Annotated in this window: 96 protein-coding genes, 2 tRNA genes and 2 pseudogenes (2 of these 100 running past the window's edge); 58 read left to right on the top strand and 42 right to left on the bottom strand. The window is 72.0% G+C overall.

Annotated elements, in window-relative coordinates; translation table 11 throughout:
• The 4 genes from B1H29_RS17090 to B1H29_RS17075 all read right to left on the bottom strand — a co-directional run.
• Positions 1 to 364 carry the start of an ABC transporter permease gene (locus tag B1H29_RS17090; protein ID WP_055418694.1) on the bottom strand. The gene continues 428 nt to the left of window position 1, outside the view, so 364 of the gene's 792 nt are visible here — the first part of the coding sequence; the start codon lies at positions 362 to 364; its stop codon lies beyond the left edge, outside the window.
• Positions 361 to 1,359 carry an ATP-binding cassette domain-containing protein gene (locus B1H29_RS17085; protein ID WP_409350912.1) on the bottom strand — a complete coding sequence of 333 codons (999 nt, stop codon included), beginning with the start codon at positions 1,357 to 1,359 and terminating at the stop codon, positions 361 to 363. The genes B1H29_RS17090 and B1H29_RS17085 overlap by 4 nt, the downstream gene beginning before the upstream one ends.
• 206 nt (positions 1,360 to 1,565) lie before the next feature.
• Complete coding sequence (locus tag B1H29_RS17080) at positions 1,566 to 2,408, bottom strand: DUF4097 family beta strand repeat-containing protein (protein ID WP_055418692.1); 843 nt, start codon at positions 2,406 to 2,408, stop codon at positions 1,566 to 1,568.
• Between the two features lie 80 nt (positions 2,409 to 2,488).
• On the bottom strand, positions 2,489 to 3,007 hold the full coding sequence (locus tag B1H29_RS17075) for a toxin-antitoxin system HicB family antitoxin (protein ID WP_055418691.1): 519 nt from the start codon (positions 3,005 to 3,007) through the stop codon (positions 2,489 to 2,491).
• Between the two features lie 489 nt (positions 3,008 to 3,496).
• On the opposite strand from B1H29_RS17075, the gene B1H29_RS17070 reads away from it, so the two are divergent.
• Positions 3,497 to 4,771 carry an APC family permease gene (locus B1H29_RS17070; RefSeq protein ID WP_055418690.1) on the top strand — a complete coding sequence of 425 codons (1,275 nt, stop codon included), beginning with the start codon at positions 3,497 to 3,499 and terminating at the stop codon, positions 4,769 to 4,771.
• A 244-nt stretch (positions 4,772 to 5,015) separates the two neighbouring features.
• Here the strand turns inward: B1H29_RS17070 and B1H29_RS17065 are convergent, their stop codons facing one another.
• Positions 5,016 to 5,324, bottom strand: coding sequence for a PadR family transcriptional regulator (locus B1H29_RS17065; RefSeq protein ID WP_055418689.1), 309 nt, complete (start codon positions 5,322 to 5,324; stop codon positions 5,016 to 5,018).
• Between B1H29_RS17065 and B1H29_RS40195 the strand changes: the two genes are divergently transcribed.
• Positions 5,287 to 5,946 carry a type I restriction enzyme endonuclease domain-containing protein gene (locus B1H29_RS40195; protein ID WP_159027831.1) on the top strand — a complete coding sequence of 220 codons (660 nt, stop codon included), beginning with the start codon at positions 5,287 to 5,289 and terminating at the stop codon, positions 5,944 to 5,946. The genes B1H29_RS17065 and B1H29_RS40195 overlap by 38 nt on opposite strands.
• A 60-nt stretch (positions 5,947 to 6,006) precedes the next feature.
• Positions 6,007 to 9,720 (top strand): ATP-binding domain-containing protein, encoded by a 3,714-nt coding sequence (locus B1H29_RS17055; RefSeq protein WP_055418688.1) that lies wholly within the window; start codon positions 6,007 to 6,009, stop codon positions 9,718 to 9,720.
• 441 nt (positions 9,721 to 10,161) lie between these two features.
• On the opposite strand, the gene B1H29_RS17050 is transcribed toward B1H29_RS17055, so the two are convergent.
• The 3 genes from B1H29_RS17050 to B1H29_RS17040 all read right to left on the bottom strand — a co-directional run bounded on the left by B1H29_RS17050 (position 10,162) and on the right by B1H29_RS17040 (position 12,093).
• Positions 10,162 to 10,235, bottom strand: a tRNA-Pro gene (locus B1H29_RS17050).
• A 67-nt stretch (positions 10,236 to 10,302) separates the two neighbouring features.
• Positions 10,303 to 11,055, bottom strand: a complete 753-nt coding sequence (locus tag B1H29_RS17045; protein WP_055418687.1) for a Pr6Pr family membrane protein — start codon at positions 11,053 to 11,055, stop codon at positions 10,303 to 10,305.
• A 111-nt stretch (positions 11,056 to 11,166) separates the two neighbouring features.
• Positions 11,167 to 12,093: a metallophosphoesterase gene (locus B1H29_RS17040; protein ID WP_055418686.1), complete on the bottom strand. Its 927-nt coding sequence runs from the start codon at positions 12,091 to 12,093 to the stop codon at positions 11,167 to 11,169.
• A 110-nt stretch (positions 12,094 to 12,203) separates the two neighbouring features.
• On the opposite strand from B1H29_RS17040, the gene B1H29_RS17035 reads away from it, so the two are divergent.
• Positions 12,204 to 12,668: a GatB/YqeY domain-containing protein gene (locus B1H29_RS17035; RefSeq protein WP_055418685.1), complete on the top strand. Its 465-nt coding sequence runs from the start codon at positions 12,204 to 12,206 to the stop codon at positions 12,666 to 12,668.
• Positions 12,669 to 12,870: 202 nt separating this feature from the next.
• On the opposite strand, the gene B1H29_RS17030 is transcribed toward B1H29_RS17035, so the two are convergent.
• A complete protein-coding gene (locus B1H29_RS17030; protein WP_055418684.1) occupies positions 12,871 to 15,141 on the bottom strand; it encodes a transglycosylase domain-containing protein in 2,271 nt (756 codons plus the stop codon).
• 460 nt (positions 15,142 to 15,601) lie between these two features.
• Between B1H29_RS17030 and wblA the strand changes: the two genes are divergently transcribed.
• The gene (gene wblA, locus B1H29_RS17020) at positions 15,602 to 15,940 is read left to right on the top strand and encodes a transcriptional regulator WblA (protein WP_055418683.1); all 339 of its coding nucleotides are present in this window, start codon (positions 15,602 to 15,604) and stop codon (positions 15,938 to 15,940) included.
• Between the two features lie 72 nt (positions 15,941 to 16,012).
• On the opposite strand, the gene B1H29_RS17015 is transcribed toward wblA, so the two are convergent.
• Both B1H29_RS17015 and B1H29_RS17010 read right to left on the bottom strand, forming a co-directional pair.
• Entirely contained in the window at positions 16,013 to 17,395 is a 1,383-nt protein-coding gene (locus tag B1H29_RS17015; protein ID WP_055418682.1) for an ArsA family ATPase, read from the bottom strand.
• On the bottom strand, positions 17,392 to 18,369 hold the full coding sequence (locus B1H29_RS17010; RefSeq protein WP_055418681.1) for an ArsA-related P-loop ATPase: 978 nt from the start codon (positions 18,367 to 18,369) through the stop codon (positions 17,392 to 17,394). Before B1H29_RS17010 ends, B1H29_RS17015 begins: the two co-directional genes overlap by 4 nt.
• Before the next feature lie 117 nt (positions 18,370 to 18,486).
• On the opposite strand from B1H29_RS17010, the gene B1H29_RS17005 reads away from it, so the two are divergent.
• The 5 genes from B1H29_RS17005 to B1H29_RS16985 all read left to right on the top strand — a co-directional run bounded on the left by B1H29_RS17005 (position 18,487) and on the right by B1H29_RS16985 (position 22,481).
• Complete coding sequence (locus B1H29_RS17005) at positions 18,487 to 18,648, top strand: DUF4177 domain-containing protein (RefSeq protein ID WP_003975360.1); 162 nt, start codon at positions 18,487 to 18,489, stop codon at positions 18,646 to 18,648.
• Positions 18,645 to 19,112, top strand: coding sequence for a RidA family protein (locus B1H29_RS17000; RefSeq protein WP_055418680.1), 468 nt, complete (start codon positions 18,645 to 18,647; stop codon positions 19,110 to 19,112). Before B1H29_RS17005 ends, B1H29_RS17000 begins: the two co-directional genes overlap by 4 nt.
• Before the next feature lie 428 nt (positions 19,113 to 19,540).
• Positions 19,541 to 20,569, top strand: a complete 1,029-nt coding sequence (locus B1H29_RS16995) for an alpha/beta fold hydrolase (protein ID WP_055418679.1) — start codon at positions 19,541 to 19,543, stop codon at positions 20,567 to 20,569.
• Between the two features lie 134 nt (positions 20,570 to 20,703).
• Positions 20,704 to 21,642, top strand: coding sequence for an NUDIX hydrolase (locus B1H29_RS16990; RefSeq protein WP_055419006.1), 939 nt, complete (start codon positions 20,704 to 20,706; stop codon positions 21,640 to 21,642).
• Complete coding sequence (locus B1H29_RS16985) at positions 21,639 to 22,481, top strand: MBL fold metallo-hydrolase (RefSeq protein WP_055418678.1); 843 nt, start codon at positions 21,639 to 21,641, stop codon at positions 22,479 to 22,481. The genes B1H29_RS16990 and B1H29_RS16985 overlap by 4 nt, the downstream gene beginning before the upstream one ends.
• A gap of 138 nt (positions 22,482 to 22,619) precedes the next feature.
• Here the strand turns inward: B1H29_RS16985 and B1H29_RS16980 are convergent, their stop codons facing one another.
• Positions 22,620 to 23,294, bottom strand: a complete 675-nt coding sequence (locus tag B1H29_RS16980; protein WP_003975365.1) for a Crp/Fnr family transcriptional regulator — start codon at positions 23,292 to 23,294, stop codon at positions 22,620 to 22,622.
• A 369-nt stretch (positions 23,295 to 23,663) separates the two neighbouring features.
• Between B1H29_RS16980 and nth the strand changes: the two genes are divergently transcribed.
• Genes nth through B1H29_RS16965 form a run of 3 tightly spaced genes read left to right on the top strand, consistent with a single transcriptional unit; the run spans position 23,664 to position 26,858 of the window.
• Positions 23,664 to 24,851 carry an endonuclease III gene (nth, locus tag B1H29_RS38590; RefSeq protein WP_055418677.1) on the top strand — a complete coding sequence of 396 codons (1,188 nt, stop codon included), beginning with the start codon at positions 23,664 to 23,666 and terminating at the stop codon, positions 24,849 to 24,851.
• A 52-nt stretch (positions 24,852 to 24,903) separates the two neighbouring features.
• Positions 24,904 to 25,611 (top strand): NUDIX hydrolase, encoded by a 708-nt coding sequence (locus B1H29_RS16970; RefSeq protein ID WP_055418676.1) that lies wholly within the window; start codon positions 24,904 to 24,906, stop codon positions 25,609 to 25,611.
• Between the two features lie 47 nt (positions 25,612 to 25,658).
• Positions 25,659 to 26,858, top strand: coding sequence for a MarP family serine protease (locus B1H29_RS16965; protein WP_055418675.1), 1,200 nt, complete (start codon positions 25,659 to 25,661; stop codon positions 26,856 to 26,858).
• 66 nt (positions 26,859 to 26,924) lie between these two features.
• Here B1H29_RS16965 and B1H29_RS39360 read toward each other — a convergent pair whose 3' ends face one another.
• From B1H29_RS39360 to B1H29_RS16935, 6 genes are all read right to left on the bottom strand, one after another.
• A complete protein-coding gene (locus tag B1H29_RS39360; protein ID WP_079160275.1) occupies positions 26,925 to 27,116 on the bottom strand; it encodes a hypothetical protein in 192 nt (63 codons plus the stop codon).
• Positions 27,117 to 27,243: 127 nt separating this feature from the next.
• On the bottom strand, positions 27,244 to 28,287 hold the full coding sequence (locus tag B1H29_RS16955; protein ID WP_079160274.1) for an alpha/beta fold hydrolase: 1,044 nt from the start codon (positions 28,285 to 28,287) through the stop codon (positions 27,244 to 27,246).
• Positions 28,284 to 28,772 carry a phage holin family protein gene (locus B1H29_RS16950; protein WP_055419004.1) on the bottom strand — a complete coding sequence of 163 codons (489 nt, stop codon included), beginning with the start codon at positions 28,770 to 28,772 and terminating at the stop codon, positions 28,284 to 28,286. The genes B1H29_RS16955 and B1H29_RS16950 overlap by 4 nt, the downstream gene beginning before the upstream one ends.
• 113 nt (positions 28,773 to 28,885) lie before the next feature.
• A complete protein-coding gene (gene nhaA, locus B1H29_RS16945; protein ID WP_055418674.1) occupies positions 28,886 to 30,310 on the bottom strand; it encodes a Na+/H+ antiporter NhaA in 1,425 nt (474 codons plus the stop codon).
• Between the two features lie 223 nt (positions 30,311 to 30,533).
• Positions 30,534 to 32,492 (bottom strand): acetate--CoA ligase, encoded by a 1,959-nt coding sequence (gene acs, locus B1H29_RS16940; RefSeq protein ID WP_055418673.1) that lies wholly within the window; start codon positions 32,490 to 32,492, stop codon positions 30,534 to 30,536.
• A gap of 271 nt (positions 32,493 to 32,763) precedes the next feature.
• A complete protein-coding gene (locus B1H29_RS16935) occupies positions 32,764 to 35,235 on the bottom strand; it encodes a SulP family inorganic anion transporter (protein ID WP_055418672.1) in 2,472 nt (823 codons plus the stop codon).
• Between the two features lie 354 nt (positions 35,236 to 35,589).
• On the opposite strand from B1H29_RS16935, the gene B1H29_RS16930 reads away from it, so the two are divergent.
• Entirely contained in the window at positions 35,590 to 36,873 is a 1,284-nt protein-coding gene (locus tag B1H29_RS16930) for a polysaccharide deacetylase family protein (protein ID WP_055418671.1), read from the top strand.
• A gap of 29 nt (positions 36,874 to 36,902) precedes the next feature.
• Here the strand turns inward: B1H29_RS16930 and B1H29_RS16925 are convergent, their stop codons facing one another.
• Positions 36,903 to 37,883 (bottom strand): ATP-binding protein, encoded by a 981-nt coding sequence (locus B1H29_RS16925; protein ID WP_055419003.1) that lies wholly within the window; start codon positions 37,881 to 37,883, stop codon positions 36,903 to 36,905.
• 111 nt (positions 37,884 to 37,994) lie between these two features.
• On the opposite strand from B1H29_RS16925, the gene B1H29_RS16920 reads away from it, so the two are divergent.
• Positions 37,995 to 38,819, top strand: a complete 825-nt coding sequence (locus B1H29_RS16920) for a hypothetical protein (protein ID WP_055419002.1) — start codon at positions 37,995 to 37,997, stop codon at positions 38,817 to 38,819.
• A 348-nt stretch (positions 38,820 to 39,167) separates the two neighbouring features.
• On the opposite strand, the gene B1H29_RS16915 is transcribed toward B1H29_RS16920, so the two are convergent.
• The gene (locus B1H29_RS16915) at positions 39,168 to 40,037 is read right to left on the bottom strand and encodes an HAD family hydrolase (protein WP_409350911.1); all 870 of its coding nucleotides are present in this window, start codon (positions 40,035 to 40,037) and stop codon (positions 39,168 to 39,170) included.
• Between the two features lie 662 nt (positions 40,038 to 40,699).
• On the opposite strand from B1H29_RS16915, the gene ssd reads away from it, so the two are divergent.
• From ssd to B1H29_RS16880, 7 genes and pseudogenes are all read left to right on the top strand, one after another.
• A complete protein-coding gene (gene ssd, locus B1H29_RS16910) occupies positions 40,700 to 41,824 on the top strand; it encodes a septum site-determining protein Ssd (protein WP_055418669.1) in 1,125 nt (374 codons plus the stop codon).
• Positions 41,825 to 42,402: 578 nt separating this feature from the next.
• Complete coding sequence (locus tag B1H29_RS16905; RefSeq protein WP_055418668.1) at positions 42,403 to 43,575, top strand: TadA family conjugal transfer-associated ATPase; 1,173 nt, start codon at positions 42,403 to 42,405, stop codon at positions 43,573 to 43,575.
• Positions 43,572 to 44,447, top strand: a complete 876-nt coding sequence (locus B1H29_RS16900; protein WP_055418667.1) for a type II secretion system F family protein — start codon at positions 43,572 to 43,574, stop codon at positions 44,445 to 44,447. Before B1H29_RS16905 ends, B1H29_RS16900 begins: the two co-directional genes overlap by 4 nt.
• Positions 44,444 to 45,238, top strand: a complete 795-nt coding sequence (locus B1H29_RS16895) for a type II secretion system F family protein (RefSeq protein ID WP_055419001.1) — start codon at positions 44,444 to 44,446, stop codon at positions 45,236 to 45,238. Before B1H29_RS16900 ends, B1H29_RS16895 begins: the two co-directional genes overlap by 4 nt.
• A 90-nt stretch (positions 45,239 to 45,328) precedes the next feature.
• Positions 45,329 to 45,541: a DUF4244 domain-containing protein gene (locus B1H29_RS16890; RefSeq protein WP_055418666.1), complete on the top strand. Its 213-nt coding sequence runs from the start codon at positions 45,329 to 45,331 to the stop codon at positions 45,539 to 45,541.
• A 58-nt stretch (positions 45,542 to 45,599) separates the two neighbouring features.
• Positions 45,600 to 45,929 (top strand): TadE family type IV pilus minor pilin, encoded by a 330-nt coding sequence (locus tag B1H29_RS16885; RefSeq protein WP_055418665.1) that lies wholly within the window; start codon positions 45,600 to 45,602, stop codon positions 45,927 to 45,929.
• Between the two features lie 497 nt (positions 45,930 to 46,426).
• Positions 46,427 to 46,849, top strand: a pseudogene (locus B1H29_RS16880) (Rv3654c family TadE-like protein); the annotation flags it as partial.
• Positions 46,850 to 47,198: 349 nt separating this feature from the next.
• On the opposite strand, the gene B1H29_RS16870 reads toward B1H29_RS16880, so the two are convergent.
• Positions 47,199 to 49,817, bottom strand: a complete 2,619-nt coding sequence (locus B1H29_RS16870) for a DEAD/DEAH box helicase (RefSeq protein WP_199832346.1) — start codon at positions 49,815 to 49,817, stop codon at positions 47,199 to 47,201.
• An 82-nt stretch (positions 49,818 to 49,899) separates the two neighbouring features.
• On the opposite strand from B1H29_RS16870, the gene bldG reads away from it, so the two are divergent.
• From bldG to B1H29_RS16815, 11 genes are all read left to right on the top strand, one after another.
• The gene (bldG, locus tag B1H29_RS16865) at positions 49,900 to 50,241 is read left to right on the top strand and encodes an anti-sigma factor antagonist BldG (RefSeq protein WP_003975386.1); all 342 of its coding nucleotides are present in this window, start codon (positions 49,900 to 49,902) and stop codon (positions 50,239 to 50,241) included.
• Between the two features lie 107 nt (positions 50,242 to 50,348).
• Positions 50,349 to 50,780, top strand: coding sequence for an ATP-binding protein (locus B1H29_RS16860; RefSeq protein WP_055418664.1), 432 nt, complete (start codon positions 50,349 to 50,351; stop codon positions 50,778 to 50,780).
• Between the two features lie 379 nt (positions 50,781 to 51,159).
• On the top strand, positions 51,160 to 53,565 hold the full coding sequence (locus B1H29_RS16855; protein ID WP_055418663.1) for a sodium-translocating pyrophosphatase: 2,406 nt from the start codon (positions 51,160 to 51,162) through the stop codon (positions 53,563 to 53,565).
• Between the two features lie 206 nt (positions 53,566 to 53,771).
• Positions 53,772 to 54,362: a hypothetical protein gene (locus B1H29_RS16850; protein WP_055418662.1), complete on the top strand. Its 591-nt coding sequence runs from the start codon at positions 53,772 to 53,774 to the stop codon at positions 54,360 to 54,362.
• A 49-nt stretch (positions 54,363 to 54,411) separates the two neighbouring features.
• Complete coding sequence (locus B1H29_RS16845; protein ID WP_055418661.1) at positions 54,412 to 55,929, top strand: DUF7059 domain-containing protein; 1,518 nt, start codon at positions 54,412 to 54,414, stop codon at positions 55,927 to 55,929.
• A 228-nt stretch (positions 55,930 to 56,157) separates the two neighbouring features.
• Complete coding sequence (locus B1H29_RS37405) at positions 56,158 to 56,355, top strand: hypothetical protein (protein ID WP_055418660.1); 198 nt, start codon at positions 56,158 to 56,160, stop codon at positions 56,353 to 56,355.
• Between the two features lie 270 nt (positions 56,356 to 56,625).
• A complete protein-coding gene (topA, locus tag B1H29_RS16835; protein ID WP_055418659.1) occupies positions 56,626 to 59,463 on the top strand; it encodes a type I DNA topoisomerase in 2,838 nt (945 codons plus the stop codon).
• Positions 59,464 to 59,652: 189 nt separating this feature from the next.
• Positions 59,653 to 63,168: a dTMP kinase gene (gene tmk / locus B1H29_RS16830; protein WP_055418658.1), complete on the top strand. Its 3,516-nt coding sequence runs from the start codon at positions 59,653 to 59,655 to the stop codon at positions 63,166 to 63,168.
• A gap of 316 nt (positions 63,169 to 63,484) precedes the next feature.
• Positions 63,485 to 64,690 carry a DNA polymerase III subunit delta' gene (locus B1H29_RS16825; RefSeq protein WP_055418657.1) on the top strand — a complete coding sequence of 402 codons (1,206 nt, stop codon included), beginning with the start codon at positions 63,485 to 63,487 and terminating at the stop codon, positions 64,688 to 64,690.
• Between the two features lie 151 nt (positions 64,691 to 64,841).
• Complete coding sequence (locus B1H29_RS16820) at positions 64,842 to 66,461, top strand: alpha/beta hydrolase (protein ID WP_055418656.1); 1,620 nt, start codon at positions 64,842 to 64,844, stop codon at positions 66,459 to 66,461.
• 139 nt (positions 66,462 to 66,600) lie between these two features.
• A tRNA-Thr gene (locus B1H29_RS16815) sits at positions 66,601 to 66,677 on the top strand.
• Positions 66,678 to 66,753: 76 nt separating this feature from the next.
• Here the strand turns inward: B1H29_RS16815 and B1H29_RS16810 are convergent.
• Both B1H29_RS16810 and B1H29_RS16805 read right to left on the bottom strand, forming a co-directional pair.
• The gene (locus B1H29_RS16810; RefSeq protein WP_055418655.1) at positions 66,754 to 67,704 is read right to left on the bottom strand and encodes a ketopantoate reductase family protein; all 951 of its coding nucleotides are present in this window, start codon (positions 67,702 to 67,704) and stop codon (positions 66,754 to 66,756) included.
• Positions 67,705 to 67,992: 288 nt separating this feature from the next.
• Complete coding sequence (locus tag B1H29_RS16805) at positions 67,993 to 68,406, bottom strand: SRPBCC family protein (protein WP_055418654.1); 414 nt, start codon at positions 68,404 to 68,406, stop codon at positions 67,993 to 67,995.
• 335 nt (positions 68,407 to 68,741) lie between these two features.
• Between B1H29_RS16805 and B1H29_RS16800 the strand changes: the two genes are divergently transcribed.
• Entirely contained in the window at positions 68,742 to 69,635 is an 894-nt protein-coding gene (locus B1H29_RS16800; protein ID WP_079160772.1) for a glycosyltransferase family 2 protein, read from the top strand.
• A 300-nt stretch (positions 69,636 to 69,935) separates the two neighbouring features.
• Positions 69,936 to 73,373, top strand: coding sequence for an AfsR/SARP family transcriptional regulator (locus B1H29_RS16795; RefSeq protein ID WP_409350910.1), 3,438 nt, complete (start codon positions 69,936 to 69,938; stop codon positions 73,371 to 73,373).
• Between the two features lie 58 nt (positions 73,374 to 73,431).
• On the opposite strand, the gene B1H29_RS16785 is transcribed toward B1H29_RS16795, so the two are convergent.
• Both B1H29_RS16785 and B1H29_RS16780 read right to left on the bottom strand, forming a co-directional pair.
• On the bottom strand, positions 73,432 to 75,123 hold the full coding sequence (locus tag B1H29_RS16785) for a bifunctional 3'-5' exonuclease/DNA polymerase (protein ID WP_055418653.1): 1,692 nt from the start codon (positions 75,121 to 75,123) through the stop codon (positions 73,432 to 73,434).
• 134 nt (positions 75,124 to 75,257) lie between these two features.
• Complete coding sequence (locus tag B1H29_RS16780) at positions 75,258 to 76,010, bottom strand: Clp protease N-terminal domain-containing protein (protein WP_055418652.1); 753 nt, start codon at positions 76,008 to 76,010, stop codon at positions 75,258 to 75,260.
• A gap of 144 nt (positions 76,011 to 76,154) precedes the next feature.
• On the opposite strand from B1H29_RS16780, the gene B1H29_RS16775 reads away from it, so the two are divergent.
• A complete protein-coding gene (locus tag B1H29_RS16775; protein ID WP_055418651.1) occupies positions 76,155 to 77,312 on the top strand; it encodes a DUF2786 domain-containing protein in 1,158 nt (385 codons plus the stop codon).
• Between the two features lie 32 nt (positions 77,313 to 77,344).
• On the opposite strand, the gene B1H29_RS16770 is transcribed toward B1H29_RS16775, so the two are convergent.
• The 3 genes from B1H29_RS16770 to rpmB form a co-directional block, all read right to left on the bottom strand.
• Entirely contained in the window at positions 77,345 to 77,845 is a 501-nt protein-coding gene (locus B1H29_RS16770) for a hypothetical protein (protein WP_055418650.1), read from the bottom strand.
• Between the two features lie 338 nt (positions 77,846 to 78,183).
• Positions 78,184 to 78,489: a 30S ribosomal protein S14 gene (gene rpsN / locus B1H29_RS16765; RefSeq protein WP_055418649.1), complete on the bottom strand. Its 306-nt coding sequence runs from the start codon at positions 78,487 to 78,489 to the stop codon at positions 78,184 to 78,186.
• The gene (rpmB, locus tag B1H29_RS16760) at positions 78,489 to 78,725 is read right to left on the bottom strand and encodes a 50S ribosomal protein L28 (protein ID WP_055418648.1); all 237 of its coding nucleotides are present in this window, start codon (positions 78,723 to 78,725) and stop codon (positions 78,489 to 78,491) included. The genes rpsN and rpmB overlap by 1 nt, the downstream gene beginning before the upstream one ends.
• Positions 78,726 to 78,796: 71 nt before the next feature.
• Between rpmB and rpmG the strand changes: the two genes are divergently transcribed.
• The 5 genes from rpmG (at position 78,797) to B1H29_RS16735 (ending at position 81,373) form a co-directional block, all read left to right on the top strand.
• A complete protein-coding gene (gene rpmG, locus B1H29_RS16755; protein ID WP_044382365.1) occupies positions 78,797 to 78,961 on the top strand; it encodes a 50S ribosomal protein L33 in 165 nt (54 codons plus the stop codon).
• 7 nt (positions 78,962 to 78,968) lie between these two features.
• A complete protein-coding gene (locus B1H29_RS16750) occupies positions 78,969 to 79,223 on the top strand; it encodes a type B 50S ribosomal protein L31 (RefSeq protein ID WP_055418647.1) in 255 nt (84 codons plus the stop codon).
• The gene (locus B1H29_RS16745) at positions 79,220 to 80,512 is read left to right on the top strand and encodes a CobW family GTP-binding protein (protein ID WP_055418646.1); all 1,293 of its coding nucleotides are present in this window, start codon (positions 79,220 to 79,222) and stop codon (positions 80,510 to 80,512) included. The genes B1H29_RS16750 and B1H29_RS16745 overlap by 4 nt, the downstream gene beginning before the upstream one ends.
• A 3-nt stretch (positions 80,513 to 80,515) precedes the next feature.
• Positions 80,516 to 80,749 (top strand): 30S ribosomal protein S18, encoded by a 234-nt coding sequence (rpsR, locus tag B1H29_RS16740; RefSeq protein WP_055418645.1) that lies wholly within the window; start codon positions 80,516 to 80,518, stop codon positions 80,747 to 80,749.
• Between the two features lie 345 nt (positions 80,750 to 81,094).
• Positions 81,095 to 81,373: a DUF397 domain-containing protein gene (locus B1H29_RS16735; protein WP_055418644.1), complete on the top strand. Its 279-nt coding sequence runs from the start codon at positions 81,095 to 81,097 to the stop codon at positions 81,371 to 81,373.
• A gap of 141 nt (positions 81,374 to 81,514) precedes the next feature.
• On the opposite strand, the gene B1H29_RS16730 is transcribed toward B1H29_RS16735, so the two are convergent.
• Positions 81,515 to 82,036 (bottom strand): ATP-binding protein, encoded by a 522-nt coding sequence (locus B1H29_RS16730; RefSeq protein ID WP_167392538.1) that lies wholly within the window; start codon positions 82,034 to 82,036, stop codon positions 81,515 to 81,517.
• A 356-nt stretch (positions 82,037 to 82,392) separates the two neighbouring features.
• Between B1H29_RS16730 and B1H29_RS16720 the strand changes: the two genes are divergently transcribed.
• The 6 genes from B1H29_RS16720 to B1H29_RS16695 all read left to right on the top strand — a co-directional run bounded on the left by B1H29_RS16720 (position 82,393) and on the right by B1H29_RS16695 (position 87,939).
• Complete coding sequence (locus B1H29_RS16720; protein WP_055418996.1) at positions 82,393 to 83,217, top strand: helix-turn-helix domain-containing protein; 825 nt, start codon at positions 82,393 to 82,395, stop codon at positions 83,215 to 83,217.
• A gap of 71 nt (positions 83,218 to 83,288) precedes the next feature.
• Entirely contained in the window at positions 83,289 to 84,749 is a 1,461-nt protein-coding gene (locus B1H29_RS16715; RefSeq protein WP_055418642.1) for an aldehyde dehydrogenase family protein, read from the top strand.
• A gap of 149 nt (positions 84,750 to 84,898) precedes the next feature.
• The gene (locus B1H29_RS16710; RefSeq protein ID WP_055418641.1) at positions 84,899 to 85,447 is read left to right on the top strand and encodes a DinB family protein; all 549 of its coding nucleotides are present in this window, start codon (positions 84,899 to 84,901) and stop codon (positions 85,445 to 85,447) included.
• 25 nt (positions 85,448 to 85,472) lie between these two features.
• Positions 85,473 to 86,114 carry a PadR family transcriptional regulator gene (locus tag B1H29_RS16705; protein ID WP_055418640.1) on the top strand — a complete coding sequence of 214 codons (642 nt, stop codon included), beginning with the start codon at positions 85,473 to 85,475 and terminating at the stop codon, positions 86,112 to 86,114.
• An 89-nt stretch (positions 86,115 to 86,203) separates the two neighbouring features.
• Positions 86,204 to 87,145, top strand: coding sequence for an ATP-binding cassette domain-containing protein (locus B1H29_RS16700; RefSeq protein WP_055418639.1), 942 nt, complete (start codon positions 86,204 to 86,206; stop codon positions 87,143 to 87,145).
• Between the two features lie 35 nt (positions 87,146 to 87,180).
• Positions 87,181 to 87,939, top strand: coding sequence for an ABC transporter permease (locus tag B1H29_RS16695; RefSeq protein ID WP_055418995.1), 759 nt, complete (start codon positions 87,181 to 87,183; stop codon positions 87,937 to 87,939).
• A gap of 4 nt (positions 87,940 to 87,943) precedes the next feature.
• Here the strand turns inward: B1H29_RS16695 and B1H29_RS16690 are convergent.
• A pseudogene (locus tag B1H29_RS16690) lies at positions 87,944 to 89,375 on the bottom strand (glutamate decarboxylase).
• 99 nt (positions 89,376 to 89,474) lie between these two features.
• Between B1H29_RS16690 and B1H29_RS16685 the strand changes: the two are divergent.
• The gene (locus tag B1H29_RS16685) at positions 89,475 to 90,236 is read left to right on the top strand and encodes a MerR family transcriptional regulator (protein WP_055418638.1); all 762 of its coding nucleotides are present in this window, start codon (positions 89,475 to 89,477) and stop codon (positions 90,234 to 90,236) included.
• 21 nt (positions 90,237 to 90,257) lie between these two features.
• Here B1H29_RS16685 and B1H29_RS16680 read toward each other — a convergent pair whose 3' ends face one another.
• Positions 90,258 to 90,623 carry a YbjQ family protein gene (locus B1H29_RS16680; RefSeq protein ID WP_055418637.1) on the bottom strand — a complete coding sequence of 122 codons (366 nt, stop codon included), beginning with the start codon at positions 90,621 to 90,623 and terminating at the stop codon, positions 90,258 to 90,260.
• Positions 90,624 to 90,755: 132 nt separating this feature from the next.
• Here B1H29_RS16680 and B1H29_RS16675 point away from each other — a divergent pair, with 132 nt between their 5' ends.
• Positions 90,756 to 91,643, top strand: a complete 888-nt coding sequence (locus B1H29_RS16675; protein ID WP_055418636.1) for a DedA family protein — start codon at positions 90,756 to 90,758, stop codon at positions 91,641 to 91,643.
• A 247-nt stretch (positions 91,644 to 91,890) separates the two neighbouring features.
• On the opposite strand, the gene B1H29_RS16670 is transcribed toward B1H29_RS16675, so the two are convergent.
• Positions 91,891 to 93,600 (bottom strand): threonine/serine ThrE exporter family protein, encoded by a 1,710-nt coding sequence (locus B1H29_RS16670; protein ID WP_055418635.1) that lies wholly within the window; start codon positions 93,598 to 93,600, stop codon positions 91,891 to 91,893.
• 128 nt (positions 93,601 to 93,728) lie between these two features.
• On the bottom strand, positions 93,729 to 94,220 hold the full coding sequence (locus B1H29_RS16665; RefSeq protein WP_007452023.1) for an inorganic diphosphatase: 492 nt from the start codon (positions 94,218 to 94,220) through the stop codon (positions 93,729 to 93,731).
• 79 nt (positions 94,221 to 94,299) lie between these two features.
• On the opposite strand from B1H29_RS16665, the gene dacB reads away from it, so the two are divergent.
• The 6 genes from dacB to folE all read left to right on the top strand — a co-directional run bounded on the left by dacB (position 94,300) and on the right by folE (position 102,040).
• The gene (gene dacB, locus B1H29_RS16660) at positions 94,300 to 95,907 is read left to right on the top strand and encodes a D-alanyl-D-alanine carboxypeptidase/D-alanyl-D-alanine endopeptidase (RefSeq protein ID WP_234393034.1); all 1,608 of its coding nucleotides are present in this window, start codon (positions 94,300 to 94,302) and stop codon (positions 95,905 to 95,907) included.
• Positions 95,908 to 96,067: 160 nt separating this feature from the next.
• On the top strand, positions 96,068 to 97,195 hold the full coding sequence (locus B1H29_RS16655) for a zinc-dependent metalloprotease (protein ID WP_055418634.1): 1,128 nt from the start codon (positions 96,068 to 96,070) through the stop codon (positions 97,193 to 97,195).
• A 193-nt stretch (positions 97,196 to 97,388) separates the two neighbouring features.
• A complete protein-coding gene (gene tilS, locus B1H29_RS16650) occupies positions 97,389 to 98,447 on the top strand; it encodes a tRNA lysidine(34) synthetase TilS (RefSeq protein WP_055418633.1) in 1,059 nt (352 codons plus the stop codon).
• 95 nt (positions 98,448 to 98,542) lie between these two features.
• Positions 98,543 to 99,082 carry a hypoxanthine phosphoribosyltransferase gene (hpt, locus tag B1H29_RS16645; RefSeq protein ID WP_226027733.1) on the top strand — a complete coding sequence of 180 codons (540 nt, stop codon included), beginning with the start codon at positions 98,543 to 98,545 and terminating at the stop codon, positions 99,080 to 99,082.
• Positions 99,083 to 99,278: 196 nt separating this feature from the next.
• Entirely contained in the window at positions 99,279 to 101,318 is a 2,040-nt protein-coding gene (gene ftsH / locus B1H29_RS16640; protein ID WP_055418632.1) for an ATP-dependent zinc metalloprotease FtsH, read from the top strand.
• Positions 101,319 to 101,434: 116 nt separating this feature from the next.
• Positions 101,435 to 102,040: a GTP cyclohydrolase I FolE gene (gene folE, locus B1H29_RS16635; protein ID WP_055418631.1), complete on the top strand. Its 606-nt coding sequence runs from the start codon at positions 101,435 to 101,437 to the stop codon at positions 102,038 to 102,040.
• A gap of 192 nt (positions 102,041 to 102,232) precedes the next feature.
• On the opposite strand, the gene B1H29_RS16630 is transcribed toward folE, so the two are convergent.
• From B1H29_RS16630 to B1H29_RS16605, 6 genes are all read right to left on the bottom strand, one after another.
• A complete protein-coding gene (locus B1H29_RS16630) occupies positions 102,233 to 102,721 on the bottom strand; it encodes a DUF3180 domain-containing protein (protein ID WP_055418630.1) in 489 nt (162 codons plus the stop codon).
• Between the two features lie 59 nt (positions 102,722 to 102,780).
• Positions 102,781 to 103,392, bottom strand: a complete 612-nt coding sequence (gene folK, locus B1H29_RS16625) for a 2-amino-4-hydroxy-6-hydroxymethyldihydropteridine diphosphokinase (protein WP_055418629.1) — start codon at positions 103,390 to 103,392, stop codon at positions 102,781 to 102,783.
• The gene (folB, locus tag B1H29_RS16620; RefSeq protein WP_055418628.1) at positions 103,389 to 103,748 is read right to left on the bottom strand and encodes a dihydroneopterin aldolase; all 360 of its coding nucleotides are present in this window, start codon (positions 103,746 to 103,748) and stop codon (positions 103,389 to 103,391) included. The genes folK and folB overlap by 4 nt, the downstream gene beginning before the upstream one ends.
• 247 nt (positions 103,749 to 103,995) lie before the next feature.
• A complete protein-coding gene (locus B1H29_RS16615; RefSeq protein WP_055418627.1) occupies positions 103,996 to 104,499 on the bottom strand; it encodes a nuclear transport factor 2 family protein in 504 nt (167 codons plus the stop codon).
• Complete coding sequence (gene folP, locus B1H29_RS16610) at positions 104,496 to 105,386, bottom strand: dihydropteroate synthase (RefSeq protein WP_055418626.1); 891 nt, start codon at positions 105,384 to 105,386, stop codon at positions 104,496 to 104,498. Before folP ends, B1H29_RS16615 begins: the two co-directional genes overlap by 4 nt.
• Positions 105,387 to 105,971: 585 nt before the next feature.
• On the bottom strand, positions 105,972 to 107,783 hold the full coding sequence (locus tag B1H29_RS16605; protein ID WP_055418625.1) for a phosphatidylglycerol lysyltransferase domain-containing protein: 1,812 nt from the start codon (positions 107,781 to 107,783) through the stop codon (positions 105,972 to 105,974).
• Between the two features lie 227 nt (positions 107,784 to 108,010).
• Here B1H29_RS16605 and B1H29_RS16600 point away from each other — a divergent pair, with 227 nt between their 5' ends.
• Together B1H29_RS16600 and B1H29_RS38585 are read left to right on the top strand one after the other, a co-directional pair.
• The gene (locus B1H29_RS16600) at positions 108,011 to 109,135 is read left to right on the top strand and encodes an alpha/beta hydrolase (protein WP_055418624.1); all 1,125 of its coding nucleotides are present in this window, start codon (positions 108,011 to 108,013) and stop codon (positions 109,133 to 109,135) included.
• Positions 109,136 to 109,323: 188 nt separating this feature from the next.
• Positions 109,324 to 110,751 carry a hypothetical protein gene (locus B1H29_RS38585; protein WP_234393033.1) on the top strand — a complete coding sequence of 476 codons (1,428 nt, stop codon included), beginning with the start codon at positions 109,324 to 109,326 and terminating at the stop codon, positions 110,749 to 110,751.
• 41 nt (positions 110,752 to 110,792) lie between these two features.
• Here B1H29_RS38585 and B1H29_RS16590 read toward each other — a convergent pair whose 3' ends face one another.
• Both B1H29_RS16590 and B1H29_RS16585 read right to left on the bottom strand, forming a co-directional pair.
• Complete coding sequence (locus tag B1H29_RS16590; RefSeq protein ID WP_055418993.1) at positions 110,793 to 112,124, bottom strand: PH domain-containing protein; 1,332 nt, start codon at positions 112,122 to 112,124, stop codon at positions 110,793 to 110,795.
• Positions 112,125 to 112,570: 446 nt separating this feature from the next.
• Positions 112,571 to 113,101: a PH domain-containing protein gene (locus B1H29_RS16585; protein WP_055418622.1), complete on the bottom strand. Its 531-nt coding sequence runs from the start codon at positions 113,099 to 113,101 to the stop codon at positions 112,571 to 112,573.
• A 31-nt stretch (positions 113,102 to 113,132) separates the two neighbouring features.
• Here B1H29_RS16585 and B1H29_RS16580 point away from each other — a divergent pair, with 31 nt between their 5' ends.
• A complete protein-coding gene (locus B1H29_RS16580; protein ID WP_055418621.1) occupies positions 113,133 to 114,284 on the top strand; it encodes an NADH-quinone oxidoreductase subunit D in 1,152 nt (383 codons plus the stop codon).
• Here B1H29_RS16580 and B1H29_RS16575 read toward each other — a convergent pair.
• Positions 114,249 to 114,821, bottom strand: partial view of an SAM-dependent methyltransferase gene (locus B1H29_RS16575; RefSeq protein ID WP_055418620.1) — the 3' portion only. Its footprint extends 516 nt past the window's final position; the window shows 573 of its 1,089 coding nt (coding positions 517-1,089); its start codon lies beyond the right edge, outside the window; its stop codon occupies positions 114,249 to 114,251. The two genes, B1H29_RS16580 and B1H29_RS16575, sit on opposite strands and share 36 nt — an antisense overlap.

Genomic DNA, 114,821 nt, shown 5'->3' with positions numbered 1-114,821 from the left:
GGAGCACGCTGCCGATGACGTGGCCGGTGAGGACGGAGCCGCGGTGGATGGCCATGGTGCGGAAGCGGGCGATGATGCCCTCGGTCATGTCCATGGACACGGACACCGCGGTGCCGATGGTGGTGGAGCCGATGGTCATCAGGAGCAGGCCGGGTACGAGGTAGGCGATGTAGTCGGAGCGGTCGGCGTTGTGGCCGCCGATGCCGGTGCTCATCACGTCGCCGAAGACGTAGACGAAGAGCAGCAGGAGCATGACGGGTGTGAGCAGCAGGTTCAGGGTGAGGGACGGGTAGCGCCGGGCGTGCAGGAGGTTGCGGCGCAGCATGGTGGAGGAGTCCCGCAGGGCGAGGGAGAGGGTGCTCATCGGACGGTCTCCTTGGGCTGGTCGGGGATGTCGGGGCCGGTGAGGGCGAAGAACACGTCGTCGAGGTCGGGGGTGTGGACGGTGAGTTCGTCCGCCTCGATGCCGGTGGTGTCGAGCCGGTCGAGGAGGGAGCGCAGTGCGCGCTGGCTGCCGTCGGAGGGGAGGTGGAGGGTCAGGGTGTCGTCGTTGCGGGTGATCTCGCGCAGGGTGGTGGCGGCGTGGTGGTAGGCGGCCGGGTCGGAGAAGCGCAGTCGTACGTGTCCGCCGGGGATGAGTCGTTTGAGTTCCTCGGCGGTGCCTTGGGCGGCGATGCGGCCGTTGTGGAGTACGGCGATGCGGTCGGCGAGTTGGTCGGCTTCTTCGAGGTACTGGGTGGTGAGGAAGACGGTGACGCCGGTGGTGACGAGTTCGCGGATGATCTGCCACATGTTGTGGCGGGAGCGGGGGTCGAGGCCGGTGGTGGGTTCGTCGAGGAAGATGATCCGTGGGTCGCCGACGAGGGTCATGGCGATGTCGAGGCGGCGTTTCATGCCGCCGGAGTAGGTGGCGGCGGGCTTCTTCGCGGCCTCGGTGAGGTCGAAGCGGGCCAGTAGTTCGGTGGTGGTCCGTCGTCCTTCCTGTTTGGGCAGGTGGTGCAGGTCGGCCATGAGGAGCATGTTCTCCTCGCCGGTGATCAGTCCGTCGACGGCGGAGAACTGCCCGGTGACGCCGATCGCGGTGCGTACGGCCTGGGGGTCGGCGGTGAGGTCGTGGCCGGCGACCCGGGCCTGCCCGGCGTCGGCGGTGACGAGGGTGGAAAGGATCTTGACGGCGGTGGTCTTGCCCGCGCCGTTCGGACCGAGCAGCGCGAACACCGACCCGGCCGGGATGTGCAGGTCGATGCCGTCGAGGACGGTCTTGTCGCCGTACGACTTGCGCAGACCGACTGCGGAGACGGCGGCCGGCGCCGGTCGACCGTCCCCTTGTTTGGACGTGGGCATGACAGACGAAGGCATGGAGCCCTCCCGTTCGAGAGGTGAAGTGGCTGGGGTGGAGTGACTCGGAAGAAGCGTCCGGGGTGGAGCGTCCAGGGTGGAGCGTCCGGGGTGGAGCGTCCGGGGTGGAGCGTCCGGGGTGGAGCGTCCGCGGTGGAGCGACCGGAGTGGAGCGACCGGATTGACGCGACCGGGTGAAGCGATGTGGCGGTCCGTTGCGGCGGTGCTCAGACCTTGGCGCGGCGGACGTCGATGTTGCCGTACTTGGTACGGGCCCGGACCTTGACGGTGTCCTCCGTCTCCCCCGGGGTGTCGGACACGGTGAGTGTGTTGCGCACCTGCCCGGCGTTCGCGTGCGCGTCGAGCCAGGCGGCCGTACCCTCGCGGATGCCGACCTCGATGGCGCCGTAGGAGGTCTCCAACCGCACGTCTCCGCGGGCCACCTCGCCCACCCGCAGCGTGCCGTAGGCGGTGATGGCGGCGAGCGAGCCCTCGGCGCGGGTGACGTTGATGTCGCCGTTGGCGTGCCTCACCCGCAGGTCGCCGATCGCGGTGCCGACGGTCGTGGCGCCGTGCGAGTTCTTCAGGACGGCGGGCCCGTCGATGAGGCCGACGCGCACGCTGCCGGAGCTGGTGGTGATCTCGGCCGCGCCCTCCACCCGGTCCACGGTGACCGAGCCGTGGGAGGCGGTCAGTTGGAGCGGACCCGTCGCGTCCAGGCGGACGTCACCGCCGGAGGTCTTCACCCGGACCTCGCCGAGCCGGCCTTCGCCGAGGACCTGCGTCCAGGAGCCGGTCGCGTCGACGCGCGAGCCTGCGGGCAGTCCCACCGACACGTCGACGGCGCCGGTGGGTCCGATGAATCGACGCTCCTTCGTGCTGATCGTCAGGGCGCCGCTCGCATAGGAGACCTCGGTCTGCTCGGCGGCCCGTACGTCCTTGTCCCGCATCGGGTCGGCGGGTCGCACCTCGACGACCGTGTCGAGTCGGTCACCCGCGGTGAAACGGATGGAACCGGCGCCCACGTGGGCGGTCACCGCGATCGGTTCGGGCGTGTCGAAAGAAGGCATGGCTGTACCGTCCTCGGGAGTCCTTGGGGCGTCTTCGCTGGTGGGACGCGGTGCGGGTGAAGTGGCGGGCAGGCGCGCGGCTAGCGCACCCAGCCCGTGAAGCTCTGTCCGACGGTGTGGGCCCTCTCCGGCGTACGAGGCCGGGTGTCACCTTCGACCGCCGCCGACACGGCCCGCACCAGCCACGCGTTGACCGAGAGGCCCTCGCGGCTCGCGGCCTCCTCGGCGCGCGCCTTGAGGTGGGCCGGCAGGCGCAGGTTGACCCGGGCGGTGCCGCCCTCGTCGCCGTCGGCCGGGGTCGGGGTCCTGAATGGTTCGGCGGGCGCGGCAGGCTCCGCGGGGGCACTGTCGCCGGTGGGTGGCGGGGTCACCACGAAGTCGGGGTCGAGCCCGCGCAGCCGTACGTCGACCGAGCCGGGGGCGAGTTCACGGGTGATCTCGTCCATCGCGGCGGAGAGCACGTTGAGCATGGTCAGCCGGGTCGCCGACTCCAGGGGAGCGGTGAGCCTCTCGGCCAGCTCGCGCGCCTCCTCGCCGCCGGCTTCGGCGGCCACCGCGAGTTCACGGCGGAGGGTGTCGACATACGGGGTGAGATCCATGGCGTCATCATGGCATCACATTGGCGTCACGCGCAACCATCGGTGACACCCCTCTAGCCGGAGATGATGTGAATGCGGCCTTGACCAGCGAAGATGAGAGTCGAGTCGGCCTTGGCGGCGAAGGCTGCGGCGCATCGATGTGGCCTGTGGGGCCACACAGTGGTGCCACATGGCGCCAGATGGCACCCGGTGGCACCACGCGGCACCACGTGGCACCATCTGGCGTCACGCTTGATGCGCCTACCTGGTGTCGCTTGGCGTCACGCGGGCGCGCCGGTCGCAAGTTCCCCGGGCGTGCGGCCGGCGCACGAACGCGGCGACCATGCCTGGTCCTCGGCGCCGAGCCGGTGCCGGCCGGTGAATGTCCAGCCGGTGAACAGAGGGAGTCGGTGGCATGCGGCCACGGGGCGTCGCTTCCCGTCTCCTCTATCGTCTTCCGATATCGGAGTCCGTAAAGAGACGGGCTGCGGCAGCCGAGGGAGAACATCCATGAGCAAACCACCGACCGCCGCGGGCGCACCGGACGAGTTGCGGCGCAGGCTCGGCGTGCCCGACGCCGTGGTGATCGGGCTCGGGGCGATGATCGGCGCGGGGATCTTCGCAGCGCTCGCTCCGGCGGCGGGCGCGGCCGGCTCCGGGCTGCTGCTCGGTCTGGCCCTGGCCGCCGTGGTCGCGTACTGCAACGCGACGTCCTCCGCCCGACTCGCCGCTCTCTACCCGGCCTCCGGAGGCACGTACGTCTACGGCCGTGAGCGCCTGGGCGACTTCTGGGGGTACCTGGCCGGCTGGGCGTTCGTGGTCGGCAAGACCGCGTCCTGCGCGGCGATGGCACTCACGGTCGGCTCGTACGTATGGCCCGGCCAGGCTCATGCGGTCGCGGTCGCGGCGGTGGTGGCGCTGACGGCCGTGAACTACGCGGGCGTGCAGAAGTCCGCCCTCCTCACCCGAGTGATCGTCACGGTCGTCCTCGCCGTCCTCGCCGCCGTGGCCGTCGCCGCCCTCACCTCCGGTGAGTCGGACGCCGCGCGGTTGGACATCGGCTCGGACGCCTCCTTCGGCGGCGTGCTCCAGGCGGCGGGCCTGCTGTTCTTCGCCTTCGCCGGGTACGCCCGCATCGCCACCCTCGGGGAAGAGGTCCGCGACCCCGCCCGCACCATCCCCAGGGCGATCCCGGTCGCGCTCGGCATCACCCTCGTCGTCTACGCCGTCGTCGCCGTCGCCGTGCTGACCGTGCTGGGCCCGCAGAGGCTGGCGGACGCCTCGGCGCCCCTGTCCGACGCCGCGAAGGCCGCGGGCGCCGACTGGCTCGCGCCGGTCGTACGGGTCGGCGCGGCAGTCGCCGCGCTCGGTTCGCTGCTCGCGCTGGTCCTGGGCGTGTCCCGCACCACCCTGGCCATGGCCCGCGACCGGCACCTGCCGCACGCGCTCGCCGCGGTCCACCCCCGCTTCAAGGTGCCGCACCGGGCCGAACTCGCCGTCGGCGCCGTAGTGGCCGTGGTCGCGGCGACGGCGGACGTGCGCGGCGCGATCGGGTTCTCCTCCTTCGGCGTCCTCGCCTACTACGCCATCGCCAACGCCTCAGCCTGGACCCTCGGCCCCGACGAGGGACGCCCCCCTCGCCTCATCCCCGCGGTCGGGCTGACCGGCTGCCTGGTGCTGGCCTTCGCCCTGCCACCGGCCTCGGTCGCGACCGGTGCCGCGGTACTGGCCCTGGGCGGCGCCGCCTACGCCGTACGCCGATCGATGACCACTCGCAGGCCGTAGGAGGTGGGCCTGCGGGCCGGGGGCTGCGGTGTGACCGTGTGGGCGGTGTGAGCGCCGTGAGCGGGGCGGGCCGTGTGGGCTGCGCGCGCCGTGTGAGCCCTGCGGGCCGTGTGGGCTGCGCGCGCCGTGTGAGCCCTGCGGGCCGTGTGGGCTGCGCGCGCCGTGTGAGCCCTGCGGGCCGTGTGGGCTGCGCGCGCCGTGTGAGCCCTGCGAGCCTCGGACCGGAGCACGCGACCTCGGGGAGCTACGGCGTCTCGTCGTCGCCCAGAACCTCACGAGCCAGCTCCGCCAGGGCCCTGCGGTCCTCGGCCAGGGCCTGCTTCCCGGCGTCGGTGGCGCGATAGACCCGCCGCGCCCGACCGTCGACGACGCGCTGCTCGGAGACCAGAAGCCCGTCGGCCTCCAGCCGGTGCAGGGTCGGATACAACGTGCCGGGGCTGATCCGGTAGCCGTGGCGGGCCAGTTCCTCGGTCATCCACGCGCCGTGGATCTCCTCCTCGGCCGCGTGGTGCAAGATGTGCAGCCGCACCGCGCCCCGCTGGAACTCCCGCACTCTGGCGTCCCCCTCCGGCAGTGACGAAAACCGATATCGGAACCCGATCCTATGCCCGGCCCCTGAAATCGCTCAGCGCGCGCCGCGGCCTGCAGGGCGGATGTGCGCGCGGGTGACCAAGCACAACGTCGTCCGCAACGAGAGCTTCGCCGACCGCCTGGACCACCTGATGAGGCGCTACATGCGCCAGCAGCTCACCAGCGCCCGGGCCATCGCCGAACTCGCCGCCCCGGCACGGGAGGTGTGGTGGACCAGGGGCGCTCCGGCAGCCCTGAGTGCAACGAGCCCCCGCGGCACGGAGATCAGTCCGGACGAGGTTCACCGGACGTACCGCCCGCCTCGACAAGCAGCGTGGCGAGGTGTGGCGCCGGCACTGGTGCGAACCTGCACGCCGGGGCCGACCCGAAGGCCGAGGTCCGCCTCGCCCTCGCCGCCGGCCCCCGGCTGCCGACGCTCACCCGCACCTGGCCGGGCGACGACGTCCTCACCCCCGCCACCACCACCAGTACGAGATCGGACCCACCGGGGGCCAGGTACGCGCGTGGCGTACCGAAGTGGTCACCGTGGTCGCCTTGTTGTCCGTTCGAAGCGGCCCGAGCGCCGTTCTCTGCTACTCCTGTAACCGGGGAATGCGGGCTTCGGCCCGCGACAGCGCGCGCAGCGCTGCGGGAGGGGAACACACGTGAGCACGACAACACGAGACGCGGCCATCGCCGCGGAGCAGAAGGCCGTCGACCGCGCCTACGCCTGCTACGAGGCGCGACTCGCGGAACTGACCGGGCCGACGGCGGCGACGGCCTCCGCGAGCGGAAAGGACAGCATCGCGGTCCGCAAGGAGGCGGAGGCCACGGCGGAGAGCTACGGCGGCCTCGGGGGAGCGGCCCTGGTCGTCAGCCGGGTCGACGTCCAGGAGCCGGGGGACGCCGAGCCGGAGACGTTCCACGTCGGACGCCGATCCGTGTTCGACCCCGAGAACCGGGATCAGGTGGTGGTCAACTGGACCAACCCGATCGCCGTACGCTGGCACAACGCACTGCCGGAAGCGCCAGGCGAGGTGTTGCTGCGGCGGCAGTTGCGCTGCGTCGAGCGCACGGTCGAGGACTACCGCGACGAGATCAACCGTGCCGGAGCGGCGCAGGCCGGTGGGGCCCGGCCCGGAGTGCCGACGCCGGACCGCGAGACGGCCGTCCCGGGACCGCCCGACGAGGACACCGCCGTACCGGAGACCGCGGCACACGGACCCGGAGCACCGGACGAGGCAGCCGACCGTACCGGCGAGGAGCAGCCCTCGTCGCCCCGGCCCGCACCGTCGCCGAGGGAGGTCCCGCGCAGGCAGCGGAGGAAGCCGCAGCCGGTCGACGACTTCCTGCTGCGCGAACTGCGCCGGTCCCGCGGCGGCCGGATGCGGGACATCGTCGAGACGATCCGCCGCGACCAGATGGCCCTGGTCACCGGCGCGCCGGCGGACATCCTCGTCATCCAGGGCGGTCCCGGAACCGGCAAGTCCGCGGTCGGCCTGCACCGCGTGACCTGGCTCGTCAACAACGGCCATTTCCCGGCCCAGGACATCCTGGTCGTCGGGCCGCACCAGAACTTCCTCGACTACGTGGGCCGCGTACTGCCCACCCTCGGCACCCGCGACGTCACCGCGGTGCAGCGGGCGCGACTGTGGGAAGGGGAGATCCGCGGTGCCGACTCCGTCGCCGCACGGCTGGTGAAGTCCGACGAACGGATGGCGGCCGTCCTGCGACGACGCGTGGAGAGCGAGTGCCGGCCGGAAGCCCTGGACTCCCTGGTCTCCGCACCCTCGCACGCCCAGGACGAGGCGGCCTTCGTCGTCACCGTGGGCAGTCTGGCCCTCCGTCTCCCGCGCTCGGAGGTGCTCGGCCTCCTCCAGGACGCCCGCCAGGGTGCCGGAGCGTACCGGGTGCGCAGGGACCGCTTTCGCACCCTGCTGGTCGACCGGCTCCTGAGCGAGCTCGTACGGATCGCCCCGCGCCGTAGCCGGGACCGGACCGTACGCCGCGATCTGGAGCGCAACCGGCAGGTCACGGCCCTCGTCGAGCGGACATGGCCCGCGCTGAGCCCCGAAGAGGCGCTGCGCAGCCTGCTCGACTCGCGAAGCAGGCTGCGCGAATGCGCCGCGACGGACCTCGACGAGGAGGAGCAGGCCGCCCTCCGGCGGCCGAGGGCGGACAACGCGGACGACGACCCCTGGACCCAGGACGATCTGGTCTGCCTCGAAGAACTACGCTTCCTGATCGCCGGCGACACCCCGCAGCGGTACCGGCACATCGTCGTCGACGAGGCCCAGGACCTGACCCCGATGCAGGCCCGGTCGCTGCGCAGGCGCTGCCCGACCGGCTCCATGACGGTACTCGGTGACCTGGCGCAGGCCACCGGTCCACACGCTTACACAAACTGGGAGCGGCTGGGCGGGCTCCTCTCGGACCACGGGGACTGGCGGGTGGCGGAGCTGAACACCAGCTACCGGGTGCCCGCCGAGATCATGGAGTTCGTGGCGCCCCTGGCCCGAGCGGTGGCGCCCTCCCTGCCCTACCCGACCGCTGTGCGGGTGGCCGGCGACGATGCGGTTCGGCTCGTTCCGACGAACCCCTGGGACCTGCTGGAAGAGGCCACGGCACGTGCGGCTCGGCTCGTCGGCACCGATGACGGGCAGTCCCTGCGGTCGATCGCCGTCGTCGTACCCGACGACTCCGACTGGCTCGATGAGGTCCGCCGCCGCGTGCACAGTGTGGAGGGTATGACCGAGGAGGAGCTGCGCACGGTGTTCGTGCTGCCCGCCGTGCAGGCCAAGGGGATGGAGTTCGACCACGTACTGGTCCTGGAGCCGTCGACCATCGCCGACCGTGGCCCGGCCGGACTGCGCCAACTGTACGTCGCGCTGACGCGCAGCACTCAGACGCTCACCGTCCTGCACACGACGCCGCTGCCCCGAGAACTCGGCCCCACCGACGAAGACGACGACGCCTCCACGTCCTCCCCTTCCTCCCCTTCCTCGCCCTCGGCGCCCGGTGCGGCCTCCCCGCCGGCGACCGCCGGTACGTCGCAGGACACCAGGCCCCGGAACGAGGGGGAACTGCCCGTCGGCACCCCTGTCAAGGTGCGTGTGCTCGGCCCGGGCCCGGGTGCGCACTGGAAGGTCAAGGCTCTTGCTCCGGCGACCGAGCGGACCCTGCTTCTCGTGTCCCGGCACGGGGAACCCGCACCCAAGGCCGGTTCCCGGCTGGAAGCCTGGGTGACGCGGAACGAGGGGCCGGTGAGCCTCGTCGCAGCCGGTGACTTCGGCCGCAAGCCCATCAGCGCCCGGATGGCACCGCGCTATCTGGGGGCACTGGGCGCCCTCCAGGACATCGTCGAGGGTCATGGCACGGTCCCGCCCGGCACCGCGGACCGCCTTTCGGAATTGAAGGGCATGGCCAACCGCTGCCTGCGCCGGGACCGGGTCGACTGGCTCAGCGTATGGCGTCTCCTCGGGTCCGTGGATCGGGAGCGGCTGAGCGCCCTGGCGGACCTCGCCCAGCGCACACGTCACGCCGTCACCTCCAGAACGCCTGACCTGTCCACGGCCCTGGCGGCCGACCCCGTCCTCGAGCAATGGGCCGGCCCTCTGGCCCAGGCACGCGAAGAACTGTCCCGTGGGTTCGACGGCGAACCGGCTCCCCGGACGGAGACCGGAACCGAGCCCGCCCGCACGGTGCCGCACGACTCGGATCCCGCACGGCAGGACGGGGACGGGACCGAGACCGACGAGACGCCGGCGACCGGCCAGGCGACGTCATCGCAGCTCGCGACGAGGCACGAGCACCAGGACACCTACACCAAGGACACCTACACCAAGGACACCTACCCCAAGGACACCCACACCATGGACACCTACCCCAAGGACACCCACACCATGGACACTGCCGCCCCCACGGACACCTCCGCGTCCGAGCCCACCGGGCAGCCGGCGTTCGGCGAGGCCCTTGCACGCGCCTTGGGGCTCGATGCGGAGGCCGACAGAGTGTGCAACACCCACGAAGCCGTGCGCTTCGAGCTGAAGGCCGCCCTTCTGAGGGCCGGTTTGCGCCCCTCGGACTCCTCGACGGCCGACGTCGTCGTGGACGGTCCGAAGGGCTTCTTCCTCTACGAAGTGCTGGGCGCGGGACGTTCGGCCTACGCCGACCTGCGCGCAGGGGCGGCACGGCTCATGGAGCTCGAGCACCTGTCGTCCCGGGCCTTCGATCACCGATTCCTGGTCCTGTCCGAGCCACCGACGGACGACTGGGCGGCGGGTGCGCTGAAGGACATCTTCGGAGTGGGCACTGTCTGGAGGGCCCTCGACGGGTGGCAGGGACCGGACGCGCGCATCGCCTTGCACTCACCAGACTGAGCCCCTCAACGAGCCGTCACCCCGCCGCTCCACGCGGCGGGATGACTCCAACGCGCTGCGGTAGTCCCGGACTTGGAGCTCTCGGTAACCAACGGCTGATTCCAAGGCCCGCCGTGAAACCCCAAACGGCGTGCGGCGCGCTCCACTACGTCGTCCACTCTGGGCTTCGTACGGCGGAAGTTCCACCGCGTGGCTCAGCCGTTGCACCGGGTAGCACAGCAGAGGGCCGGGGAAGACGTGACCTTGAACGAAACGCTCATGGCGCCGCTGAGCGCCCTCCCCTCGGGGACGGACCGACCGTCGGGGCAAGGCAAGCCCGGCCCCCGGCACCGCCCTGCCTCTCCGAGCGAACGGAGCCGAGTCATCCGAGCCAACGCCCCAGAAACCACTCAGGGACCCGACCCGCACTGCGGATCAGGCCCCTGACCTGGTACTTCACTGTCGGGGTGGCGGGATTTGAACCCACGACCTCTTCGTCCCGAACGAAGCGCGCTACCAAGCTGCGCCACACCCCGATCGTCGCTGCTCGTCGCGGCGACGTCGTTTACTTTAGCCCACCGGCGGCCGGAGGCGAAATCCGGTTTACCAGCGGCGGCGGAGCGGGTTCGGGCGGATGTGGTCGAGGGCCACGAGGAGGACGCCCAGGGCGTAGAGGGCGAGGCCGAGGAGGAGGGCGTTGCCCAGGACGCCCTTGTAGCCGTGCTGGTCGACGTCGAGGAAGGGGTAGAGGTAGCGGTCCTGGGTGCCGGGGATGAGGAGCTCGCCGCGGCCAAGGGAGAAGGTCAGGTAGGCCAGGGGGTAGAGGAGCCACGCGGCGGCCTGGCGCAGGTGCAGGCGGCCGGGGGCGGTGAGCAGGAGCCAGTCCAGGGCCGCGGCGACGGGGACGGCCGTGTTCAGGAGGTGGGCCGCGACCGTGTGCCAGCCGGGGCCCGTGCTGTCCGGGGTGGCGAAGGGGCTCGCCGCGTTGGCCAGGAGCAGGTGGTGGACGAGGCCGGCGGCGGTGACGTAGAGCAGGGCCGCGCCGGTGAGGGCGCCCGACAGGGGGTGGCGGGCGGACCAGGCCCGGCGGGCGGAGGCGAGCATGACGAGCGCCAGCAGGATGCTGCTCTGGGTGGTGAAGTGACTCAGGGGATTCGTGGCCGGGCCGCCGCCTGCGAGGAGTTCGATCGTGATGCCCGTCAGGGCCAGCAGTGCGGTCAGGAGGCGGAAGGTGGCGACCAGCGGGCGGCGCACGGGGGGCACGACGGCCGTGGCCGGGACGGGGGAGGGCAGCAGTTTCGGCGGGCCCGGGACCGCGGGGAGGTCCGGGATGTCCCTGGGTATCGGGGCTGTCATGGCCTCACGCTAGGCAGACCGGACATAGCGGGCGATGTGGGTGAGCCGTGTGGGTTACTCCGGCTCCCCCCACTCCCGGTCCCAACCCCACCCGTACCCGAGCGCGGGTCCCTAGTCCCGTCCCACCAGCGTCAGCAGCGTCGCCTCCGGTGGGCAGGCGAAACGTACCGGTGTGTACCTGTTCGTACCGCAACCGGCCGACACGTGGAGGTAGGCAGTACGGCCCTCGGCCGTGTGTGTCGACAGGCCCTTCACGCGCTCCGTGTCCAGGTCGCAGTTGGTGACCAGGGCGCCGTAGAAGGGGATGCAGAGCTGTCCGCCGTGGGTGTGGCCCGCCAGGACCAGCGGGTAGCCGTCCGCCGTGTAGGAGTCCAGGACGCGCAGGTACGGCGCGTGGACCACGCCCATCGAGAAGTCCGCCGTGCCCGACGGGCCGCCCGCCACCTCCGCGTACCGGTCCCGTTTGATGTGCGGGTCGTCCAGTCCCGTCAGCTCGACGGACACGCCCTCGACCTTGAGGGTGCCGCGGGTGTTGGTGAGGTTCTGCCAGCCTGCGGCGTCGAAGCCGTCGCGGAGCTCTTCCCAGGGGTTGTGGACGACTCCGTCGGCGGGCGCGTTGCCGTTCAGCCCGTGTCGGCCCTGGGCCTTCTCGATCAGGTACCGGGCGGGGTTGCGCAGCTTGGGGCCGTAGTAGTCGTTGGAGCCGAAGACGTAGGCGCCCGGGAACTCCATCAGGGGGCCCAGGGAGTCCAGGACCTCCGGGACGCCCTCGGGGTCGGACAGGTTGTCGCCGGTGTTGATCACGAAGTCGGGGCGCAGGCCCGCCAGCGAGCGCAGCCAGCGCTGCTTCTTGCGCTGGCCGCCGACCATGTGGATGTCGGAGACCTGAAGGACGCGCAGGGGGCGCATGCCGGAGGGCAGGACGGGGACCGTCACCCGTCGGAGGCGGAACGAGCGGGCCTCGAAGCCCGCCGCGTAGAGCAGACCGGCGGCGCCAACCGCCGTGATTCCCAGGGGTACTCCGTATCGCGCGCGCATGCGTCCATCGTGTCAGACGCGGTGGCCAGGGCCGACCGCGCGAGGGCGCGGGACCCGGACGCCGGAAATCAGCGGGCGTCCTTCCTCCCGCACCTGCGACAATCACCCCCATGACCACGCTCAAGTCGAAGCTGCAGGACGACCTCAACGCCGCGATCAAGGAGCGCGACGAGCTCCGCTCCTCGACGCTCCGGCTGACGCTCGCCGCGATCACCAAGGAGGAGGTCGCGGGGAAGCAGAAGCGGGAGCTCTCCGACGACGAGGTGCAGAAGGTGATCACCCGCGAGGCGAAGAAGCGCCGTGAGGCCGCCGAGGCCTTCGCACAGGGCGGCCGCGCCGAGAGCGCCGAGCGGGAGAAGGCGGAGGGCGAGGTGCTCGCCGCCTACCTGCCCAAGCAGCTTTCCGACGACGAGCTGAACGCGATCGTCGCGCAGGCCGTCGAGGAGGCGAAGGCGGCCGGTGCCGAGGGGCCGCGGGCCATGGGCGCCGTCATGAAGATCGTGAACCCGAAGGTGGCCGGGCAGGCCGAAGGCGGCCGGGTCGCCGCCGTGGTGAAGAAGCTGCTGGCCGGCTGATCGGAGGCCTCCCCGCCAGCGCGGGTGACCGTCTCCCCGGAGAACCGGCCAAGACCGGCGGCCCCTTCCTCGTGAGGAAGGGGCCGCCGGTCTTCGTTGTGGTGCGTCAGTCGTGCGTCAGTGGGCCCGCGGTGCGTCAGATGGCCCGTCGTGCGTCAGTGGGTCCGTCGTGCGTCTGTCAGTCCGGTGGCGTGCGGGGGGCCTAGTCGCGCCGCCCGCCGATGCCGTTTCCGCCGTTGCCCTGTCCCTGGAAGATGTTGCCCGGGAAGCCGCCGTCGGTGCCGCCGTTGTCCGTGCCGCCGTCGATCAGGCCGCCGATGACGCCGCCGTCGCCGTTGCCCCCGTCGCCGTTGCCGCCGTCGTCCCGGTTGCCGTCGTCGTCGCCCTTGTCCTTGTCCTTGGCGGGGTCCGGGATGTCGACGAGGTTGAAGGACGGGGAGTCCTTGCCCGACAGGGCGCCGGTCATGGCGTCCTTCCAGATGGGGCCCGGGACCGCGCCACCGAAGACGAGGGGGTGGGTGACGCCGCCGATCGAGATGTTCTTCATCTCGACCTTCTGGGTGGCGCTGCCGACCCAGACGGCGCCCGACAGGTTCGGCGTGTAGCCGGCGAACCACGCGTTCCTGCGCTCGTCGGTCGTACCCGTCTTACCGGCGTTGTCCCGGTCGCTGAGGCCGGCCTCCTTGCCCGTACCGGAGTCGACCACACCGCGCAGCAGCGTGTTCACGGTGTCCGCGGTCTTCTCGCTCATGGCCCGCGAGCACGTCGACTTCGGCACCTCGAGCGACTTCCGCTTGTTGCCGACCTTCTGCGTGATCGACTCGATCGCGACCGGCGTGCAGTACATGCCGCGCGAGGCGAAGGTCGCGTACGCGTTCGCCATCGTCAGGGGGGACAGGCCGACCGAGCCGAGGGCGAGGGCGGAGGGGTTCTGCGGCAGCTTGTCGCCGTTGCCCTGGCGGACGTGCAGCTTGTCCGCCATGTTGGCCACCGGGCACAGACCGATGTCGGAGAGCATCTGCACGAAGTAGGTGTTGACCGACAGGGCCATCGCCTCCTTCAGGCGGTACGGGCCGACCTCGGTCTCGTTCTCGTTCTCGACGCGGTAGTTGTCGTCGTTGATCCAGGGCTTGCCGCAGGTCTGGACGGGGCTCGGGTAATCCATCTCGTACGGCGACGAGTACTCCTTCGTCGCCGGCACGCCCTCCTCAAGCGCCGCGGCCGCGAGGAACGGCTTGAACGTCGAGCCCGTCGGGAAGCCGAAGTTGGAGCCGCCGTAGGCCGCGTCGACCGAGTAGTTGTACTCGGTCTCGTTCTTGCCGTATCCGTACGGCTTCGACTGGCCCATGGCAAGGATCTTGCCGGTGCCCGGCTCGACCAGCGTGGTCGCCGCGGCCACCGAGTCCGACTGGTAGATGTGGCTCTTCAGGGAGGCCTGCACCGACTCCTGGGCCTGCGGGTCGAGCGTGGTGCGGATGGTCAGGCCGCCCTGGTTCCAGATCTTGGCCCGGTCCTTGCGGGTCTTGCCGAAGACCGGATCGCTCAGGAACACCTCGCGCACGTAGTCGCAGAAGAAGCTCGAGCTCTTCACCGCCGTGATGCAGCCGTTCTTGGGCCGGCTGACCTCCAGCCCGAGCGGCGCCTTCTTCGCCTTGTCGGCCTCCGCCCGGGAGATGTCACCGACCTGCGCCATGCGGGTCAGGACCACGTTGCGCCGCTTGGTGGCCTCGGCCTCGTCGTTGACCGGGTCGTACCGGCTGGGCGACTGGACGATGCCGGCCAGGAGGGCGGACTCCTGGAGGTTGAGGTCCTTGGCGCTCTTGGAGAAGTAGCGCCGGGCGGCCGCTTCGACGCCGTAGGCCTGCTGGCCGAAGAAGGTGATGTTCAGGTAGTTCTCGAGGATCTTCTTCTTGCCCAGCTCCTCCTCGACCTGGATGGCGAGCTTCAGCTCGCGGATCTTGCGGCCGATGGTCTGCTGGGTGGCCTGGGCGACCTTGGTGGGGTCGTCGCCGGCTTCCTCCACGAAGACGTTCTTGACGTACTGCTGGGTGAGTGTGGACGCGCCCTCGGAGACCTCGCCGCTGCGCGCGTTCTTGTTGAGCGCGCGCAGTACGCCCTTCAGGTCGACCGCGCCGTGCTCGTAGAAGCGCGAGTCCTCGATCGCGACGATCGCCTTCTGCATGTACGGCGAGATGTCCTTCAGGTCGACCACCGTGCGGTCGCGCGAGTACACCGTGGCGATGGTGCCGCCCTCGGCGTCGAGGATGGCGGTGCGCTGGCTCAGCGGGGGTGTCTTCAGGTTCGCCGGGAGAGCGTCGAAACTCTCCACCGACCCCTTGGCGGCCAGCCCCAGCGCGCCCACGGCGGGCAACGCGATGCCGGCCAGCACTGCTCCCGCGAGCACACTGACACCGAGGAACTTGGCGGCCTGCTGCGTTGGTGACAGACCACCGCCCGAGCGCTTCTTTGGCATGGAGGCAGCCTACGTTCTCATTCGCCGGACACGCGTATATGCCTTGGCCTAAGCTGCACTCAACTGTCACAGCAGTGAGGCCACGTATCAATACGTCCGGCGACCCCGAATCGTTCCGGATCCGCTCGACTTTTTTCTGAGGGGCCCCGCTGGGGGGCGCGTTGGTGTGTACGGGCGCGTGCCACGGCGTGTGGGATGCGTGTCCGAATCCGCCTTGTGTGTCAATGGGTGTCCGTTGTGGCGCAACAGAGATGACCGGAATGCCGGGATCGTCACGCATGTCGCCAGCTCACTCCCCCGGGTGATCTGCCGCTTACCCATAGTCCGTTCGGGCCATTCAAGATTGGGCCCGAAGGGGGTGTTGCGCTGTGCCCGCCTTCCGTAACGTCCTCAACTGGCGGCGGTGAATATGCCGCTGCCGCCGTGGGGGAGCCTCGATTCGGGAGAGGACGGCGCCGGTATGGGCTGGGTAACCGACTGGAGTGCGCAGGCTGCCTGTCGCACTACCGATCCGGACGAATTGTTCGTTCAGGGAGCAGCGCAGAACAGGGCCAAGGCGGTGTGCACCGGATGTCCGGTGCGGACCGAGTGCCTGGCCGACGCGCTCGACAATCGCGTCGAGTTCGGCGTATGGGGAGGCATGACGGAGCGGGAACGCCGCGCACTGCTGCGCCGGCGGCCCACCGTGACCTCCTGGCGCCGGCTGCTGGAGACGGCGCGGACGGAGTACGAACGAGGGGTCGGCATCGTGCCCCTCGACGACGAGGAGATCTACGAGAACTACGCGGCCGTGGGCTGAGCCGGTCGGGGAGCGTTCCCCGGACGCGGACGCGGACGCGGACGCCCAGAGGGCGCGGGTGCTCCCGTCGGGTCAGGCGCCCGCCTCGGGCAGCTCGGGCCGGTCCGTCGCGAGACGGACGCCGATTTCCCGCAGCCCCGCGAGGTCGTGCACGTCGCCGGGCAGCGCGGCCACTTCGGTGACCGCCACCTCGGGATGACGTGCGGTGAAGCGGTCACGCGTGCGCTGCTCGCGGGCGAGCAGATGCATCCGGTCCGCGTGCAGCCGCAGCAGGCCCGCGGAGAGCTGGTCGACGGATCGCTCCGGTGCGCCGTCCGGTGTGTCAGGAGCCCCGGGAAGAGGCTCGGAAGAAGAGGGCTCGAGGGAAGAGGACTCGGGCGAGGGCTGGGAAGCCGGCTCAAGAGGGTCTGAACTGCCGTCTGCGTCGGGGGAGTTACGAACTCCAGCTTTCCCGCCGTCCTGATCCACAATGCGGGGATCCTCAAGATTTTCCGCAGCGGCGAGCGCCCGCTCGGCCGACAGCCGGGCGGCGCCGCTGCCGTGGACCCGGTTGAGCACCAGACCGGCGAGCGGCATGTCCTCGGCCGCCAGCCGCTCCACGAAGTACGCGGCCTCGCGCAGTGCGTCCCGCTCCGGGGCCGCGACCACCAGGAACGCCGTCCCGGGCGCCTGAAGCAGCTTGTACGTCGCGTCCGCGCGCGTACGGAACCCGCCGAACATCGAGTCCATCGCGGCCACGAAGGTCTGCACGTCCTTCAGGAACTGCCCGCCCAACACCTTCCCCAGGACGCCCGTCATCATCGACATGCCGACGTTCAGGAACTTCATGCCGGCCCGGCCGCCCACCTTCGCCGGGGCCAGCAGTACGCGGATCAGCTTGCCGTCCAGGAAGGAACCGAGGCGCTTGGGGGCGTCCAGGAAGTCCAGTGCCGAGCGGGACGGCGGCGTGTCGACGACGATGAGGTCCCACTCGTCCCGCGCCCGCAACTGCCCCAGCTTCTCCATCGCCATGTACTCCTGCGTGCCCGCGAAGCCCGCCGAGAGCGACTGGTAGAAGGGGTTGCCCAGGATCGCCGCCGCCCGCTCGGGATCCGCGTGCGCCTCGACGATCTCGTCGAAGGTGCGCTTCATGTCGAGCATCATGGCGTGCAGCTCACCGCCCGCCGAGTCGTCGACACCCTTGACCCGGCGCGGCGTGTTGTCGAGCGAGTCGATGCCCATGGACTGGGCGAGCCGCCGGGCCGGGTCGATGGTGAGGACGACCACCTTGCGGCCGCGTTCGGCCGCGCGCAGGCCCAGGGCGGCCGCGGTGGTCGTCTTGCCGACCCCACCCGAGCCGCAGCACACCACGATGCGCGTCTTCGGATCCTCCAGCAGCGGGTCGACGTCGAGCACACGCGCGGGGGTCAGGTGCCGCGCGCCCTCCTGGTGCCGGGCGGCCGGGTCCGGACTCATGCGATCCCCTGCTTCCGCAATTCGGTGGCCAGTTCGTACAGGCCCGCCAGGTCCATGCCGTCGGCGAGCAACGGGAGTTCGTGCAGCGGCAGGCCCAGGTCGGTCAGGGCCGCCCGCTGCTCCTGCTCCAGCGCGTACCGCTCGGCGTACTCCTCGGCCTGTGCCAGCAGCGGGTCCACCAGCCGCTCGGCGTGCCCGCCGCGCCGCGCCCCGCCGAGCCCGGCGCCCGACAGGGACCGGGCGAGTGCCGTACGCGGTGTGCTCCGTACGAGTTCCAGGTCGGCGGCGTCCAGCACCTCGGGCCGGACCATGTTGACCATGACCCGTCCCACCGGGAGCCGCGCCGCGCGCAGCTCGGCGATGCCGTCCGCGGTCTCCTGGACCGGCATCTCCTCCAGCAGGGTCACCAGGTGCACGGCGGTCTCCCGCGACTTCAGCACCCGCATCACGGCCTGCGCCTGATTGTGTATCGGGCCGACCTTCGCGAGACCGGCCACCTCGTCGTTGACGTTGAGGAAGCGGGTGATGCGCCCGGTCGGCGGGGCGTCCATGACGACGTAGTCGTACGCGAACCGTCCGCTCCGGTCCTTGCGCCGCACCGCCTCGCACGCCTTGCCGGTCAGCAGGACGTCCCTGACACCCGGCGCGATGGTGGTCGCGAAGTCGATCGCCCCGAGCTTCTTCAGCGCCCGTCCGGCGCTGCCCAGCTTGTAGAACATCTGGAGGTAGTCCAAAAGCGCCAGTTCGGGGTCGATGGCGAGGGCGTACACCTCCCCGCCCCCGGGAGCGACGGCGATCTTCCGCTCCTCATAAGGCAGCGCTTCCGTTTCGAAGAGCTGCGCGATGCCCTGGCGACCCTCGACCTCGACGAGAAGCGCGCGCTTCCCCTCGGTGGCCAGGGCCAGCGCGAGGGCCGCGGCCACCGTGGTCTTGCCGGTTCCGCCCTTGCCGCTGACGACCTGGAGCCTGCTCACGTATTCGAGCGTAACCAGTCCGCGCGCCGAGTACGCCGGAGGCTGTGGACAACGTGTGGAGAACGCCCGCGCGGTCGGCCGTCCGAGCGGTCCGGGGCAACGGCTAGAGTCGGCCACATGACCAAGTGGGAATACGCAACCGTGCCGCTGCTCGTCCATGCCACGAAGCAGATTCTGGACACCTGGGGCGAGGACGGCTGGGAGCTCGTCCAGGTCGTGCCCGGGCCGAACAACCCCGAGCAGCTCGTGGCCTACCTGAAGCGGGAGAAGCAGGCGTGAGCGCCGTCGAGTCGAAGCTGGCCGAGCTCGGCCTGACCCTTCCCGAGGTCGTCCCGCCGCTGGCCGCTTACCAGCCGGCAGTGCAGTCCGGACCGTACGTCTACACCTCGGGCCAGTTGCCCATGGTGGAGGGCAAGCTGCCGGTCACCGGCAAGGTGGGCGGCGAGGTCACGCCGGAGGAGGCCAAGGAACTCGCGCGCACCTGCGCGCTGAACGCCCTGGCCGCCGTGAAGTCCGTCGCCGGTGACCTCGACCGCATCGCGCGCGTCGTGAAGGTCGTCGGCTTCGTCGCGTCCGCGTCCGACTTCACCGGCCAGCCCGCCGTGATCAACGGCGCCAGCGAACTCCTGGGCGAGGTCCTGGGTGACAAGGGCGTCCACGCCCGCAGCGCGGTCGGCGTGGCGGTACTGCCGCTGGACGCGCCGGTGGAGGTCGAGGTCCAGGTCGAGCTCGCCCAGGCCTAGGCAGGCGTGGGCCATGAGCGGGCAGGGCGTGCGCAGGGTCCAGGCGGGGCGTGCGCAGGGTCCAGGCAGGGCGTGCGCAGGGCCCGGGCAGGGCGTGCGCAGGGCCCGGGCAGGGCGTGCGCAGGGTCCAGGCAGGGCATGCGCAGGGTCCAGCAGGGCGTGGGCAGGCCCGGGCGCGGCGTGGCCGGGTCCGGACGGGCGTGGGCCGGCGTAAGCGGGCGTAGACCGGCTCCGCCTCCCGCTCCCGCGCGTGTGGGGGCGGCGCGTGGGGTGCCGCCCGTTGCCGGCCCGGCAAAAAGGCTCGCCCTCGTCGCTCCGCTCCCGCACGATCGGAGTCGGCGCCTCTTACGGGCGGGGCGGGGACCGGTCGTGGTCGCCGGTCCCGGTCCGTCCGGGCGCCGGACCGACCGTGTACGCCAGGAGGAGCCATGCCGCACCAGCCCGTGTCCGACCACCTGCTCGTGTCCGACCACCAGCCCGTGCACCGTCTGGTGCCCTCACCGGCCGGCCGGATCCACCTGGTCGAGCAGGGCAGCGGCCCGCTGGTCCTGCTCGTCCACGGCTTCCCCGAGTCCTGGTACTCCTGGCGCCGCCAGCTCCCCGCGCTCGCCGCCGCGGGCTTCCGCGCCGCCGCGGTCGACGTACGCGGTTACGGTCGCTCCTCGCGGCCCGACGCCGTGGAGGCGTACGGGATGCTCGACCTGGTGGCGGACAACGTCGCCGTGGTGGAGGCCCTGGGCGAGCGCTCCGCCGTGATCGTCGGCCACGACTGGGGCGCGAGCATCGCCGCGCACTCCGCGCTGCTGCGGCCCGACGTGTTCCGCGCGGTGGGCCTGCTGAGCGTGCCGTACACCCCGCCCGGCGGCCCGAAGCCCAGCGAGGTCTTCGCCGGCATGAGCGATCCCGCCGGTCCCTTCGCCGGGCAGGAGTTCTACGCCTCGTACTTCCAGGAGCCCGGCCGGGCCGAGGCGGAGATCGAGCCGGACGTCCGCGGCTGGCTCGCCGGTCTCTACGCCGCGCTGTCCGCCGACACCATGCCCGGCCCACAGGAGCCCAACCCGCACTTCGTCGCCCCCGGCGGCCGGCTGCGCGACCGGTTCCCGGCCGCCGGCCGCCTGCCCTCCTGGCTCACCGAAGAGGAGCTGGACGTCTACGCCGGGGAGTTCGAGCGCACCGGTCTGACCGGCGCCCTCAACCGCTACCGCAACATGGACCGCGACTGGGCCGACCTGGCCGCCCACCAGGGCGCCCCCGTCACCCAGCCCGCCCTGTTCCTCGGCGGCGACCGGGACGCCTCCACCACCTGGCTCTCCGACGCGATCGAGGCGTACCCGGCCACCCTGCCCGGTCTGACCGCCTCGCACCTCCTCGACGGCTGCGGCCACTGGCTCCAGCAGGAGCGCCCCGAGGAGACGAACCGGCTGCTCACCGAGTGGCTGACCGCCCTGCCCTCCTGACGCGCGTCCGGCCCCGGGAGCCACTCGAACATCCGCCCGTCACCGGATAGCCTCCGGCCATGGCGAATGGTGAGGAGAGCGGCCGGGCGAATGGCCGGGCGAGTGGTCCGGTGAGTGATCCGGCCAGTGGTCCGGTGAGTGATCACGCGAGGGGTCAGGCGAGCGGTCAGGCGAACGGTCAGTGGTACCCGCCGGAGTGGCCGGACCGCATCCGTGCGCTGGCGGCCGGCTCCCTCACGCCCGTCGCCCCCAAGCGCGCCGCCACCGTGATGCTCCTGAAGGACACCGGTACCGGCCCCGCCGTCCACATGCTGCGCCGTCGCACCTCCATGGCGTTCGCCGGGGGCGCCTACGCCTATCCGGGCGGCGGGGTCGATCCGCGCGACGACGACCGTGACATCGGCTGGGCGGGCCCCACGCGCGCGTGGTGGGCGGACCGGCTCGGCGTCGACGAGGCGGGCGCCCAGGCGATCGTCTGCGCGGCCGTACGGGAGACGTACGAGGAGGCGGGCGTCCTGCTCGCCGGTCCGACCGGCGATTCGGTGGTGGGCGACACGACGGGCGCCGACTGGGAGGCGGACCGCGCCGCCCTGGTCGACCGTGAGCTGTCCTTCGCGGAGTTCCTGCACCGCCGGGGCCTCGTGCTGCGCTCCGACCTGCTGGGGGCCTGGGCCCGCTGGATCACCCCGGAGTTCGAGTCCCGGCGCTACGACACGTGGTTCTTCGTGGCCGCCCTCCCCGAGGGGCAGCGCACCCGCAACGCCTCCACGGAGGCCGACCGCACGGTGTGGATCACCCCGGCCGCGGCCGCGGCCGGGTACGACAGGGGCGAACTGCTGATGATGCCGCCGACCATCGCGACCCTGCGAGGCCTCGCGGCGTGCGGTACGGCGGCCCAGGCGCTGGCGTCGGCTCCGGGCCGCGACATGACGCCCGTGCTGGCCGAGGCACGGCTCGTCGGCGGCGAGATCGTGCTCTCCTGGCCGGGGCACGACGAGTTCACCAAGCACGTCCCGAGCACGGCACAGGCGCCGGCGACACCTTCCGACCCGACCGGGGGAGCCCTCGCATGACGGACGCAGCAGCACTGCCCGGACAGCCGCGGGGCGGCGTCCTCTCGGGACCGGCCACCGCGCGCGCGGTGAACGTCCTGGCGCCCAACGCCTCCGCGATGACCCTGGACGGCACGAACACCTGGATCCTTGCCGAACCCGGCTCCGACCTGGCCGTCGTCGTGGACCCGGGGCCGCTGGACGACACGCACCTGCGGCATGTCGTCGACACCGCCGAGCGGGCGGGCAAGCGTGTCGCGCTGACGCTCCTGACGCACGGTCACCCCGACCACGCGGAGGGCGCCGCGCGCTTCGCCGAGCTGACGCGGACGAACGTAAGGGCGCTGGACCCGGCGCTGCGGCTGGGCGACGAGGGGCTGGCCGCCGGTGACGTCATCGGGGTCGGCGGCCTGGAGCTGAGGGTCGTGCCGACCCCCGGACACACGGCCGACTCCCTGTGCTTCCACCTCCCGGCCGACCGGGCGGTGCTGACGGGCGACACGATCCTGGGCCGCGGTACGACGATGGTGGCCCACCCCGACGGCCGTCTCGGCGACTACCTGGACTCACTGCGCAGGCTGAGGTCGCTCACGGCCGACGACGGGGTGCACACGGTGCTCCCGGGCCACGGCCCGGTCCTGGACGACGCGCAGGGCGCCGTGGAGTACTACCTCGCCCACCGTGCCCACCGCCTCGCCCAGGTCGAGACGGCCGTGGAGGACGGCTACCGGACGCCGGGCGAGGTCGTCGCCCACGTGTACGCGGACGTCGACCGCTCGCTGTGGCCGGCGGCGGAACTGTCGGTGCGGGCGCAACTGGAGTACCTGGGCGAACACGGGCTCATTGAGCTACCCGACTGAGGGCCTGCCCGAGGGCTGTCCTGCTGGACGTCTGCCGTGGTGCTGTCCGGCTGGACGTCTGCCCCGGGCTGTCCGGCCGAAGATCCGCCGGGGGCGGTCCGGCCGAAGGTACGCCGAAGGCTGCCCGACCCAGGTCCGTCAGCGGGAGCGCTTGGCGAGCCGCTCCACGTCCAGCAGGATCACCGCGCGGGCTTCCAGGCGGAGCCAGCCGCGCTGGGCGAAGTCCGCCAGTGCCTTGTTGACCGTCTCACGGGACGCGCCGACCAACTGGGCCAGCTCCTCCTGCGTCAGGTCGTGCACGACGTGGATGCCCTCCTCGGACTGCACGCCGAAGCGGCGGGACAGGTCCAGCAGGGCGCGGGCGACCCGGCCGGGGACGTCCGAGAAGACGAGGTCCGACATGGCGTCGTTGGTCTTGCGCAGGCGACGCGCGACGGCGCGCAGCAGCGCGGTGGCGACCTCGGGACGGACGTTCAGCCAGGGCTGGAGGTCGCCGTGGCCGAGGGCGAGCAGCTTGACCTCGGTCAGCGCGGTGCCGGTCGCCGTGCGCGGCCCCGGGTCGAAGAGCGACAGCTCACCGATCAGCTCGCTGGGGCCGACGACGGCCAGCATGTTCTCGCGTCCGTCGGGGGACGTGCGGTGGAGCTTGACCTTGCCCTCGGTGACCACATAGAGGCGGTCTCCGGGGTCGCCTTCGTGGAACAGTGTGTCGCCGCGGGCGAGGGTCACCTCACTCATGGAGGCGCGGAGCTCCGCGGATTGCTCGTCGTCGAGCGCCGCGAAGAGCGGGTTGCGCCGCAGAACGTCGTCCACGAGTTCTCTCCTTGTCGACCGGCTCAGAGGATCTTGTTCCCCCGGTGTACCAGGGGTCCGTGGTGCCCATTTTGCCGGACAGTCCAAACAGTGTGATCTGTCACAAGGATGCCGTACTGGTGTCCTGGGGTACGCGGCAGGGGTCCAATTGGGCGCCGATCTTCGGGGTCCGGGGCGGATGTCGGTGCCGGGCCGTAGGGTGGCCGGGTGTCCAAATCGCCGGTGAGAGCACAGGCCGAGGAGGCTGCGCGGGTGGGTGTACGTCGCGATTCCGCTGTGGGCGAACGGGGCCCCGATGGCGGTAGTAAAACGGCGAAAGCGACAAAGAAGGCGGCACCTGCCAAGAGGGTGACTGCGGAGGAGGGTGCCGTGAGGAAGAACGCCGAGACGAACCCGGCCTCCGCCAGGAAGACGGCCTCCGCCGAGGCATCGGGGCCCGCCGAGACCTCGGCCTCCGCCAAGACCCCGGCCTCCGCCAAGACCTCGGCCTCCGCCAAGAAGCCGACGCCAGGGAAGAAGTCGGCGTCGGCGAACGAGGCGGCGTCAGCGAAGGAGGCGGCCTCGGCGAAGAAGCCGGCGTCCCGGAAGCAGTCGGCAGCGGCGAGAAAGCCGGCGCCCGGGAAGAGCGCGGCGTCCGCGACGAAGTCCGCGCCCACCAGGACGAAGTCGGCGCCCATCAAGAAGCAGGCGCCCGCCAAGAAGCCCGCCGTCGCCCCGAAGAAGGCCACCGCCGCCGTCAAGGGCGTCGCCCCGGCGAAGACCGTCGCCCCGAGGACACCGCGCGACGAGTCGCGCACCGCGCTGGTCCGCCGCGCCCGCCGCATCGACCGCGAGCTCGCGGAGGTCTACCCGTACGCCCACCCGGAGCTGGACTTCGAGAACCCGTTCCAGTTGGTCGTGGCCACGGTGCTGTCCGCCCAGACCACCGACCTGCGCGTCAACCAGACGACGCCCGCCCTCTTCGCCAAGTACCCCACCCCGGAGGACCTGGCCGCCGCCGACCCCGAGGAGGTCGAGGAGATCCTGCGCCCGACCGGCTTCTTCCGGGCCAAGACCAGGTCGGTCATAGGGCTGTCCAAGGCCCTGGCGGAGGACTTCGGCGGCGAGGTCCCCGGGCGTCTCGAAGACCTCGTGAAGCTGCCCGGCGTGGGCCGCAAGACCGCCTTCGTCGTCCTCGGCAACGCGTTCGGCCGCCCCGGCATCACCGTGGACACGCACTTCCAGCGCCTGGTGCGCCGCTGGCAGTGGACCACCGAGACCGACCCGGACAAGATCGAGGCCGCCGTCGGCGCGCTCTTCCCGAAGAGCGACTGGACGGACCTCTCCCACCACGTGATCTGGCACGGCCGCCGGATCTGCCACGCCCGCAAGCCCGCCTGCGGCGCCTGCCCCATCGCCCCGCTCTGCCCGGCGTACGGCGAGGGCGAGACGGACCCGGAGAAGGCGAAGAAACTGCTCAAGTACGAGAAGGGCGGCTTCCCCGGCCAGCGTCTGAAGCCCCCGCGGGCGTATCTGGACGCGGGCGGGAAACCCGCGCTGCCGCTGGGGGCCGGGTGACGGAACGATCTCGGGAGCCTCGGGCGTTGGAATCGGCAGAACGGGGGTGGCTATGACTCGGGCGAGCGACACACAAGGGCACATCCGGGGTGGGAGCCTCAGCAAGGAGGGCCTGCCGGGCTGGCTGGAGCCGGTGGTGCGGGCCGTCGAGACGGTGCGGCCCGACGAGCTGAGCCGCTTCCTGCCGCCCGAGGACGGAGCCGGGCGCCAGTCCGCCGTCCTGATCCTCTTCGGTGAGGGCGAGGCCGGCCGCGGCCCGGAGCTGCTGCTCATGGAGCGGGCCGGCTCCCTGCGCTCGCACGCCGGCCAGCCGGCCTTCCCGGGGGGCGCCCTCGACCCCGAGGACGGTGATCCGCAGGGCGACGGGCCGTGGCGGGCCGCCCTGCGGGAGGCCGAGGAGGAGACCGGGCTCGACCCGGCCGGCGTGCAGCTCTTCGGTGTGCTGCCCAAGCTCTACATCCCGGTCAGCGGCTTCGTCGTCTCACCGGTCCTGGCCTGGTGGCGCGAGCCCACCCCGGTGGGCGCCGTCGATCCGAACGAGACGGCGCGTGTCTTCACCGTCCCCGTGGCGGATCTCACGGACCCCGCCAACAGGGTCACCGCCGTCCACCCGAGTGGTCACCGAGGCCCGGCATTCCTGGTCGAATCGGCGCTCGTATGGGGCTTCACCGCCGGCATCATCGACCGGTTGCTGCACTTCGCGGGCTGGGAGCGGCCCTGGGACAGGGAGAAGCAGGTCCCGCTGGACTGGCGGTCATGACAGGGTGACCGGTGTGAGCGTAGGACGACAAGGCGGGGCTTGAATCAGTGAACGTGCTGGACATCCTGTTGCTGCTGGCCGCCGTCTGGTTCGCGATCGTCGGCTACCGCCAGGGCTTCGTCGTCGGCATCCTGTCGGTGACCGGTTTCCTCGGCGGCGGTCTCGTCGCCGTCTACCTGCTGCCGGTGCTCTGGGACGCCCTGACGGACAAGGCGGAGGTGAGCACGACCGCCGCCGTCGTCGCGATCGTCGTCGTCATCGTCTGCGCCTCCGTCGGCCAGGCCCTGACCACCCACCTCGGCAACAAGCTCCGGCGGTACATCACCTGGTCCCCGGCCCGCGCCCTGGACGCCACCGGCGGCGCCCTGGTCAACGTCGTGGCGATGCTCCTGGTCGCCTGGCTGATCGGCTCCGCCCTGGCCGGCACCACGCTGCCGACGCTCGGCAAGGAGGTCCGCAGCTCCACGGTGCTGCAGGGCGTCTCCCGTGCGCTGCCCGCCCGGGCCGACACCTGGTTCGCGGACTTCTCCTCCGTCCTCGCGCAGAACGGCTTCCCGCAGGTCTTCAGCCCGTTCTCCAACGAGCCGATCACCGATGTCCAGCCACCCGACCCGGCGTTGGCGAACAGCCCGGTCGCCACCCGCGCCAAGCGGTCCATCGTCAAGGTCATGGGCACCGCCACCGATTGCGGCAAGGTCCTGGAGGGCACCGGCTTCGTCTTCGACGACCGCCGTGTCATGACCAACGCCCATGTCGTGGGCGGCGTCGACGAGCCCACGGTGCAGATAGGCGGCGAGGGCAGGAAGTACGACGCGACGGTCGTCCTCTACGACTGGCGGCGCGATGTCGCCGTACTCGACGTGCCCGAGCTGGAGGCGCCCGCCCTGCGGTTCGCGGACGAGGACGCAGCCCGCGACGACGGCGCGATCGTCGCGGGCTTCCCGGAGAACGGGGCGTACGACGTCCGCGCCGCGCGCGTGCGCGGGCGCATCACGGCCAACGGCCCGGACATCTACCACCGCGACACCGTCCGCCGTGACGTCTACTCGCTGTTCGCGACCGTCCGTCAGGGCAACTCCGGCGGCCCGCTGCTGACGCCCGAGGGCGAGGTCTACGGCGTGGTCTTCGCCAAGTCCCTGGACGACGCCGAGACCGGGTACGCGCTCACCGTGGACGAGATCCGCGAGGACGTCGCCAAGGGCCGCACCGCGAACCAGCAGGTGGACAGCGATAGCTGCGCCCTTTAGGAGCCTTGGCGGCGGCTACGTCCTCCGGGAGCCTCGCCGCGGGTGCCGCAGGCGCCGCGGGTGTGGTCAGCTCGCGCCGCGTGGATGGCGCAGGCGCACGGAGACCCAGCGGGCCCGGCGGCGCAGAATGCGCGGAATGCCCACCCGTAGGTCCGCACCCGCCAGTTCCGGGGTGCCTCCTCGTCGGTGGGTGCTGCTCACGCCGCTCGTGGAGCGGCCGTCGCGTGCTACGTCACTGTAGTCGTGCGTCCAGCCCATACCCGGACGTGTGCCCCCGCCCCAAGGTCGATAACCGTTCTCGGGGCCCCCAATTGGCGTATGCGCCGGGCAAGTGGCCGTTCATAGGACAAGCGTTCAGATCCGGGTACCGGGCGCGTTCGTTCGGTCACCGGTCGGGTTCGGGATCCTTCAGCCAATTGATCAGCTCGGTGGAGAAGGCGACCGGATCCTCTTCGTGCGGGAAGTGTCCGAGACCGTCGAACAGCCGCCAGCGGTAGGGCGCTTCGACGTACTGCCCGGACCCGGCCGCGCTCCGCGTCCGCATCACGGGGTCCAGCGAACCGTGCAGATGAAGGGTCGGCACGCGTACCGGCCGCTTCATACGGCGGTAGAACTGGATACCGTCCGGACGGGCCAGGGAGCGCACCATCCAGCGGTACGGCTCGACGGAGCAGTGCGCAGTGGAGGGGATGCACATGGCGCGGCGGTAGACCTCCACCGCCTTCTCGTCCAGCGGGCGCGGCCCCGACCAGTCGTGGATCAGCCGGCCGACCAGCGCGCCGTCGTCCGCGGTCAGTTGGCGCTCCGGGACCCAGGGGCGCTGGAAACCCCAGATGTAGGACCCCGCCCGGGTCTGGCGGACGTCCTTGAGCATGGCCGAGCGCCAGCGCCGGGGGTGCGGCATCGAGGAGACCGCGAGCCGCCGTACGAGCTTGGGCCGCATCGCGGCGGCCGTCCAGGCCAGGTAGCCGCCCAGGTCGTGGCCGACCAGCGCGGCGTCCGGCTCGCCGAGCGAGCGGACCACGCCGGTGATGTCGAGGGCGAGACCGGCGGGATCGTAGCCGCGCGGGGTGCGGTCGCTGCCGCCGACGCCGCGCAGGTCCATGGCGACGGCGCGGAAACCGGCGTCCGCGAGCGCCACCAGTTGCTGCCGCCAGGTCCACCAGAACTGGGGGAAGCCGTGCAGCAGCAGCACCAGTGGCCCGTCACCCACTTCGGCGATGTGGAAGCGGGCGCCGTTGGCGGCGACGTCCCGGTGGGTCACCTCGTGCCCGCCCGGGACGTCGAGCCGTACGACCGAGGTGGGTTGTTGCGACGATGGGGACTGCCTCGAGGGGGACTGCCTCGAGGGGGACTGCCCCGAAGTGGACCCCCTCGGGGAGGACTGTCCCGAGGGAGATTGCCCCGAAGGGATGGAGGAGCCCGTCATGAGGACGAGCGTGCCACAGCCTCGATGGCTTCGGGGGACCGGTCCGCGGGCAGCTCCGGCCGCGGGTGCGGCTTGGCGTTCTGCAGGACGCCCGCCGACTGCTTCACGGACGCGGCGACCTTCTGCGGGCCGCGGCCCTTCTTGGCCTTCTTCGCGAACACGACGCCGATCAGCGCGAGGAGGACCGCGACGAGGACGTTCGCCGCGAAGGACAGCAGGAAGCAGACAGCCAGGTTCCAGTCGCTCCAGGTCCGGATGCCGTAGGCCAGCGCGAAGCTCAGCATCGGCAGCGAGAACAGGAGAACGGCCCCGGCCAGCGAGAACGCGCCGCCGCTCGTCGCCCCCCGCTTGACGTCCTGCCTGAGCTGCGCCTTGGCCAGCGCGATCTCGTCGTGCACGAGCGCCGACAATTCGGTGGTCGCCGAGGCGAACAGATGGCCGATGCTGCGTTCGGTGCCGACCGGGCTGTCGTCGGGTGCGCTCATCGCGGACTCCCTCTTCTCCTGGCTCATCTGCGTACGGTTCCGTGGTTGTCGCGTGCCGCCCGACCACTGCGGCCCGACCGCGTACGGTCCGTCTTCTGTACCGTCTCGTCAGATCATGCCGGACGGTCGCCCTCATCGCCTGCCCCGCCCGGCACTTCGGCAAGCCGCGCCGATTCCATCTCCTCGGCGATCCGGCGGTGCTCGGCGGCCTTCTTCTCGTAGACGGCGGCCACGCGCAGGTGGTACGCGGGGTCGTCCTCCTCGTAGATGTCCGGGACGCCGCTGAGGTCGTCGTCGCGCTCCTCGTCCGCGATCATCTTGCGGTACTTGGCGTTCCGTATCTTCAGCAGGACGGTGGCCAGGAGCGCCGCCATGAGGGAGCCGGCCAGTACCGCGGCCTTGACCTGGCCCGTCATCGTCGCGTCGCCCTCGAAGGCCAGCTCGCCGATGAGCAGCGAGACGGTGAATCCGATACCGGCCAGGGTCGCCACCGCGAACACGTCGGCCCATTCGAGGTCGTCGCTGAGCGAGGCCCGGGTGAAGCGCGCGGTGAGCCAGGTGCCGCCGAAGATGCCGAGCGTCTTGCCGACCACGAGTCCGAGCACGACACCGAGGGTCTCCGGCTTGGTGAACACGTCGGCGAGCGCGCCGCCCGAGAGCGCGACGCCCGCGCTGAACAGCGCGAACAGCGGCACGGCCAGGCCCGCCGACAGGGGGCGCACGAGGTGCTCGATGTGCTCGCCCGGGGAGTGCTGCTCACCTTCGCGGGTGTGGCAGCGCAGCATCAGGCCCATCGCGACGCCGGCGATGGTGGCGTGGACGCCGCTGTTGTACATCAGCCCCCAGATCACGAGGCCGAGCGGGACGTACACGTACCAGCCGCGCACGCCCTTGCGGAGCAGCAGCCAGAACACGGCGAGACCGACGAGCGCGCCGCCGAGCGCGGCGAAGTTGAGGGACTCGGTGAAGAAGACCGCGATGATCATGATCGCGAACAGGTCGTCCACGACGGCGAGGGTCAGCAGGAAGGCGCGCAGGGCGCTCGGCAGGGAGGTGCCGATGACGGCGAGCACGGCGAGCGCGAAGGCGATGTCGGTGGCGGTGGGCACCGCCCAGCCGGCCAGGGAGCCGCCGCCGGCACCGCTGGTGATCGTGTAGACGATCGCGGGTACGGCCATGCCGCACAGCGCCGCCACCACCGGGAGCGCGGCGGCCTTCGGGTCCTTCAGGTCACCGGCGACGAGTTCGCGCTTGAGCTCGATACCGGCGACGAAGAAGAAGACCGCGAGCAGTCCGTCGGCGGCCCAGTGCGCGACCGACAGGTTCAGGCCGAGGGCCTCGGGACCGAAGTGGAAGTGGCTGACGCTCTCGTAGCTGTCGCTCACCGCCGGTATGTTCGCCCACACCAGCGCGGTGACCGCGGCGACCAGCAGCAGGACGCCGCCGACCGTCTCGGTGCGCAGTGCGTCCGCGACGTAGTTCCGCTCCGGGAGGGACAGACGTCCGAAGGCTTTGCGGGGGGTGTGGGGCGCGGTCACAGGGAGAACCTCCGGTCGGTGGGCAGCACGGAACACTCGCCGACCAGACTTCCCGGCACACCATGAGGATCTTCGCGGATCTTGTTGAGTCTCTTACGCGTTCCTTAGCCTACCTAAACTGCGGCGAGGGTGCCTGGTGATCTCCGTGACGGTGCATAGCCGGGCATTCCGTGCGAAAAGGCACCCGGCGTGGTTCTCGCCGGGTGCCCTCGGAGCGGGCGGTTCAGTCCTCGCTGGACGCCGTCGGAAGCTTCGTCTGGATGAGATCCATGACGGTGGAGTCGGTCAGGGTCGTGACGTCCCCGAGCTGCCGGTTCTCCGCCACATCGCGCAGCAGGCGCCGCATGATCTTGCCGGAGCGGGTCTTCGGCAGCTCTGCCACCGGCAGGATCCGCTTGGGCTTGGCGATCGGGCCGAGGGCGGTCCCGACGTGGTTCCGCAGGTCGGAGACCAGGCTGCCGGTCTCCGTGACCGAGCCGCGCAGGATCACGAAGGCCACGATGGCCTGCCCGGTCGTCTCGTCCGCCGCGCCGACCACGGCCGCCTCGGCGACCGACGGGTGGGAGACGAGGGCCGACTCGACCTCGGTGGTGGAGATGTTGTGGCCGGAGACGAGCATCACGTCGTCGACGCGGCCCAGCAGCCAGATGTCGCCGTCCTCGTCCTTCTTGGCGCCGTCACCGGCGAAGTACTTGCCCTCGAAACGCGACCAGTACGTGTCGATGAACCGCTGGTCGTCGCCCCAGATGGTGCGCAGCATCGACGGCCACGGCTCGGTGAGGACCAGGTAGCCGCCTCCGCCGTTGGGCACCTCGCTCGCCTCGTCGTCCACGACGGTGGCGGAGATGCCGGGCAGCGGGCGCTGGGCGGAGCCCGGCTTGGCCTCCGTGACGCCCGGGAGCGGCGTGATCATCATCGCGCCGGTCTCGGTCTGCCACCAGGTGTCGACGACCGGGGTGCTGTCCGCGCCGATGTTCTTGCGGTACCAGATCCAGGCCTCGGGGTTGATCGGCTCGCCGACCGAGCCGAGGACGCGCAGGGAGGACAGGTCGAACTTCGCGGGGATGTCGTCGCCCCACTTCATGAACGTCCGGATCGCGGTGGGCGCGGTGTAGAGGATCGTCACGCCGTACTTCTGCACGATCTCCCAGAACCGGCCCTGGTGCGGGGTGTCCGGCGTGCCCTCGTACATGACCTGGGTGGCGCCGTTGGCGAGCGGGCCGTAGACGATGTACGAGTGCCCGGTGACCCAGCCGACGTCGGCGGTGCACCAGTAGACGTCGGTCTCCGGCTTGAGGTCGAAGACGGCCCAGTGCGTGTACGCCGTCTGCGTGAGGTAGCCGCCGGAGGTGTGCAGGATGCCCTTGGGCTTACCGGTCGTACCGGACGTGTACAGGATGAACAGCGGGTGCTCCGCGTCGAACGCCTCCGGCGTGTGCTCGGCGGACTGCCGGTCGACGGCCTCGTGCCACCACGTGTCGCGGGAGTCGTCCCAGGCGACCTCCTGGCCGGTGCGGCGGACGACGAGCACGTGCTCGACGGTGCCGGCGCGTTCGACGGCCTCGTCGACGGCCGGCTTGAGCGCGGAGGGCTTGCCGCGCCGGTAGCCGCCGTCGGAGGTGATGACGACCCGGGCGTCGGCGTCCTGGATGCGGGTCGCGAGGGCGTCCGAGGAGAAGCCGCCGAAGACGACCGAGTGGGCGGCGCCGATCCGGGCGCAGGCCAGCATCGCGATCGCCGTCTCCGGGATCATCGGCATGTAGACGGCGACCCGGTCGCCCTTGCGCACGCCCAGCTCCAGCAGGGCGTTGGCGGCCTTGGAGACCTCGTCCTTGAGCTCGGCGTAGGTGATGGCGCGGCTGTCGCCGGGCTCGCCCTCGAAGTGGATGGCGACGCGGTCGCCGTTTCCGGCCTCCACGTGCCGGTCCACGCAGTTGTAGGCGACGTTGAGCTTGCCGTCCTTGAACCACTTGGCGAACGGCGGGTTCGACCAGTCGAGGGTCTCGGTCGGCTTCTCGGCCCAGGTCAGCCGACGGGCCTGCTCGGCCCAGAAACCGAGGCGGTCGGCCTTGGCCTGTTCGTACGCCTCCGCCGTGACGTTGGCGTTCGCGGCCAGGTCGGCGGGGGGCGCGAACCTGCGCTCTTCCTTGAGCAGGTTGGAGAGGGAAGAAGTCTCGCTCATCGTCCCGTCTCCCCCCTCAGCAGGTTGGCCAAGGATTCGTTGCTCACGACATCTCCCATTCTCAGGGTTGTCCGTTGTGTCCCAGGCCACAGCTCATCAGACCCGGGGGGCCGATGACAAGGGTCGACGGGCAACTGGTTTAGACCTGTGGGGCGGTCGCCCGTCCTCGTGGCCAGTGGTCATCAGTACCCACGGATGCCGGTGGCGCGGGGTTCAGGGTTTGTAACGCCGCTCACACCCTCTCTCCCCGCGCCCCGGCTCGCCGTACCGCTCAGGCGGTCAGGTCGGTCTCCAGTACCAGCTCGAACACCCCGTCCCCGGCGTCCTCGGAGAGCAGGTACGCCTGGGCCTCGCCCACGTGGAAGTACATACCGTGGAGCTCCAGGTCGCCCGCGTCCAGCGCCCGGGACACCGCGCCGTGTGCGCGCAGATGCTCCAACTGCTGGACCACATTGGCCAGGCAGAGCTGCTCGGCCGCGTCGGCGGGCCGGCGTCCGGCCAGCAAGGGCCGGGCACCCTCGTCCTCGGGCAAGCGCTCCAGGCTCGGCAGCCCGTGCCGCAGCCACCGCTTGAGCGGGGTCTGCGCACCCCCGGGCTCGGCGCTGAGCAGCGCCTGCATGGCGCCGCACCCGGAGTGCCCGCACACCGTGATGGACCGCACCTTCAGGATGTCCACCGCGTACTCGATCGCGGCGGCCACCGAGTCGTCGCCGCTCTCCACGCCGGGCAGCGGCACGAAATTGCCCACGTTGCGCACGACGAAGAGGTCACCGGGGCCGCTGGACGTGATCATCGACGTCACCACTCGAGAGTCGGCGCAGGTCAGGAAAAGCTGGGAGGGCTGCTGTCCCTCGCGGGCCAGCCGGGCCAGCTCTCCGCGCACCAGCGGGGCGGTGTTGCGCTGGAACGCGCTGATGCCACGCGCCAGTTCCCGCCCGCTGGGTCCGCTGGGTCCGTGCGATCTGCCGGGTGAGTCGGTCCGGCCGTCCTTGCCGGTACCGCCGGCCCTGGGGGGCGCGTCGGGGTGTCCGGCCGGACCGTCGGGTCCGCCCGGGCCGGTCGCCGCGTCGGTGCTCCGGCCGGCGTCGCCCGGCCGGCCGGAGCCGGGCGGGGGCGCCGGGTGCGAGGGTTCGCACTGGTGGTTGCGCCAGGGTGTCCAGGGGCGGCAGCGGCAGCCGTCCACGTCGGCCGGTTCGGAGATACGGGTGCCGGGCCGACGGCCGGTGATGTCGACGGTGCCGCCTTGCGCGGTGTGCGTCTTCTGCCAGTCCTGCAGCGTCTCGTATGCCGCGTGGTCCATGAACGACCCGTCCAGCTCCACGACGGCATCCGCCCCTTGGGGCACGTGATGCAGGACGCGGCTGAGTCTGGGCACCGCGAGGAACGTCAACTGGCCTCGGACGTGTACGTGATGGGTTCCTTCCGTCTCGTCGTGCGTGATCCGGGTGCGGGTCAGGCGGTGCAGGGCGACGCCGACGGCCACGGCGATGCCCAGCGCGACGCCCTCCAGGACGCCGAAGAACACCACGCCGCAGGTGGTGACCGCGTAGACCAGAACCTCACGGTGGCGGGTCACCGTGCGGATGTGGTTCAGGGACACCATCTTGAGGCCGACGGCCATGACCAGGGAGGCGAGTGCGGCGAGCGGGATGAGCTCCAGGGCCGGGACCATCAGCAGTGCGGCGATCACTACGAGAACGCCGTGCAGCATCGTGGAGTTCCGGCTGACGGCACCCGCGGCCACGTTCGCGGAACTGCGCACGGCCACGCCGGCGATGGGCAGTCCGCCGAGCGACCCGGAGACGATGTTGGCGGCGCCCTGGCCGAGCAGCTCGCGGTCGAGGTCGCAGCGTTTGACCCGGCCGGTCAGGCCCGGCCGGGCGGAGACCAGCTTGTCCACGGCCACCGCGCCGAGCAGGGACTGCACACTGCACACCAGCGTCGTGGTCAGGACGGCCGCGACGAGTCCGAGTACCGGGCCCTCGGGCAGCGTGGCCAGAGCGTGGCTGCTCCAGGACGGCAGGTCGACCTTGGGCAGGCGAAGCCCGGCGAGCGCCGCGACCGCGGTGGCACCGGCGACGGCGATCAGGGCGGCGGGGAGCTTGCCCAGAAGCAGGCCCGCCCGGCCGGGGACGCGCGGCCAGAGCAGCAGCAGGGTCAGGGTCAGCACGCTCACCGCGAGGTCGGCCGGTCTGGGGCTCGCCAACTGGGCGGGCAGGGCGCGCAGGTTGTCGGGCACGGAGCTCTGCGGGGTGCCGCCCAGGACGATGTGCAGTTGGGCGACGGCGATGGTGACCCCGATGCCGGCGAGCATGCCGTGCACGATGGCGGGGCTGACGGCGAGCGCGGAGCGTGCCACGCGCAGACAGCCGAGACCCAACTGGGCGAGCCCGGCCAGCACGGTGATGGCGCAGGTCGTACGCCACCCGTAGCGCACGATGAGGTCGGCGGTGACCACGGTGAGTCCGGCGGCGGGACCACTGACCTGGAGCGGGCAGCCGCCGAGCCATCCGGCGACGATCCCGCCCACCGCGGCCGCGACGAGGCCGGCCTGGAGGGGGGCGCCGGTGGCGAGGGCGATACCCAGGGAGAGGGGCAGGGCGATCAGGAAGACGGCGATCGAGGCCGACAGGTCGGCGCCGGCGATGCGCAAGCGCCGGGGGCCGCCGGGCGGCGGGCTGTGAGGTGGATGGACGTGCTCGGTACGGGCCGAATCGGTACGGGCGGGGACGCAGGCAGACATGTTTCCCGTCTCCTCCGGGGCTGCGCGGTCGCGGTCATGGTCGGACCCCCGCTGGACGGGGGCGGTTCGCGGCCGTGGGTCACGGCGTACAGCGGCGGGGTGCCCGAGCGCTCGATGGTTGTGGTCGCGCTCTGTAAACAGATCGTAATTCAGAGTAAAGAAGAGGCATAGACTTTTCGCGCAAATGGAGTAATGAGCCGCTCAGGTGAGTGAAGCGGGCATTTCATCGGCTTGTCGTACTAATTCCTTCTCGCATTCGTGCCACCTTGACGGCGCTGACGGCACGTCCCGGCTCAGCACCCGACATCGCCCTCGTCGGCGTTGGCCCGAGAGAAGGAAGAAGGTGGGCGGAACATGGCCGCCACCCAGAGGATCGCCGTGCGCACCGCGATCGCCGCCGCGGTCTGCGCCGCGTCGCTCGCCGGTTGCGCGATCGGCAGCGGTACCGGTTCCGGCGAAGGGACGCACGGTCCGCAGAAGGAGAAGGGGAAAGCGGCACCGGCGCCCAAGAACGCGGTCCGGCTCATCGGCGACGGTTCCACCGCGTACACCGGGGCCCAGCCGCATCTGCCCCGCCCCGAACGCCTCAAGCCCGGTCAGAAGCCGCCGCAGTTCGTGGTGTTCTCGTGGGACGGCGCGGGCGAGGACAGCCAGAGGCTGTTCTCCCACTTCCGTGAAGTGGCCAAGGAGAACAACGCGACGATGACGTACTTCCTGAGCGGCGTGTACATGCTGCCGAAGGAGAAGCGGGACCTGTACCGGCCGCCGCAGCACTCCCCGGGCCGCTCCGACATCGGCTTCAACGACGAGCAGGGCATCGCCGACACCGTCAAGCAACTGCGGCTGGCGTGGTTGGAGGGCAACGAGATCGGCACCCACTTCAACGGCCACTTCTGCGGCGCCGGCGGTGGGGTCGGCGAATGGTCCGTCGAGGAGTGGACGGACGAGATCCGCCAGGCCAAGGAGTTCGTGAAGACCTGGAAGACCAACACCGGGATGAAGAACGCGGCGCCCCTCCCCTTCGACTACGACGAGGAGCTGATCGGCGCCCGCACCCCGTGCCTGGAGGGCCAGGAGAACTTCATGCGGGCCGCCGGTGAGATGGGCTTCCGCTACGACAGCAGCGGTGTGAACAATCAGGTCTGGCCGAAGAAGAAGCAGGAGCTGTGGGACCTGTCGATGCAGCTCGTGCCGTTCCCCGGACACACCTTCGAGCAGCTCACCATGGACTACAACTTCATGGTCAACCAGTCGGGCACCACCACTCAGGGCGACCCCGCCAAGCACGAGTTCTGGGGCGACCAGATGCGCGACGGCCTGCTGCAGGGCTTCCAGCGGGCCTATGACGGCAACCGCGCGCCCCTGATCATCGGCAACCACTTCGAGTCCTGGAACGGCGGCACCTACATGCGTGCCATCGAGGAGGTCATCGAGGAGGTGTGCACCAAGGACGAGGTGCGCTGCGTCTCCTTCCGGCAGCTCGTGGACTGGCTGGACGCCCAGGACCCGAAGGTCCTGAAGAAGCTGCGCACCCTGGACGTCGGTGAGGCCCCGAAGAAGGGCTGGGCGTCCTTCCTCTCGGCCGCCCCCGCACCGGCGCCGAAGGGCGTGCCCGGTGCGCCGGCCGCCAAACGGTAGCCGGCCCCGCCGGAGGGGTGCGGGCGTCGTCACGCCGGGGCGACGACTCCCTCGCCGAGGACGAAGCCGGGGTCGACCTGCGCCGCCAGGTCGGCCCCGGTGCGCTCGTTCCCCCAGGTGCGGGCGTTCTTCAGGTGGAAGTGGACCATCTGACGCGTGTAGCGCTCCTGGTCCCGCAGCTCGTACATCGCGTCGACGGCCGTGTGCAGAGTGCCCAGCGCGCGGCGGTTGGCCTCCTCCAGGAGTTCGAAACGGGGCGGCCGGCCCTTCTCCATGGCGCGCACCCAGTCCGAGTGTCCGACGGTCGTCAGGAGGTCGCCGCCGACCTGTTCACGGAGGAATTCGAGGTCGTCGGGTCCCTGCACCTTGTTGCCGACGACCTTCAGGGCGACGCCGAAGTCGCGGGCGTACTCCTTGTACTGGCGGTAGACGGAGACCCCCTTCCGGGTCGGTTCGGCGACGAGGAACGTGATGTCGAAGCGGGTGAACATGCCGGAGGCGAACGAGTCCGAGCCCGCGGTCATGTCGACCACGACGTACTCGTCAGGGCTGTCGACCAGGTGGTTCAGGCACAGCTCCACCGCTCCCGTCTTCGAGTGGTAGCAGGCGACTCCCAGGTCGGTGTCCGTGAAGGGCCCGGTGACCATCAAACGGACGGCCCGGCCGTCCAGTTCCACCGGCCGGGCGCAGGCGTCGTAGACCGGGTTGTCCTCGCGTACCCGCAGCAGGCGCGAGCCCTCGCCGGGCGGGGTCGTCTTGATCATCTTCTCGGCGGAGGCGATGCGCGGGTTGGTGCCGCGCAGATGGTCCTTGATCAACGGCAGGTGCTCGCCCATCGCGGGCAGTCCGGCCGCCTCCGCCTCGTCGAGCCCCAGCGCGGCCCCCAGGTGCTGGTTGATGTCCGCGTCGATCGCGACGACGGGCGCACCGGTGGCGGCGAGATGGCGGATGAACAGGGAGGACAGGGTGGTCTTGCCGCTGCCGCCCTTCCCGACGAAAGCAATTTTCATGTTCACCAAGAGTAGTGGTCGTGTAGCTGTAGGTGGCGCGAGGGTGTGGAGGTACGTGAGGAAGACCACTCGTTCGTGGGGTGCGGCGCCGGGATGCGTAGGGTCGTACTCATGAGTACGACAGGCGCGACCGCCGATCCGCTCGCGGCCCTGGGCGCACTGCCCGGCGTGGCCGAGTCCGTGGAGTCCGTACGCAAGGCCGTGGACCGGGTCTACGGCCACCGGATCATGCGGCGCCGCAGCAACGAGATCACCTCCGAGGCGGCCCTGCGCGGCGCCCGGGGCTCGGCGGCGCTGTCCGGGGCGGACTGGGCCCTGGAGGAGGTGCGCAGGCGGACCGACTTCAGTGGCGACGACGAGGCGCGTGCGGTGGGCGCGGCGCTGCGGCTGACCGCCGAGGCGGGTCAACTGCTGTCCATCTGGCGGCAGTCTCCGCTGCGGGTCCTGGCCCGGCTGCATTTGGTGGCGGCCGCGGACAAGGCCGACCAGGTCGGACGGCCCCGCCAGGAGGGCGAGCCGGTGGACGAACCGCTCGTCGAGCTGCCGCTGCCCGGTGCCGAGGAGGCGCACGGCCGCCTGGACGGCCTGGCCGCGCTGGTCATGGCGGGCGGTGCCGCGCCGGCGCTGGTGACGGCCGCCGTCGTGCACGGCGAGCTCCTGGCGCTGCGGCCCTTCACGACGCACAACGGCCTGGTCGCGCGCGCGGCCGAACGCGTCGTACTGATCAACAGCGGTCTGGACCCGAAATCGGTCTGCCCGGCCGAGGTCGGCCATGCCGAGCTGGGACGCGCGGCCTATGTGGCGGCGCTCGACGGCTACGTCTCCGGGACCCCGGAGGGTATGGCCGCCTGGATCGCCCACTGCGGCAGGGCCGTCGAGCTGGGCGCGCGCGAGTCGACGGCGGTGTGCGAGGCACTCCAGCGCGGGGCGGCGTAGGGAAAGGCGTAAGAACAGGAGAAATGCGGCGGTACGAGGACTCGTACCGCCGCTGGCATGACCGCCGGGTTACCAGGCGTCCTCGATATTTGCCCATCAGGTCGGGAACTTCGCCCGTCACCTGGTGCGGCTGGCCCGTAATCGACGGGTCGACGTCGCGTGGGTGCCCGGTGTCCATGCTCGGTCCGTGGGGCCAGATGCGTTCTTAAGGTGATCCTTTCGGATGTCCTTGGTCTCGCGGGCCGTTGATTCCTTTGTACTCCTGCCCCGAAGCAAGCGGAAGTGCCGACCGGACTTCTTTACTTTTGCGCTCATACGCGGGTGAAAGGGTGGATCCGGTTCAGCGGTTCAGGCCGCTGCGGACCGCCGTCGGCTCGTGTACCAGACGAGGCCCGCGGTGGCCGCCGCGGCGCCTATCGCGGCGGCGGCGACGAGTGCCGGACGCGGGGGTACGGAGAACCCGCGGATCCGCTGCTTGAGCCGTACCGGACGGTGGAAATCGAGAATCGGCCACTCGCGCGCGAGAGCCTCGCGGCGCAGCGCCCGGTCCGGATTCACCGCGTGGGGGTGCCCGACGGACTCCAGCATCGGCAGGTCGGTCGCCGAATCGCTGTAGGCGTAGCAGCGCGTCAGGTCGTACCCCTCGGACTTGGCCAGCTCCCGGATCGCCTCGGCCTTGGTCGGGCCGTACGCGTAGTACTCCACCTCTCCCGTGAAGCAGCCGTCGTCGCCCACGATCATGCGGGTCGCCACCACCCGGTCCGCGCCGAGCAGCTCACCGATCGGCTCGACGACCTCGGCGCCCGACGTGGAGACGATCACGACGTCGCGGCCGGCGGTGTGGTGCTCCTCGATCAGGGAGGCGGCCTCGTCGTAGATGATCGGGTCGATCAGGTCGTGCAGGGTCTCGGCGACGAGTTCCTTGACCAGTTGGACGTCCCAGCCGCGGCACAGTGCGGAGAGGTACTCGCGCATCCGCTCCATCTGGTCGTGGTCGGCTCCACCCGCGAGGAACACGAACTGGGCATATGCGGTACGCAGCACGGCCCTGCGGTTGATCAGCCCGCCTTGGTAGAACGACTTGCTGAACGTGAGCGTGCTCGACTTCGCAATGACCGTCTTGTCCAGGTCAAAGAAGGCCGCTGTGCGGGGCTTGGAGTGCGGCATGGAGTGGGGCAAGGAGTGGGGCAAGGAGCGGTTTTCCACGACCCCGAGCATAGGCGCAGCCCATTCGGCGTAAGGTGGGGCGCGTGGGTTTGCCTGAGATGGCTCTCGGGTACACCATGGAAGTCACGGATCGTTCGCGACCGTGCTAACCCGGTCCGACTCCTCCCCCCCCGAGTCGGCCGTGGAGACGACCCCCGCTCTCCCCCCCGGCGGGGGTCGTCGCATGTCCGGGTGGGTTTTCCCCTCTCTCCCGGCCCGGGCTCCGGGCTGAGGCCGCATTGATCGAACTTTCTTGTCATGTACATGGCTTACTACGGAGTGTAGTCGTCAGGCTGCTCTGCGGGAGTCGCGCAGAGGGGGTGGATGCGGGTCGGGGCTCACCGGTTTGAGTGACGCGATATTCACAATCGTTGAGTTGTCCACAGTTTCTGACCAAGATCCACATGTTTTTCCAGATCGCTGCACCGTGATTCCCATGCGTCCGGGCCGCGCCGAGTTCCACACCCGGTTCCGTTTGCCGGACGCGTATGGCCGGGTTCGACCGATGTACAAGTCGACGCGCAAGTCGGTGTCCAAGTCGGGCGTGCACCTCGGCCGTTCATATGGAGGCCATTGTCCGGTTCTTCACACGATTTGCAGTCGCGGGGTCACAAGGGCCGCGCGACAGATGTCGGGCGCGACCGCGGGAGTCGCAGCGAAGGGGGACGCAAGTCATGACCGGAACCATCACGCACGATCCGCCGCCCGCCTCCGGAGGGCGGCAGAGCGGGCCGTTGATCGTCACCGAGGACACGGAGCTCCTCGACGACCTGTTGCGCCTGTGCGCGGCGGCCGGCGCCACGCCGGAGGTGCACCACTCCGTGCCCGCGGCACCCACTGCCTCGGGACAGCGGGGCGGTTGGGAAGCCGCGCCGCTCGTCCTCGTCGGCGACGACGCCGCGCGACGTGTGCGCGGGGCCGTGCGGAGACGCGGAGTGGTCCTCGTCGGACGTGACCAGGACGACTCGGGGGTCTGGCAGCGAGCCGTCGAGATCGGCGCCGACCATGTCCTGATGCTGCCCGACGGCGAACAGTGGCTGGTCGACCGCATCGCCGACGTCGTGGAGGGCGTCGGCCGGCCCGCGCTCACCGTCGGCGTCATCGGCGGCCGGGGCGGTGCCGGAGCCTCCACGCTGGCCTGCGCACTCGCCGTCAGCTCCGCACGAGAGGGGCTGCGCAGCCTCCTCGTGGACGCCGATCCGCTGGGCGGCGGGCTCGACGTGCTCCTCGGCGGGGAGACGGCCGAGGGGCTCAGGTGGCCCGCGTTCGCGGCGTCGCGGGGGCGGGTCGGCGGCGGCGCCCTGGAGGAGTCGCTGCCCGAGCTGCACTCGCTGCGGGTACTCAGTTGGGACCGGGGGGACTGCGTCACGGTGCCGCCCCAGGCCGTACGGGCGGTGCTCGCGGCGGCCCGGCGCAGGGGCGGCACGGTCGTCGTGGACCTGCCGCGCCGGATCGACGACGGCGTCGCCGAGATCCTCGCCCAGCTCGACGTCGGGCTCCTCGTCGTCCCGGCCGAATTGCGGGCCGTCGCGGCGGCCGGCCGGGTGGCCGCCGCGGTCGGCATGGTCCTGCGCGACCTCCGGGTCGCGGTACGCGGGCCGTACGCCTCCGGACTCGACGACCGAGAGGTGGCCCGGCTACTCGGACTGCCCCTGGCGGGCGAGGTGCCCGTCGAGTCCGGCCTCTTGCGTGCCACCGAGAGCAGGCGTCCCCCGGGCACGCCCGCACGCGGGCCGCTGGCGCGCTTCTGCGGGCAGTTCTGGGAGCGGGCGCTGGTGGAGGCGGGTGGGGCCGCGTGAGGGCGCTGGTGCGGCCTGAGGGAGCGGCTGGGGGAGCCGCTGGGGGCGCCGTGTGGGCTGGTGCGGTGAGTCGTGGGAGGTGGGTTGCGGTCGGCGCGGTGAGTGGTGGAGGACAAGTTGAGGTGGGTGCGGTGAGTGGTGGGAGGCGGGTTGAGGTGGGTGCGGTGAGTGGTGGAGGACAAGTTGAGGTGGGTGCGGTGAGTGGTGGGAGGCGGGTTGAGGTGGGTGCGGTGAGTGGTGAGAGGCAGGCCGAGGTGAGTGCGGGGGTGTCGGGCGAGGTGAGTGCGGGATCGGCCGCGCGGATGGTTCCGGGGTGGGCATCCCGGGCGGCACCGGGATCGGGGTCGGGCTCCAGGCGGTCCCTGGGGGCGGTTTCCGCGGGGATTTCGGGGGCGGACACCGAGTGGTCCCCGGGGGCGGCTTCAGCAGGGTTCCCGGGATCGGGCACCGAGTGGTCCCCGGGGGCGGTTTCCGCCGGTTCACCGGGATCGACCACCGGGCGCTCCCGGTCCCCGAGGCCGGCTTCCGGGCGGACGTCGGTGGTGACCTCCGGGCGGGCGCCGGGTCCGGCTTCCGGGATGCTCGACGGAGTGCGGCGGTGGCTTGCCGAGAGCGGGGCCGAGCCGACGCCCGCGCGCGTGGCGCAAGCCCTGCGGGAACAGGGGCGGGTGCTCGGGGACGCCGAGATCCTGGGCGCCGCCGAACATCTGAGGTCGGAGCTCGTCGGCAGCGGGCCGCTGGAACCGCTGCTCGCCGACCCGTCGGTGACCGACGTACTGGTGTCCGCCCCGGACCGGGTCTGGGTGGACCGGGGTGGCGGCCTGGAGCTCACGTCGGTTTCCTTCCCGGACGCTGGTGCGGTCCGGCGGCTCGCGCAGCGGCTCGCCACCGTCGCCGGGCGCCGGCTCGACGACGCCCGGCCGTGGGTGGACGCCCGGCTGCCCGACGGCACCCGGCTGCACGCGGTACTGCCTCCGGTCGCCGTCGGCTGCACCTGCCTGTCGCTGCGGGTCGTACGGCCGCGCGCGTTCACGCTCGACGAACTGGCGGCGGCCGGCACCGTACCGCCCGGTGGCGACCGCGTACTGCGCGCGCTGCTGGGAGCACGGTTGTCCTTCCTCGTCAGCGGTGGCACCGGCACTGGCAAGACGACGCTGCTGAGTGCGCTGCTCGGGCTCGTCGGGCCGGACGAGCGCATCGTGCTCGCCGAGGACTCGGCGGAGCTGCGGCCGGACCATCCGCACGTCGTCCGTCTGGAGACCAGACCCGCCAACCAGGAGGCCGCGGGTCTGGTGACCCTGGAGGACCTGGTGCGGCAGGCGCTGCGCATGCGACCGGACCGGCTGGTCGTCGGCGAGGTGCGCGGCCCGGAAGTCGTCCATCTCCTCGCGGCGTTGAACACCGGTCACGAGGGCGGCTGCGGGACGGTGCACGCCAACGCCGCCGCCGACGTACCGGCCCGGCTGGAGGCGCTCGGTACGGCCGCGGGCCTGGACCGGGCGGCCCTGCACAGCCAGCTCGCGGCGGCCCTTTCGGTGGTCCTGCACTTGGTACGGGACAGAACCGGACGGCGCCGGATCGCCGAGGTGCACGTGCTGGAGCGCGACTCGTCGGGGCTGGTGCGGACGGTGCCGGCGCTGCGGTGGGGAGCGGAGGCCTTCGTGGCCGAGCGCGGCTGGGAGCGGCTGCGGGAGTTGCTGTGCGGAGACGGGCTCGAAGCGCGAGCCGTTGGACGGGAGGCGTACAGGTGACGGGGGCGGCTGAGCTGTCGACGGGCGTGGCCCTGGCGTGTCTGGGAGCTGCGGCGTGGCTGTCCGGGAGCGGGTGGCACTCCGGCGTACGGCGTGTGCGCCTGGTGCTCGCCGACGGTGTGGCGGCCGGCACCGGGCCACCCGCGGTGCACCGGATGACGGACGGGCTGAGGCGGGTCCGTGGACGGCTGCGGCCCGAGTGGTGGTCGTTGCCGGCCGGGCTGCTGCTGGCGGTGCTGGGCAACTCGGTGCTGCCGGCCGTCGCGGGCGCGGCCGGGGTCCCGCTGTTGCGGCGGACGCGGCTGGCCGGGAGGGCACGGCGGGCCGGCGAGCGCCGGCAGGACGCGGTGATCGCGCTGTGCGGGGCGCTCGCCGGGGAGGTGCGGGCGGGGCGGCAGCCCGGCGAGGCGCTGTTGTGCGCCGCCCACGACACCGGAGGGCTCGGTGACGCCCGGACGGCGGTACTGGCGGCGGCCCGGTTCGGCGGGGACGTCCCGGGGGCGCTCGCGGCGGCGGCGCGGCAACCGGGTGCCGAAGGGCTGCGGGGGCTCGCGGCGTGCTGGTGGGTCGCCGTGGACCAGGGCGCCGGACTGGCGGCCGGGCTCGACCGGCTGGAAGGCGCCCTACGCGCTGAACGCGATCAGCGCTCCGATCTGCGAGCCCAGTTGGCGGGTGCTCGCGCCACGGCGGTGATGCTCGCCGGCCTGCCGGTTCTGGGCCTCCTGCTCGGCGTCGCCCTGGGTGCCGACCCGCTGTACGTGCTGCTGCACACCGGGGCGGGACTGGGCTGTCTGCTGGCCGGTGGGGTTCTGGAGGGCCTGGGCGTGTGGTGGGTGACGCGGATCGTGCGGGCAGCGGAGGCGGTGTCGTGAACGGGGACTTCGTCCACAGGCTGGGGGCAGTGGTGGGGGCGGTGCTGGTCGCCGGGTGGCTGGCGCGCGCGGTCGGAGCCGCGCGGCGGGAGCGCACGGTACGCAGGCGGCTCGCCGGGCTGCTGGGTCCGCGGCCGGCCCGCGCCGTCCCACGAGGCGCCGAGGTGCTGGGTGCCGTGCGCGGCTGGCTGCCGCTGGCGGGCACGGTGGGTGCCGGGTGGGCCCTGGTCGGGGGTGGTGCCGGGGTCGTGGTGGGACTGGTGGGCGCGGCAGGGCTGTGGCGCTGGCGCTCCCGACGGTCGGCCTCCGGTGCGGCCGCGGCGGAGACCGTTGCCGCGGAAGCCGCCCGCCAGATGCCGTTGGCGGCCGACCTGCTGGCCGCGTGCATCGCGGCGGGCGCGGGTCCGGTGGCAGCGGCCCAAGCGGTGGGTGACGCCCTCGGAGGGCCCGTCGGGCAGGCGCTGGAACGTGGTGCCGCCGAGGTCCGGCTCGGCGGTGAACCCGGCGGGTCTTGGCGGGGCTTGGCCGCGATTCCGGGCGCCCGGCCGCTGGCACGGCTGCTGGAGCGGGCCGATGTGTCCGGCCTGCCCGCGGCCGGTCCGGTCGCCCGGCTCGCCGCTCAGGCCCGTGCCGACTGGGCCCGCGCCACGACGGCCCGGGCCCGCCGGGCGGCCGTCATGGTCACCGCGCCGGTGGGGCTGTGCTTCCTGCCCGCGTTCATCGCGGTGGGCGTACTGCCTGTGGTGATCGGGCTCGCGGGCGGGGTGCTGGGAGACGGAGGAGGTGGTTGACGAGACGGAGCGGGCGGGCGGCGCCGGGCCCGCGAGTCAGTGACCGGCGAACAGTAAGTGACAACGGGAACGAACCTTACGGGGGTTGAGATGTACCAGGCGGTACGGGCACGGCTGAGTGCCCTGGTGTGCGGAGCGGTACGGGCGGCGCGGCGGGACGCGGGAATGGTCACTTCCGAGTACGCGATGGGGATCGTCGCGGCGGTGGCGTTCGCCGTGGTCCTGTACAAGGTGGTGACCAGCGGCGCGGTCAGCGCGGAGTTGCAGGGCATCGTGAAGCAGGCACTCGATGCGCGGATGTGAGTGGACAGCTCGGGCGGAATCCCGCCGAGGCGTCGCCGGACCCTCCGACAGGGGGTTCGTGACGGCGGAGACGGCCGTGGTGCTGCCGGTGTTGGTGGCGTTCGCGATGGCGCTGGTCTACGGGCTGCTCGTGGTGGCCGCTCAGATCCAGTGCGTGGACGCGGCCCGGACGGGCGCCCGCGCGGCGGCCCGTCAGGATCCGGCCGAAGCGGTCGTCGAGGTCACGAGGGAGGCGGCACCACGCGGGGCGCGGGTCACGGTCAGCCGGGAGGCCGGCCAGGTCCGTGTGAGCGTGGTGGCCGAGCCTGCGGCCCTGGACGGGCTGCCCTTCGAAGTACGGGAAGAGGCCGTGGCTTCGGTGGAGCGGACGGTGGGGGCGGAGCCATGAGGGGCGTTGTCCGACTCCGGTCGGAGACGGGCCGGTGCTCGGGCGCCGCCTGCGGCTCCGGTTCGGCTCCTGGCCGCGTCTCCGGGCTCGACCCTGGTCCGGGGCTTGGCGCCGGCTCCGGGGTGGGCCTCGGTGTTGGCTCTGGTTCCGGGGCGGGGATGGGCCTTGGTCCTGGTCCTGGTTCTGGGGCGGGGGCCGGCCTTGGTCCTGGCTCCGGCTCCGGCTCCGGTTCGGGGCTTGGTCGCGGCTCTGCTTCTGGTCCGGGCTCTGGCTCTGGTTCGGGCCCCGGGTCTGGCTCTGGTTCTGGCCCCGGCTCTGTCTCTGGTCCAGGGCCCGGCTCTGGCTCCGGTTCGGGGCGTGGTTTCGGCTCGGGCACGGAAACCGGTCCCGACCCGGGCTCGGGCCCTGGCAGCGGCCCTGGCCGCGGCTCTGGGGGCGACTACAGACGGGGCGCCGGATTCGGACGAGTACACGCCTGCGGGAGCGGGTCCGGCAGCGGGTCTGGTAGCGGGTCCGACAGGGGGTCTGCCACGGTCTGGAGCGTAGGTGCCATCGCCGTTCTGTGCCTGGTGTTCGGCATCGTGCTGGCCCTGGGACAGGCCGTCGTGGCCCGGCATCGCGCGGCCGGCGGTGCCGATCTGGCTGCGCTCGCGGCGGCGGACCACTGGGCTCGCGGCGGCACGGCCGCGTGTGCCAGGGCGGACCGGGTTGCGCGGGCCCAGGGGGTGAGGCTGGTGCGGTGCGTGCTCACCGGTCAGGTCTCGGACGTGACGGCGGCGTCGGGCCGGGGGCCGTTCGCGGCGGAGGTCCGGGCGAGAGCGGGCCCGGCTACGGACGTCCGGGCGCCGGGCGACCAACCGCCTGGCGTCCCGGCGCCGGATGCTCCGCCTACCGGTGTCCCAGCGCCGGTGTCCCGCTGATGGGTGCTCCGGCGCCGGGTGCCCCGCTGATGATGCCCCCGGCGACCGGCGACCGGCGACCGGCGACCGGCGACCGGCGACCGGCGACCGGCGACCGGCGACCGGCGACCGGCGACCGGCGACCCGTCGGCGGGACTCAGGCGGGGTGCCCCGGTGACTGGCGCCTCGCTGCCCGCTGTCACGGTGCTGGGTGCTCCGTCGGCCGGGGCTCGTGGCGGGTTTCCCGCTGACCACCCGCTGACCGGCACGGTCGCCGCTTGCCGCTTGCTGTCCGGCACGGTCGCCGCTTGCCACCTGCTGACCGGTCAGCGCAGGTGTCCCGTCGGCCGGGTCACGGTGGCAGCCCCGCCTACCCCACCCCCGTGTCGGCGGCCGGCCCCGCCTCGGTGCCGGCGGCGGGCCTCACCTCCGCACCCGGGGCGGGCTCCGCCCCTGAACCCGCCCCTGAACGTACCGCCGGGTCCACCGCCGGGTCCGTCCCCGAACCGCCCCCCGCTTCCGCGCCTCGGCTCGTCTCTTCTCCCGGCGCCCCCCGCAACAGCACCGTGAGCAGTCGTACGGCCCCTCGTTTGTGCAGCGGCTCGTTGCCGTTGCCGCACTTGGGGGACTGGATGCAGGACGGGCAGCCGGCGTCGCACTCGCAGGAAGCGATGGCCTCACGGGTGGCCGTGAGCCAGTCGCGGGCCGTGAGGAAGGCGCGCTCGGCGAAGCCCGCGCCGCCGGGGTGGCCGTCGTACACGAAGACCGTCGGCAGCAGCGTGTCCGGGTGGAGGGGGACCGACACGCCGCCGATGTCCCAGCGGTCGCAGGTCGCGAACAGGGGCAGCATGCCGATCGAGGCGTGCTCGGCGGCATGCAGGGCGCCGCCGAGGATCTCCGGGTTGATCCGGGCCGCGTCCAGTTGGTCCTCGGTGACCGTCCACCACACCGCGCGGGTGCGCAGCGTCCGGGGAGGGAGGTCGAGCTTCGTCTCGCCCAGGACCTCGCCGGTGATGAGGCGTCGGCGCAGGAAGGAGACCACTTGGTTGGTGACCTCGACGGAGCCGTAGCACAGGCGCCCGTCACCCCAGGGGACCTCGGTGTCGGTCTCGAGGACCGAGATCGCCGTCGTGTCGCGGGCGACCGTCGAGTAGGCGGGGGTGGCCTGCTCGACCAGCGCGACGGAGTCCTCCAGGTCGAGGGAGCGGACGAGATACGTGCGGCCCTGGTGGAGGTGTACGGCGCCCTCGTGGACCGTCGTGTGGGCGGCGCCGGCGTCGACCGTGCCCAGCAGCCGTCCCGTCCCGACCTCGACGACCTGGACCGGCCGTCCGCCCTCCCCGCGGATGTCGGTCAGGTCGGCGGCGCGTTCCCGGCGCGTCCAGTGCCAGGCACGGGTCCGGCGGCGCAGCAGCCTCGCCGCCTCCAACTGGGGGAGCAGTTCCTCGCAGGCGGGGCCGAACAGCGTCAGGTCCTCGTCCGTCAGGGGCAGCTCCGCCGCCGCCGCGCACAGGTGCGGGGCGAGGACGTACGGGTTGTCGGGATCGAGGACCGTGGATTCCACGGGCTGGTCGAACAGGGCTTCGGGGTGGTGGACGAGGAAGGTGTCCAACGGATCGTCGCGGGCGACCAGCACCGCCAGCGCCCCCTGCCCGGACCGCCCCGCCCGGCCCGCCTGCTGCCACAGCGACGCCCGGGTGCCCGGGTACCCGGCGATCACCACGGCGTCGAGGCCGGAGATGTCGAGGCCGAGTTCCAGTGCGTTCGTCGCCGCGAGGCCGAGGAGCTCGCCGGAGTGCAGGGCGCGTTCCAGGGCGCGCCGCTCCTCCGGGAGGTAGCCGCCGCGGTACGCGGCCACGCGCCGGGGCAGCGAGCGGTCGACCTCGGCCAGGCGCTCCTGGGCGATCACGGAGATCAGCTCGGCACCGCGCCGGGAGCGTACGAAGGTGATGGAGCGCATGCCCTGCACGGTGAGGTCGGTGAGCAGGTCGGCGGCCTCGGCGGTGGCCGTGCGGCGGACGGGCGCGCCCTTCTCGCCCTCCATCTCGGTCAACGGCGGTTCCCAGAGAGCGAACACCAGTTCACCGCGCGGTGAGGCGTCGTCGGCGACCTCGACCACCGGCAGCCCGGTGAGCCGGCGGGCCGCCACCGAGGGTTCGGCGGCGGTGGCGGAGGCGAGCAGGAAGACGGGCGACGCGCCGTAGCGGGCACACAGTCGGCGCAATCTTCGCAGCACCTGGGCGACGTGGGAGCCGAAGACGCCGCGGTAGGTGTGGCACTCGTCGATGACGACGTACTTCAGCGCCTTCAGGAAGGAGGACCAGCGGGGGTGGGACGGCAGGATGCCCCGGTGCAGCATGTCCGGGTTGGTCAGCACGTAGGTGCCGTACTGGCGGATCCACTCGCGTTCCTCGAACGGCGTGTCGCCGTCGTACACCGCGGTCCGCACGGATGTGCCCAGAGGATGTGAAAGTTCCTTCACGGACCGGCACTGGTCGGCGGCCAGTGCCTTGGTCGGAGCCAGGTAGAGGGCGGTGGCGCCACGCCCGTTGGGGGCCTCGGATCCGTCCAGGAGCGTCGAGAGCACCGGTACCAGGTACGCCAGGGACTTGCCGGACGCGGTGCCCGTGGCGACGACCACCGATTCGCCGTCCAGGGCGTGCTCGGCCACGCGAGCCTGGTGGGCCCAGGGGCGTTCGATGCCGGCGGCCCGCACCGCCGCGACGACCTCCGGTCGAATCCGGTCCGGCCAGACGGCATGACGGCCCGCACGCGGGGGCAAGTGCTCCGTATGAGTGATGCGCGTAGCCCGGTTCGGTCCCGCGGCGAGCCGGCCCAGGAGCATGCCCGGTTCCGGCCTGGAGCCGGGCTCCGCCGGGGGTCGATCGGGTCGGTGATTCTTGGCCATCGGCACCGAGTCTGTCACCGGCGTGACGGACAATGGGACCAAGGCGTCGTGCACGCCTGCCGGTAAGTGATTGAATGCCATCGCGGCTGGCGAACCGTCCTGGGGGCTTCAAGCCGAGGTGTCCCGAGGGACGACCGCTCGATAGCAAGGTGCTGGAGGATCCGTGGACCTGTCCCTGTCGACCCGTACCGTCGGCGATCGTACGGTCGTCGAGGTCGGTGGCGAAATTGACGTATACACCGCGCCCAAGCTGCGTGAGCAGCTGGTCGAGCTCGTGAACGACGGGAGTTTCCACCTCGTCGTCGACATGGAGGGCGTGGACTTCCTCGACTCCACCGGGCTCGGCGTACTGGTTGGCGGACTGAAGCGGGTGCGTGCCCATGAGGGCTCGCTGCGCCTGGTCTGCAACCAGGAGCGCATTCTCAAGATCTTCCGTATCACCGGCCTCACCAAGGTGTTCCCCATTCACACCTCGGTCGAGGAAGCGGTGGCGGCCACCGACTGACGACCGGTTCCGGGCCCCCGGGCCCGGGACGGCAGTAGAACAAGGGGGGTCCGGGCTGTCGGCGGCCCGGACTCTCGAAAGCACGCCCGTAGTTCGGAGGGGGATGCATGGCCACCGTTGAACTCCGCTTCAGCGCGTTGCCCGAGCATGTCCGCACCGCCCGTCTGGTGGCGGCCGCGGTGGCACGCAGGGCCGGAGTGGACGAGGCCGTCCTCGACGAGGTCAGGCTCGCCGTCGGCGAGGCCTGCACCCGGGCTGTGGGTCTGCATCAGCACGTCGGCATCACGGCGCCGGTCAAGGTGTCGCTGATCGAGGAGGAGAAGCAGTTCTCCATCGAGGTCGGCGACGAGGCGCCGCACGCGGTACCCGGGGCCGGAGACCCGGGCACCGCCGCCGACGCACTGGAGGCCGAGGAGGACGAGATGGGCCTCGCGGTCATCAGCGGACTCGTCGACGACGTGGAGGTCACGTCCGGCCGGGACGGCGGACTGATCCGCATGACCTGGCCGACCGCACCGGCGGTGCTGCCGCCGGTCTGACACCCACGCCCACCCGCTTCGGTCACCCGAAGTCACTCGTCTCATCCGTCTCCACTCATCCCACCCGTCTCCACCCGTCTCCACCCGTTTTACCTGTTTCACCCGAAGGGCCCTACCTCGTAGGGCCCTTCGTCATGTGCGGGGGACGAGGCCCGCGCATACAGTGGGTGCCGGGCGCCAGGTGAATCAATTCACGAGCGTCCGCTCGATCAATCGTGCGGAAAATGGATCACGGTGTTAATGCCGGAAGGGCATTACTACTTCTGGACCCCTTGTGGTTGACAGGCCAATTCCTTTTGTCGTGCACTGTTTTGATCAGGTTCCGGTACCTACAATCCCGTCCACATCTTGAGCTCAGCCCAAGCGTCAAGGAGGACGAATGGCGGAGCTTTCCACCCCTCATCAGTTGGGCGAAACCTCGACCATCGCAGCCGCCGTGCTGACCGACTCGAACCGCGCTCTGGTCGCGGTCATCGCGGTCGTCGCGCTGGCCGCGCTGGTGCTCGCGGGTGTCCTGGTACGCCAGGTGCTCGCGGCGGGCGAGGGAACCGACAGCATGAAGAAGATCGCGGCGGCCGTCCAGGAAGGCGCGAACGCCTATCTGGCCAGGCAGCTTCGCACACTCGGCGTATTCGCCGTCGTCGTGTTCTTTCTGCTCATGCTGCTGCCCGCGGACGACTGGAATCAACGTGCCGGACGATCGATCTTCTTCCTGATCGGCGCGGCGTTCTCGGCGGCCACCGGCTATATCGGCATGTGGCTCGCGGTACGCAGCAATGTGCGCGTCGCCGCGGCGGCGCGGGAAGCGACACCGGCTCCGGGTGAACCGGAAAAGGATCTCACCCTCGTCTCGCACAAAGCTACGAAGATCGCATTTCGCACGGGCGGCGTCGTCGGCATGTTCACGGTGGGGCTCGGCCTGCTGGGCGCCTGCTGCGTGGTGCTGGTGTACGCGGCCGACGCGCCGAAGGTGCTGGAGGGCTTCGGCCTCGGCGCCGCCCTGATCGCGATGTTCATGCGGGTCGGTGGCGGCATCTTCACCAAGGCCGCAGACGTCGGCGCCGACCTGGTCGGCAAGGTCGAACAGGGCATTCCGGAGGACGATCCGCGCAACGCCGCGACCATCGCCGACAACGTGGGCGACAACGTCGGCGACTGCGCGGGCATGGCGGCCGACCTCTTCGAGTCGTACGCCGTGACCCTGGTGGCCGCGCTGATCCTCGGCAAGGTCGCCTTCGGCGACGCGGGACTGGCGTTCCCGCTGCTGGTGCCGGCGATCGGCGTGATCACGGCCATGATCGGCATCTTCGCGGTGGCGCCCCGGCGGTCCGACCGCAGCGGCATGAGCGCGATCAACCGGGGCTTCTTCATCTCCGCGGTGATCTCGCTGGTGCTGGTGGCGGTGGCCGTCTTCGTCTACCTGCCCGGGAAGTACTCGGAGCTGGACGGCGTCACCGACGCGGCGATCGCCGGCCGGGACGGCGACCCGCGGATCCTCGCGCTCGTCGCGGTGGCGATCGGCATCGTGCTCGCCGCACTGATCCAGCAGCTCACCGGCTATTTCACCGAGACCACCCGACGTCCCGTCAAGGACATCGGCAAGAGTTCGCTCACCGGTCCGGCCACCGTCGTCCTGGCCGGTATCTCCCTCGGTCTCGAATCCGCCGTCTACACCGCCCTGTTGATCGGTCTCGGCGTCTACGGGGCCTTTCTGCTCGGCGGTACGTCGATCATGCTGGCGCTGTTCGCCGTGGCGCTGGCCGGCACCGGCCTGCTCACCACGGTCGGTGTGATCGTCGCCATGGACACCTTCGGGCCGGTCTCCGACAACGCGCAGGGCATCGCCGAGATGTCCGGCGACGTCGAGGGCGCCGGCGCCCAGGTGCTCACCGACCTGGACGCGGTCGGCAACACCACCAAGGCCATCACCAAGGGCATCGCGATCGCCACCGCCGTCCTCGCGGCGGCGGCCCTGTTCGGGTCGTACCGTGACGCCATCACCACCGGCGCGGCGGACGTGGGCGAGAAACTCAGCGGTGAGGGCGCGCCGATGAGTCTGATGATGGACATCTCTCAGCCCAACAACCTGGTCGGGCTGATCGCGGGCGCGGCGGTCGTCTTCCTCTTCTCGGGACTGGCGATCAACGCGGTGTCGCGGTCGGCGGGCGCGGTGGTCTACGAGGTGCGGCGGCAGTTCCGGGAGCGGCCGGGAATCATGGACTACAGCGAGAAACCGGAGTACGGCAAGGTCGTCGACATCTGCACCAGGGATGCCCTGCGCGAACTGGCCACGCCCGGGCTGCTCGCCGTGATGGCGCCCATCTTCATCGGGTTCACGCTCGGCGTGGGCGCGCTCGGCGCGTTCCTGGCGGGCGCGATCGGCGCGGGCACGCTGATGGCGGTGTTCCTCGCCAACTCCGGTGGTTCCTGGGACAACGCCAAGAAGCTCGTCGAGGACGGTCACCACGGAGGCAAGGGCAGCGAGGCCCACGCCGCCACCGTCATCGGCGACACGGTCGGCGACCCGTTCAAGGACACCGCGGGTCCGGCGATCAACCCGTTGCTGAAGGTCATGAACCTGGTGGCGCTGCTCATCGCGCCGGCGGTCATCAAGTTCTCCTACGGCGCCGACAAGAGCATCGGCGTACGGGTCGCGATCGCCGTCGTCGCGTTCGCCGTCATCGCGGCGGCGGTCTACGTCTCCAAGCGGCGCGGAATCGCCATGGGTGACGAGGACGACGGCAACCGGGAGCCCAAGTCGGCCGATCCGGCGGTGGTTTCGTAGATACGGCTCCGGGCCTCGCACGAGGCGGCAGGTCAAACGGTGGGCGGGTGGCGCGTGTTGACGCGTCGCCCGCCCGCTTCGTGCATGCGCACGCCCCTCACCGTGAGCCTTATCTCTCTTGGTACAAATGGCTGCAATACGGTCTTAACGGATGTTCGTCCTGCGAGTGTCCCCCATCCGGCGTGTATGTTCCGGGGCCGAGAGCCATGGAAGGGACCAATCCGGTGAACAAGAAGCTCGCGGTCGCACTGTCCGGCGGTGCGGTACTGGTACTGGCGCTGACGGGATGCGGCAGCAGCGACGACAACGACAAGCTGGACTCCTGGGCGAAGGAGGTCTGCGACGCGGTGAAGCCGCAGGCCACGAAGATCGAGGCGGCCAACGCGGCGATCCAGAAGGAGACCTCGGACAACAGCACGCCGGAAGAGGTCCAGAAGACCGACGCGAAGGCGTTCCAGGACATGTCCGACGCCTACAAGGCGATGGGCGGCGCCGTCCAGAAGGCCGGGGCCCCGGACGTCGAGGACGGTGAGAAGAAGCAGAAGGACGCGGTCACCGAGCTGAACGGCCTCTCCTCGTCGTACGCCTCCCTGAAGAAGCAGGTGGAGGACCTCGACACCGAGGACCAGGCGAAGTTCGCCGACGGTCTCAAGGACATCGCCACCGAGCTGAACAAGCTCAGCAAGAGCGGCAACGACGCGCTGAAGACCCTGGAGGAGGGCGACGTCGGCCAGGCGATGGCGAAGCAGGAGAGCTGCAAGTCGGCCTCGGTGACGCCGTCGGCCGCGGCCGGCTGACCGCCGCCGCACAGGGGCGGGCCGGGGGACACAGGGCCACAATGGGGGTGTGAGTAACGCCAGCCTGTCCCCCCTGCCCTCCCCCGACCGCCCCGACGTCGCCGCCCGGTTGCGGGACGCCCTGCTCGGGGCCTCCTTCACCGCCGACGGACTGCTGGAGCTGCTCGGCGCCCCCGCCTACGCGGCGCTGTCGCGCAGCGAGACCGTGCCCGCGCTGCGGGCCACCCGTGGCGACACGCCGCTCGAACTGCTCGTACGGCTGTTCCTCCTCCAGCAGCCCGTGCTCCACGCGCGCGCGGCTGCCGTCCTGCCCCTCGACGCCTGCCTGGAGAGCGGGTGGCTCGTCCGCGCGGGCGGCGACGAGGTGGCGGCCACCGTGGACGTACGGCCGTACGGCGGGCCCGGCGGCGAGGACTGGTTCATCGTCTCCGACCTGGGCTGCGCGGTCGGCGGCGCCGGCGGCATCGGCAACCGCGCCGAGGGCGTCGTCCTCGGCGTCGGCGGCGCCTCCATGACGCTGGCCGGCCTCACGGTTCGTACGCCCGTCTCCGCCGCCCTCGACCTCGGCACCGGATCCGGCATCCAGGCACTGCACGCCGCCCGGCACGCCACGCGCGTGACGGCGACCGACCTCAACCCGCGCGCGCTGCACGTCACCGGGCTCACGCTCGCCCTGTCCGGGGCCCCGGCCGCCGAGCTGCGCGAGGGCTCCCTCTACGACCCGATCGAGGACGACGAGACGTACGACCTGATCGTCTCCAACCCGCCGTTCGTGATCTCGCCCGGCGCCCGCCTCACCTACCGCGACGGCGGGATGGGCGGGGACGATCTGTGCCGCTCGCTCGTTCAGCAGACGGGGGAGCGCCTGAACGAGGGCGGGTTCGCGCACTTCCTCGCCAACTGGCAGCACGTGGAGGGGGAGGACTGGACGGACCGGCTGCGCTCCTGGGTGCCGCGCGGCTGCGACGCCTGGATCGTGCAGCGTGAGGTGCAGGACGTCACGCAGTACGCCGAGCTGTGGCTCAGGGACGCGGGCGACCACCGCGCCGACGCGGCCGAGTACCAGGCGCGCTACGACGCGTGGCTGGACGAATTCGAGGCGCGCAAGGTCAGGGCGGTCGGCTTCGGCTGGATCACGCTGCGCCGGACCGCCTCCGCGGAGCCCTCGATCACCACCGAGGAATGGCCGCACCCGATCGAGCAGCCGCTCGGCGAGACGGTGCGCGCGCACTTCGACCGCGTCGACTACCTGCGCGCCCACGACGACGCGGCCCTGCTCGAGGCGCACTTCACGCTGGCCGGTGAGGTTGTCCAGGAGCAGGTGGGGCTGCCCGGCGCCGAGGACCCGGAGCACGTCGTCCTGCGCCAGAACCGCGGCATGCGCCGGGCCACCCGCGTCGACACGGTCGGCGCCGGCTTCGCGGGCGTCTGCGACGGCACCATGAGCGCGGGCCGCATCCTGGACGCCATCGCCCAGCTCGTGGGCGAGGACCCGGTGGCGCTGCGGGACCGCACGCCCGCCCAGATCCGGCTGCTGGTGGAGCAGGGCTTCCTCGAACCGGCGTAGGGACGCGTCGGCGGCCCTGGTGGCCCGCCCCGCTTCCGCGGTCCTTTGCCGCCCGCCCCGGGTCCCGTGCGGCCTCGTCCCGTCGCCGTACGGGAAAACGAGCCACGGGCGGGGGCCGCCGAGTCCGTCGGCTCCCCGTTCACCTCGGGTTCGCCTGTCCGCCGCCCGCACGTGACAGCCTCGCGGAGGGTGGACACCCGCGGGTGGGAGAAAAGGGGAACGGGGAGCATGGAGAGCGGGCCGGCGATCTTCGCGGGATTGGTGTTCGCCCTGTTCGGGGCCGGCCTGCTGGTGTGGACCGCGACACGGGTCCGGCACGGCCGGCCCGTCGCCCACGGTGTGAGCCCCGTCGCATCGGCCACCGTCGCGAGCGTCGCCGCCGTGGCCGCCCTGGCCCTCGGGGCATGGTGCCTGACACACGTGTGAGCGGCCGGTTCCGGCCCCTGGCGGCACCCCCGCCCCAGTAATCGGGGGATCGCACTCCGGATACACGCGTCATGGCCGGTAAACACTCCGGGCGGCAGGAACAGGGTTCGTCGGGTTACCGTTCGAGTGGCCGTTGCGGGCTTTTCCCGTTTGACACGGGGGCGGGAGGTACCGTCACACTCCGCAGCGTCACGACCGAAGCGCAGCACGACCCGACCCCGGGAGCACTGCCTGGGGAGGCCCCAGCGTCGACCGGAGAGAAGAGCGAAGTTGTCCCCGACCAGCGAGACCGCGAACGGCGGCCGCCGACTCGTCATCGTCGAGTCGCCTGCCAAGGCGAAGACGATCAAGGGCTATCTCGGCCCTGGCTACGTCGTCGAGGCGAGCGTCGGGCACATTCGCGACCTTCCCAGCGGCGCCGCGGAGGTGCCCGAGAAGTACACCGGTGAGGTCCGCCGACTCGGCGTGGACGTCGAACACGACTTCCAGCCGATCTATGTGGTCAACGCTGACAAGAAGGCACAGGTCAGGAAGCTCAAGGACCTGCTGAAGGACTCCGACGAGCTCTTCCTCGCCACCGATGAGGACCGCGAGGGCGAGGCCATCGCCTGGCACCTTCAGGAAGTCCTCAAGCCGAAGATCCCCGTCAAGCGCATGGTGTTCCACGAGATCACCAAGGACGCGATCCGCGCCGCCGTCGCCAACCCGCGCGAGCTCAACCAGAAGCTCGTCGACGCCCAGGAGACCCGCCGCATCCTCGACCGCCTCTACGGCTACGAGGTCTCGCCGGTCCTGTGGAAGAAGGTCATGCCGAAGCTGTCGGCGGGCCGCGTCCAGTCCGTCGCCACACGCCTGGTCGTCGAGCGGGAACGCGAGCGCATCGCGTTCCGTTCCGCTGAGTACTGGGACCTGACGGGCACCTTCGCGACCGGCCGCGCGGGAGACGCCTCCGACCCCTCGTCGCTGGTCGCCCGGCTCCAGACCGTCGACGGGCGGCGTGTCGCGCAGGGCCGCGACTTCGACTCCCTGGGGCAGATCAAGAGCGCGAACACCCTCCATCTCGACGAGGCGAACGCCCGCGCGCTCGCCGCCGCCCTGGAGAACACGCGCTTCGCCGTCCGCTCGGTCGAGTCCAAGCCGTACCGCCGCTCGCCGTACGCCCCGTTCCGGACGACGACGCTGCAGCAGGAGGCCTCGCGCAAGCTCGGCTTCGGCGCCAAGGCGACGATGCAGATCGCCCAGAAGCTGTACGAGAACGGCTACATCACCTACATGCGTACGGACTCGACGACGCTGAGCGACACGGCGGTCGCCGCCGCACGCGCCCAGGTCACGCAGTTGTACGGCGCCGACTACCTCCCCGCCCAGCCGCGGACGTACGCCGGCAAGGTCAAGAACGCGCAGGAGGCGCACGAGGCGATCCGCCCCTCCGGCGACCGTTTCCGCACGCCCGCCGAGACCGGGCTGACCGGTGACCAGTTCAGGCTGTACGAGCTGATCTGGAAGCGGACCGTCGCCTCCCAGATGAAGGACGCGACCGGCAACAGCGTCACCGTGAAGATCGGCGGCGCCGCATCCGACGGCCGGGACGTCGAGTTCAGCGCCTCCGGCAAGACGATCACCTTCCACGGCTTCCTCAAGGCCTACGTCGAGGGCGCCGACGACCCGAACGCCGAACTGGACGACCGCGAGCGCCGGCTGCCGCAGGTCGCCCAGGGCGACGCGCTGACGGCCGAGGAGATCACGGTCGACGGCCACGCCACCAAGCCCCCGGCCCGCTACACCGAGGCGTCGCTGGTCAAGGAGCTGGAGGAGCGCGAGATCGGCCGCCCGTCGACGTACGCGTCGATCATCGGCACGATCCTGGACCGCGGCTACGTCTTCAAGAAGGGCACGGCGCTCGTCCCGTCCTTCCTCTCCTTCGCCGTGGTGAACCTCCTGGAGAAGCACTTCGGGCGGCTCGTCGACTACGACTTCACCGCCAAGATGGAGGACGACCTCGACGCCATCGCCCGCGGCGAGGCCCAGGCGGTGCCGTGGCTGCGGCGCTTCTACTTCGGTGAAGGCGCGGGCGACGGCGGCGCGGCCGACGCCGGCAACGGCGACGGGGACCACCTCGGCGGCCTCAAGGAACTGGTGACCGACCTCGGCGCGATCGACGCGCGCGAGGTGTCGTCCTTCCCCGTCGGCAACGACATCGTGCTGCGCGTCGGGCGCTACGGCCCGTACGTCGAGCGCGGTGAGAAGGACTCCGAGAACCACCAGCGCGCCGACGTCCCCGAGGACATGGCGCCGGACGAGCTGTCCGTCGAGCTGGCGGAGGAACTGCTCGCCAAGCCGAGCGGCGACTTCGAGCTGGGCACCGACCCGGCCACCGGTCACGCCATCGTCGCCAAGGACGGCCGCTACGGCCCGTACGTCACCGAGGTGCTCCCCGAGGGCACCCCGAAGACCGGCAAGAACGCCGTGAAGCCGCGTACGGCCTCCCTGTTCAAGTCGATGTCGCTGGACACGGTGACGCTGGACGACGCCCTGAAGCTCATGTCGCTGCCTCGGGTCGTCGGCACCGACGCCGAGGGCGTGGAGATCACCGCGCAGAACGGCCGCTACGGCCCGTACCTGAAGAAGGGCACGGACTCGCGGTCCCTCACCTCCGAGGAGCAGCTCTTCACGATCACGCTGGAGGAGGCGCTGGCGATCTACGCCCAGCCCAAGCAGCGTGGCCGGGCCGCGGCCAAGCCGCCGCTGAAGGAGCTGGGCACCGACCCGGTCAGCGAGAAGCCGGTCGTGGTCAAGGACGGCCGCTTCGGCCCGTACGTCACCGACGGCGAGACCAACGCGACCCTGCGCTCCGGCGACAGCGTCGAGGAGATCACGCCGGAGCGCGGCTACGAGCTGCTCGCCGAGAAGCGTGCCAAGGGCCCCGCCAAGAAGACGGCGAAGAAGGCCACGAAGAAGACGGCCGCCAAGAAGGCCCCTGCCAAGAAGACCGCCGCGAAGAAGACGGCGGCGGCCAAGACGACGGCCGCGAAGAAGACGACGGCCAAGACCGCCACCAAGAAGACGGCCACCAAGAAGGCGACCGCCGCCAAGTCGTCGGAGGCCTGAGCCCGGTCCGGGCCGGAGTCCGGTCCGAGCCTGAGCCCGGTCCGAGACCGCCTGAGCCCGGCTCAGGAACCGCTCGGCGCTTCACGCGCTCTTCGCGAAACGCACGCCCCGGCATCATTTCCACGCCGGGGCGTGCGTACGTTCGGCCGGGCACGCCGGACTGTCGGTGACGACCGATAGGCTGAACGCATGACGCGAGCCGAGCAGCCAACGGCCACTCACCCCGCCCCGGACGACGCCCTGGTCGCGGACTCCCGCGAGCGCGCCGTCCGCGCCCTGCTGCGCCGCCCGCAGTTGCGGCGGTTGTGGAGCGCACAGCTCGTGGGGGGTGTCGGCGACATCCTCGCCCTCCTGGTGCTGGTCCTCCTCGCCGTCCAGGCCGCGATCGGCGCGGGCTCGTTCGGCGGCGGTTACCGGGGCGTGGCGTTCGCAGTGGCGACCGTTTTCGGCGTACGCATCCTCGCGACGCTGCTCTTCGGTGCCGTGCTCCTCGGGCCCCTCACCTCACTCACCTCGCAGGACGGTCCGCTCGACCGCCGCTGGACCATGGTCGGCGCCGACGGGCTGCGGGCCGCGCTGCTGATCGTGGCGCCGCTGTGGATCGACTGGATGCCGGACGACGCGCTCGCCTACCTCCTGGTGACCGTCTTCGTCACCGGCGTCGCCGAGCGCTTCTGGACGGTGTGCCGGGAGAGCGCGGCCCCCGCCCTGCTGCCCGCCCCGCCCCTGGAGGGCGCGACGGTGCGACCGCTGCCGGACCACATGGACGCGCTGCGCCGCCTGTCGCTGCGTACGAGCTTCCTGGCGGTCCCGCTGGCCGGTGCCGTGCTGGTCGTCGCGGGACTGCTGAACAACCTGCTGGGCGCCGGCGTCGACTGGTTCGCCGAGCACCAGGCGGCGCTCGGTTCGTACGTCGCGGCCGGGCTGTTCGCCGCGTCCCTGTCCGTGCTGACCTTCCTGGAGCTGCCCGGCGTCCGCACCCCCCGCGCGCGGTCGCCGCTGGAGGGCATGCGCCGCCCCAAGAGCGGCGCCGGCGTCGACAAGGGCCGCACCGGCGTCCTCCCCCTGCTGGTACTCGCCTGCGCGGCGGTCGCCGCCGTGGTGTCCGCCGCGGTCGCGGTGGCGGTGCTGCACGCCAAGGACCTCGGCGGTGGCCCCGTGCTGTTCGGGCTGATGGTGGGCGCCCTGACCGGCGGCGTCGTCGTCGGAATCCGCACGGCCCCCGCCCTGCTGCCCTCCCTGTCCCGTCGGCGCCTGCTGGCGCTGGCGATCGCCTTCGCCGGCGTAGCCCTGCTGGCCGCCGGCCTCGTCCCGGACGACACCACCGTGCTGCTGCTCCTCGCGCTGGCCGGGGTCGGCGCGGGTGTGGCCGCCAACACCGGGCACACGCTGCTCGACCAGGAGACCGAGGACGCCCGCCGGGCGCGGACGACCGAGCACCTGCACGCGGTCGTCCGGGTCTACGTGGCGCTCGGCGCGGTCGTCGCGCCCGTGGTGGCGGCGGCGATCGGCCCGCACCGCCTGGAGAACGGCAAGTTCGTCTTCGCGCACGGCGGCGCCGCGTTCGTCCTGATGCTCGTCGGCGCGCTGCTGCTGCCGGTGGCCGCGCTGGTGCTGGCCAAGGTCGACGACCGTTCCGGTGTTCCACTGCGGCACGACCTGCGGGACGCCCTGCTCGGCGGCGACGACCCGGTGCCGGTGCCCGCGGGCACCGGATTCTTCATCGCCCTGGAGGGCGGCGACGGCGCCGGCAAGTCCACCCAGGCCGAGGCAATCGCCGAGTGGATCAGGGGCAAGGGACACGAGGTCGTGCTGACGCGCGAACCCGGGGCGACCCCGGTGGGCAAGCGCCTGCGCTCCATCCTGCTCGACGTGTCGAGCGCCGGCCTGTCGCACCGCGCGGAGGCGCTGCTGTACGCCGCCGACCGCGCGGAGCACGTCGACACCGTGGTCCGGCCCGCGCTGGAGCGCGGTGCCGTGGTCATCTCCGACCGGTACATCGACTCCTCGGTCGCCTACCAGGGCGCCGGCCGCGACCTGTCGCCGACCGAGATCGCCCGTATCAACCGCTGGGCGACCGACGGGCTCGTTCCGCACCTGACCGTCCTGCTGGACGTCGCGCCGGAGGCCGCGCGCGAGCGGTTCACCGAGGCACCGGACCGGCTGGAATCGGAGCCCGCCGAGTTCCACGCGCGCGTGCGCTCAGGTTTCCTGACCCTGGCCGCGGCCGACCCCGGGCGCTACCTCGTCGTGGACGCGGGCCAGGAGCCCGAGGCCGTCACCACCGTCGTACGCCGTCGGCTCGACCAGGTGCTGCCGCTGTCCGAGGCCGAGATCAAGGCCCAGGAGGAGGCACGCCGCAAGGCCGAGGAGGAAGCGCGCCGCAAGGCCGAGGAAGAGGCCGCGCGCAAGGCCGAGGAGGAGCGCCTGGAGCGCGAGCGCCTCGAGCAGCTCGAACGGCTGCGCGCCGAGGAGGAGGAGCGCAAGCGGCGCGAGCTGGAGGAGGCGCAGCGGCGCGAGGCCGAGCGGCAGGCGGAGGAGGCCCGGCAGCGGGCCGAGGAAGCCCACCGGAAGGCCGAGGAGGAGCGGGCACGGCTGCTGGCGGAGGAGAAGGTCCGGGCCGAGGAGGAGGCACGGCGTCGGGCCGAGGAGGAGCGGCGCCGCAAGCAGGCCGAGGAGGAGGAGCGGCTGCGGGCCGAGGCCCAGGCCCGGCGCCTGGAGAAGCAGCGCAAGGCCGAGGAGGCCCTGATGCGGGCCGAGGAGGCACGCCGGGCGGCGGAGCAGGCGGCGGCAGCGGCCGCGGCGGGTCCGAAGCCGACGGCACCTCCCGCGGCGGACGCCCCCCGGCCGAAGCCGGCCGCCGACGCACACTCGGACGCGGTGACCGTACCGACGCCGGTCGTGACCCCGACGAACGCCTCCGGCGGACCGCTGGAGGACACGGCGGTGCTGCGGCCGGTGCGGGACGCGCGGGACGTGGCCGACGCGCGGGACTCCGGCGACGCGCGGGACTCAGCCGAGGGCCGGGACGCTGCCGACTCGCGGGACGGCCGGGGCGGCGCCCAGGACGACCCCCGAGGCGGGGGCCGCGATGACGGCCGGGCGTCCGCGGTGCCCAGGACGTCCGAGCCCGAGCCCGAGACCGAGTCCAAGTCCGAGCCCGAGCCCGAGACCGAGTCCAAGTCCGAGCCCGAGTCCGAGTCTGAGTCCGAGTCCGAGGTGACCACCGAGCTGCCCAAGCCGTCGGTTCCGACCGGCACGACGGGCGCGGCGGACGAGACCGCGGTGCTGCCGGCGGTGGAGCCGCGGGCCGAGGAGGAGACGGCGGTCCTGCCCTCGGTGACGCCGGGAGCCGCCGACGAGACGGCGGTGCTGCCCCCCGTACGCGGGGACGACCCCGCCGACCGGGTCCCGCCGGGCTACTTCCGGGAGGACGGCCCGGCCGCTCGCCCCGACCGCCCCGACCGCTCCGAGGAGCCTCAGGACCGCACGCGCGAGCTGCCCCGGATCGACCCCGACCAGGCACCGCCCCGCAGGCGCCGCTCGGACTGGGCGGAGGAGACACCGCTGGACGACCTGCCGACGCTGGCGGACGAGCTGCTCGGCCCGTACGACGGTGAGGGCGGCGGCCGGGGCGATGGCCGGGGCGACGACGGCGGCGAGGGCGACGGAGACCGCCGGGGCAAGGGCCGGGGACGCCGCTGAGCCGCCGGGCCTCGGGACCCGGCCCTCGGCCTGAGCGGCCGGTCCTGGGGACCCGGTCCTCGGCGCGGTCTTCAGGCCGGTCCGCTGCCCCAGGCCTCAGCTCGGTCCTCAGGCCGGTCTGTTGCCTCGGGCTTCAGCTCGGTCCTCAGGCCGGTCTTCTGCCCCAGGCCTCAGCGAGGCCATCAAGGCCCGGCCCCGGGCAGACCGCCCGCGGGCTCGTTGTCAGTGCCGCCCCGCACAATAGAGGGCGCGACGCGACCCGGATGCGCGCGGCGCGGTGCGATGGCGGATGTGTGACGGAAGGACGGCGTGACCCATGACCGTGTGGGACGACCTCGTCGGGCAGGAGAGGGTGAGCGAGCAGCTCGCCGCCGCTGCCCGGGACGCCGATGCCTTCGTCACCGCCGCGGCGGCCGACCGGCCGCTGCCCGAGGCGTCGAGCATGACGCACGCCTGGCTGTTCACCGGCCCGCCCGGCGCGGGAGTGACGCAGACGGCGCGTGCCTTCGCCGCCGCGCTGCAGTGCGTGAGCCCCGACCGGGCGCTCGGCGGCGTCCCCGGTTGCGGCTTCTGCGACGGATGCCACACCGCGCTCCTCGGCACCCACGCGGACGTCAGCACGGTGGCCGCCGTGGGCGCGGAGATCCTGGTGCGGGACATGCGGGACACCGTGCGCAAGTCGTTCACCTCGCCGGCGACCGGCCGCTGGCAGATCATCCTCGTCGAAGACGCCGAGCGGCTGAACGAGAAGTCCGCCAACGCCGTCCTCAAGGCGGTCGAGGAGCCCGCCCCGCGGACGGTCTGGCTGCTGTGCGCCCCGTCCGTCGAGGACGTCCTGCCCACCATCCGCTCCCGCTGCCGCCACCTGAACCTGCGCACGCCGTCGGTCGAGGCGGTCGCCGACATGCTCGTACGGCGAGAGGGCGTCGAGCCGGACGTCGCCGGTGCGGCGGCCCGCGCCACCCAGGGGCACGTCGACCGTGCCCGCCGCCTGGCCACCGACCCGGCCGCCCGGGCGCGCCGGGCCGCCGTGCTGAAGCTGCCGCTGCGGGTCGGCGACGTCGGCAGCGCGCTCAAGGCGGCCCAGGAGCTGGTCGACGCGGCGGCCGAGGACGCCAAGCAACTCGCCGAGGGCATGGACACCAAGGAGACCGACGAGCTGAAGGCGGCGCTGGGCGCGGCCCAGGGAGGCCGGCTGCCTCGCGGCACGGCGGGGGTGATGAAGGAACTGGAGGAGAAGCAGAAGCGTCGCAAGACGCGCACCCAGCGTGACAGCCTCGACCTCGCCCTGAGCGATCTCACCGCCTTCTACCGCGACGTCCTGGCGCTCCAGCTCGGCTCCCGCGTGGCCATCGCCAACGCCGAAGCCGAGGACGCCCTGGAGCGGCTCGCCCGCGGCAGCTCCCCCGAGTCCACCCTCCGCCGCATCGAGGCGATCGCCGCCTGCGGGGAGGCCCTCGACCGCAATGTGCCGCCGTTGCTCGCGGTGGAGGCGATGACGATGGCACTGAGAGCGGGCTGACGGTTCCCGGCCCGCCGGTGGACGGGTCGTCGCGAGCGGCCGGACACGCCGAGACGCCTTGACGTCGAGACGCCGATTGACGACGTAACTCGTACGAGGCACGTCGCACACGCAACGCATCGCGGCCATTGCGGAGAGTTACGATCGCTGAATGCACACAAGGCGCACCCACCGCAGGACCCGCACCGGCAGGACCCGTACCGGAGCCACGCTTCTCGCCGCCGCGCTGCTCGCCACCGCCTGCTCGGCCGGGGGCGCGTCGACGTCCGCCGGTTCGGCGGCGGCCGAGGCGGCCGGCGCGACGGAGGCGGCGAAGGTGTCACTGGCCGCGTTGCCGCAGGCCACACCCCCCGCGCTCGCGCCGTACTACGAGCAGAAGCTGAGCTGGCGCGACTGCGGCGTCCCCGGCTTCCAGTGCGCCACCATGAAGGCCCCGCTCGACTACGCGAAGCCGACCGAGGGGGACGTCCGGCTCGCCGTGGCCCGCAAGAAGGCCACCGGTCCCGGCAAGCGGCTCGGCTCCCTGCTGGTGAACCCGGGCGGGCCCGGCGGTTCGGCCATCGGCTACCTCCAGCAGTACGCGGGCATCGGCTACCCGCAGGAGGTCCGCGCCCAGTACGACATGGTGGCGGTCGATCCCCGGGGTGTGGCCCGCAGCGAGCCCATCGAGTGCCTGGACGGCCGCGAGATGGACGCGTACACGCGGACGGACGTCACCCCGGACGACGAGGGCGAGGCGGACGAGCTGGTCGACGCGTACAAGGAGTTCGCCGAGGGCTGCGGAGCGGACGCGCCCAAGCTGCTGCGGCACGTGTCGACCGTCGAGGCGGCGCGCGACATGGACATCCTGCGGGCGGTGCTGGGCGACGAGAAGCTGACCTACGTGGGCGCCTCGTACGGCACCTTCCTCGGGGCGACGTACGCGGGCCTGTTCCCGGACCGGGCGGGCCGACTCGTCCTGGACGGCGCGATGGACCCGTCGCTGCCCGCGCGCCGGCTGAACCTGGAGCAGACGGCCGGCTTCGAGACGGCGTTCCGGTCCTTCGCGAAGGACTGCGTGAAGCAGCCCGACTGCCCCCTCGACGACCAGGGCACCACCCCCGACCAGGTCGGCAAGAACCTCAAAGCCTTCTTCGACGACCTGGACGCCAAGCCCCTCCCCGCCGGCGACGCCGACGGCCGCAAGCTCACCGAGTCACTGGCCACCACCGGTGTGATCGCGGCGATGTACGACGAGGGTGCCTGGCAGCGACTGCGCGAGTCGCTGACCTCGGCGATGAAGGAGAACGACGGCGCCGGCCTCCTGGTCCTCTCGGACAGCTACTACGAGCGCGAGGCCGACGGCGGCTACAGCAACCTGATGTTCGCCAACGCCGCCGTGAACTGCCTCGACCTCCCCGCGGCCTTCTCCTCCCCGGACGAGGTGCGCGACGCGCTCCCCGACTTCGAGAAGGCGTCCCCGGTCTTCGGTGAGGGCCTCGCCTGGTCCTCCCTGAACTGCGCGTACTGGCCGGTGCGGCCCACGGGTGAACCCCACCGCATCGAGGCCGCCGGCGCCACCCCCATCGTCGTGGTCGGCACCACCCGCGACCCGGCCACCCCGTACCGCTGGGCCGAGGCGCTGGCCGGCCAGCTCTCCTCCGGCCGCCTCCTCACCTACGAGGGCGACGGCCACACCGCCTACGGCCGCGGCAGCGCCTGCATCGACTCCGCGATCAACGCCTACCTGCTGCGCGGCACCGCACCGGAGGACGGCAAACGCTGCTCGTAGCACCCCGGCAGCCGCCCCACCCGCCCCGGAGCTCCGGCCTCCGGGGCGGGTGCGGGGCGGTACGGGGCGGGTACGAAGCACCCCCGGAAACTGTGTAGACTTACCGACGTTGCTGATCGCACCATGGTGCACAGCGCACGCCGCCTTAGCTCAGATGGCCAGAGCAACGCACTCGTAATGCGTAGGTCTCGGGTTCGAATCCCGAAGGCGGCTCCATGAAGGCCCAGGACAGAGAATCTCTGACCTGGGCTTCTTGTTTTCCGAGGGTCACGACCGCACTGCGATACGTGCCTCAGTGGCCCGCGGCCCGCAGTTCCCGTACCAGGCGGGTGGTCACCGGTACGAGTACCCCGTGCCGGTCGGCCGCGCGCAGCAGCGCTCCGCCGATGGCGTCGAGTTCCAGGGGCCGGCCCGCCTCCGCGTCGCGTTGCATGGAGGACCTGGTGTCGGCCGGGAAGGCGTCGTAGCGGGCCAGGGCTTGGGCGGGGTCCGCCGGCGCACCGCAGGCGCGGCTGACCGCGGCGGTCTCGGCGACCAGGCTCTCCAGTTCCTCCTGGTGGCGGGTGCGGACCTCTCCGAGGGGAGCGCCGTACCGGGTGGTGAGGAGGGCGAGAGGGGCGAGGAAGGCCATTTTCGCCCACAGGGCGGTGGTCTCGTCCTCGGCCACGCGGGCTGTGGTGCCCGCTGCGGACAGGGTGGCCGCCAGGGCTTCGACGCGGGCCAGGGGTGCCGTGCCGGCGGCCAAGTCGATCTCGGTGAACGGGCTGCCGTGCTCGACGACGACGGGCCCGGTGCTCCCGGTGCTCCCGGTGCCCCCGGTGCCCCCGGTGGCCACGCGGGCGGACTCCACGCGGATCACTCCGGGGGCCACCCGGTCAGGCCGGTAGCGAGCCCGGAGAGTCGCGGGGTGTTCGACGCCGTTCAGCAGCGGTACGACGAGGGCGTCGCCGAGGGCCGCCGGCGGGACGCTGGTGAGCGCGGCTTCCAGAGCGGTCTGCTTGACGGTGATCAGGCACGCGTCGACCGGCTCACGCAGTTCGGTGTCCGCTTCCACTGTCGCGGTGAAGTCGCCGAACTGACGGCTGCGGACCACGATCCCGTCGCTGCGCAAGGCGCGCACCGTGGCCTCGCGGGCCAGGCAGATGACGCGGTGGCCGGAGCGGGACAGCAGGGCGGCCAGCAGACCGCCGATCCCGCCCGGTCCCAGAACGGCCACCGTGGGCTTGCTCGTCGTGAGCGTCATGAAGTTGTCCTCTCGTAGGTCGGCCCCGATGCCCGGTGGCCGCCTTCGGCGCGATTTTGGCAGAGGTGTGCGCCACGCGTGCGGCCGGGGTGCGGACCCGCCCTCGTCCTCGGCCACCATGCGGCCCGACTGCCCCGGTCCCACGCGTCGCGGGGGCAGTTCGGTCTTCCTGAAGCAGCCGGACGGCGGCTAAGCGGCCATTGGGCGGCGTGCGTCGGCGGGCACGACGTCTTCCTCCGGCTCACCCACCGCGTGATTCTCGCCGGGATACGCCCACCCCGGAAGCACTCATGAGGCGGATTCCAGCAGCTCCTTGAGCCGGGCCAGGTCGGCGGCGACCATGCCGGCGTCCCGCTCGAAGTCGGCGTCGCTCATCTCCGGCTGCCGGCGGATGGTGAACACCACCTCGCTCCCCTCGTCGCTGGCGATCACGCGGACCGGGTTGTGGACGGTCCGGCCGGAGGGCAGCGTGACGTCGTGGTCGAGGACGCCCAGCTCGTTGGGCGGCACGAAGGTGATCGTGACCCGTCCCATGGGGGAGGACTCCGCGATCCACTGGTCTCCGGCCTTCTCGATGGAGTCCCCCAGACCGTGGGCCCACGCGGGCAGGTTGACCGGGTCCGAGGCGTAGGCGTAGACGTCGTCGACGGAGCGGTCGATGTAGATGCCCAGGTGGCGCGATTCCTTGCCGTGGCTGTTCATGGAAGCGAAGGTAGCGGGCCGTCGTCACCGTTGCCTTGAACGAATCGGACGTGCCCGGGCCGCTGGACGGTGGTGCCGCGCCGGGTCGGAGAACACCGTCCACATCGATGCCCCCTCCCCGCGCCCCGCCCCGCCCCGGGCCGAAGGACGCGGGCGGCCGGGCGGGCGGGGGCCCGGTGCGGCGAACCGCCGGCCGCCGGGCGGCGTACGCCGGGAATCCGGGCCGTGGACGGTTAGCATCGCGCACACGTGGTCGGCCGGGACGAGGTGAGGGCATGGGCGAGGACACGGGTGCACCGAGGACGGCCGTCGCGGGGGCACCGGGGACCGCCACCGTGGCCGCGCCGAGGATCGCCGTCGCCGTGGTGACCATGGGGAACCGGCCCGCCGAGGTCGACGCCCTGCTGGAGTCGGTGGCCGGGCAGGACGACCCGCCCGCCCGGATCGTGATCGTCGGCAACGGCTGCCCGCTGCCCGAGTTCGCCGCACGGCTGTCGCTGCCCGGCGAGGTCACGCCGATCGAGGTCGACGAGAACCTCGGCTGCCCCGGCGGACGGAACGTGGCGCTCGCGCGGCTGCGGGAGTTCGGCGACATCGACGTGGTCGTGGAGCTGGACGACGACGGGCTCCTCGTGGACGCCGATGTGCTGCGCCGGGTGGGCGAGCTGTTCGCCGCCGACGACCGGCTCGGCATCGTGGGTTTCCGGATCGCCGACGAGCACGGCGAGACGCAGCAGCGGCACGTCCCCCGGGTCGGCGCCTGCGACCCCATGCGGGGCGGGTACGTCACCGGCTTCCTCGGTGGCGGGCACGCGCTGCGGTCGGCGATGCTCGACGAGGTCGGCGACTGGCCCGCGGAGTTCTTCTTCGCACACGAGGAGACCGACCTGGCCTGGCGCGCGGCCGACGCCGGGTGGCGCATCCGCTACGCGCCCGAGCTGCTGCTCCAGCACCCGAAGACCTCGCCCGCACGGCACGCCGTCTACTTCCGGGGCAACGCCCGCAACCGCGTCTGGCTCGCCCGTCGCCGGCTACCGCTGCCGCTCATCCCGGTCCATCTCGGCGTGTGGATGCTGCTCACGCTGGCGCGCCACCGGTCGCTCGGCGGGCTGCGGGCCTGGTTCGGAGGGTTCGCGGAGGGCCTGCGCAAGCCCGCGGGGGAGCGGCGGCCGATGCGCTGGCGCACGGTGGTGCGGCTCACCCGGCTGGGACGGCCGCCCGTCATCTGAGTCGGCCGAGCGGACCGAGCGTGCGCGAGGCAGGAGGCGGCGGGGGCAGGACGAGAGCCCCGGTCGTTCACCTCTGACGAACGGGGCCCTCATACGTCCCCGGACCCGGCCGCGGCGGCGACACTCCCCCGAGCAACGCGTTATACGCGCGCACCCCCGGGCCAGATCCGATGATGTGATCACATCAGATCTTGCCAACGGATCGCTAACATATGGCCAACGGTTCTCCGTTGACGAGGGGGTCGCCGTGACGGAGGCGGCCGTGGCGGAGAACGGCCGTGAGGAAGGTGGCAGGGCGGCGTGAAGCGGTACCGCCTGCGGTTCGGACTGCTGGGACCCCCGGTCCTGTACGGCCCCGACGCCGCCGCCACGGTGCACGACGCCGTCCCTGCCCCTCATACGGGCGCCCACTCCAACCCGGCACCCACCCCCAGCTCCGACCACATCCCCACCCCCAACCCCGACCACATCCCCACCCCCAGCCCCGTCCACATACCCGCCCCCATCCCCGTCGCCAGTCCCAAGGCACGGGCCCTGCTCGCCGCGCTGCTGCTGGAGGCGGGGCGGTCCGTTTCCGTCGAGTCGCTCGAGGACGCGCTGTGGGGCGCTGCCCCGCCGGCATCGGCGCGGGCCTCGCTGCACAACCACGTGACCCGGCTGCGGCGGCTGATCGATGAACCCGGCCGGCTGCGCACCGTACCGTCCGGGTACCTCCTGCGGGTCGAGGAGGGCGAGCTGGACGTCCACGTCTTCGAGTCCGCCGCGAGTGAGGCGCGCGCCGCGCACGCCGACGGTGACTGGGCGCGGGTCGTGCGTGCGGGCTCGGCGGCGCTGGCGCTGTGGCGGGGTGCGCCGCTCGCCGGGCTGCCGGCCGAGGTGGGCGGGTACGCGTTCGCCCAGCGGCTCCAGGAGACTCGGCTGCTGCTCACCGAGTGGTACTACGACGCCGAACTGGGCCTCGGCGGAACGCGGCTGGAGAGCCTCGTACCGGAGTTGTCGGCGCTCGCCGCGGAGTATCCGCTGCGCGAGGCCTACCACCGCCAGCTCATGCTGGCCCTGCACCGCACCGGGCGGCGGGCGGAGGCGCTGGCCGTCCACCGCGATCTGCGTGCCCGCCTCACCGAGGACCTCGGCATCGAGCCGGGCCCCGCCGTGCGGGCGGCGCACGTGGAGGTGCTGCGGGGACAGGCCGCGCCCCGGAACGGTGTTTCGCAGCAGGTCACTACACGGGACGCGGCACAGCAGGTCACGGCACGGCGGAACAGTGCTCCACAGAAGGCCCCCGCGCAGGACGCGGCACCCGGACCCAGCGGCGCCGCGCCGCCCGTCCGTCCCGTCCCGGAGTACGCGGCCTCCCCTCCGCGTCCGGCGCAACTGCCCGCCGCACCGCCCCACTTCACCGGACGTGACGCCGTACGCGGTGCTCTGACCCGTGCCCTCGCACCCGGCTCGCACCCCCGCGTCGCCGTCGTCAGCGGCATGGCCGGCGTAGGCAAGACCGCTCTCGCGCTCCATGTCGCACAGGGGATGAAGGAACGTTTCCCCGACGGACAGCTCTACCTCAACCTGCACGGTGCGACCCCCGGAATGTCCCCGCTGACTCCGGAGCAGGCGCTCACCGCACTGCTCCGCGACCTCGGCGCCGATCCCCGGCTCATCCCCGAACGGCCCGACGCCGCGGCCGCCTTGCTGCGTTCGCTGCTCGCGCCGACGCGCACGCTCATGCTCCTGGACGACGCCGAGAACGCCGCGCAGGTACGTCCACTGCTCCCGGCCGGCCCCGGCTGCGCGGTGATCGTCACCAGCCGGTCGCCCCTCGCCGCGCTCGACGGCGCCCACCGCTTCCCGCTCGCGCCGCTGTCCGGGGCGGAGAGCGCGGCGCTGCTGCGGGCGGCGTCCGGGCGCGACGGCCGGTACGGACCGGACGCCGGTCACCCCCTCGTCGAGCTCACCGGCCGTCTTCCCCTGGCCCTGCGTGTCGTCGCCGCCCGCCTGGCCGCCCGGCGCGCCCTCACCCCCGACGCGCTCGCCGGTCAACTGGCCGCCACCGAAGGACGGCTGAACCACCTGGAGTACGACGACCTGAGCGTGCGCCGTTCCCTCGCCGTCGCCCACGACGCGCTCGCCGCCTCCGACCGCGAGGCCGACCGGGACGCGGCCCTCGCGCTGCGCCGCATCGGCGCCCTCGACCTGCCCGCCTACGGCGCGCCGCTGCTCGCCCGCCTCATCGACGCCGACGAGGGCCGCGCCGGGGCCGCCCTCGACCGCCTCGTCGACGTGGCGCTGCTGGAGGAGACCGCGTACGGCCGCTACGCCCCTCACGACCTCGTGCGCGAGTTCGCCCGGGAGATCGCGCGCGGCGACGCCGGTACGGACGACATCGCGGTGATCGCCCTGCGCTGGTACGCAGCCGTCGCCGAGCGCGTCCTCACCGCGATCGTCGAACCCGGCATCGACCAGGACGACCGCCGCCGCCCCACCGCAGCACAGCCTCCCGGGCACGCGACGGAGGTCGCCTCGGTCCCGCCCTTCGCCCGTCCCGAAGACGCCTTCGCCTGGGGCGACCTGGAGTCGGAGAACGTCGTCGCCCTCGTCGAGCGCTACGGAAGCGGCGGCAGCGACGGAAGCGGCGGCAGTGACGACAGCGACGGCGACGGCAGTGACGACAGCGACGGCGACGGCAGTGACGACAGTGGCGGGGGCGGGGGCGGCCCTGACGATGACGGTGACCGGAGTGGCGGGGAAGGCGGTGATGACGGCGACCGGAGCGGCGGGGAAGGCGGTGATGACGGTGACCGGAGTGGCGGCGACAGCGGTGACGACGCCGGCAACGGGGGTGGTGGGACCCTTCACCTCGCCGTCCTCGTCCGCCTCCTCTTCCCCTACGCCCAGCGCAGCGGCCGGGTCGCCGAGATGGAGGTACTGGGCCGGGCCGCCCTCGATCTCGCTCGGCGCCACGGTGACGAGGCCGCCGAGGCCCACGCGCTGGGCGACCTGGCGGGCCTGCACTTCCTGACCGGCCGGCTCAGCGACGCGCTCGCGCTCAACGACCGCTCGCTGGCAATCTGGCGTCGGCTCGGCACGGTCACCCGGATCCGACGCTGCCTCACCAACCGTGGGCTGCTCCTCGAGAACCTCGGTCGGCACGACGAGTCGGCCCAGGCGCTGCGGCGGAGTCTCACCTACTCACAGCAGCTCGACGATCCGTGGGGCGAGGCGATCACCCACAGCCACCTCGGCAACCTCTACGAGCACACCGATCCCCGGGCGGCGATCGAGCAGCACCGGCGTTCGCTCGCCATCGGCGACGAGATCGGCAACGTGATCGTGCAGCACTCGGCACACTGCAACATCGGCTACGCCCACCTCACGCTCGGCGAACCGGCCGCCGCCGTGGAGCACTTCGAGGAGAGCATGCGCATCCTGGGCGGGCACGGTGACTGGCACGGCGAGTCCCAGACCCGGCTCGGCCTCGTCCGCGCCCTGCGCCTGCTGGGGCGTACCGAACGGGCCGCGGACGAGTGCGCGGAGCTGCTGCGCCGCGCCGACGCCCGCGCCGACCGCTACACGGGCGGTCTCGCCCGGCACCAGCAAGGGCTGCTGCTGCGGGAACGGGGACGCGACCGGGAGGCCTACGAGCGGTGGCGGGCGGCGCTGGCCGCGCTGGACGGGACGGACGCGAGGGCGGTGGCGAAAGAGCTGCGGGAGCTGCTGGCCGACGCTCCTCCCACCGACTGATCACCAGGTCCCCGCCTGGCTCCACCGGTCACGTGGCGTCGGTCCGGCTCCACACCGATCACTTGGCGTCCGCATAGCACTCCACCACCGCCGTCGTGAACGGGAACCGCACCGGCGTCCGCCCGAACGTCAGCCGTCCCGCCAGCTCCGCCGCCTCCCGGATCGCCGCGACGACGGCGTCCGCCTCCTCCTCGGGACAGTGCACGATCACCTCGTCGTGCTGGAAGAAGACCAGCTCCGCCGCCTTGTCCGCACAGGCCTGCCGCAGCGCGGCGAGCAGCAGCAGGGCCCAGTCGGCGGCGCTGCCCTGGACGACGAAGTTACGGGCGAAGCGGCCCCGCGCGCGGGCGTTGGTGGAGGCGTAGCCGGGCACCCACTCCTGCGCCTGACCCGGCGGGCCGGAGGGTTCGTCCTGCGGCAGGCCCGCCTCCTCGGCACCGTCGGCCGCTCCGGCCGCCGGCGGACAGGTGCGCCCCAGCCAGGTCCGCACGAGCCGTCCCTCCTCGCCCGCGCGGGCCGCGTCGTCGACGTACGCCACCGCCCGGGGGAAGCGGCGTCTGAGCGCGGCGAGGTTCTTCAGGCCGTCACCGGACGTCTGGCCGTAGACCGCGCCGAGTACGGCGAGTTTGGCCTGGGCGCGGTCGCCGGAGAAGGCCCGGTCGGACACCGACTGGTAGAGGTCGGTCTCCCGGCCGGCCACCTCCATCAGCCCGGGGTCCCGGGAGATCGCCGCCAGCACGCGTGGTTCCATCTGGTCGGCGTCGGCGACGACCAGCCGCCAGCCCGGGTCGGCGACGACGGCGCGCCGGATCACCTTGGGGATCTGCAGTCCGCCCCCGCCGTTGGTCACCCAGCGTCCGGTGACGGTGCCGCCGGCCAGGAACTCGGGGCGGAACCGGCCGTCGCGCACCCAGTCCTGGAGCCAGGACCAGCCGTGGGCGACCCAGATCCGGTACAGCTTCTTGTACTCGATCAGCGGCTTCACGGCCGGGTGATCGACCGATTCGATCTCCCACCGGCGGGTGGAGCCGACCTTGACCCCGGCCTGCGCGAACGCCTTGACCACGTCCGCGGGCAGGTCGGGCCGGACCCGGCGCCCGAAGGCGGCGGACACCTCCTCGGCCAGCTCGGCCAGCCGGCGCGGTTCGCCCCCGCCCGCGTACCGGTCGCCGAGCAGGTCGTGCAGTACCTCGCGGTGCACGTCGGCCCGCCAGGGCAGACCGGCGCGGTTCATCTCCGCGGCCACCAGCGTCCCCGCCGACTCGGCCGCCGTCAGCAGGCGCAGCCGGTCGGGGTGCGCGGACCCGTCGTGGCGGCGCTGCTGCCCGGCGTAGACGGCGAGCAGGTCGTCCAGGGGCAGGTGGGCGGCCTGGGGCTCGAAGAGCGGGGACTGTGCGCCGGGCTCGGCGGAGCGCTGCGGCGGGTCGGGTGGTACGGGGGCGCCGCGCAGCCGGGCAAGGGCCGCCGCGGCCGAGTGCGGCTCCCCGTACCGCCCCTCATGGCCGAGCAGGAGGGTTTCGGCGGCCTCCACGTCGTAGCACCGCTCTACTCGCACCCCCGCGGCGAGCAGGCGCGGCGCGATCTCGGCGGTGGACCGCCACACCCAGCGTGCGACGTCCGGCCTGCTCCGCACGGCCTCGGCGGGACCGGCCTCCCGACGCACCGGTCCGGCGGGCAGCCCGTCGGGGCCGAGGGGGGCGACTTCCACGCCACCGTCCTCGGCCACGGAGAGTGCCCACCGGTCGGCCATGTCGCGAGTGTCGCAGGAGGGTCTGACAACGACCTGCGCGGACGGTCTGACAACGGCCTGCGCGGACGGTCTGACAACGGCCTGCGCGGACGGTCTGACAACGCCTCCGCCGACGGCCGGAGGCGTTGTTCCGCTTACTCGTTCCCCTGCTCAGGCTGCTGCTCCCCGGTCACCTCCAGGAACTCCGCCAGCACCTCGGTGACGTACCGCTCGGTGGCCTCCTTGCCGAGGCCGAGCCCGCTGAGCACGCCCTCGCCGTGCTCGTGCTCCAGCAGGGCGAGCAGGATGTGCTCGGTGCCGATGTAGTTGTGGCCGAGGCGCAGGGCCTCGCGGAAGGTGAGTTCGAGGACCTTCTTGGCCGCGGGGCCGTAGGGCACCAGCTCGGGAACCTCGGCGGCGGCGGGCGGGAGCGCCGCGGTCGCCGCCTGACGGACCGCGTCGAGGGTCACGCCCTGCGCGGCGATCGCCTTGGCGGAGAGGCTCTCGCGTTCGGTGAGCATGCCGAGGACGAGGTGCTCGGGCAGGCCCTCGGCGTTGCCGGCGGTCTTGGCCGCGTTGTGGGCGGCCATCACGGCGTTGCGCGCGCGGGGCGTGTACCGGCTGAAGCCCTGGCTCGCGTCCAGGTCGGCCGACTCCTTGGGCACGAAGCGCTTCTGCGCCGCCTGCCGGGTGACGCCCATGCTCTTGCCGATGTCCGTCCAGGAGGCGCCCGAGCGCCGGGCCTGGTCCACGAAGTGGCCGATGAGGTGGTCGGCGACCTCGCCGAGGTGCTCGCCGGCGATGACGGCGTCCTGGAGCTGTTCGAGCGGCTCCTGGTGCACCTTCTTGATCGCGGTGATGAGTTCGTCGAGACGTACGGATGACGTGATGCTCGGATTCGTCGTCATGTGTCAACCGTAGGTTGCGCCCCCGGTTACTGTCAACCACTGGTTGACAGTCGGAGTGAGTGTGATGGCCGCCGGCTGCGTCGGCGGTTCCGCCGCCGGATCCCGGGAGTGAGACGGGTCGGGCGGGCGTGGCACCATCGCCGGGTGAGTACGCCCCGCACCGTCGACCGTGCCTTCGAGACCGCCCTGTACGACGCCGCAGACGACGCCCTCGACGCCGCGGCCTCGCTGCTCGCGGCCGACCCGGCGGCGGACGCGGAACTCACCCGGCGCGGTGCGGAGTTCGTCGCGACGGCCTGGCGGCGCGGCTGGCAGCCCGCCGACCTCGTACGGATCGTGCGGCGCGAGCTGGACGACGTCCACGTACGGCTGGTGGCGGCGCTGATCCGCACCCAGGCGCCGCTCGACCGCCCGCGCGGCGCCCGCTGGACCGCGCAGCTCGACGACGTGCCGGACCAGGCGCCGCCCCGCACCGACCGCTTCTCGCACGCCACCGCCGTACTCGAGCTGTACCGCCTGCTGCTGCGCCTGCCCGCGCTGGAACCCCTGGAGCCGGGGGAGCCCGGGGCACCGGACCGGTCGGGCGGGGCGTTCCGCCGGGAGAACCGGCCGGAGTCCCGCACCCTCGCCCGCATCCGCGCGCTGCTCGCCAAGGCGGAGGCGACCGGGTACCCGGAGGAGGCGGAGGCGCTGAGCGCCAAGGCGCAGGAGCTGATGGCCCGGCACAGCGTCGACGAGGCGGTGCTGTCGGCCCACGCACCCTCGCCCGACGCGCCGGGCGCCTGCCGGATCGGAGTGGAGCCGCCGTACGAGCAGGCCAAGGCGGTGCTGCTGGACGGGGTGGCCGACGCGAACCACTGCCGGGCCGTGTGGAACGAGCCCCTCGGCTTCTCCACCGTCGTCGGCTTCGAGGCCGACCTGGAGGTGGTCGAACTCCTCTACACCTCACTGCTGGTGCAGGCCGAGGCGGCGATGACCAAGGCGGAGGCCGCGCAGCGCGCCGGCGGGCGCAAGCGGACCAAGACCTACCGCCAGTCGTTCCTCGCCGCCTACGCCCACCGCGCGGGCACCCGGCTGCGGGCCGCGGCACAAGCGGCCACCGCCGAGTCCGGTACGACGACGGACGTGGACCTCCTGCCGGTCCTCGCCTCCCGCGAGGTCGCGGTCACCGACCGGCTGGAGCGGATGTTCCCGGAGACGACGACGACCCGCCTGCGCGGCGCCGGCGACGCGGCGGGCTGGACGGAGGGGACCCGGGCGGCCGACCATGCCCGGGTCGACCGCCGACGACCGCTGCCGTAGACGTCACCCGCGCGCGGGCGCCGATGCCCCGTTCAGGAGCCGAGACCGGTGGTCGGCAGTCCGGGCGGCAGTGACCCGCCCTCCGACTTCGTGTACGTCTCCTCGCCGAGGCCGCCCCGCCACGCCACCTTGAGCGATGCCCCGTCGACCGACTCGACGGTGCCCGTCGCCCGTTCGTCACTGCCGTCGGTGCACTTCAGGCGGATCGTCCGGGTGCCGGAGTCCTCGCCGGCGGTGCCGCTGCACACGGTCCCTCCCGTGGCGAAGAGGGCGGCCTTGTCACCGGTGACCATCAGTGCGACGGCCTGGCCGTCCGTGGTGGCCAGCCAGCTTCCCTCCAGTTCACCCGCGGCCGCGGACGGCGACCCGCCGCTGCCGCCGCCCGTGTCCGCCGCGGAAGCTGACGCGCCGGGCGCGGGTGAGGACTTGCCGCCCCCGCCCGGGCTGCCGTCGTCGGAGTCACCCCCGTCGGTGCACCCGGTCAGCGCCAGAGCGCCCACCAGCCCGACGGCCACGGCGGCGGCGGCCCGCACGGACCGGCGAGCCGCCCGCCCGCGCGGTCCCCGCGCACCTGCGGCCGTACGGGTCGCGTGATCCGTACTGGTCGCGTTCCCCTTACGGGACGCGTGCTCCGTAGTGGTCGGGTTCGCGGTACGGGAGGCGTGCTCCGTAGTGGTCGCGTTCGCCGTACTGGACGCGTTCGCCGTGCTCGCCGTGCTGTCCGCAGTCACCAGTGTCACCGCAAGCTCCAAGCTGTAGCCGGACGGCCGGGTCGGCCCCAGGACAGCCGCAAGCTACCAGGACGGCCCCCTTGGACGGCCCCCTTGGGCGGCCCCTTGGACGGCCTGCCCGGACGGCCTGTCCGGGCGGCCTACCAGGACGACTTGCGAACTCCCGGCAGGTGTCCGGCGTGTGCCTGCTCGCGCAGGTTCACCCGGGACAGCCCGAAGACACGGAAGTAGCCGCGCGGGCGCCCGTCGACCTGGTCGCGGTTGCGCACGCGGGTGGGGCTGGCGTCGCGGGGCTGCCGGCGCAGCTCCCGCTGGGCGGCGAGCCGTTCGGCCTCCGACGAGGACGGCCGGCGGACGATCTCCTTCAGCTCGGCCCGGCGTGCGGCGTACCGCGCGACGATCTCCTGCCGCTGCCCGTTCTTCGCGATCTTGCTCTTCTTCGCCATCAGACCTTCACCCCTCGGGCGCGGATGCGTGCCACCGCCGCCTCGACGCCGATCGCGTCGACCGTCTTGATCGCCTTCGTGCTCAGCCGCAGCCGTACGTGCCGGCTCTCGCTCGGCAGCCAGTAGCGCTTGGTCTGGATGTTGGGGTCGAAGCGGCGGGAGGTCCGCCGGTGGGAGTGGGAGATGCGGTTGCCGAAGCCGGGTGCGGTGCCGGTCAGCATGCAGTGGGCGGACACGGTGACGTACCTCTCCTTCAGACCGGACGGTCGTAGCTGTTAATGGAATTCATTTTCAGTAAGATAGCAGCATGGCACGCAACGAACTCCGCCCGGTCATCAAACTCCGGTCCACCGCCGGGACCGGCTTCACCTACGTCACCCGCAAGAACCGCCGCAACGACCCGGACCGGCTGACCCTGCGCAAGTACGACCCGGTCGCCGGCCGCCACGTCGACTTCCGAGAGGAGCGCTGACCCCGCCATGCGCAAGGGCATCCACCCCGAGTACCGCCCGGTCGTCTTCCGCGACCGCGCCGCGGACTACGCCTTCCTCACCCGCTCGACCATGACCAGCGAGCGCACGATCGAGTGGGAGGACGGCCACACCTACCCGGTCGTCGACGTCGAGATCTCGAACGTCAGCCACCCCTTCTACACCGGCACCGCCCGCGTCCTGGACACGGCCGGCCGCGTGGAGCGCTTCGAGCGGCGGTACGGGAAGCGGGACGGGGCATGAGCGGGCCGTACCGCCCGGACCGCCCGGGCCGCCCCGGCCGGGACCTCCCGGTGGTCATCGTCGGCGGGTTGCACGCCGACGCGCGCAGGGCGGCCGTGGCCCGGCTGCTGGCCGACGTGCCCGGCAGCGTCGTGCTCCACCACGACCTGGCCACGGCCACCGCGGGCACGGTCGTGCGCACCGTCCGGGACGCCACCGGCATCCTGTCCGCCGGCGAGGCGCCCCTGGTCAACGACTGCGCCTGCTGCGCGCTGCGCGAGGACCTCGTCCCCGAGCTGGAGCGGCTCGCGGACGCCGGAGGCACCCCACTGGCGATCGTCGAGCTGTGGGACTCCGTCGAGCCCAAGGCGATGGCGGAGGTGGTGACGGCCGGCGGCTTCACCGTCACCGGCGTGATCACCGCCGTCGACCCGGCGCTGGTGCTGCCGTACCTCGGAAACGGCGACGACCTCGCCGAGGGCGGACTCGCCGCCGCCGCCACCGACCAGCGCACCGTCGCGGACACCTTCGCGCGGCAACTGGAGTACGCCCCCGTCCTCGCCCTCGCCGACTCGCTCCCCGGCTCCCAGGAGGCCGACGACGAGGACCGCGAGCTGCTGGCGCAGCTCCACCCGACAGCCCGCCGGGTCCCGATCGGCCACGGTGGCCCGGCGGGCGCACCACCCGCGTCCGCGCCCGTCAGCTCGTCCGCACCCGTCTCCTCGTCCTCGTCCTCGGCCTCATCCGCCTCGGCCTCATCGGCCTCCGCGTCTTCCGAGCTGGCGCGGGCCGCGCTCGCCGGTTTCGACGTGGAGGCCGCGGCCGCCGCCCAGCACCCGGCCTGCGCCCTGCTGCCCGCCGAAGCCGACGCGCACGGCGTCGCCACCCTCGTCTGGCACCGCCGCCGCCCCTTCCACCCGGAGCGGCTCCACGCGGCGCTGGAGGATCTGACCTGCGCCGCCGCCCGCAGCCGGGGCCGGTTCTGGCTCGCGGGCAAGGCGGACACGCTGCTGCACTGGGACGCCGCGGGCGGGGCCCTGTGCGTGGAGAGCGCGGGACCCTGGCTCGCGTCGCTGCCCGACGCCGCCTGGGAGCTGGTCCCGCCGGTGCGTCGCGCCGCCGCCGCGATGGACTGGCACCCCGAGCACGGTGACCGCTGCCAGCACCTGGTCTTCACATCCCCCGGCCTCGACCGCGACGGCCTGGAACGGCTGCTGGAGTCCTGCCTGCTGACCGACGCCGAGTACGCCGCGGGACAGGCCGCCTGGGAGCGGCTGCCGCCCGCCTTCGACACCCTCCTGGAGGTCTGACCCATGCCCCGCAAGAGCGACCGCAAGCCCGTCGGGAAGCGGCCCAATCCGCTGGACCAGGCCGGAGTGACGTACGTCGACTACAAGGACACCGACCTGTTGCGGAAGTTCATCTCCGACCGAGGCAAGATCCGCAGCCGTCGTGTCACCCGGGTGACGTCCCAGCAGCAGCGGCAGTTGGCCCGGGCGATCAAGAACGCGCGGGAAATGGCGCTGCTGCCGTACGGCCAGCGCTGACCCGCGCCGACCCGCGCCGACCCGCGCCGACCCGCTCCGGCCCGCGCTGACCTGCGCCGACCCGCGCCGCACCGGGGGTCCGCTCCTGCGAGCGGGCCCCCGGCTTTGTTGCATCTTGTTGCATGTTCTTCGAATACGGGGGCACATGCGGGAACGACTCGCAGGAGCCGGGCGTCAAAGAGAACAAGGCTCCGGTAATGCCGCCATCAAAGCTGTAACCGCAGGAACACCGCGCGTGCACGTGCATTTGCTCATGCATCTGCACGTGAACAAGGGTTATGATCCGGATCAGTTGACCACTGCATCAATGGCCACATCAGCCAGTGCACCACCGGGGAGCGACCTGTGGACCACGACGTGTACGACGTGTATGCCGCTGACGCCGCGTCCGGCGTGTACAACGGCATGGCCGCCACGCAGTTGCACGACGTGGCCTGGCAGAAGAGCCGGCACAGCAACTCGCAGGGCTCCTGCGTGGAGTTCGCGCGGCTGCCCGACGGCGCGGTGGCGGTGCGCAACTCCCGCTTCCCCGACGGTCCCGCGCTCGTCTACACGCGCGCCGAGATCGAGGCCATGCTGCTGGGCGTCAAGGACGGCGAGTTCGACCACCTGATCGCGAGCTGATCGCGAGCTGATCGCGAGCCGAACACGAGGCGTTCGCGAGCGGTGCCCGAGCGGTACCCGAGGCGTTCGCGAGCGGGTCATCGGCCGACAGTGGGCTGACACGCGTAGAGCCGCGACGCGCGAAGGCGTCGCGGTCCGCCGTCACTCGAAGACCTGTTCCGCCGTCCCGTCGGGCTTCTGGAGCCGGAACAGGGCCCAGACCACCTTGCCGTTGAGCGTTCCGGCGAGCGGATGCCAGCCCCAGCTGTCGCTGAACGAGTCGACGAGGAAAAGGCCCCGGCCGGACTCCGCCGAGAAGTCGTCCGTCTCGCGGGCGACCGGGCTGTCGTGGCTGGGATCGCGCACCGCGCACACCAGTCGCTCGGTCCAACGCATCAGGTGCAGCCGGACCGGGCCGTTCCGCTCCCCGTGCCGCGGGGTGTCGGCCGGCAGCGCGTGCCGCAGGGCGTTGGTGACGAGTTCGGAGACCACCAGGCAGACGTCGTCGAAGCGGTCGCCCGTGTCCCAGCCGTCGAGCGTTCTGCGGGTGAATCTCCGGGCATCGCGCACCGCTTCGTAACGCGGTGGCAGGGCGCAGGAGGCGGCGTTGGACACGGCCGCGGGGTCGAGTGGCGGAAGGCCCTGCCGTAACGGCTCGAGCATGGTCGATCCATTCGTCCCCATGCGAGGCACTCCCGGGAATTCGCGGTCATAGCGATGCGGCGCGGTGGTGCGGGACCATGGTTTCGGATGCGTACCGCAGATGCAAGGGCAGATGCACGTGCACGTGACCGAAATGGACCTGCCCGTACCGCTTGTTGGTCAATTTTTCCGTCATCTTCGCCCCCTCTTCATCTCGCATGGCGGCCACTTCCAGGCCACTGTGTGCATGATCCCGAGCGCTTCCTTTGGCCCGATTCCGTTTCCGTAACCGGACGAGTACTGCTCGGAGTGTTTTAGTGGCAGACTTCGGCCCCTGAAGACGGTTGGGGAGGCTGGCGAACGTGAGCGCGGGAGAGCCCGGATCGGTGGTGCGGCGCATGCTGCTCGGATCACAACTCAGGCGACTGCGTGAGACGCGGGGGATCACGCGAGAGGCGGCGGGCTACTCGATCCGCGCCTCGGAATCGAAGATCAGCCGGATGGAACTGGGCCGGGTGAGCTTCAAGACGAGGGACGTCGAGGACCTGCTGACGCTGTACGGCATCACGGACGAGCAGGAGCGCGCCTCCCTGCTCTCCCTGGCCAAGGAGGCCAACGTCGCGGGGTGGTGGCACAGTTACTCCGACGTGCTGCCGAGCTGGTTCCCCACCTACGTGGGCCTGGAGGGCGCCGCCTCGCAGATCCGGGTCTACGAGGTGCAGTTCGTGCACGGCCTGCTGCAGACGGAGGAGTACGCCCGCGCGGTCGTCCGGCGCGGCATGAAGGGCGCCGGCGAGGCGGACGTCGAGCGGCGGGTGGCGCTGCGCCTGGAGCGGCAGAAGCACCTCGTCGCCGAGAACGCCCCCGAGTTCCACATCGTCCTGGACGAGGCCGCGCTGCGCCGCCCGTACGGCGACCGCGACGTGATGCGCGGGCAGCTCCAGCACCTGATCGAGATGTCCGAACGCCCCAATGTGCGGCTGCAGGTCATGCCGTTCGGCTTCGGCGGGCACTCCGGTGAGAGTGGCGCGTTCACGATCCTCAGCTTCCCCGAGTCCGACCTGTCGGACGTCGTCTACCTGGAGCAGCTCACCAGCGCGCTGTACCTCGACAAGCACGAGGACGTCACCCAGTACGAGGCGGCGCTGAAGGAACTCCAGCAGGACAGCCCGGGTCCGGACGAGAGCCGGGACCTTCTGCGGGGACTCCTCCAACTCATTTGAAACGCAAGTACGATGACGCCCAATCAGGCGGCTCGCTCGCGGCTGCGGCAGCTAGGGGATTGAGGGATCACATGTCGTCGTACTTCACCGACCTCGCCCAGCAGTACATCGACGGCGAGTGGCGCCCGGGCACCGGTTCCTGGGACATCATCGACTTCAACCCGTACGACGACGAGAAGCTGGCCTCGGTCACGATAGCCACGGTCGACGAGGTCGACGCGGCCTACCGGGCGGCCGAGCGCGCGCAGAAGCAGTGGGCGGCGACGAACCCCTACGCGCGCCGCGCGGTGTTCGAGAAGGTGCTGCGCCTCGTGGAGGACCGCGAGGCGGAGATCAGCGAGGCGATCATCGCCGAGCTGGGCGGCACCCGCCTGAAGGCCGCCTTCGAGCTGCACCTCGCCAAGGAGTTCCTGCGCGAGGCGGTCCACCTGTCGCTGCGCCCCGAGGGCCGGATCATCCCCTCGCCGGTCGACGGCAAGGAGAACCGCGTCTACCGGGTGCCGGTCGGTGTCGTGGGCGTCATCAGCCCCTTCAACTTCCCCTTCCTCCTCTCCCTGAAGTCGGTCGCCCCGGCCCTCGCCCTCGGCAACGGCGTCGTCCTCAAGCCGCACCAGGACACGCCGATCGTCGGCGGCACCCTGATCGCGAAGCTCTTCGAGGACGCCGGTCTGCCCGGCGGCCTGCTGAACGTGGTGGTCACCGACGTCGCGGAGATAGGCGACGCCTTCCTGGAGCACCCGGTCCCCAAGGTGATCTCCTTCACCGGCTCGGACAAGGTCGGCCGCCACGTGGCCACCGTCTGCGCCGCGAACTTCAAGCGCTCGGTCCTCGAACTCGGCGGCAACAGCGCCCTGGTGGTCCTCGACGACGCCGACGTCGACTACGCCGTCGACGCCGCCGTCTTCAGCCGGTTCGTGCACCAGGGCCAGGTCTGCATGGCCGCCAACCGCGTCCTGGTCGACCGCTCGGTGGCCGACGAGTTCACCGAGAAGTTCGTCGCCAAGGTCAAGACCCTCAAGGCCGGCGACCCGCGCGACCCGGCGACCGTCATCGGCCCGGTGATCAACTCCTCGCAGGCGGACGCCATTGCGGGCGTCGTCGAGCAGGCCGTCGCCGAGGGCGCCACCGTCCTGGTGCGCGGCACCACCACGGACAACCTCGTCGAGCCCTCCGTCCTGACCGACGTCCCCGCCGACTCCGCGCTGCTCCAGCAGGAGGTCTTCGGCCCGGTCGCCTTCCTCGTGCCGTTCGACGGTGAGGAGGAGGCCGTACGCCTCGTCAACGACACCCCGTACGGGCTGAGCGGCGCCGTGCACACCGGGGACATCGAGCGCGGCGTCAACTTCGCCAAGCGGATCGACACCGGCATGTTCCACGTGAACGACGGAACCGTGCACGACGAGCCGATCGTGCCCTTCGGCGGCGAGAAGCACTCCGGCATCGGCCGCCTCAACGGCGACACCATGCTGGACGCCTTCACCACCCAGAAGTGGATCTCGGTGCAGCACGGCCGGAGCGGCTTCCCGTTCTGAGCCCTCTTTCTCCCGGGCGGGCCCTCCTTCTGCCGGGCGGCCCTCCTTTCTCCCCGGCGGGTCCTTGCGGACAGAAGCTGACCGCAAGGGCTCGTAGCTTTGCCGGTGTCGGGGGAGAGGCCCCCGGCCCCGACGAAAGGCGGCCGGTCATGGTCACTCATGTGCGACCCGAGGCGCAGGGCGACGAGCGCGGCGCGCTGCTGTCCTTCCTGGCGGAGCAGCGCGGCGGCATCCGCCGCTCGGTCCTGGGCCTGACGGACGGGCAGGCGTCGTCCCGGCCGAGCGCGAGCGAGCTGTCCCTGGCCGGGCTCATCAAGCACGTCGCCGAGACCGAGCAGGGGTGGATCGCCCGCGCCAGGCAGGAGGCGCCGGCCGTCGCCCGCGACGAGTCGAACTGGCACGAGTGCTTCGTCCTGGTCGGCGACGAGACGGTCGCCTCGCAGTTGGCGTACTGGGAGAAGGTCGCCGCCGAGACGGAGGCGTTCATCCGCGCGGTGCCCAGCCTCGACGACACGTTCCCGCTGCCGAACGATCCCTGGTTCCCGCCGGACGAGCGCGTCTCGATGCGCTGGCTGTGCCTGACCCTGATCCGCGAGACGGCCCGGCACGCCGGCCACGCCGACGTCATCCGCGAGTCGCTGGACGGCGCCTCGGCCTGGGACCTGGTGGCGAAGGAGCAGGGCACCTCCGGGGAGTGACCGGGCCCGGCCTAACCTGGACCCCATGTCAGTGATCCGACTCCTGGTGCTCGGCGCGGTCCGCCAGCACGGGCGGGCCCATGGCTACCAGGTGCGCAACGACCTGGAGTACTGGGGCGCGCACGAGTGGTCCAACGCCAAGCCCGGCTCGATCTACCACGCGCTGAAGCAGATGGCCAAGCAGGGCCTGCTGCACGCGCACGAGATCGCCCCCTCGACCGTCGGCGGCCCACCGCGCACCGAGTACGAGATCACCGAGAAGGGCGTGGCAGAGTACTTCACCCTGCTCCGGGAGTCCCTCACCGCCTACGACCAGAAACCGGACGTGCTCTCCGCGGGGCTCGGGCTGATGGTCGATCTCGAACGCGGCGAGGTGCTCGCCCTGCTGGAGGAGCGGATCCGGGCCATCCAGGAGTGGCGCAGGTCCGTCACCGAGTACTACACGCCCGAGGACGGCCCCGGGCAGCTCGGTCACATCGGCGAGATCATGAACCTCTGGGTGCACTCCGCCGACACCGGTGCCGAGTGGACCCGCGCGCTCATCGAACGCATCCGGGGCGGCGCGTACACGTTCGCCGGGGAGGGCGAGCCGTTCGTCGGCGTCCTGGGCGAGGGCGAGGAGAACCCGTTCGCGACGGGAGAGCGGCACTCTGGAGACCTCGGCTAATCAAGTTTGACTAATCCGGTGGACGGGCATACGCTCTCAGGTCAGTAGTCAAGTTTGATCAATGATTGATGACTGATAAGGGAGTGGTAGTGACCGACGCGGCGATCACCGTCGAAGGGGCACGCAAGAAATACGGCAGCAAGGACGCGCTGGACGGACTCGACCTCACGGTCACGCGCGGCACGGTGCACGGCGTACTGGGCCCGAACGGCGCGGGCAAGACGACGCTGGTCCGCGTCTTGTCCACCCTGCTGCGCCCCGACGCGGGCCGGATCGAGGTGGCCGGGCACGACGTAGTGACCGACGCGTACGCCGTACGGCTGCGCATCGGCCTGCTCGGCCAGCACGCGGCACTCGACGAGGAACTCGGCGGCCGGCAGAACCTGGAGATGTTCGGCCGCCTCCACCACCTGGGCGCCCGGCGGGCACGCGCGCGTGCCGACGAACTCCTGGCGCGCTTCGACCTCACCGACACCGGCCGCAAACCGGTCAGCGCCTACAGCGGCGGCATGCGGCGCCGCCTGGACCTCGCCGCGTCCCTGATCACCGAGCCGGAGGTGCTCTTCCTGGACGAGCCGACCACCGGCCTCGACCCGCGCGGCCGCGCCGAGGTGTGGGACTCGGTCCGCTCCCTGGTCGGCGGCGGGACGACCGTCCTGCTCACCACCCAGTACCTGGAGGAGGCCGACCAGCTCGCCGACCGCATCTCGGTCGTCGACGCCGGCCGGGTCGTCGCCGACGGCACCGCGGACGAACTGAAGGCCGCCACCGGCGGCGACCGCGTCGACGTCGTCCTGCGCGACGCCGGACAACTGACCGCCGCCGCGGCCCTGCTCCCCCTCACCGGCGTCCGCGTGGACCCCGACCGCCGGCTGCTCAGCGCGCCGGTCACCGACCGCATGGCGGCGCTCTCCGGCGTCGTACGGGCCTTGGAGGAGGCCGGTCTGGAGGCCGAGGACGTGGCCGTGCGCCGCCCGACCCTGGACGAGGTGTTCCTGCACCTCACCGACCGCACCAAGGAGGCCGTGTGAGTACCGGCACCTTCACCCCCACCGTCACGGGCACCATGACGTACGCCCTGGCCGACTCCTGGACCATGACCCGCCGCGAACTGGCCCGCTGGGCGCGGCAGCCGATCGCGGTCGTCGTCAACCTGGTCTTCCCGGTGATGATGCTGCTGATGTTCGGCTATCTGGTCGGCGGCGGCCGGGGCGTGAGCGGCGACTACGTCGACTACCTGATCCCCGGGATGCTGGCCCTCACCATGGCCTTCGGCCTGGAGGGCACCATGGTCGCCGTCACCCGGGACCTCGACAAGGGCGTCGTCGACCGCTTCCGCTCCCTGCCGATGACCAACGGCGCGGTCCTGGTGGGCCGTTCCGCCGCCGACATGCTCCAGTCGGCGCTCGGTCTCGCGGTGCTGATCGCCGTCGGGTACACGCTCGGCTGGCGGGCCCACGGCGGTCCCGGCGCCTTCCTGGGCGCGGTGGGCCTGCTGCTGCTCCTCCGCTTCGCCATGCTGTGGATCGGCATCTTCCTCGCCCTGGTGGCGGGCAAGCCCGAGCTGGTGCAGGCGGTGCAGATCCTGGTCTGGCCGGTGGGCTTCCTCTCCAACGCCTTCGCCACGCCACAGGCCATGCCGGGCTGGCTCGGCACGGTCGTCCAGTGGAACCCGATGTCCCAGACCGCCACGGCCGTACGCGACCTCTTCGGCGGCCCGGGCGGCGAGTCCGGCCACGTGTGGGCGGCGATCGCCTGGCCGCTGGCCCTGCTCGCGGTGTTCTCCCCGCTGGCCGTCGGGAGGTTCGCCCGCCTCAGCAGGTGAGGACCTAGTGGTGGAACCCGGTCGCCGCACCCTCGTCCCGGGTCAGCGGGTGCGGCTGCCGGCGCAGCTCCGGCAGCAGCCGCTCCAGGTCCGCCAGGAGCAGGTCGGCCATGTCGGCCGAGAAGCCGTTGCGGCACACCACGCGCAGCACGGACAGGTCCTCCCGGTGCGGCGGGAAGGTGTACGCGGGTACCAGCCAGCCAGCCGCCCTCCCGCAACCGCCGGGAGACGTCGAACACGTCGTACGCCGTCACGTCGTCGGCCGTCGTGAACGCGAACACCGGCAACTGGTCGCCCCGCGTCAACAGCCGGAAGTCACCGAGCGACGCCACGCGCTCCGCGAGCCCGCGCGCGATGTCGCGCGAGGCCTGCTGCACGGCCCGGTAGCCCTCGCGGCCCAGCCGCAGGAAGGTGTAGTACTGCGCGACCACCTGCGCGCCGGGCCGGGAGAAGTTCAACGCGAAGGTCGGCATGTCGCCGCCCAGGTAGTTCACCCGGAAGACGAGCTCCTCGGGCAGCGCGTCCGCGTCCCGCCACAGGGCCCAGCCGACGCCGGGGTAGACGAGCCCGTACTTGTGCCCCGAGGTGTTGATCGAGGCCACCCTCGGCAGCCGGAAGTCCCACACCAGGTCCTCGTCCAGGAAGGGCGCGACCATGCCGCCGGAGGCCCCGTCGACGTGCACCGGGATGTCCAGCCCGGTTCGCTCCTGCAACGCGTCCAGCGCCGCGCACAGGTCGGCGACCGGCTCGTAGGACCCGTCGAAGGTGGAGCCCATGATGCCGACGACCCCGATGGTGTTCTCGTCGCACAGCTCGGCGGCGGCCTGCGGGTCGAGGTGGAAGCGGTCGCCGTCCATCGGCACCTGCCGGGCGTCCACCTCCCAGAAGTTGCAGAACTTCTCCCAGCAGACCTGCACGTTCACACCCATGACGAGATTGGGCCGCACGTCCACCGCCGGGTACCGGTCCGCGTTGCGCAGCGCCCACCGCCGCTTCAGCGCCATCCCGGCCAGCATGCACGCCTCGCTCGACCCGGTCGTCGAGCAGCCCACCACGGCCGACGGGTCGGGCGCGTGCCACAGGTCGGCGAGCATCGCCACGCAACGCCGCTCCAGCTCGGCGGTGCGCGGGTACTCGTCCTTGTCGATCATGTTCTTGTCCCGGCACTCGCTCATCAGCACCCCGGCCTGCGGCTCCATCCAGGTGGTGACGAAGGTGGCCAGGTTGAGGCGCGCGTTGCCGTCCAGCATCAGCTCGTCGTGGACCAGCCGGTACGCCGTCGAGGGCGGCAGGGGAGCATCGGGGAGGCGGTGCGTGGGCGGGGCCTCGGTCATGCCGCCGGTCGGGTCCGCCTGACCGTAGAAGGGGTTCATGGCGAGTCGGCGCCGGGCGCGGTCGTCGTCCTGCGGCGGACGGGGCCCGTGATGCAGTGGCATGCGACCGACGGTAGGTCCGGGCACCGGGACCCGCACCCGGGCTTGCACCTCACGCCACGTGAGGCGGCAGCGTGGGCGGCGTCAGAGAAGGGAGCGGAAGTGAGCTACTCCGTGGGACAGGTCGCCGGCTTCGCCGGAGTGACGGTGCGCACCCTGCACCACTACGACGACATCGGCCTGCTCGTACCCAGTGAGCGCAGCCACGCGGGCCACCGGCGCTACAGCGACGCCGACCTCGACCGGCTGCAGCAGATCCTGTTCTACCGGGAGCTCGGCTTCCCGCTCGACGAGGTCGCCGCCCTGCTCGACGACCCGGACGCGGACCCGCGTGCGCACCTGCGCCGCCAGCACGAACTGCTGACCGCCCGGATCGAGAAGCTGCAGAAGATGGCGGCGGCCGTGGAGCACGCCATGGAGGCACGCAGCATGGGAATCAACCTCACGCCGGAGGAGAAGTTCGAGGTCTTCGGCGAGTTCGACCCCGATCAGTACGAGGAGGAGGTCCGGGAACGCTGGGGCGACACCGACGCCTACCGCCAGTCGCGGCAGAAGACCGCCTCGTACACCAAGGAGGACTGGCAGCGCATCCAGAACGAGGCCGACGAGCTCACCCGGCGCTTCGTCGCCCTGATGGACGCAGGTGAGCCCGCCGACTCCGAGGCGGCCATGGACGCCGCCGAGGACCACCGGCAGGGGATCGCCCGCAACCACTACGACTGCGGGCACGAGATGCACACCTGCCTGGGCGAGATGTACGTCTCGGACGAGCGTTTCACGCGGAACATCGACGCCGCCAAGCCGGGCCTCGCCGCCTACATGCGCGACGCGATCCTCGCCAACGCCGTCCGGCACACCCCCTGAGCGGTGGTCGTGGCCCGGGTCTCACTCCCGGGCCACGACCACCGCCGTCCCGTACGCGCACACCTCGGTGCCCACGTCCGCCGCCTCCGTCACGTCGAAGCGGAACGCCAGCACCGCGTTGGCCCCGCGCGCGCGTGCCTGCTCGACGAGCCGGTCCATGGCCTGGTTGCGGGTCTCGACCAGCGTCTTGGTGAGACCGCGCAGCTCACCGCCGATCATCGACTTCAGCCCGGCACCGATCTGGCTCCCCAGGTGCCGGGAGCGCACGGTCAGCCCGAAGACCTCCCCCAGCACCTCCTGCACGCGATGGCCCGGCAGGTCGTTCGTGGTCACCACGAGCACCTCGGGCTGAGGACCCTGTCCGCCGCCGTATTCTTCAATACCCATGGTTCTCAGGTTTCCCCGGGCGAGGTCACAGTGCACCCCGGGGAACCCCGTGGAACCTGGAACCCCGCGGCTGCGTTGTACGTTTGGGCAGCCAGGTCCCGCCCGCCCCCCAGCAGCAGGAGCCACAATCCCGTGACCACGCTTGCGCTCGGCCCCGAGTGGCTCAGCCCGGACTATCTGATCGAGACCTTCGCTCTGCCGGGCATCCTGCTCATCGTCTTCGCCGAGTCCGGACTCTTCGCCTTCCTGCCCGGCGACTCGCTGCTGTTCACCGCGGGCCTCTTCGTCGCCCAGGGCGAGTACATCAGCCAGCCGCTGTGGCTGGTGTGCACCCTGATCGTGCTGGCCGCCGTCATCGGCGACCAAGTGGGTTACATGATCGGCAAGTTCCTCGGTCCGAAGCTCTTCAACCGCCCCAACTCCAAGCTCTTCAAACAGGAGAACCTGGACAAGGCCCACGAGTTCATGGAGAAGTACGGTCCCAAGGCGATCGTCCTTGCCCGCTTCGTGCCCATCGTGCGCACCTTCGCCCCCATCGTGGCGGGCGCCGGCCGCATGAAGTACCGCACCTTCCTCACGTACAACATCATCGGCGGCGTGGCCTGGGGCTCGGGCGTCACCCTCGCGGGCTACTGGCTCGGCCAGATCGAGTTCATCCGGACCAACGTCGAACCGATCCTCGTCCTGATCGTCGTCCTCTCGGTCGTCCCGATCGCCATCGAGTACCTCCGCGAGCGAGGCAAGAAGAAGCGCGCCGCCGCCGAGCCGCCGGCGGTCCAGCAGCACCAGCCGCAGCCGCCGTACCCGGTCATGGACGACGCCACGACCCAGCTCCGCAGGGTGGACCCGTACCAGCAGCCGCAGCAGCAGTCCTACGACCAGTCCTACGACCAGTCCTACGACCGGCCCTACGGCTCGCCGCAGCCGTACGCGCAGCAGTACCCGCAGGGGTACGGGCAGCAGCCCTACGGCGACCAGGGCGGCCAGGGCGGCCAGTACCCCTACAACCAGGGGCGCTGAAGCCCGCCCAGGGGCGCGGGGCCGTCTTGATGCGCGGCTCCGCCGCGCGAACGCGACAAGCCGCCACGGACCCGCGCCCGCCAACTGGGACAAGCCGCCCGCCCTCTGCGACGGCGCCGCCCGCCGACCGGGACGAGCCGCCCGCCCTCTGCGACAAGCCGCCCGCCGACCGGGACAAGCCACCCGGGAGCCGGCACGAGCCATCCGGCGACCGGCACAAGCCACCCGGGCTCGCGGGCGACCGGCGTCAGAACCCCCGCGTCCGCTTCGCCGCCCGGCGTCCCGCGGCACTCGCGGCCCCCGGCATCTTCAGGAACAGCCGCGAGATCTCCCCGCCGAGGTTGACCCCGATGGCGATGGCCATGGCGAGCGCCACGGCCGTCGACAGGGACACCAGCCCCTTGTCGACCTTGCTCTGCGCGATGGCCAGCAGCCCGAAGTACGTCGCCGAACCGGGCAGCAGCGGCCCGATCGCCGCGGTCGTGTAGGGCAGCGCCGACGCGAACCGGTACCGGGACATGAGCTGCCCGAACAGGCCGACCAGTCCCGCCGCGGCGGCCGTGGACGCCACCGGCGAGATGTCGCCGACGTAGTGCATCGCGCCGTACACGCTCCAGGCGACGCCCCCGTTCAGGGTCACCGCCAGCACGGTGGATCGTTCCTGCTGGAGCAGGATCGCGAAGGCGAGCGACAGCAGCATCGACGCGCAGATCTGGACGACCGGCTGGTCGCCTGTGCCCAGTTTCGCGTCGGGATCGAGCTCGGCGCCGAGCTGTACGCCGAAGTACAGCACGATCAGCACCCCGGCGACGATGCTGACGAAGAAGTACATGACCTCCAGCAGGCGCGCGGACGCGGTGATGTAGAAGCCGGTCAGCCCGTCCTGCACCCCCGCCACCAGCGCCCGCCCCGGCAGCAGCGCGAACAGACCACCGGTGATGACCGCCGACGCCTTCACGTCGACGTGCGTCACCGTCAGCGCGACACCCATCGCGGCCGGCGGCATCGCGGCCACCGCGAACTGGTAGAACTCCGGCAGCCCGCGCCCGGCGCACAGCCAGGCCAGCCGGTCGCCGAGCATCGAGCCGAGCATGGCCGCCACGAACACGGTCAGTCCACCGCCCACGAGCACCGACGCCGCGCCCGCCAGCAGCCCGCTCGCCGTGGTCAGCACCCAGGTGGGGTACGGGTGCCGGTTGCGGCGCATCTCCGCGAGGCGCCGGTAGGCCTCCTCCAGGGAGATGTTCGTGTCCGGGTCGCTGAGGTCGTCCACCAGGTGGAAGACGGCCGCGAGCCGCGTGTAGTCGGTGCCCCGGCGGCGCACCGTCCGCGACGCCGTGACCGGGTCCTCGACCAGGGACGGCTGATGGGAGATCGACAGCAGGGTGAAGGTGACGTTCGGCTCGCAGCGGTCCAGGCCGTAGGAGCGGCACACGGCGAACATCGCCGCCTCCACGTCCTCGGCGCCCTCACCGCCCGCCAGCAGCAGCTCCCCGATACGCAGGGTCAGGTCCAGCACGCGCGGCACGGCGGGGCCGGTCTCGTCGTCGTGCCGCTGCGCGGTCTCGGGCGCGGGCCGCTCGGCCACCGGCATGCGCAGCATCGTGCGCATCCGGTCCTGCCAGGGCACGTCCGCCAGGTTCACCGCCGGGAAGCCGCTCGCCGGGGTGAAGGTGGTCGGTGCGGTCCAGGCGTGGTACGTGCTGGGCGTGGTGAACGCCGACCCCTCGCCCTCGGCGGGCGCGGCCGGAGGTGCGTCCAGCCCTTCGGGCAGCGCGAACTCCGAGGTCGTCTCGGACTCCGTGGCGGTGTGCCGCGGGACGGCCAGTCCCTGCGGGATCTCGAACTCGGACGTCGTCGACGCCTCGCCCTCGGCCGTCGCCGCCACACCACTGGGCGGCCGGAAGGCACTGCGGGCCTCGTCCGACTGCGGCTTGCGGTCCTCCGCCTCCGTCACCTGCGCAACGCTCCCTGGTCCGAACACACCCTCCTGCCTGTAGCCCTCAGTATGCGCACCCAAACGTGAACGGGCCGCACGCTCCACGCGTGCGGCCCGTTACGGGTGTGGCTCCTGATCAGCGGGGATCAGTGGCCGCCCTGGTCCTTGAAGCGCTTGTAGGACCGCTCGATCTCGGCCTCGGCGTCGGTGCGGCCCACCCAGTCGGCGCCCTCGACGGACTTGCCGGGCTCCAGGTCCTTGTAGACCTCGAAGAAGTGCTGGATCTCCAGGCGGTCGAACTCCGACACGTGGTGGATGTCACGCAGGTGCTCCACGCGCGGGTCGGTCGACGGCACGCACAGCAGCTTGTCGTCGCCGCCGGCCTCGTCCGTCATCCGGAACATGCCGATCGCGCGGCAGCGGATGAGGCAGCCCGGGAAGGTCGGCTCGTCCAGGATGACCAGCGCGTCCAACGGGTCGCCGTCCTCGCCGAGGGTGTTCTCGACGAAGCCGTAGTCGGTCGGGTAGGCGGTCGAGGTGAACAGGCGGCGGTCCAGGCGGATACGACCGGTCTCGTGGTCCACCTCGTACTTGTTCCGCGAACCCTTCGGGATCTCGATCGTGACGTCGAACTCCACCGGACGCTCCTCCATGATCAGCACATAGTTCTGGTGGTTAAGTGTCCCTCACGCAGGTGTGTGATCGCGAAAGGGGCTGGTGACAGTGCCAGAGCTGAGGCCGTGGCGGGCCGCGCAACCGCACGTGGCGCGCGCCGCGGGCGCCGTACGTCCGCGTCTCGCACGCGCCGCGCGGGCCGCCGGACCGCGTCTCGCGCGGTTCGCGCGGGCCGCGAAGCCGCAGCTCGCCCGGGTCACCCGGCCCAAGACCTGGCAGTACACCGCCGGTGCCGCCACCGCCGGGCTGGCTCTCGCCGCCGGTGTGGTGACCGCCGCCGGCCCCTGGGACTCCACGGGTCAGCGTACGGCCGAGCGGGACCGGGCCGCCGCCCTGGAACGCACGGGTGGCGTAGATCACGGTCGCGGATCCGGGGGCTCCGGTACGACGTCCGGGCCGCCCCGCCCCGCGCCCAGTGCCGGCTCCGTCCTGGCGGGCCTCGGCGGCGCCTCCGGCGGCGTGCCGGGCGGCGTCAAGGCGCCACCGGGCGGCGAGGCACTCGACGACGTCCTCGGGCCGCTCCTGGACGACCCCGCGTTCGGCACCCGCCGCGCGGCGGCCGTCGTCGACCTCACCACCGGCAAGCGCCTCTACGGTCTCGGTGCCGACGCCCCCCTCACGCCCGCCTCCACCACCAAGATCGCCACCGCGGTCGCCGCCCTCGCCGCCCTCGGCCCCGACCACCGCCTCACCACCCGCACCGCCCTGGAGGCCGACACCGGCGAAGTCGTCCTGGTCGGCGGCGGCGACCCCACCCTCACCGCGCGCGAGGACGCCCGGGGCCTCGCGAGCCTGCGCACCCTCGCCGGGAAGACCGCCGCCGCCCTGAAGAAGCGGGACGTGCGCAAGGTGACGCTGTCCTACGACACGACGCTCTACGCCGGCGAGGAAACGCACCCGATCGGGGTCAACGAGAACCTCGCCCGTGTCACGGCCCTGATGGCCGACGAGGCACGCACGGACGGCTCCACCCGCGGTCCCGCCCCCCGGGTGCCCGACCCGGCCGCCGACGCCGCCCGCACCTTCGCCGGCTTCCTGAAGCAGCACGGCATCACCGCGTCGTCCCCCGGCCCCTCCAAGGCGACCGACCGCGCCGACACCCTCGCCACCGTCTCCTCGCCCCCGCTGGCGGCCCTGGTCGAGCGGATGCTGACCAACAGCGACAACGACCTCGCCGAGGCCCTCGCCCGCCACACCGCCCTGGCGACCGGCGAGAGCGCCGACTTCGAAGGCGTCTCCGCCGCCGTCCCGGCCCGTCTGAAGCAACTGGGCCTGCCCGTGCGCGGCGCGCGTTTCCATGACGGCAGCGGCCTCGACCGCACCGACCGGATCACCGCCGACCTCCTCACCGCCCTGCTGGCCGAGGCCGCCGACCCGGCCCGCCCCGAGCTCCGCCCCGTCCTCACCGGCCTCCCGGTCGCCGGCTTCACCGGCACGCTGACCAGCCGCTCCACGGAGGGCGCGGCCGGCCTGGTCCGTGCCAAGACGGGCACCCTGACGGGCGTCAACACCCTCGCCGGCACCATGGTCACCGCCGAGGGCCGCCTCCTGGCCTTCGCCTTCCTGGCCTCCGGGACGACGGACGCGTGGGCGGCCCAGACGGCCCTGGACCGGTTGGCGACGACCCTGGTGGCCGGGTCGGCCGCCTAGCTGCGGTCCCGCCCGGCGCCGGGCCCGCAGCCAGGCGGGGCCGGCGCCGGGCCGCGTCACCCACCCGCGGCCCGCACCGACGCCGGCCGCCTACCCGCGCCCCCACCCCACCGCCCGCCACAGCCTGCCCCCAACGGCAGCGCTCACGTACCGTTGAGGAATGACGAGCATCGGCGCATCTTCCGGCATGGTCGACTGGAATCTCGCGGTGGCGACCGCGACCCGGCTCGTACGGCCGGGCCCCGAGGTGAGCCGCGACGAGGCCAGGGCCGTCGTCGCGGAACTCCGTCGGCATGCCAAGGTCTCGGAGGAACACGTACGGGGCTTCACTCGTCTGGCCACCGAGGAGGCGCACGGCACCCCCGTCCTCGTCGTCGACCGCCCCGGCTGGGTCCGGGCGAACGTCGCCGGGTTCCGGGAGATCCTCAAGCCCCTGCTGGAGAAGTTGCAGGAGCGGCGCGGCAGCAGCGCGGGCAACGCGGTCCTCGGCGCCGTCGGCGGCAAGGTCACCGGCGTGGAGCTGGGCATGCTGCTGTCGTTCCTGTCCTCCCGCGTCCTCGGCCAGTACGAGACCTTCGCCCCGGCCACCCGCGAACTCCCCGCCGGTGCGAACGGCGGCGGCAGGCTGCTGCTCGTCGCACCGAACATCGTGCACGTGGAGCGCGAACTCGACGTCGATCCCCACGACTTCCGCCTCTGGGTCTGCCTGCACGAGGAGACGCACCGCACGCAGTTCACCGCGGTGCCCTGGCTGCGCGACCACCTGGAGGGCGAAATCCAGTCGTTCCTCGCGGAGACCGACGTCGACCCCATGACCGTGCTGGAGCGGGTCCGCGAGGCCGCCCAGACGCTCGCCGGGGGACGCCCCGAGGGCGAGGAGGACGACGGCGGCCGGTCGCTGGTGGAGCTGGTGCAGACTCCGGCCCAGCGGGAGGTCCTCGGCCGCCTCACCGCCGTGATGTCACTGCTGGAGGGCCACGCCGACTTCGTGATGGACGGGGTCGGGCCGGCGGTCGTGCCGAGCGTCGGGGAGATCCGCGAGAAGTTCCAGCAGCGTCGGGCCAAGGGCGCGTCCCGCCTCGACCTGGCGCTGCGCAAGCTGCTCGGGCTGGACGCCAAGCTCCGCCAGTACCGGGACGGCGAACGCTTCGTACGGGCCGTCGTCGACGAGTGCGGCATGGACGGCTTCAACCGCGTCTGGACCTCGCCCAACACCCTCCCCACCAAGTCGGAGATCGCCAAACCGGCGGACTGGATCGCGCGGGTGCACCGCAAGCCGGAGTCGTGAGCCCCGCGGGCGGGGCGTGAAACGAATCCGGCCGACGGCAGTCGAACGCCCCTCCAATCACCCGTCCGAGGGACCGTGAGCCTTCGGCAGGCGTGCGATGCTCGGGGAACGGCCCGTTTCTGTCACCATCTACACACTCTGAGTGACCAGATCTCGGGCTCACCCCCCGACAACTTCATGAAGGGCACCGGACATGGGTCCCCATCCTGCGGTCGCGGCGATACGCCTGGCGGTCCGCCGCGTCCTCCACGACATCATCACCGAACTGAACACCACGGCCGGCGTTCCCGCCGCGACGGCCGCCGACCGCGCACCCGAGCGCGCGGCCGGGCTTCCAACGCCACCGCTCGTGCTCGTGGCGTGCTCCGGTGGCGCCGACTCCATGGCGCTCGCCTCCGCCCTCGCCTTCGAGGCCCCCCGGCTCGGTGTCCGCGCCGGCGGCGTCACCGTCGACCACGGCCTGCAGAACGGCTCCGACCTGCGCGCCGAAGAGGTCGTCCTGCGTTTGCGCGATCTCGGCCTGGACCCCGTCGAGGCCACCGCCGTGACCGTCGGCCGCGGAGGCGGACCCGAAGCCGCCGCCCGCGACGCGCGCTACGCCGCCCTGGACGCCGCCGCCGCCCGCCACGGCGCCGCCGCCGTCCTGCTCGGCCACACCCGCGACGACCAGGCCGAGACCGTCCTGCTGGGCCTCGCCCGCGGTTCCGGCATCCGCTCCCTGTCGGGCATGGCCGCGGTCTCGGGGGCCGACGGCCGTTACCGCCGCCCCTTCCTCCAGGTCGACCGGCAGACCGCCCGCAAGGCCTGCATGGTCCAGTCCCTGCCCGTCTGGGACGACCCGCACAACGCCGACCCGGCGTACACCCGCTCCCGGCTGCGCCACGAGGGTCTGCCCGCCCTGGAGAAGGCGCTCGGCAAGGGCGTCGTCGAGGCCCTCGCCCGTACGGCGCAACTCTCCCGGGACGACGCCGACGCGCTCGACACCTGGGCCCGCCAGGCCGAGGCCGGCGTCCGCGACTCCACCGGCGTACTGGAGTGCGCCAAGCTCTACGCCCTCCCGCCCGCCGTGCGCCGCCGGATCCTGCGCCGCGCCGCCATCGAGGCCGGTGCCCCGGCCGGTGCGCTGTTCGCCCGCCACATCGAGGAAGTCGACCGGCTGATCACCGGCTGGCGCGGCCAGGGGGCCATCAACCTCCCCGGCAAAGTCGTCGCCCAGCGGCAGGGTGGCAGACTGGTGATTCGGCAAGGCTGAATCCGGACCCTCCCACCGATCCGCGTACGGATCGCCGGGAAGCTCCGGAGTGGCCGGTGGGACGACCGAAAGTGATGCGGGTGGACGCGAACGACATGGGTGCCGACCTCGAGAAGGTACTCATCACCAAAGAAGAGATCGACGCGAAGCTGGCCGAGCTGGCCGCGAAGATCGACGCGGAGTACGCGGGCAAGGACCTGCTCATCGTCGGTGTCCTCAAGGGCGCCGTGATGGTCATGGCCGACCTCGCGCGCACGCTGTCCACGCCGGTCACGATGGACTGGATGGCGGTGTCCTCGTACGGCGCGGGCACCCAGTCCTCCGGCGTGGTGCGGATCCTCAAGGACCTCGACACCGACATCAAGGGCAGGCACGTCCTGATCGTCGAGGACATCATCGACTCCGGCCTGACCCTGTCCTGGCTGATCTCCAACCTCGGTTCGCGCGAGCCCGCCTCCCTCAAGGTGTGCACGCTGCTGCGCAAGCCCGACGCCGCGAAGGTCGCCATCGACGTGGAGTGGGTTGGATTCGACATCCCCAACGAGTTCGTCGTCGGCTACGGCCTCGACTACGCCGAGAAGTACCGCAACCTCCCGTTCGTCGGTACGCTCGCGCCCCACGTCTACGGCGGCTGACGCGGCGCTGTAGCGGGCTCCCGGGCGTTTCGGGGGGCCAACCGGGAACCCCGGAGGCCTCCGCGCCGTTGGAGCATGCAGACGGGACGCCAGCGGTCCCGTGCGGCTGAGGGCCGCCGCGCTGGGGTACCGTCGGAAGAACTGTCTTATCAAACTCACTATGGCAGGAGGGACGGGGCGGCACCGCTCCGTGTGGATGGACGTGAAGCGATACTTCCGTGGGCCGGTCATGTGGATCGTGCTGGCCGTCCTTGCCGTGGTCGTGTTGATGCAGGTCGTCGGCTCGTCCGGCGGCTACAAGACGGTGGACACTGGCCAGGTCGTCCAGGCGATCAACGACAACAGGATCGAGTCGGCCAAGCTGACCACCGGCGACGAGCAGACCATCAAGGTCCAGCTCAAGGACGGTCAAAAGGTCGAGGGCAGCTCGAAGATCCAGGCGAGCTACATCGGCGACCAGGGCGTGACCCTCGCCAATACGCTGCAGAACAAGTACCAGGACAAGCAGATTTCCGACGGCTACACGGTGTCGCCGTCGAAGCAGAACCCGTTCGTCGGGATTCTGCTCTCCCTGCTGCCGTTCGTCCTGATCGTGGTCGTCTTCCTGTTTCTGATGAATCAGATGCAGGGCGGCGGCTCCCGGGTCATGAACTTCGGCAAGTCCAAGGCCAAGCTCATCACCAAGGACACCCCCAAGACGACGTTCTCGGACGTCGCCGGATCCGAAGAGGCCGTCGAGGAGCTCCACGAGATCAAGGAGTTCCTGCAGGAACCGGCCAAGTTCCAGGCCGTCGGCGCCAAGATTCCCAAGGGCGTGCTGCTGTACGGCCCGCCCGGCACCGGCAAGACCCTGCTCGCGCGTGCCGTCGCGGGCGAGGCGGGCGTGCCGTTCTACTCGATCTCCGGTTCCGACTTCGTCGAGATGTTCGTCGGTGTCGGTGCCTCCCGGGTCCGTGACCTGTTCGAGCAGGCCAAGGCGAACGCACCCGCCATCGTCTTCGTCGACGAGATCGACGCGGTCGGCCGCCACCGCGGCGCCGGCCTCGGCGGTGGTCACGACGAGCGCGAGCAGACGCTGAACCAGCTCCTCGTCGAGATGGACGGCTTCGACGTCAAGGGCGGCGTGATCCTCATCGCCGCGACGAACCGCCCGGACATCCTCGACCCGGCGCTGCTGCGCCCCGGCCGCTTCGACCGGCAGATCGCCGTCGACCGTCCGGACATGCAGGGCCGTCTGGAGATCCTCAAGGTTCACCAGAAGGGCAAGCCGGTCGCTCCCGACGTCGACCTGTCGGCCGTCGCCCGCCGTACGCCCGGCATGACCGGTGCCGATCTGGCCAACGTGCTGAACGAGGCCGCCCTGCTGACGGCCCGCAGTGACCAGAAGCTGATCGACAACCACATGCTGGACGAGGCGATCGACCGGGTGGTCGCGGGCCCGCAGAAGCGGACCCGGATCATGTCGGACAAGGAGAAGAAGATCACCGCGTACCACGAGGGCGGACACGCCCTGGTCGCGGCGGCCTCACCGAACTCCGATCCGGTCCACAAGATCACGATCCTGTCCAGAGGCCGGGCCCTCGGTTACACGATGGTGCTCCCGGACGAGGACAAGTACTCGACCACGCGCAACGAGATGCTCGACCAGCTCGCCTACATGCTGGGCGGCCGCGCGGCCGAGGAGCTGGTCTTCCACGATCCGACGACGGGTGCCGCCAACGACATCGAGAAGGCCACCGGCCTGGCTCGTGCGATGGTCACGCAGTACGGCATGACCGAGCGTCTCGGCGCGATCAAGTTCGGCGGTGACAACACCGAGCCGTTCCTGGGGCGTGAGATGGGACACCAGCGCGACTACTCGGAAGAGGTCGCCGCGCTGGTCGACGAAGAGGTCAAGAAGCTCATCGAGACGGCGCACAACGAGGCCTGGGAGATCCTGGTCGAGAACCGCGACGTCCTCGACAACCTCGTCCTCGCGCTGCTGGAGAAGGAGACGCTGGGCAAGGAGGAGATCGCCGAGGTCTTCGCCCAGATCGTCAAGCGTCCGGCCCGGCCCGCCTGGACCGGCTCCTCCCGCCGCACGCCCTCGACCCGTCCGCCGGTGCTCTCCCCGAAGGAGCTCGCCCTGACGAACGGAGCGAACGGCGCGACGCCGGCGATCTCCACCGCCAAGAGCACCACGGCGGAGTCGGCCCCGGCACCGGAACGAGCACCGGAGGACCGCCCGGAGAGCTGACCCAGCCCTTCCGGCGGCCCCACCAGGCCCGGAATGTAAGCCGCGCCCCCCAGGTTCTAGCCTTGGGGGGTGCGGCATTTCCGTATGCCGAACACAGGACAGGAACGAGGCATCAGATGACCGACCCCGTGACGCTGGACGGCGAGGGCCAGATCGGCGAGTTCGACGAGAAGCGGGCCGAGAACGCCGTACGCGAACTGCTCATCGCGGTCGGTGAGGACCCGGACCGCGAGGGTCTGCGGGAGACGCCGGCGCGGGTGGCGCGGGCGTATCGGGAGCTTTTGGCGGGGCATGCGCAGGAGCCCGAGGACGTACTGACGACGACGTTCGACATCGGGCATGACGAGATGGTCCTGGTGAAGGACATCGAAATCGTCAGTCTGTGCGAGCATCACATGCTGCCATTTCATGGTGTAGCTCACATCGGGTACATTCCGGCAGCGAATGGCAAGATCACCGGGCTGTCGAAGCTCGCACGGCTGGTCGAAGTCTTCGCGCGTCGCCTGCAGGTGCAGGAACGTCTCACCACACAGGTCGCCGACTCTCTCATGCGGATTCTCGAGGCCCGGGGCGTGATCGTCGTCATCGAGGCCGAGCACATGTGCATGTCGGTGCGCGGGGTTCGTAAGCCGGGTGCCAAGACCACGACGTCGGCGGTACGTGGTCAGCTTCGGGACGCAACGAGCCGAGCCGAGGCGATGAGCCTGATAGTGGCGCGCTGACCTGATTGTCAGTGGTGCCCGATATCGTCCTTGATCAGCGAGTCGACCGCTGATCAAGGGGGATTTCGGTGGCGTAGGACTGCCCGGCAAACAGACGGTGAACTCTGTCGAGGGGCGCTTTCAGGCCGCGAAACGTAGGCGCGAGTGGTGGGCGCGCGGTTCATTCCGCGGGGCCCTGGTGAGCCGGGCACGTCAGGCCGCTGACGCCGCGCCCGGGTGGTCGTCGTCCTCGTCCTCCGGGAGCTTGCAGACGCGCTCCAGGAAGATCGCGGCCGCTATCACACCGATGGCCGCCACGACCGAGAGGCCGGCGTAGATGGCCTGGTCGCGGCGGGCCGGAATGTCGAGGTACTCCAGCAGGAAGACGCCCGTGCCGCCGTACATACCGGCGACGAGGGCGGCCACCAGGGCGCTGGCCTGACCGAAGACGACCGCGCGGGCCGCCATCATCGGGTCGACGCCCTTGGCGTCCGGGACGCGGTCTCGCTGGGCCTTCAGCCGGGCGCGGATCGACAGCGCCGTCGCCAGCAGGATCACGGCGATCAGCGCGAGGACGATGGGGGCGGCCAGAGGGACGCTCGGGAGAGTCCCGATCGAGTTCCACAGGCGGGCGCCCGCCCAGGACAGGATTCCGGCGACGACGAACACGCCGGCCAGCACCCTGAGGCGCAACTCTTTCACGGTGTCCCGGTGTCCCTTCGTTCCCCTGCGTGGCCGTCTGACCCTGTCGACCTTAACGACTACTCGGGCAGCCGGAGTTCCAGGTCGGCGCGGGGCGCGATGCCGTCCCGGGTGACGGCGTCCAGGAGGTCGGCGACCGGGCCGTGTCCCGGCAGCAGGGCCTCGGGGTCCACGTCGTGCCAGGGGGCCAGCACGAAGGCGCGTTCGTGGGCGCGCGGGTGGGGCAGGGTGAGCTGCGGGTCGTCGGAGACGACCTCGGCGTAGGCGACGATGTCGACGTCGAGGGTGCGCGGGCCCCAACGCTCGTCGCGGACGCGGTGGAAGGCCTCCTCGACGGCGTGCGCCCGCTCCAGCAGGGAGGACGGGGGCAGGGTGGTCTTGAGGACCACGACCGCGTTGAAGTACGACGGCTGGCTGCCGGGTTCGACGCCCCACGGCTCTGTCTCGTACACCGGCGAGACCCCCTTGACCCGCACGCCCGGAGTGTCCTCCAGGGCGTCGATGGCGCCCTGGAGGGTCTCCAGGCGGTTGCCGAGGTTGGCGCCGAGGGCGATCACCGCGCGTTTGGGGTTGGACAGCGTGGTGTCCGCGGCGTCGACCTGCTCGATGACGGAGGCGGGCACCGGCTGTACGGTCGGGTCGCTCGAACCCTGGGTGAAGGGGGCGCTCATACACGGCTCCGGATGATGGTGACGGTCACGTCGTCGAAGGGGACGGTGATCGGCGCGTCCGGCTTGTGGACGCAGACCTCGACCTCCTCGACCCCTTCGTGCTTCAGACACACCTGGGCGATGCGCTCGGCCAGCGTCTCGACGAGGTTGACGGGCTCGCCCTCGACGACGGCCACCACCTCCTCGGCCACGATGCCGTAGTGCACGGTCTTCGCCAGGTCGTCGTCGGCCGCGGCCGGTCGGGTGTCCAGGCCGAGGACGATGTCCACGAGGAAGGTCTGGCCCTCCGCGCGTTCCTTGGGGAACACACCGTGGTGCCCGCGGGCCTTCAGGCCGCGCAGCGCGACACGATCCACGCGAATCACTCCTGCAGTCGTCGGTCTCGGCCGGTGCGCACCACGTGCGGGCGGTACGCCGGCCTCAGTCGAATCTACCCGCGGGCACCGACAGTGCCGGGCCACGGGGGTGTGGGGCGGGGCGGAGGCCGGGAGGATTCACCGTGTGTTCTCCCTGGCGGCCCCGGTGGATCACGGGTTGGTAGCCGCCCATACCCGCCGGTCCGTGATTCCAACCACTTCTTCGTTCTCCAGAGGTTCCTCCGGGTCAGGGAGGAGGGTCCTCGCCCTCCTCGTCCTCGGTCTCGGCCAGCACGGGGGAGGCGTGGTGCGACCAGAGCTTCCAGCCGGAGGGCGTGCGCCGGAACGCGTTGGTGGCGACCACGAGCTGACCGACGAGCGGGCCGAGCTCGTCGCCGCCCTCGGGGGCGGGGCCGCCGCTCAGGATGTTCTCGGTACAGGTCACCAGGGCGGTGTCGCCGGTCACGGAGACGTGCACGTCGGTGAGGAAGAACTGGATGTAGTCGGTGTTGGCCATGATCAGGGCGTAGGAGCGGAGGACCTCGCCGCGACCGGTGAGCACCGGCCAGCCCGGGTGCACGCAGGAGACCACGCCGACGTCGGCCGGGTCGTGGTACGACTCGTCGACGCCCAGATCGGACGGGGTGAGCCAGAACTCGGACACCTTTTCGAAATCGCCCTGCTCCAACGCCTCGTAGAAGGCGGTGTTGGCGGCCTCGACCTGTTCGACGTCGATGTGCGGCGCGTTCACCGGGCTCCTTCCGGGTCTCTGCCCGCCGCCCGCGCGCCCTCGACGGCGCGCGCGACGCGTACGGCGTCGGCGGTGGCGCGTACCTCGTGCACGCGTACGGCCCACGCGCCGGCGTGCGCCGCGAGTGCGGAGACGGCGGCGGTGGCCGCGTCCCGCTCGCGTGCGGGCGGCGGGGCGGCCTCCGGTCCGGCGAGGACCCGGCCGAGGAACCGCTTGCGGGAGGCGGCGACGAGCAGCGGGTGGCCGAGGCCGTGAAGGCGGTCGAGGTGGGCCAGTAGCACCAGGTCGTGCTCGGCGTCCTTGGAGAAGCCGAGGCCGGGGTCGACGACGACGCGGTCGGGTGCGACGCCGCCCTCGACCACCGCCTCCACGCGCGCGTGCAGCTCGTCCACGACCTCGGTGACGACGTCGTCGTAGGTGCCCCTGACGTTGCCGCCCTCCAGGAGGCCTCGCCAGTGCATGACGACGAAGGGGGCGTCCGCGTCGGCGACGACCGGGATCATCCGGGGGTCGGCGAGGCCGCCGCTGACGTCGTTGACGAGGGCGGCGCCCGCCGCGAGTGCCTGCTCGGCGACCGAGGCGCGCATCGTGTCGACGGAGATCGTGACGCCCTCGGAGGCCAGGCCGCGCACGACCGGGACCACCCGCCTGAGCTCCTCGTCCTCGTCGACGCGGGTCGCGCCGGGACGGGTGGACTCGCCGCCGACGTCCACCAGATCGGCCCCCTCGGCGACCAGGTCGAGGCCGTGCTTGATGGCGGCCGTGGTGTCGAAGAAGCGGCCGCCGTCGGAGAAGGAGTCGGGGGTGACGTTGACGACCCCCATGACCGCGCAGCGGTCCCATGCGGTCAGTCCCGCCAGGTGGCGGCGGCCGGTCTGCTTGCTCATGTGTTCAGCGTAGGCCCCGCAGGTGGCGGCCCTCCCGCGCGGCCCGGGTAAGCCCCGGTGCGGGCCCGACCCGGGTAAGCCCCGGCCCGGCCCGGGCCCGGCCCGGTGCGGTGCCTCGCGGCTGGGGGCCTGGCGCTGGAGGCCTGGCGGCGGGTCACACTGCCCGCGCTCGCGCCCGCCGTGGCCGCCGCCGCGCGGGGCCCGGCCCGGTTCCGGGCCACTCGCCCTGACCTGTCCCGGGCCCTCCGTCCGGTTCCTGGCCCTCCGACCTGTCCCGGGCCCTCCGGCTCCGGACCACCTGCCCCATTCCGGGCCCACGCCCGGTTCCGGGCCCACGCCCGGTTCCGGGCCCACGCCCGGTTCCGGGCCCTCGTTTTGGGCCACCCGGCCGGCCGGTCCTGCCGGTCCGGCCCGTCTTACCGGCCAGCCCCGTCCGGCCAGCCCCGTCCGGCCAGCCCCGTCCGGCCCGCCCGTCCGGCCCGCCCGTCCGGCCCGCCCGTCCGGCCCCGCCCGGCCCGCCCGGCCGGCCCCGCCTGGCCCGGTTGTCCGGCCCGTCCGCTCCGTCCGAGGCGCGGATGGGTCTTCTCACGCCGCCCGGGCGTCCTGCTCGACCACCCGGTGGGGGCACGGGCGGCGTGTGGCGGTGCGGCGGCGCAGGAAGCGGGGGAGGGGTGGGGCGAGGGTGACGAAGCCCTCGGCCTGCATGGCGGCGATGCCGATGCGGGGGAGGTCGGCGGAAGCGCGGTAGACCACGAACCGGGGTTCCCACCGGGGGCGGAACTTGGCGTTGAACTTGTACAGGGACTCGATCTGGAACCACCGGGAGAGGAACACCAGCAGTCCGCGCCAGGCCCGCAGCACCGGCCCCGCGCCGATCTTCTCGCCGCGGGCGAGCGCCGCGCGGAACATGGCGAAGTTCAGCGAGACGCGCGCGATGCCGAGCCTCGGGGCGGCCTGGAGCGCGGCCACGATCAGCAGTTCGTTCATGCCGGGGTCGGCCGAGCGGTCGCGCCGCATCAGGTCCAGCGACACCCCGTCCGCGCCCCACGGCACGAAGTGCAGGATCGCCTTCAGATCGCCGTACTCGCCGGGCTCGTCGTCCCGCTTGTGCGCGGTGGCGATCAGACAGTCCCCGTCGGCGGGGTCGCCGATGCGGCCCAGCGCCATGGAGAAGCCCCGCTCGGTGTCGGTGCCGCGCCAGGCGTCGGCGGCGCGGCGCACGCGGTCCAGCTCGGTGTCGCCGAGGTCAGCCACGCGCCGTACCCGGGTCTCGTAACCGGCGCGCTCGATGCGCTTGACCATCTGGCGCACGTTGCGCATCGCGCGGCCGGCGAGGGAGAAATCCGCTGCGTCCACCACCGCCTCGTCTCCCAGTTCGAGGGCGTCGAGCCCCGTCTCACGGGTCCACACCTCGCCGCCGGTCTCGGAGCAGCCCATGACGGCGGGCGTCCAGGAGTGCGCGCGGGCCTCGTCCATGAAGCGCTCGATGGCGCCCGGCCAGGCCTCGACGTCACCGATCGGATCACCGCTGGCCAGCATGACGCCGGAGACGACGCGGTAGGTGACGGCGGCCTTGCCGCTGGGGGAGAAGACCACGGCCTTGTCGCGGCGCAGCGCGAAGTGGCCGAGGGAGTCACGGCCGCCGTGTTGGTCGAGCAGGGTACGCAGACGGCTCTCGTCGTCCTCGGTGAGGCGCGCGGCGGGGTGTTCGGGGCGGAAGGCCAGGTAGATGGTGGTGACGGCGGTGATCAGGCCGAGGGCGCCGAGGGAGAAGGCCACCGTCCAGGAGGTGTTGCCGCGGTAGCCGACCGGGCCCTCGACGCCGAACAGGCCGTAGAGGACGTGGGTGATGCGGTCGGCCAGGCTCGGGGCGCCGACCATGCGGTGCGGGTGGGCGTTGACGACGAGCAGCCCGAGGACGAGGGAACCGGCGCCCATGAGGACGAAGTTGGTGAGCGCCCGCCACCGGCTGCGCGGGTCGGGCAGCGCCGCGAACTGGTCCCGGTGCCGGAGCAGGGGCAGGAGCAGCGCGAGGGAGATCAGCACCCCGACGAGGGAGTGCCGGTACGTGAACTGCGCGACGGCGCCGAGCGGCAGCAGGGCCACCGCCGCCCGCCAGGCCCGGCGTTTGCGGCGCTTGAGTCCGTGGGCGAGCAGCAGCAACAGCACCCCGGCGCTGAGCGAGAGCGCCGCCGCGAACGGGCCGAACGCGCCGGGCAGTACCTCGGCGAGGGCGTGCATACGGCTGTGCCGGAACCGCGGGAAGACACCGGCGGCGATGTCCAGCAGACCCACGAGCGCGCAGGCGCGGCCGACGAGGAGGGGCACGGCCTCCGGACGAGGGCCGCGCAGCACCCGACGTACGCTGGTGGGCTTCGCCGGAACCCCACCCGACATTTCCTCATCTGTCCTGACAGACATCGCACCCGTAGTTCTGCGAGAGACCGTGGATCCGGGCCCGTTTCGGGCATCCGGCGACATTGCGCCCTCTAGGACGGTGTCCTGACGGAGGAGGTTCACTCCGCCGGTCGGAAAGCCCCCAGGGGCGCGCGGGGTGTGCAGGGGTGGTGGTCCGGGCGGACGGTCCGCACGGACGCATGGAAAGCGCAGGCAGGTGGCAACGCATGGGTCTCACAAGCGACAAGGCGCTCGCGCTGGCGGTCCTGTCCGGCGTGCTGCTGTTCGCCGGCACGGTGTGGCTGTGGCCGCGGCTGGCCCGGCGGACCTGGCGGGCCGTCCTCGGGCGGGTGGCCCTGCTGTTCGCCACCCAGTCGGCGGTCTTCGCCGCGGTCGGCCTGGTCGCCAACCAGTCCTTCGGGTTCTACGCCAGTTGGGCCGACCTGTTCGGCCGGGAGAACGGCCAGGGGGTGGTCGTGGACCACTCGGCCGACGAGGCCGACGGCGCGCTCCGGGTCGTCGGCGACCGCCGGGCCACCCGGACGGGCGGGACGCGGCCGGAGGTCACCGGCCGGATCCAGGAGATACGGGTCGTCGGCCGTACGACACGGATCGCGTCGCCCGCGTACGTGTATCTGCCGCCGGAGTACTTCCAGGCGCGGCACCGCGCCCGGACGTTCCCCGCCTCCGTGGTCCTGACCGGCTACCCGGGGACGGCCTCGGCGCTGGTGGACAAGCTCCGGTACCCGCGTACGGCGCTCGACCTGGCCAAGGCGGGCCGGATGCGCCCGATGATCCTGGTGATGCTGCGGCCCACGGTGGCGCCGCCGCGCGACACGGAGTGCGTGGACGTGCCGGGCGGCCCGCAGACGGAGTCGTTCTTCGCCGCGGACCTGCCCGAGGCCGTGAGCGCCCATTACCGCGTGGACCGCGGGCCGGGGAGCTGGGGCGTCGTCGGCAACTCGACCGGCGGTTACTGCGCCCTGAAGCTCGCCATGCACCATCCCGAGGTGTACGGCGCGGGGGCCGGGCTCTCCGCCTACTACGACGCGCCCAGCGATCCCACCACGGGCGACCTCTTCCAGGGCGACAAGAGGCGGAAAAACGGGGCCGACCTGTGGTGGTGTCTCAAGAACATGCCCGCGCCCGACACTTCACTGCTCGTCACCAGCAGCAGATCCGGCGAGACGAACTACAAGGACACGCTGAAGTTCATTGAGCGGGTGAAGGACAAGAAGCCGACGCGCATCTCGTCGATCATCCTGGAAAGCGGCGGGCACAACTTCAATACGTGGCGGCGCGAGATTCCCGCGACCCTGGAGTGGCTCGGCGAGCGGCTCGACGGGCGGTGACCGGCGGCCCGGTGGCCGGTGGCGGGCCGTCCGGCGGGTGATGACGGGCGGCCACTGAAAATGATCTTGATGTAATTCGCCCGCGGCCGGGCATGTGGATTCCCGATGCCGTGTGAACGCGTCGGAGATGGCCGTGTTTTTACGGGGCGGGGCGCCAAGATTCGCCTACGCGCGGTAAGTTTCTGGCCATGCCACGTGGACGTCACCGCCATTCCCCGCCCCTGCACAGGCTGCTTCCTCCGTCGGCGATCGCAGGCGTCTCCGTCGTCTGTGCCTTCGGACCCTGGGTGTTCAGCGAAGCGATGATCCTGCGCGCACTGGCCGCTGCCGCCGCGGTGACGGCCGTCGTCGGCGCGGTCGTCATGCGTCACTGGGACGCGCAGGCGGGCAGGCGCGTCGCCGACCTCACGCGCGCGCGTGCGAGCGACGAGTGGCGCTACGAGGAACGCGTCGCCGAACTGGAGTCCGACCTGGAGGAGTCGCGCGAGCTGCGCGTGAAGCTGGAGCACCGGCTGCGGGCGAAGCGCACGGAACTGGCGGGACTGCGCAACGAGCACGCCGCCCTGCTGCGGCGCTACGCCACGGCGGAGACCGAGCGGGCCACCGCGCTGGAAGGCCGCCGGCTGCTGGAGATAGAGGCCGTGCCGCAGGCCGCCGCGCTGCCGGCGGCCCGCCCGGCACCGGTGGAGGAGACGTCCGCCGAGGCCACCGCGACCGCCGGGGAGACCACCGAAGAGGCTCCCGACGCCACCGAGGCCACCGGGGCCGTCGAGGAGGCCCCCGCCGTCTTCTCTCCCGAGGGCTCCCGGCTGTTCCTTCGTGCGAACGCGGCACTGGCGCGTTTCGACGAGGACCCGCCCGCCGCCCCGGGCGGTGGCGACCGGGACTCCGACGATGGCGGTGACTCCGACGACGACGGTGGCGGCGGCAGCGGCGGTGGCGGTGGCGGCGAGGGCGCGGAGGCGGCCGAGGCGGCCGAGGCGGCGCGGGAGGACGAGGCCCAGGGGCAGCCCGAGGCGGCCGGCGCGCACGAGCGCACCGCCGCCGCCTCCCCGCCGCCTCAGCCCGGTCGGTCCGACCAGTCCCACCAGTCCGGTCAGGAGGACCAGGCCGACCAGTCCGGTCACGCCGGCCAGTCCGGTCAGAACGACCACGCTGACCAGTCTGGTCACGCTGACCAGTCCGGTCAGAACGACCACGCCGGCCAGTCCGGTCACGCCGGCCAGCCCGGTCAGGCCGGTCAGGCCGATGAGCGGTTCGCGCAGCCGACCCAGGCCACCCGGCGGGTCGCCGGACACTTCACGGTGCCGACCGCGGTGGCCGTCGCACCGACGGCTCCCGCGCGGCGTCCGACGGCAGAGGGCGGCTTCGACTTCTTCGGCACGAAGAACGGCGAGGACGGCACGACATCGCCCGACACCCTGGAGGCCGTGCAGAACGAGGACCTCGCCGACGTCGTCGGCCAGGAGGCCCTCGCCCTGCACAAGGCCGAGACGGAGGCCGCCTTCAAGCCGGCCGGCGAGGAGTCCCGCGGTGTGGGCCAGGTGATCGACCTGACGGCCCACGACGAGACGGAGCAGATCGACGTACAGCGGTTGCGCAGCGCGGTGTCCTGACGCCGGGCGGCCGGCCCGAACCGGCTGGCACCGGCCGGGCCTCAGGCCATCCAGCGGTCCGGCAGCGCGTCCCGCCGTCCGGTCCGGGACCGCTCCGCCTGCGCCCGCAGCAGCCGTGCCGCGTCGTCGGCGTCGCGCAGCCGCGCGGTCACGGTCTTGTTCGCCCCCGTGTCCACCCGTACGTCGGCCAGCCGCAGCGCCCGCTGCCACGGCCCCTGCGTGAGCCGGACGCTCTGCACCTTGGCGTGCGGCACCAGCGCCAGGCTGCGGCGCAGCAGCCCGTACCGGGCGGCGAAGACCGCGTCGGTGACGGTGAGCCCGTAGCCGCGCCACCACAGCGGCCGACACCGCGCGGCCCGCCGCGGCGGGCGGGACAGCACCGCGTCCGCCGGCACGGTCACCCCGGGCAGCACGCGCGCGACGACCGACTCGGCGATCTCGCGCGGGGCCACCGGCAGCAGTACGGAGTTCGACGACCCGGCCACGTCCAGCTCCACCCGCACCCACCCGCGCCGCCGCCACAGCACGGGCTGCACGATCCGCACGGTCTGCACCCGGCCCGGCGGCACGGTCTCGTGGGCGCGGTCCAGCAGTCCGTGGTCGAGGCGGAGCCCGTCCGGGGACTCGGCCACCGTCCAGTCGTACTCCCCGACGAACCGGCCCGCGCTGCTCGCGCCCGCGGCGCCCACCAGGGGCAGGGCGGTCGCCAGCACCGTCCACAGGTTGTGGGTGGCCAGCCACAGCAGCGTCGGCACGACGACCGCGGCGATCAGCGTGCCCCAGGTCGCGCCGGTCAGCAGCAGTGAGACGGCGAGGACCCCGGGCGGCACGCGCAGCAGTTGCCGGGAGGGTGCCTCGCCGACCTCGTGCGCGGTCTCCGGCGCGAGCCCGGCCGCGCGCGCGAGCAGTTCGGCCCGCAGCGCGCGGGCCTCGTCGGCGCCCAGGAAGGCCAGTTCGTCCTTCTTGCCGGTGCCGATGACGTCGAGTTTCAGCTTGGCGACCCCCGCGACGCGGGCGAGCAGCGGCTGGGTGACGTCGACGGCCTGGATCCGTTCGAGCCGGATGTGCGCGGTGCGCCGGAACAGCAGTCCGGTACGGATGCGCAGCTCGGTATCGGTCACCGCGAAGTGCGTGAACCACCAGGTCAGGAAGCCGTACAGGGCGGCGGCCGGGATCAGCACGGCGAGCCCTATCAGCAGCGTGGTCGTGGTCAGCCGCGACAACTGGCGCTGCGCCTGGTCGGGATCGTGCACGGCCCACCCGACGAGCACGGCAACCGGCGCCCACGCCCTCCGCAACGGCGTGACGGGGTGCAGCCGACGCTCGACGACACCGTTCCCGGGCCCGGGCGCGCCGTTCTCGGCTCCGTCCACACGGTCCTGTGCGACGGCCTCGGTCGTGTGGCCGTCGCCTTCGGTCGCGACGGCCTCGGTCGGGTGGCCCGTGCCTTCGGTCGCGACGGGCCCGGTCGGGTCGACCTTGCCTTTGGTCACGACGGCCCCGGTCGCGTCCACCTTGCCTTCGGTCGCGCTGTCTCTGCCCGCGGGCGCGCCGTCCCTGGCCCCGTTCGAGGCGTCCTTGGCTCCCGTGGCGCCGTGCCCTGCTCCGTTCACGCGGTCTCCCGCCCCGTTCACGCGGTCCCCGGCCCTGCCGCCCGTCGGGCCACTCCTGGCTCCCGTCGGGCCACTCCTGGCCCCCGTGGAGCCGTCCTCGGCCCCCGTGGGGCAGCCGTCCTCGGCCCCCGTGGGGCAGCCGCCCCCGGCCCCCGTCGCACCGCCCCCGGCCCCCGCCGGGCCGCCGTCCTCCGCCCCGGGCGTCGTCACAGCCCCGCCGATCGGGCCTCGCCCAGCTCGGTGAGCCGGTCGCGGAGGCGTTCCGCCTCGGCCGGGGCGAGGCCCGGGATGGTCGCGTCGGTCGCCGCGGCGGCCGTGTGGAGCTGCACACTGGCCAGGCCGAAGTGGCGCTCGACCGGCCCCGAGGTCACCTCGACCAACTGCATCCGCCCGTACGGGACGACGGTCTCCTCCCGCCACAGCACGCCCCGGCTGATCAGCAGGTCGTCGGCGCGCTCGGCGTACCGCCAGGAGCGCCAGTTGCGCTCCAGCATCACCCAGCCCCACGCCAGCAGGGCCGACGGCAGCACTGCGAAGGCCGCCCAGAAGGGTCCCAGGAACAGCCCGGGCAGCACACCCGCGGCGAGCGTCAGCAGCCCCAGCCACACCACCAGCAACAGCCGCCGCATGCGTAGCAGCCCCGGCGGCAGGCCGGTCCACACCGGTTGGTCCGGCGACGGCTCCGTCGCCTCCGTCGTCCCCGCCGTGCCCGTGTCGTCAGGGCTCCCCGTCTCCATGGAGCCAGCGTACGTAGGGGAGACTGTGCGCATGACTCCCAAGACGGAGACCATGGTCGGTATCGGCGGTGCCGCGGAGAGCACCGACATGGTGCTCAACATCGGGCCCCAGCATCCGTCTACGCACGGCGTGCTGCGGCTGCGGCTCGTCCTGGACGGCGAGCGCATCACGAGCGCGGAGCCCGTGATCGGCTACATGCACCGCGGCGCGGAGAAGCTGTTCGAGGCCCGGGACTACCGTCAGATCATCGTGCTCGCCAACCGCCACGACTGGCTGTCGGCGTTCTCCAACGAGCTGGGCGTGGTCCTCGGGGTGGAGCGGATGCTCGGCATGGAGGTCCCTACGCGCGCGGTGTGGACGCGGACGCTGCTCGCGGAGCTGAACCGGGTCCTCAACCACCTGATGTTCCTGGGCTCGTACCCGCTGGAACTGGGCGGCATCACCCCGGTCTTCTACGCCTTCCGGGAGCGGGAGGTCCTCCAGAACGTCATGGAGGAGGTCTCCGGCGGGCGCATGCACTACATGTTCAACCGCGTCGGCGGCCTCAAGGAGGACCTGCCGGCCGGCTGGTCCACGCGCGCGCGGGCGGCCGTCGCCGCCGTGCGTTCGCGCATGGACGTCTTCGACGACCTGGTGCTCGGCAACGAGATCTTCCGGGGGCGTACGCGCGGGGTCGGTGTCCTGTCGCCCGAGGCCGTGCACGCCTACGGCGTCAGCGGGCCGATCGCCCGCGCCTCGGGCGTCGACTTCGACCTGCGCCGCGACGAGCCGTACCTCGCCTACGGCGAACTCCAGGACACCCTGAAGGTCGTCACCCGCACCGACGGCGACTGCCTTGCCCGCTTCGAGTGCCTCCTGGAGCAGACGCACAACGCCCTCGACCTGGCCGACGCCTGCCTGGACCGCCTGGCCGAGCTGCCGCCGGGGCCGATCAACCAGCGGCTCCCGAAGGTGCTGAAGGCGCCCGAGGGCCACACGTACGCGTGGACCGAGAACCCGCTCGGCATCAACGGCTACTACCTGGTCAGCAAGGGCGAGAAGACCCCGTACCGGCTGAAACTGCGCTCCGCCTCGTACAACAACATCCAGGCGCTCGCGGAGCTGCTGCCCGGGACGCTGGTCGCGGACATGGTGGCCATCCTGGGTTCACTCTTCTTCGTGGTCGGGGACATCGACAAGTAGCGCGGCGGCGTCGAGGGGCCCCACCGGCTGGAGCAGCCACACGAAGTCGCCCAGCCCGCCCGGCGCGAGCAGTTCGGCGGCCTCCGAGGCGCCGGCGAGAGCGCGTACGTACGCCGCCGGGTCGGTGGACGCCAGCGCGAGCGGGGGGCGTGCGCCCGTGACACCCAGGGCGCGCAGGGCATCACGCTGGAGGCGCAGCAGCGCACCCGGGGGCGTGCACTCCGGAGCACACCTCGCCGCGTGGGCCGCCGCGCACGCGTCCAGCGCGACATGCGCGGTGATGTCGCACGACCCGTCCGGCACCGGCGCCGTCTCCCGCCCCTCCCGGAAGCCGGTGAGCGTCCCGAACGGCGGGCGGGCGCCCACGGTGTGCGCGTAGTCGGCGGCCACGGCCAGCCCCGCGTCCAGGGCCGACACGGCGGACACCCAGGCGGCGTCCCTGGGGAGCCCGATCTCGGCCCGCAGCCCCTCCTCGCCGGGCAGCGGCCACCACCGCGCCAGCCACTCGGCCTCGGCCCCGTCCACCGGCTCCCCGAG

The organism is Streptomyces pactum, assembly GCF_002005225.1.
GTDB classification, from domain to species: domain Bacteria; phylum Actinomycetota; class Actinomycetes; order Streptomycetales; family Streptomycetaceae; genus Streptomyces; species Streptomyces pactum_A.
This window is presented reverse-complemented; position numbering and strand designations above follow the sequence as displayed.

Coding starts and splice junctions, on each gene's coding strand:
- B1H29_RS17085 (WP_409350912.1), bottom strand. CDS start 1,359: ATGCCTTCGTCTGTCATGCCCACGTCCAAACAAGGGGACGGTCGACCG.
- B1H29_RS17080 (WP_055418692.1), bottom strand. CDS start 2,408: ATGCCTTCTTTCGACACGCCCGAACCGATCGCGGTGACCGCCCACGTG.
- B1H29_RS17075 (WP_055418691.1), bottom strand. CDS start 3,007: ATGGATCTCACCCCGTATGTCGACACCCTCCGCCGTGAACTCGCGGTG.
- B1H29_RS17070 (WP_055418690.1), top strand. CDS start 3,497: ATGAGCAAACCACCGACCGCCGCGGGCGCACCGGACGAGTTGCGGCGC.
- B1H29_RS40195 (WP_159027831.1), top strand. CDS start 5,287: ATGTGCAGCCGCACCGCGCCCCGCTGGAACTCCCGCACTCTGGCGTCC.
- B1H29_RS17045 (WP_055418687.1), bottom strand. CDS start 11,055: ATGACAGCCCCGATACCCAGGGACATCCCGGACCTCCCCGCGGTCCCG.
- B1H29_RS17040 (WP_055418686.1), bottom strand. CDS start 12,093: ATGCGCGCGCGATACGGAGTACCCCTGGGAATCACGGCGGTTGGCGCC.
- B1H29_RS17035 (WP_055418685.1), top strand. CDS start 12,204: ATGACCACGCTCAAGTCGAAGCTGCAGGACGACCTCAACGCCGCGATC.
- B1H29_RS17030 (WP_055418684.1), bottom strand. CDS start 15,141: ATGCCAAAGAAGCGCTCGGGCGGTGGTCTGTCACCAACGCAGCAGGCC.
- wblA (WP_055418683.1), top strand. CDS start 15,602: ATGGGCTGGGTAACCGACTGGAGTGCGCAGGCTGCCTGTCGCACTACC.
- B1H29_RS17015 (WP_055418682.1), bottom strand. CDS start 17,395: ATGAGTCCGGACCCGGCCGCCCGGCACCAGGAGGGCGCGCGGCACCTG.
- B1H29_RS17005 (WP_003975360.1), top strand. CDS start 18,487: ATGACCAAGTGGGAATACGCAACCGTGCCGCTGCTCGTCCATGCCACG.
- B1H29_RS16995 (WP_055418679.1), top strand. CDS start 19,541: ATGCCGCACCAGCCCGTGTCCGACCACCTGCTCGTGTCCGACCACCAG.
- B1H29_RS16985 (WP_055418678.1), top strand. CDS start 21,639: ATGACGGACGCAGCAGCACTGCCCGGACAGCCGCGGGGCGGCGTCCTC.
- B1H29_RS16970 (WP_055418676.1), top strand. CDS start 24,904: ATGACTCGGGCGAGCGACACACAAGGGCACATCCGGGGTGGGAGCCTC.
- B1H29_RS39360 (WP_079160275.1), bottom strand. CDS start 27,116: ATGGGCTGGACGCACGACTACAGTGACGTAGCACGCGACGGCCGCTCC.
- B1H29_RS16955 (WP_079160274.1), bottom strand. CDS start 28,287: ATGACGGGCTCCTCCATCCCTTCGGGGCAATCTCCCTCGGGACAGTCC.
- B1H29_RS16950 (WP_055419004.1), bottom strand. CDS start 28,772: ATGAGCGCACCCGACGACAGCCCGGTCGGCACCGAACGCAGCATCGGC.
- acs (WP_055418673.1), bottom strand. CDS start 32,492: ATGAGCGAGACTTCTTCCCTCTCCAACCTGCTCAAGGAAGAGCGCAGG.
- B1H29_RS16935 (WP_055418672.1), bottom strand. CDS start 35,235: ATGTCTGCCTGCGTCCCCGCCCGTACCGATTCGGCCCGTACCGAGCAC.
- B1H29_RS16930 (WP_055418671.1), top strand. CDS start 35,590: ATGGCCGCCACCCAGAGGATCGCCGTGCGCACCGCGATCGCCGCCGCG.
- B1H29_RS16925 (WP_055419003.1), bottom strand. CDS start 37,883: ATGAAAATTGCTTTCGTCGGGAAGGGCGGCAGCGGCAAGACCACCCTG.
- B1H29_RS16920 (WP_055419002.1), top strand. CDS start 37,995: ATGAGTACGACAGGCGCGACCGCCGATCCGCTCGCGGCCCTGGGCGCA.
- B1H29_RS16915 (WP_409350911.1), bottom strand. CDS start 40,037: ATGCTCGGGGTCGTGGAAAACCGCTCCTTGCCCCACTCCTTGCCCCAC.
- ssd (WP_055418669.1), top strand. CDS start 40,700: ATGACCGGAACCATCACGCACGATCCGCCGCCCGCCTCCGGAGGGCGG.
- B1H29_RS16905 (WP_055418668.1), top strand. CDS start 42,403: ATGCTCGACGGAGTGCGGCGGTGGCTTGCCGAGAGCGGGGCCGAGCCG.
- B1H29_RS16890 (WP_055418666.1), top strand. CDS start 45,329: ATGTACCAGGCGGTACGGGCACGGCTGAGTGCCCTGGTGTGCGGAGCG.
- B1H29_RS16870 (WP_199832346.1), bottom strand. CDS start 49,817: ATGGCATTCAATCACTTACCGGCAGGCGTGCACGACGCCTTGGTCCCA.
- B1H29_RS16860 (WP_055418664.1), top strand. CDS start 50,349: ATGGCCACCGTTGAACTCCGCTTCAGCGCGTTGCCCGAGCATGTCCGC.
- B1H29_RS16855 (WP_055418663.1), top strand. CDS start 51,160: ATGGCGGAGCTTTCCACCCCTCATCAGTTGGGCGAAACCTCGACCATC.
- B1H29_RS16850 (WP_055418662.1), top strand. CDS start 53,772: ATGGAAGGGACCAATCCGGTGAACAAGAAGCTCGCGGTCGCACTGTCC.
- B1H29_RS37405 (WP_055418660.1), top strand. CDS start 56,158: ATGGAGAGCGGGCCGGCGATCTTCGCGGGATTGGTGTTCGCCCTGTTC.
- tmk (WP_055418658.1), top strand. CDS start 59,653: ATGACGCGAGCCGAGCAGCCAACGGCCACTCACCCCGCCCCGGACGAC.
- B1H29_RS16825 (WP_055418657.1), top strand. CDS start 63,485: ATGACCGTGTGGGACGACCTCGTCGGGCAGGAGAGGGTGAGCGAGCAG.
- B1H29_RS16820 (WP_055418656.1), top strand. CDS start 64,842: ATGCACACAAGGCGCACCCACCGCAGGACCCGCACCGGCAGGACCCGT.
- B1H29_RS16810 (WP_055418655.1), bottom strand. CDS start 67,704: ATGACGCTCACGACGAGCAAGCCCACGGTGGCCGTTCTGGGACCGGGC.
- B1H29_RS16805 (WP_055418654.1), bottom strand. CDS start 68,406: ATGAACAGCCACGGCAAGGAATCGCGCCACCTGGGCATCTACATCGAC.
- B1H29_RS16785 (WP_055418653.1), bottom strand. CDS start 75,123: ATGGCCGACCGGTGGGCACTCTCCGTGGCCGAGGACGGTGGCGTGGAA.
- B1H29_RS16780 (WP_055418652.1), bottom strand. CDS start 76,010: ATGACGACGAATCCGAGCATCACGTCATCCGTACGTCTCGACGAACTC.
- rpsN (WP_055418649.1), bottom strand. CDS start 78,489: ATGGCGAAGAAGAGCAAGATCGCGAAGAACGGGCAGCGGCAGGAGATC.
- rpmG (WP_044382365.1), top strand. CDS start 78,797: ATGGCACGCAACGAACTCCGCCCGGTCATCAAACTCCGGTCCACCGCC.
- B1H29_RS16750 (WP_055418647.1), top strand. CDS start 78,969: ATGCGCAAGGGCATCCACCCCGAGTACCGCCCGGTCGTCTTCCGCGAC.
- B1H29_RS16745 (WP_055418646.1), top strand. CDS start 79,220: ATGAGCGGGCCGTACCGCCCGGACCGCCCGGGCCGCCCCGGCCGGGAC.
- rpsR (WP_055418645.1), top strand. CDS start 80,516: ATGCCCCGCAAGAGCGACCGCAAGCCCGTCGGGAAGCGGCCCAATCCG.
- B1H29_RS16730 (WP_167392538.1), bottom strand. CDS start 82,036: ATGGGGACGAATGGATCGACCATGCTCGAGCCGTTACGGCAGGGCCTT.
- B1H29_RS16720 (WP_055418996.1), top strand. CDS start 82,393: ATGCTGCTCGGATCACAACTCAGGCGACTGCGTGAGACGCGGGGGATC.
- B1H29_RS16715 (WP_055418642.1), top strand. CDS start 83,289: ATGTCGTCGTACTTCACCGACCTCGCCCAGCAGTACATCGACGGCGAG.
- B1H29_RS16710 (WP_055418641.1), top strand. CDS start 84,899: ATGGTCACTCATGTGCGACCCGAGGCGCAGGGCGACGAGCGCGGCGCG.
- B1H29_RS16705 (WP_055418640.1), top strand. CDS start 85,473: ATGTCAGTGATCCGACTCCTGGTGCTCGGCGCGGTCCGCCAGCACGGG.
- B1H29_RS16695 (WP_055418995.1), top strand. CDS start 87,181: ATGACGTACGCCCTGGCCGACTCCTGGACCATGACCCGCCGCGAACTG.
- B1H29_RS16680 (WP_055418637.1), bottom strand. CDS start 90,623: ATGGGTATTGAAGAATACGGCGGCGGACAGGGTCCTCAGCCCGAGGTG.
- B1H29_RS16655 (WP_055418634.1), top strand. CDS start 96,068: ATGACGAGCATCGGCGCATCTTCCGGCATGGTCGACTGGAATCTCGCG.
- tilS (WP_055418633.1), top strand. CDS start 97,389: ATGGGTCCCCATCCTGCGGTCGCGGCGATACGCCTGGCGGTCCGCCGC.
- hpt (WP_226027733.1), top strand. CDS start 98,543: ATGGGTGCCGACCTCGAGAAGGTACTCATCACCAAAGAAGAGATCGAC.
- ftsH (WP_055418632.1), top strand. CDS start 99,279: ATGGACGTGAAGCGATACTTCCGTGGGCCGGTCATGTGGATCGTGCTG.
- folE (WP_055418631.1), top strand. CDS start 101,435: ATGACCGACCCCGTGACGCTGGACGGCGAGGGCCAGATCGGCGAGTTC.
- folK (WP_055418629.1), bottom strand. CDS start 103,392: ATGAGCGCCCCCTTCACCCAGGGTTCGAGCGACCCGACCGTACAGCCG.
- folP (WP_055418626.1), bottom strand. CDS start 105,386: ATGAGCAAGCAGACCGGCCGCCGCCACCTGGCGGGACTGACCGCATGG.
- B1H29_RS16605 (WP_055418625.1), bottom strand. CDS start 107,783: ATGTCGGGTGGGGTTCCGGCGAAGCCCACCAGCGTACGTCGGGTGCTG.
- B1H29_RS16600 (WP_055418624.1), top strand. CDS start 108,011: ATGGGTCTCACAAGCGACAAGGCGCTCGCGCTGGCGGTCCTGTCCGGC.
- B1H29_RS38585 (WP_234393033.1), top strand. CDS start 109,324: ATGCCACGTGGACGTCACCGCCATTCCCCGCCCCTGCACAGGCTGCTT.
- B1H29_RS16585 (WP_055418622.1), bottom strand. CDS start 113,101: ATGGAGACGGGGAGCCCTGACGACACGGGCACGGCGGGGACGACGGAG.
- B1H29_RS16580 (WP_055418621.1), top strand. CDS start 113,133: ATGACTCCCAAGACGGAGACCATGGTCGGTATCGGCGGTGCCGCGGAG.